This is a genomic window from Tenacibaculum retecalamus (assembly GCF_027941755.1).
In the GTDB taxonomy this organism is placed as follows: Bacteria; Bacteroidota; Bacteroidia; order Flavobacteriales; family Flavobacteriaceae; genus Polaribacter; species Polaribacter haliotis_B.
Window position 1 is genome coordinate 555,274 of the sequence record NZ_CP115916.1, and the last position, 115,343, is coordinate 670,616.

Genomic DNA, 115,343 nt, shown 5'->3' on the forward strand with positions numbered 1-115,343 from the left:
AACTCAGGTAAGCCTTGGTAACTTTGGTATTTATGAGCAACGGCATGGTTAAAGCTTTGTTGAATTGCGTCAATTACTTTAGTTGGTGGTTGTAAATCTGGGCTTCCAATTCCGATATTAATTATTGGTTTTCCGGCAGCAGCTAACGCTCTAACTTCTCTTAGTTTTTTAGAGAAATAGTATTCCTGAACGGTTTCTAATCTTTTTGCAGGCTGAATCATTTTCTTCCGTTTTTGTAGGTTCCTAATACTTTTGTTTCTAATGCCATGATTTTTATTATAGCAATTGCTTTTTGGTAGTCTTTATAATCATTAAAAGTAACATCAACAAAGAATGAATATTTCCATGGTGATTCTATTACCGGTAGCGATTGTATTTTTGTTAAATTCATTTTGCAGTCGCTCAATACATTTAAAATAGCGGCTAAACTTCCTCTTTTATGATCTAATTGAAATTTTATAGAAGCTTTGTTTATTCGGTCTATTCCGTTATCAGGAGCCGTTGTTTGTATAATTACAAATCGTGTAGCGTTGTCTTTTATAGTTTGAATTTCATCTTCAATAATATGTAAGTTAAAAATATCAGCAGCAATTTTTGGAGCAATTGCGGCAACTCCTTTTAATTTATTTGTTGAAATTCTTTTAGCAACTTCGGCAGTATCTACATCTTCTACTAATTTTATATGCGGATATTTTTTAAAGAATTCTTTGCATTGTAATAATGCCATTGGATGTGAACAAACTTCTTTAATGTCTTCAATTTGTTGATTAGGAAGTGCCATTAAATGATGGTGAATATTTAAATATTCTTCTCCAATGATGTGTAAATTGTTTTTATCAATTAAAGCGTAGTTTGGAATTATAGAGCCAGCAATTGTGTTTTCTAGCGCCATAATGCCAATAGTAGCTGTTTTATTTAATAAGCTATCTACCAAAACATCAAAAGACATACATTCTTTTAATTGAATTGTTGTACCGTAAAAATCGCGAGCAACTTTATGATGATTAGATCCTTCTGCTCCTTGAATTGCTATAATTTGTTTCATTTTTAATCAAAAAAAAGCCTCGATATATCGAGACTTTATAATTTATATTTGTTGGTTAACAATATGGTACAAAGTCTCAGCTCTTATTAAAAAAATAAAAGTAAAAATAGAAACCTTGCCAAATGTTTTGTAATGTCATTGTAACTGTTGTTGTTGTTATAAAAGACAAATCTAGAAATTAAATTGTCAAAAACAAATTTAATTTACTTAAAAAGTAAAATCTTTAGATAAACGGATTATGTAAAGCTATAAGTAGTATAAATGAGCCGATATAAAACTAAAAAAGCTCCTCATAAATGAGAAGCTTTTTATAAAATAATTATTTTTTACTTTTTAGGTTTAAAAACAATTTCGTAAGATTTGCTATTTTTCAATAACTTCTTTGTGATGTTTTTTAAATCTTTAATGGTTATTGATTTTACAATATCTTCATAGTTTTTAGGATCATTCATATTATATCCTTCTAATACAGCGTTTTTTAATAAACTCATTTCAAATCTATTGTAGTTTTTACTTTCTTCTCTAGCTTTTAGGAAGTTAGCAAGAGTTTTATCTAAGTCAGCTTGTTTAATATCACCACTTTCTAGTGCTTTAATTTCTTTATGAACAATTGCGATTAACTTTTCAGCTAAGTCAGGATTACAATCAAAATTTACAGATATTGTAGCTTCTTGAGTAGGTCTTCTAGAAATAGAACCTCTAGTTCTAGCACCATAAGTTCCTCCTTCTTCTTCTCTTAAAGATTCTGTGTAACGTAATTGTAACACGTCTCCTATAGCTCTCATTAAAATTGAGTTTTTTAAAGAGTATTTCATGTCGTTTTTAATCACTACACGAACAGAGGTTTTAGGATCTTTCATTTCTAAAAATACATCCTTATCAATTTTATTGTTAATCCAATCTACTGAATTGTCTTTCCACTCTTCTCTTTCATTAGTTGTAGGTATGCTAGCAATATACTTTTCTAATAAAGGTTTGATAGTTTCTTTACTTACATCTCCTACGATAAAGAATTTAAAATCTCCAGCGTTTCCAAATCTACTTGTATAAATAGTCTTCATTTTATCAAAAGACATTTCAGACATTAATTTTTTATCAAATAAACGTTCTGTAGGGTGATTTTTTCCGTATAAAATAGTTGTTACACTATCTTGCATCTTAGATTGAAGTTGCTCGCTCTTTCTAATTAAAAAAGCTTCTACTTGTTGCATTAATACTTTGTAAGAAGTCTCATCAAAACGAGGTTTTGTAAAACGTAAGTTTACTAATTGCATCATTGTTTCAACATCTTTTGTAGAAGAAGATCCTGATACGCTTTCAGAGGTGTTACCAACACTTGTTCTAGAACTTGCTTTTTTACCAGCAAGTACTTTTGGTAAATCAACTGCTGAAAATTCACCTAAACCAGACATTTGAATAACGTTGCCTAATAATACTGTTGACGGTAAGTCTTCTTCATCTAATAAAGATTGACCTCCATAACTAACAGCGCTTAAATTTACATCATTCTTGTTTTTGTCAACAAATTTGTAGTGAACCTGAATTCCGTTACTTAATGTAAATATAGTTGAACCAATTTCTTTATTCTCTTCTTCAGAAGTAATAGAACCAGTAACTAAATTAACACCCGACATTAAAGGTTTTACATTTGTTTCTTCAGCGTATCCTTTTAATGTTTTATCATTCTCAATAGTAGTAATGATTTTAAGAGCTGCTGCTTTTGTTATATTCTTGTTTCCTTTAACTCCTGTAACAACAATAGATCTGTTGTTTTTAAGATATAATTTTTGAATTTGAGTTAACAATTCTTTTTGAGTTAATTGACCAAAAATTACTTTAGCAATTTCAAATTCCTTTTTGATGTCTGTAATATGAGAATTCTCTAAGTAATTAGTTTGAATTCCTCTTACTATCTGACCATGACTTCTATTTCCGAAACCTGCAATTTGGTTTTCGTAAGAACTTGTATACTGAGCAATAATTCTACTTATTTCAGCTTTTGTAAACCCGAATTTAACAGCTCTATTAATTTCAGAAATTACCAATTCGAATGCTTTATGTTGCATGTTTGGTTTTGGTACAATACGAGCACTAAACTCATTGTTTAATCTAGAAAGACTACCGTAACGAACAGAAGCAAATAAAAGAGGCGAATCTGGTTTTTGGTTGATTTCGTTTAATCTTGTAGAAATAATCGATGTTGCCATACCGTTTAAAAGGCTTTCTTTTAAATCGGCAATAGTTTCATTTTTTAAAGACTTGTTGTGACGGATACCGAAAGAAATACTAGAAGAAGTTACTTCTTTGTCCATTCCCATATCATAAATAAGTTCTTCATTGTCTGAAATACGAACCTCAGTACGTTTGATAGGGTTTTTTACAGCAGGTATAGTTGAAAATAATTTTTTAATTTTAGCTTCAATTTCATCAACATTTACATCACCAATAATTGCAATGGCTTGTAAATCTGTTCTGTACCAGTCATGATAAAAATCTCGTAAAGCTTTATATTTAAAACCTTCTATGACATCCATTTTACCAATAGGTAAACGTTTAGAATAAATAGAGTTGTTAAACATTGTACCAATATTTTGCTGTAATACACGCATACCACCGTTTTGGCGAGTTCTCCACTCTTCCTTAACAACGCCTCTTTCTGAATCAATTTCTTTTTCAGTTAAAGATAAATAGTTAGACCAGTTATGTAGTATAGATAAACCAGTATCTATCAATTCAGGTGTTGTAGGGATATTATTTACATTATAAACAGTTTCATCGAAAGATGTGTATGCATTAATATCTCTACCAAATACAAGTCCGTGTTCTTGCATTTTATCTAAAATTCCTTTTCCAGGGAAGTCTTTAGTTCCGTTAAAAGCCATGTGCTCTAAGAAGTGAGCTAATCCTTGCTGATTATCTTTTTCTAAAACAGAACCTACATTTTGTATGATGTAATAACTAGCAACATTTTTAGTAACGGTAGTTTTGTGAATGTAGTAAGTTAGTCCGTTTTCTAAAACACCTTTTTTAATACTTTGCTCTTCTGGTAAAGGCGTTTCTAAATTAATACTCTGGGCTATAGCATTGTAATTGAAGGCAATGCATAAAGCCAATAATAAAATTTTCTTCATTTTATTTTTTTTATATTATTATTGATGTGCTTTTTTAAGCTGTTTTTAGTAGACATCAAAATACTAAAAGCATGCTAATATAATAAAAGGATTGAAGCTAGTAACTAAATATTTAGTTTTTAATTTTTAAGAAGGAGGTAAATTAAGTTGTAATTGGGAATGCGGTGTAGGGTGTTTTTAAAATTAAAAAAGCTTCTCAAATAAATGAGAAGCTTTTTGCGGTCTGGACGGGACTCGAACCCGCGACCCCCTGCGTGACAGGCAGGTATTCTAACCAGCTGAACTACCAGACCGTTGCTTGTAGCATTGTACTATAATTATTGCTTAGATAATTTTGCGGTCTGGACGGGACTCGAACCCGCGACCCCCTGCGTGACAGGCAGGTATTCTAACCAGCTGAACTACCAGACCGTTGCTAATTGCTCTAAGCGGTTGCAAATATAGAACCTTTTTTTAAATAAAAAAGAGATTAATTATGTTTTTTTTGTCTGCTAACAAGGTAAGCAGTTAGTATCTTATTATAGCCTTCATTAATATCAACAGGTATGTAATCTATTTTATATTGTAAGCATTTGTTTTTTAGATTATTGAAGAATTTAGAGCTTAACTCTGTGTAGTTTTCTTGAATGTTTTCGGCATGTAAATTTATTTCTTCTCCTGTCTCTACGTCAATAAATTTTTTAGGTTTATTATCAAAATCGAATAAAAATTCTGTTTTTTTATCATAAGTATGAAACAATATCACCTCATGTTTGTTAAATTTTAAGTGTCTTAATGCGTCGAAAAGTACTTCTTCGTCTTTTGATGTTTGAAACATATCCGTAAAAAGAAAAATTAAAGAACGTCTATGAATTTTTTCTGCAATTTCATGCAAATACTTATAGGTTTCTGTTGTTGCTTTAGAATTTGTGGTAAGTAAACTTTCTAATTGATTTAATAACATCTTACGGTGACGTTCGCTTCCTTTTTCTGGAGCATAGTATTCGTAAGTATCAGAATAAATACTTAAACCTACGGCATCTCGTTGCTTTTTTAAAATTTCCATTAATGATGCAGCGGCAACTGCAGCAAAACCAATTTTGTTTAAATTGTGTACCGACTGGGTTTTTAGAATAGGGTAGTGCATAGAGGCGGAATTGTCTATAATTAAATGACAACGTAAATTTGTCTCCTCTTCGTACTTCTTAATATATAGTTTTTCGGTCTTAGCAAATAACTTCCAATCTATATGGCGAGTGCTTTCTCCTTTATTATATAGTTTGTGTTCTGAAAACTCTACAGAGAATCCGTGAAACGGACTTTTATGTATCCCTGTAATAAAACCTTCAACAACTTGTTTGGCAAGTAACTCTAAGTTTCTTATTTCTGATGAAGTGTTATTTAAATCAATCATATATCTTTCGAAAATAAAAAAAGGTTTAGCGTTAGCCAAACCTTTTCAATGATATATTATAAATGTGCTGTTTATATAGCAGCATCAATTTTATCAGTATATGCTTTTTTAGGAGCTGCACCAACTTGCTTGTCTACAACTTCACCGTTTTTAAATACTAAAACAGTAGGTATATTTCTTACACCGTATTTAGCCGCAAATTCTTGATTGTTATCAACATCTACTTTGCCTACTACAGCTTTTCCCTCATATTCAGTATGAATTTCATCTACAATTGGCCTAACCATTCTACAAGGTCCACACCAAGCTGCCCAAAAATCAACTAATACTGGTTTGTCTGATTTTAATACTACTTCCTCGAAGTTTGCATCTGTAATTTCTAATGCCATTTTATTCTGTTTTATTTAGGTTAATGTCTTATTTGTACACTACAAAAGTAATCAAATATTTCACCAAAACAATTTTACGAAAATTACTTTTTATTATCATTGTATCAATAGTTTCTATTTCTTTACCCGTTTGTTTTTCTGTGTGTTAAATAATGTATAACTTTGCAATATAATTTTGAGGAAAAATTTGACTGATTGCAACCTCTTTGAACGCGAGTTCATAAATAAAATGCTAAAGCAGTAATTATCTACTCCTTTACGCGACCAAGCAATCCAAGTTTTTCTTTTATTTAATTTTTAAAAAGAATTTTTATGTCATATTTATTTACTTCTGAAAGTGTTTCTGAAGGACACCCGGATAAGATAGCGGATCAGATCTCTGATGCTTTAATCGATAATTTTTTAGCTTTTGATCCTACATCGAAAGTTGCTTGTGAAACATTAGTAACTACAGGTCAGGTAGTGTTGGCAGGAGAAGTGAAATCTAAAACATATTTAGATGTTCAACAAATTGCAAGAGATGTAATTAACAAGATAGGATATACCAAAAGTGAGTATATGTTTGATGGTAGTTCTTGTGGTGTTTTTTCTGCAATTCATGAGCAATCACCAGATATTAATCAAGGTGTTGTAAGAGCAAATCCAGAAGATCAAGGAGCAGGTGATCAAGGAATGATGTTTGGTTATGCAACCGATGAAACTGAAAACTATATGCCATTGGCGTTAGAATTATCTCATCGTTTGTTAATTGAGTTAGCTGAGTTGCGCAGAGAGAATAGCGATATTACTTATTTACGACCAGATGCGAAATCTCAAGTAACTATTGAGTATTCTGATGATAATGTACCGCAAAGAATTGATGCGATTGTTATTTCTACACAACATGACGATTTTGATGAGAATGATGCTGTAATGTTAGCTAAAATAAAGTCTGATATTGTTTCTATTTTAATACCAAGAGTTGTAGCTAAATTACCTGCTAGTATCCAGAAGTTATTTACAGATAGTATTACGTACCACATTAACCCAACAGGAGTTTTTGTAATTGGAGGTCCTCATGGAGATACTGGTTTAACAGGACGTAAAATTATTGTAGATACTTATGGTGGAAAAGGAGCACACGGTGGTGGAGCATTTTCAGGAAAAGATCCTTCTAAAGTAGATCGTTCTGGAGCCTATGCAACACGTCATATTGCAAAAAATTTAGTTGCTGCAGGATTATGTAAAGAAGTTTTAGTGCAAGTTTCTTATGCTATTGGTGTTGCAAAGCCAACAAGTATTAATGTAGAAACATATGGTACTGCAACGATCGATAAAACAGATGGTGAGATTAGTAAAATAGTAGAAACTATTTTTGATATGCGTCCATACTTTATCGAGCAACGTTTAAAACTTAGGTCACCTATTTATTCTGAAACTGCTGCTTATGGGCACATGGGAAGAAAATCAGAAAAGAAAACGGTAACATTTTCTAACCCAATGGGAGAAACTGTTGAGCGAGAAGTAGAAACATTTACTTGGGAAAAGTTAGATTATGTAGCGAAAGTAAAAGAGAGTTTCGGTTTATAAAACGATTATAAATTATTTATAATAAAAAAGCCTTGACATTGTCAAGGCTTTTTTATTTTGCTTATTTTATTTGAAGTATGTAAGGCATTCTTGCTTGAATTCCTTTTAATTTTTTCATTTGATTGATGTTGTTGTATAGTTGGTAATTTTCATCACCTAATGTTTCTTTTAAAATATCTTCTTTCGATACTTTAGCAAAAGGAGAAAAGCTAAAAGCTTCTTTTAAATCTTTTTTGTAATTAGGATAATTACGAACCTTATATGTTTCTACTTTGGCTAATTCAGCTGCAATTTTAATAGCATCATTTAGGTTACCTAATTTGTCAACTAAACCATTTTCAAGCGCTTCTTTACCTGTCCAAACTCTACCCTGAGCGATTTCGTTTACTTGTTCGAAAGTCATGTTACGACCAGTTGCAACGCGGTTTACAAAAGTAGTATAGATTTGTTCGACACCTTCTTTGGTAACGTCATAGAATTTTTTATCCATAGGTTCAAAAATACTATAGTTAGGATTGTTGTTTGTAGATACTTGTTCAGCATTAATACCAATGTTGTCTGCAAATTTGTTAAAATTCGGAATAGCACCAAAAACACCAATAGAACCGGTAATTGTGGTAGGTTCTGCTAATATTTTATCAGCATTACAAGCAATATAATATCCACCAGAAGCGGCTACGTTACCCATAGAAACTATTAACGGTTTTTCTTTTTTTGTCAATTCTAACTCACGCCAAATTAATTCAGAAGCTAAAGCGCTACCTCCTGGTGAATTAACACGTAAAACAATTGCTTTTACATTTTTGTCTTTTCTTGCTTTTCGTAATGCTTTGTTTATAATTCCTTGACCAATAATATTTTCATTTCCTTCAGCATACATTATTTCTCCTTGTGCATAAATTACAGCAATCTTATTTTTTGACGTAGAAGAAATTCGTCCTTTTCCAGATTTAATATAATCAGCTAAAGAGATTGTGTTTATTTTTTTATCAGCATTTAAGGCTAGTTTTGCTTCGTATTCATCTTCATAAATAATAGCATCAATTAATTTATGATCTTTAGCAATTATTGCGTTTCTACCATTGGCATTATCAGCAATTAAATTTAATTGCTCGGTAGTTATGTTTCTACTTTTGCTAATATCGTCTGTAATTTCTGACCAGATAGATTTTAAAAGCGAAGTAGTTTGCTCGCGGTTAGCATCACTCATTTTATTCGTTAAGTACGGCTCAACCGCACTTTTGTATTTTCCGTGACGAATCACTTCCATTTTAATTCCGTATTTATCTTCAAAATCTTTATAATATAAAACTTCGGTAGACAAACCTTTAAAATCAATAGCACCAACAGGATTTAAGAATAAACTATCGGCAACCGAACTTAAATAATAGTTCTTTTGTGAATATACATCGTTGTAGGCATACACAAATTTACCACTCTCTTTAAATTCTTCAATTTTATTTCTGATGGCTTGCGTTTGTGCTACACCAGCGTTTACTAATGCTGTTTTAATACTGATTCCTTTAATGTTACTATCTGTTTTAGCATTTTCGATAGCGTTAATTATTTTGTTTAAAGCTAGCTTTTCATCAGTTAACTCTAAAATTTCGGCTAACGGATTATCGTCTTTAGGAGCGTAATCTTTTACGGTTGCTGATAAATCTAATTCTAAAACAGAATTCGATTTTACGACAATTTCTTCATCAGAGCCAACAATAGAGGCGATGGCAATAAAAAAGGCAAAGATTAAAAAGATGGCTATAAAAAAACCAAGGATTGATGCGAGTAAATTTCGTAAAAACTTCATATTGTACTGTTAATTTTTTGGCAAATATACATTTTACAAAGTTATTTATTTTTTAGCGTAAAGTCATTCGGTATTTACGTTGTGCAAACTCAAAATAATTAAAAAGTTTGTAGTTTACGTCGTAGCCGTAATTAACATTTTGGTTATAGTCGATGATGTTCTCGTAAATGTTGGTGTTAAAATTAATAGGGTTGTTAACTCTAGAATTCCATACAGAAACATATCTTCGGTTTTTATTTTCTAAATAAAATTGCGAATGAAATCCTGGCGATCTTGCAATGGTGTTTAAATAAGTCGTAAAACCAATATCAATAATTGTAATTTCATACTCTAAGCTGTCATTTTTAATAACAACAGGTTCTTCTTTTACGGTAGTTTTATTTTTTATAGATGAAGATCCACAAGCGTAAAAGAAAATTATTAAGATGATTACTGTCGAAAAATATTTTAAAGTTTTCATAATCTGTAAATTAGATACCTATAAAGTTGCAAAAATTATTCCGTTTTTCATTGATTTTTAGTTTGTTTAACAGTAATTTTCAACTTTAAAGACAAGAAAATGAAGAAAAGATGTTTTTGGGTGAGTGATGATCCGTTATATATAGCGTATCACGATAAAGAGTGGGGCGTTCCTGTTTACGATGATAAAGCCTTATTTGAGTTTTTGATTTTAGAAACTTTTCAGGCTGGTTTAAGTTGGATTACCATTTTAAAGAAAAGAGAAAATTTTAGAGAAGCGTTTGATGATTTTGATTATAAAAAAATTGCAACTTATAATGAAGATAAGTATAATGAGTTGCTATTGAATAGCGGAATTATAAGAAATAAATTAAAAATTAAATCGGCAATTTCTAACGCGCAACTTTTTATGGAAGTTCAAAAAGAATTCGGTTCTTTTTCGAAGTATATTCGGGGTTTTGTTGATGGTAAGCCAATTAAAAATCGTTTCGATAAACGAGAAGACGTACCTGCAACAACAGCATTGTCAGATAAAATATCAAAAGATTTAAAAAAGCGCGGATTCAAGTTTGTAGGTTCTACTGTTATGTATGCTTATATGCAGGCTACTGGTATGGTTAATGATCATACAACCGATTGTTTTAGATATAACGAAATTTAAAATTTGTACATTTATCAACTGAAAAATCAATTTAAAACTATAAAAATGAAATTAAAACAAATGCTTTATACTGCTGCTGCAGTTAGCTTATTGGTTTCTTGTGGAGTGGATAATAAAAAAGAAGCTAAAGAAACAAAAGAAGAAGTAAAAACTGAAGCGAAGTTTAACCATGAGGTTGAGCAATTTGCGGATATAAAAGTTTTAAGATATCAAATTCCGGGGTTTGAGGAATTAACGTTAAAAGAAAAAAAGTTAGTGTATTATTTAACGCAAGCTGGTTTATCAGGGCGTGATATTATGTGGGATCAAAACTACCGTCATAATATAGAGATTAGAACTGCTTTAGAGAAAGTAAACACTAATTATAAAGGAGATAAAAACTCAGAAGACTTTAAAAAATTTACTACCTATTTAAAGCGTGTTTGGTTTTCAAACGGAATTCATCACCATTATTCTAACGATAAAATTAAGCCTGCTTTTTCTAAAGATTATTTAGTTGGTTTATTAAAAGAAGTGAACGTTACTTTATCTATAGAAGCATTAGAAGTTGTTTTTAATGAAAAGGACGCCAAAAAGGTAAATAAAAAAGCTGGTGTTGATAATGTTTTAGCGTCAGCAATTAATTTTTACGGAACAGATATTACAAGTAAAGATGTTGAAACTTTTTATAAAACAGCATATAAAGGACCAAAAGGGCAGCCGATAGAAGCTGGATTAAACTCTAAATTAGTTCGTGAAAACGGAAAATTAGTAGAAAAAGTTTGGAAATCGGGCGGAATGTATGGAGCTGCAATCGATAAAATTGTGTATTGGTTAGAGAAGGCTCAGGGTGTTGCAGAAAATGAAAAACAAGGAGAAACTTTAGGATTGTTAATAGAGTACTACAAAACAGGTAGTTTAGATGTTTGGGATAAATATTGTATTTCTTGGGCTACGTCAACAGAAGGAAATATCGACTGGATAAACGGTTTTATAGAAGTGTATAATGATCCTAAAGGATATAGAGGTTCTTACGAGACTGTAGTGCAAATAAAAGATTTCGATATGTCTAAAAAGATGAAAGTTTTATCTGATAACGCACAATGGTTTGAAGATAATTCTCCGTTAGATGAAAAGCATAAAAAGAAAAATGTAGTAGGAGTTTCTTATAAAACTGTAAATGTTGCAGGTGAAGCTGGTGATGCATCACCAAGTACACCAATTGGAGTAAATTTACCAAACAATAACTGGATTCGCCAAGAGCACGGTTCTAAATCAGTTTCATTAGGAAACATTATTGACGCTTACAACAATGCTGGTGGTTCTGGTAGATTAAAAGAGTTTGCGTATAGTGAAGAAGAAGTAAAATTAGAACTTGAATACGGGAAATTAGCGGATAAGTTACACACTGCTTTACACGAGGTAATCGGTCATGCTTCGGGTCTTATAAACGAAGGAGTAGGGCAGCCAAAAGAAACATTAAAAAACTATGCATCTACAATGGAAGAAGGTAGGGCTGATTTAGTAGGGTTGTATTATTTAATGGATCCTAAATTACAAGAATTAGGCTTGGTAAGTGATTGGGAAAAAGTTGGTAAGGCGGCTTATGATGGTTATATCAGAAACGGATTAATGGCACAATTAATTCGTATTAAATTAGGAGATGATATTGAAGAAGATCATATGGTAAATCGCCAATGGGTTTCTGCTTGGTCTTTCGAGCAAGGACAAAAAGAAAATGTAATAGAGAAAGTTACTAAAGATGGTAAAACTTATTTCGTTGTAAACGATTATATGAAGCTTCGTGAAATTTTTGGGCGTTTATTAAAAGAAACACAAAGAATTAAATCTGAAGGAGATTTTGAAGCGGCTAAAGCATTAGTTGAAGGTTACGGTGTTAAAGTAGATCAGGCAATTCATAAAGAAGTTTTAGATCGTAATGAAAAATTTACATCAGCTCCTTATAGCGGATTTGTAAACCCTGTTTTAGTAACAGAAGTAGATGAAGAAGGTAATGTTACAAATGTAAAAGTTACACAGCCTACAACATTTGAAGAGCAAATGAATTTTTACGCTAAAAACTATAATTTTTTATCAGTAAAAAACTAAGTAAATAGTTTAATTCATTCATAAAAAACCGATTCTTTATTAAAGAATCGGTTTTTGTATTTTTACAAAGTAAAATAATGTAATGGCAAGAAAAATTAAAGATCCAGGATTGGGTTATAATTCCCAAGAAAACAGTAGAGGACTTATTAATAAAGACGGAAGTTCTAATGTAATTCATGTAAACAAAAACGTTAATATAGATGATTTATACACCTATTTCGTTGAGATGTCTTGGACTAAATTTTTTCTTTTAGTATTTGTAGGATATACCTTTTTAAACATTTTTTTCGGGCTCCTATATACTTTAATAGGTATTGAAGAAATTACACAGCCAGATGAATTTTTTTTATATGATTTTTTAAATGGTTTCTTTTTTAGCGCACAAACATTAACAACAGTAGGTTATGGTGGTATTGCTCCGCATGGTGTAGCATCTAATATTGTTGCTTCTTTTGAAGCTATGTTAGGTTTGTTATCTTTTTCTTTTATTACTGGATTGTTATATGGTCGATTTTCTAAACCAAAAGCAGCCATCCGTTTTAGTGATAATTTAGTTTTAAGAGACTTTAAAGAAAATAAAGCGTTAATGTTTCGGTTAATGAATAATCGAAAAACGGTAATGATTGAGCCTGAAATTAAAGTTACTTTGGTTTTAAATGAAGAAAATAAAGAAGGGGTGTATAAACGAGAATTTTATCAACTAAAACTAGAAAGAGATAGTATAATGTACTTACCAACAATTTGGACAGTTGTACATGAAATAGGTAATGAAAGTCCGTTATTTAAATACACAACAGAACAAATAAAAAAAATGGATGGGCAAGTGTATATTTTACTTAAATATTACGAAGAATCTTTTGGACAAAATGTATATCAAGCAACATCTTATAATTTCTCTAATTTAGAAATAGATATGAAATATGCGGCTTCCTCTTATTTTGATAAGGAAGGTTACACAATACTAAATCACGATAAATTAAGTGAAGTAGAAAAAATGGCTTAACCTTTAATCAAAAATTTAGCAAGAAATAAAAGAATGATTAGACTCAGTATTCCTATGGCTACATAAATAGCGGAATTTTTATAGTGTTTGTTGTTGTTATTTGCATCTTTCTTATAGCTATAAAACATTAAAATGATAAAAGCAATAACGAATATACAAGCAAAAACAATTCTGCCAGGAGTAAACATTTTTGCAGCGATAAGATTAAACATAAAATTATATTTTCAGCAAAGTTAAAGAATGATTTTATAATGAAGAAGATTAAACTAATTATTTGAATAAAATATAAATTAAAATACACCAGATGAAGAATAAAATAAAAGCAGTACACGAGTTTCATTCAGCGTTTAAATTAAATATTCAAAACAAACCAACAGTAACAATTTCTGACGACAGAAAAAAACTGCGTTTTGAGTTGATGAAAGAAGAGAATGAAGAGTATTTAGAAGCCGCAGAAAATAACGATTTAGTAGAGGTTGCGGATGCCTTGGGTGATATGTTGTATATTTTATGTGGAACGATTATCGAACACGGAATGCAAGATAAGATAGAAGAAGTTTTTAATGAAATTCAGCGAAGTAATATGAGTAAGTTGGGTGAAGATGGTAAACCAATATATCGTGAAGATGGTAAGGTATTAAAAGGATCAAATTACTTTAAACCAAATATAAAAGAGATTTTAGACAAATAAAAAGAGCCTCGTTAATGAGGCTCTTTTTTGTTTATAATATTTGGTAGTTATTTACCTACAACGCGTTCTAATTCTGATGTTAAGGTTTTTACATTGTTAACCATTTTAAGGATAACTCCGTTAGCATCTACGATAAGGTGTGTTGGATATTGTTTTACTTTTAACTTCTTAGCCATGTACTTTTTCTGGTTAGGTACAGTAGTGTATTTAAAAGGTTTTGTTTTTAAAAATTCAACCAGTTTATCTTTTTCATCAAAAGCTAAACTAACAAACTCAATATCATCATCTTTATATTTATCAACTAAAGCATTTAATTGTGGAAATTCTTCTACACAAACTTTACAAGTAATAAACCAACATTTTAAAACAATTATTTTACCTTCTGTATCTGCTTTATTATGTGATGTTCCTTCTAAATCTACAAAATCATAACGAGGAAGTTTTTTTCCTTCCATTTTAAAATATTGATAAGCGATGGTAGCTTTACTGACCATTGATTTTTTCATTTTAATACTGGTAGGATCTTCAATATTGGTTAATTGATATTGAATCTCATTTTTTTCATTTATAGACTTAATAGCAATATAAGCTCCTGTACGTAATGAAACTAAGAAGATACCTTTGTCCATTATTGCTCCTTTGTTATCAAGAGGAATAAAAGTAGACATTAAATCGATATTTTGTTTATTGTAGGCGTTCCAGTTTTCAAAGCTTTCCTGAACGTTATCAGTATTTATTGCTGATTCTTCTTTTTCTTCCGTGTCATTGGTCGCTGCTTCCTCAACTTCTACTGGTTTTTCAACCTCAATAGGCTTTTCTATTTCTTTTACTTCAGGAGTGACTTTTTTTGTTACTATAGCCTCTTTTGTTACTGTTTCTTCAGATTTATCATTTTTACTAGCACCTTTTAAATAGGTATTTAAAGTAAATAAAGATAAAGCAAACCCTATAATTATTGATAATAATGCAAGTATAATATTTCTCATTTTCCCCCTTTAGAATTTTTAAATATCTTATTTTGAATGACTAAGATAGTTTTTTTTTGATGAAACCTAAATTTTAACCCTCCAGTTATGTTTGTCTTCGGCCTTATTGTATTGTATATTCACTAGTTTTTCTTTGAAAAGAGTTGCATATGAATCGTTAATTTCTGGTAATTCAAAAACATCTTCTTGATGTTTAAAACCTTTAATTGGGTTTATAACCGCCGCAGTACCCGATCCAAAAATTTCTTTTAAATCCCCTAATCTAGCAGCTTCTTTAATTTCAGCTACTGATACTCTACGAATTTCAATGGCTATATTATTATCTTCAGCAAGCTGAATGATAGATTTACGGGTAATTCCATCTAAAATACGATCATTGGTAGGTGTTGTAATTAATTTATCACCAACTCTAAAAAAGATATTCATGGTACCTGCCTCTTCTAAATATTCATGCGTATTGGCGTCAGTCCAAATTATTTGTTGAAATCCTTTTTCGTTGGCTAAGCGCGTTGGGTGAAACTGAGCAGCATAATTACCAGCAGCTTTTGCATAACCAACACCACCATTAGCAGAACGACTATATTCTTCAGCAAACAATACTCTAACCTCACCAGCATAATATGATTGTGCAGGTGAACAAATAATAATAAATTTATATTCTTCAGCAGGTGAAGCTGCAATAGCACCTTCGGTAGCAATAATAAAAGGACGTATGTAAAGAGAATTTCCCAATCCTTTTTTGATCCATTCTTTATCTAAATTCAATAATTTCTCTAATCCTTCAAAAAACACCTCTTTAGGTACAGCGGGCATTGCTAAACGTTCTGCAGATACATTTATTCTCGTATGATTGTCTTCAGGTCTAAACAAGAAAACAGCATCATTATCATCTTTAAATGCTTTCATACCTTCAAAAACAGCCTGTCCGTAATGAAAAACTCTAGCCGATGGCTCAAACTGCATAGGCTCATAAGGCTTAATTGTTGGGTTTTTCCATTCACCGTCAGCGAAATCACATACAAACATATGGTCTGTAAAAGTGCGACCAAAAGCTAGGTTGTTAAAATCTACTGAATCAATTTTTGATTGTGCTACTTGTTGAATATTTAAGTCCATAAAATACTGGTTTATCAGTGTTACAAAGGTACAAAAAGTAGCTGTATAAAGATTTGTTAATAGAAGCACTTCATAAATTATAATTATATTTGCTATATATTAATTTTAATACACTGATAATGAAAAGAATACTGATTTACGGTCTGTTTTTAAGCTTCCTAATGGTTGCTTGTAAAGTAGAAAAGAAAGAAGAAACGAAAGAAAATGTAACACCAAAAATTGAATTTACTTCATTTGGGGAAAAGATAGAAAGTACAAATGCGCTTTCTGAAACTCAAATGTCTGATAAATTTGATGGATTAAAAATTGGAGATACGATAAACGTAAAGTTTGCTTCTAAAATAGGTGAGGTTTGTACTAAAAAAGGATGTTGGATGGTTTTGCCTGCGGCGGATAAAAAAACAATGGTTAAATTTAAAGATTATGGTTTTTTTATGCCATTAGATAGCCAAGGCAAAGAAGTAATTATTGAAGGTAAAGCTTTTGTAAAAGTAACTCCTATTGATGAATTACGCCATTACGCTGAAGATGCAGGGAAAACGAAAGAAGAAATTGAAAAAATTACTGAACCTAAAAAAGAATTTTCTTTTTTAGCACACGGAGTGTTAATGAAATAATTAATAGATTATTAAAAGAGAAATTATTATAACGTCCGATGGTTCTACAACGATCCATTTACCAGATTGGAATGAGCACTATCATTCTAAACACGGTGCAATACAAGAAGCATATCATGTTTTTATAAAAAGCGGGTTATCGTTACAAAATAAACCCGAAATTTCTATTTTAGAAATTGGTTTTGGTACAGGTTTAAACTGTTTTATCACTTTTTTGGAAAGTGATAAAACAGTTAATTATGTAGGTGTAGAAGCCTACCCAGTAGTATGTGATGAGGTTGCAAAGTTGAACTATGTTGTTGAGTTAAAGGCAACAAGTAAACAAGCAGTTTTCGATAAGATGCATTCGCTATCTTGGGAAGAGAAACATCAAATAACTAAAAACTTTTATTTAACAAAACGTCAACAGTTTTTTAAAGATATAGAAGATAAAAAAGCATTTGATTTAGTGTATTTTGATGCATTCGGAGCAGAACATCAACCTGATTTATGGACAGAAGATATCTTTAAACGGATGTTTGAAGCTTTAAAAGAAAACGGAATCTTAGTTACTTATTCAGCAAAAGGAAGTGTGCGTAGAGCAATGCAAGCTGTCGGTTTTACTGTTGAGCGTTTGCCTGATCCTCCCGGAAAAAGAGAAATGCTGCGAGCTATAAAACCTGCAAATTAAAACTATTTTGTCCATCATAAAATATAATAAAAATGAAATTTAAAAGACGTTTTGGTAATAAAAAAGAAACAAAGCCAAAGAAAGGATTGTACTTAATAGGAGTGCTAGTTGTTGTTTTGTACTTGTTTTTTAATGCAGATAAAATAATCGGAAGATTTTTCTAAATGAAACCATTTCAATTTAAAGAGTTTACTGTAAATCAGGATAAAACAGCCATGAAAATTGGTACTGATGCCGTTTTGTTAGGAGCTTGGTGTTTTTTAGGAGAATATCCTGATGCCCTTTTAGATATCGGTTCTGGTACAGGTGTTATTTCGCTAATGTTAGCGCAACGAAGTGATGCTATGACTGTTGATGCTGTTGAAATTGATGAAGATGCTTATGAGCAAACGGTAGAGAATTTTGAGCAATCAGATTGGGGAGATCGATTGTTTTGCTACAATGCTTCTTTTAATGAATTTGCTAAAGAGATGGCAGAAGAGGAAGAGCAGTATGATGTTATAGTTTCTAATCCACCATTTTATACTGATAATTTTGAGACTGAGAATGAAGCTCGTAATAAAGCACGCTTTACCTCGTCATTATCTTTTGAAGAATTAATAATAGGGGTTTCAAAAATTTTATCAAAAAAAGGAATATTCTCTGTTATTATTCCTTTTAAGGAAGAAGAGAACTTTGTGAAGTTAGCGAATACTAATAATTTGTTCTTAAATAAAGTTTGCCATGTAAAAGGCAATAAAAACACCAAAATAAAAAGAAGTTTATTAGCGTTTTCTTTTGAAGAAAAAGAGATTGAAAAAGAAAATTTAGTTATAGAAAAAGAAAGGCATCAGTATACTGATGCCTATGTGAATCTTACCAAAAAATTTTATTTAAAAATGTAATTTTTACAGTTAGTTTTTATCACTGTAATCAAAATCGCTTGCTAAAAACTTCTCTGCTATTTCGTTGAAGTTTTTTGCGCTATTACGAGGAATCCCATGGTTTGCACCAGGAACGATACATAATTGAGACTTTTTAATATTATCAAAAATTTCAACAGCATGTTGGTTTTTAATAATATCTCTATCTCCAATTGTAATTAATACAGGTGCGTTTATTTTTTGTAAATCGGCATGACTTATATCTGGTTGGTTTAAAAGTAATTCATCTAATTTTAATTCTTTTTTCCAGTCTTTAGAAGTATCACCTTTTTTAATCATTTTTAATGTTTGAGCGTGCATATCTTTAACTTGCTGAATTGCCCAGTCGTTAACCGCAGTATTGTCGAATCTTAAATTCGGCCCATGGTAACGATTTTATTAATTTTCACTTTATTTCTGATACCCATTTTTAACCCAATGATACCACCATCACTCCAACCAAGAATGTTTATTGAAGGTAAATTTAAATGTTTTGTAAGTTTTTCTAGATCTTTTGCCATTTGAAGATAGGTTAAAGATCTTGTTTTTAATTCAGATTTACCTTGCCCTCTACTATCAGCAACAATTACTCTATATTTATCTTTAAAGTAGTCAATTTGATACTCCATCGCCTTAATATCTGTACCACAACTGTGTATTATTAATAGTGGTTCTCCTTTTCCGTACTGTTCATAATAAATTTTAGCACCATTTATTTTAACATATTTTCCAACAGCTTTATTGTTTCCGTAAGGAGTTTTAAAATTGTCTTGAGCAGTGGTAGTATTGGATTGGAAAAATAAAAGAAAGAAAGTGATTAAAAAAAAGATTGATTTTTTCATTGTTGATTTTTAAAATTTAACTAAATAGTGTTAAGGGTGTGATACTGTTTTAATTAGTAAAAATCGGGGGCTGCAAAACTAACTTTAAATTATTTAAAAATCAAGCTATATTTATTCTTTAAAAAAAAGAGGTGTATAAGAAAGGCATCAATAAATTGATGCCTTTCTTATATTATGAAATAGTAGTTTACTATGTTGTAACTTATCTAAGTTATTAGAAAATAAATTTAGAATTGAGTTAAATATATTGCTATAAAGTTTCTGAGTTATAACCTAAATACGGTACTTTTTTCTCTACAAAAGTGATTCCATATTCTTCCAATTCCTTTAAAATAGGTGCATACACTTCTTTGGTAATTGGTAACTGAACACCAGGGGTTGTAATATTGCCATTTAAAATACGTAAAGTAGCCATCGCTACAGGTAAACCAACAGTTTTTGCCATTGCAGTATACGTTTGATCATCGCCTTTAATAACCATACTACTTTCTATTTGATACTTTTCTTGTTTGTCTTCGTACCCAAATTTATGATGCATTACAATCATATCTTTATCATCAGCTTCAAGTGTCCATTTTTCTGACAATATTTCTTGTAATATCTCAGCAGGAGTTGCATTTGCAAGACTTATTTTTTTATCAGCATTAAAAATATCTAATTCTAAAAATTTATCCCACATAATATCATCTTGATCTATTTTTAGATAAGAGCGGAATTTTAATTCTACAGAATCAGTAGGAGAATAAGCTAAAAATAAATTAGTAAAATCACGGTAACTTAAGTTTTTAGAATTTTCAATAGTATAAGAGTCATCTGTCATTCCTAATTGAACAAAAACATTCCAAGCTCTAGAAAAACCAACCTTTCTAATCGTACCTCTGTACATTGTTGGTACGTTTTCTAAATTATAGATGCTTCTATATTTTAAAGAATCGCGATTTGCATAGCCTTCAAATTTACCATAGCCATCAATATTTAAAAATTCGGTTCTTCTAAAAAGTTTGTGATAAGGTATGTATTTATATGTGTTTTCTTGAATAAACATGGCAGCGCCACCCTGGCCAGCTAATACAACATTTCTTGGATTCCATGTAAATTTGTAATTCCATAAATTAGTATCGCTTTCAGGAGCAACCAATCCACCAGTAAAAGATTCGAAAAGTAACATTTTAGCACCTTTGTCATGAATTTTATCAATAATTTGCATTGCGCTCATGTGGTCTATTCCTGGGTCTAAGCCAATTTCATTCATAAACACTAAACCTTTCGTTTTTGCTTGCTCGTCTAAAGCTTTCATTTCATCAGAAACATAAGAAGCTGTAACCATGTGTTTATTATAATTGATACAATCTTTGGCAACTTCAATATGAAAACGAGCAGGGAGCATTGAGATAACAATATCAGCGTTTTTTACAGCTTCCGTACGTTGCGCTGCATTAAAAACATCTAGCTCTATTGCAGTCGCATTTTTATGGTTATTAATTATTGATGTTGCATTTTCAATAGAAACATCACCAATAGTTAGGTGTAAGTTTTCTGATGTAGATTTATCTAATAAATATTTTATAAGAGACGAGCAAGATCTACCTGCTCCAATAATTAATATATTTCTCATTTATAATGTACTTTAGTTGTCTTAAAATTTGAAGTCACAATATCGTTAAAAAAGTTTAAAATTAAACAAAAACACTATAAATGTATAAAAATTTAACAATAGCAGCTGTGTTAGGAATTATCGCAGTTGTTTTAGGAGCCTTCGGAGCCCATGCTTTGAAATCAAAATTAAGTCCAGCAGCAATGCAAAGTTTTGAAACAGCAGTGAGATATCAATTTTTACATGTTTTACTCTTACTTTTTGTAAATACATTTAAAGAATTTAATTTAAAACAAAAGAATAGTATCAGTTTTTTATTAATAGGCGGGATTATTTTATTTTCAGGATCAATTTATATGATACACTTAATAGGAGTACCGGCTAAGTCGATTTGGTTTGTAACTCCACTAGGAGGGTTGTTGTTAATAATAGGTTGGTCTTTGATGGCTTTTCGGTTCTTAAAAAAAGTTATTAAGTAATAATAGTTGATAAAATATTTCAATGATTAATCAGTTTAATCAAAAAGCACTATTTTTGTGTGAAATTAAACACAACTAAATTAATTTAAGATGACAAATATTGATACGAAAACGATATCGTTAGATAACTTAGGAATTAAGGATGCTACGGTTCGTTATCAATTAACTTCAGACGAATTACACAACATAACAATTGAGAAAAAACAAGGAGTAAATAGTAGTTCAGGAGCGTTAGCTGTTGAAACAGGCGAATTTACTGGGCGTTCACCAATGGATCGCTTTATTGTTAAAGATGCTATAACAAAAGATGAAGTTTGGTGGGGGGATGTAAATTTACCTTTCGATTCAGATAAATTTGATAAGTTATATAATAAGGTAACGGATTATCTTTCTAATAAAGAAATATTTGTACGTGATAGCTATGCTTGTGCAGACGCAGATTACAAATTAAATATTAGAGTAGTTAACGAATATCCTTGGAGTAACATGTTTGCATATAACATGTTTTTACGCCCAACAGCTGAAGAATTAAAAGATTTTTCTCCAGAATGGATCGTAATTAATGCACCAGGTTTTATGGCAGATCCAAAAGTTGACGGAACACGTCAGCATAACTTTGCTATTTTAAACTTCGAAAAAAAGATTGCTTTAATTGGTGGAACAGGTTATACAGGTGAAATTAAAAAAGGAATTTTTTCTGCATTAAACTTTATTTTACCGGTGTTTAAAAACACCTTACCAATGCATTGTTCTGCAAATATTGGTAAAGAAGGTGATACGGCTATTTTCTTCGGATTATCAGGTACCGGTAAAACAACATTATCTACAGATCCAAATCGTAGTTTGATTGGTGATGATGAACATGGTTGGACTTCTGAAAACACTGTTTTCAATTTTGAAGGTGGTTGTTACGCAAAAGTAATCGACCTTTCTAAAGATAAAGAACCAGAGATTTACGCAGCTATTAAAAGAGGAGCAATCCTTGAAAATGTTGTGATGGATGCTAAAGGAGATGTAGATTTTCATGACACGTCAATTACACAAAATACACGTGTAAGTTACCCGATACATCATATCGAAAATATTCAAACACCATCAACAGGGAAAAATCCTAAAAATATATTTTTCTTAACTGCAGATGCTTTCGGTGTATTGCCTCCAATATCTAGGTTAACACCAGGTCAGGCAGCATACCATTTTATATCAGGTTATACAGCTAAAGTAGCAGGTACAGAAGCGGGAGTTACAGAACCATTACCAAGTTTTTCAGCATGTTTCGGAGCGCCATTTATGCCTTTACATCCAACTCGTTATGCAGAAATGTTAAGCGAAAAAATGAAAGAAACAGGGGTAAATGTTTGGTTGATAAATACTGGTTGGACAGCAGGTCCTTACGGAATTGGTCATAGAATGAAGTTGAAATATACACGTGCCATGATTAACGCTGCATTAAGCGGAGCTTTAGGTGATGTAAACGAAGAAAACTACCACACACATTCAGTATTTGGTTTAGCACAACCAAGAAAATGTCCTGGAGTTCCTTCAGAAATGTTAAGCCAACGACAAGCTTGGAATAACGATGAAGAGTACTATAAAACAGCACATAAATTAGCAGATTCATTTAGAGAAAACTTTAAGAAGTTTGAAGAAAATGCAAATGCTGAAATTTTAGCAGGTGAATCACCAAATGTTAAAAAATAAATAGTAAAAAGCATCCGAAAGGATGCTTTTTTTATGCGTAAATACTACCTATTTTTGTAGCTTTAAAACCAATAGCATGATTGTACAAGGAAATATAGTAGACATACAAAACAAACGAATCTACAAAGGAGAAGTTGAGGTTGTAAACGGAAAAATAACAGTAATTAGAGAAGTTAATCACGCTGTCGACAATTATATTCTTCCAGGTTTTGTAGATGCGCATATTCATATTGAAAGTTCAATGTTAGTGCCTTCAGAATTTGCTAAAATAGCAGTTGTTCATGGTACGGTTGCAACTGTTTCTGATCCGCATGAAATAGCAAATGTATTAGGTGTAAAAGGTGTTGAGTTTATGATTGAAAACGGAAAAAAAGTTCCGTTAAAATTTAATTTTGGTGCACCAAGTTGTGTACCTGCAACATCTTTTGAAAGTGCAGGGGCAATTATCGATTCTGAAGATATTAAATTGATGCTAGAAAATGCTGATATCAAGTATTTAGCAGAAATGATGAATTATCCTGGAGTTTTATTTGATGATGAAGAGGTTTTAAAAAAGATTCAGCATGCAAAAAATAATAACAAACCTATTGACGGTCATGCGCCAGGTTTAAGAGGCGATGATGTTACAAAATATATATCGGCAGGAATTTCTACCGACCACGAATGTTTTACTTATGATGAGGCTTTAGAGAAGCTTCAAAAAGGAATGAAAGTAATTATTCGTGAAGGAAGTGCGGCTAAAAATTTCGAAGCATTGATTGATTTATTGCCTGATCATTTCGAAAATATGATGTTTTGCTCTGATGATAAGCATCCTGATGATTTATTGTTAGGTCATTTAAATGAGTTGTGTGAGCGTGCGGTAGCAAAAGGAATAGATGTTTTTAAAGTATTACAAGCGGCTTGTATAAATCCTGTAAAACACTATAATTTAGATGTTGGTTTGTTAGAACAAGGAGATAATGCAGATTTTATTATTGTTGAAGATTTAGAGAAGTTTAAAGTTTTACAAACATATATAAACGGTGAATTGGTTGCTGAAAACGGAAAGTCGTTTGTAAAGTCAGTTCCTTTTAAAGTGTTGAATAATTTTAATACAGATAAAAAGGAAGTAGTTGATTTTGAATTTAAATCTACTGCTGCAAAAATTAGAGTTATTGAAGCATTAGATGGTGAATTGGTAACGAATGAAGTTAAAGCGGATGCTTTGATTAAAAATGGAAATTTAGTTTCTAATACAGAAACTGATGTATTAAAAATGACGGTTGTAAATCGTTATAAAAATGCTGATCCATCAATAGCTTTTATTAAAAATTTCGGGTTAAAAGAAGGTGCTATTGCTAGTTCGGTTGGGCACGATTCTCATAATATTATAGCAGTCGGAGTTTCTGATGAAGCTATATGTAAGGCCGTAAATTTATTAATAGCTAATAAAGGCGGAGTTTGTGCTGTTTCAGCATCCGAAGAAAAAATAGTTTCGTTACCTGTAGCAGGAATCATGTCTGATAAACCCGCTGAAGAAATAGGTAAAACGTATGCCGCGTTAGATGAAATGGCTAAACAAATGGGAAGTAAATTACGAGCACCTTATATGAGCTTGTCTTTTATGGCATTGTTGGTAATACCCGCGTTAAAATTATCTGATAAAGGATTGTTTGACGGAAATACTTTTAAGTTTACTTCTTTAGAAGTTTAGTAAAATACTACTTAATAAAAATCATTATTTAATTGATTAGTTTAGCTTTATAGAAATTAAAATTTGAAGACAGAGAAAATTATTTTAGGAATTGATCCCGGAACTTCTATTATGGGGTTCGGAATTATAAAAGTGGTAGGAAAAAAAATTGAATTCGTTCAGATGAATGAATTGATTTTAAAAAAATACGACGATCATTATTTAAAACTAAAGTTAATTTTTGAACGTACGATTGAATTAATAGATACTTATAAACCTGATGAAGTAGCATTAGAAGCTCCTTTTTTTGGTAAAAACGTACAATCGATGTTAAAGCTTGGTCGTGCACAAGGAGTGGCTATGGCAGCAGCATTGTCACGTGAAATACCAGTAACAGAATATGCGCCACTAAAAATTAAAATGGCAATTACAGGTAGCGGAAAAGCAAGTAAAGAGCAAGTTGCTTTAATGCTAAAGTCGTTATTAAATTTAAAAACATTGCCTAAAAATTTAGATGCTACTGATGGATTAGCAGCCGCGGTTTGTCATCACTATAATTCAGGGACAAAAGTAGGAGGAAAGAACTATACCGGTTGGGCAAGTTTTGTGAAGCAGAATGAAAAACGAGTTAAGAAATAGAATAGATAATGAATTTAAGTGATTTGCCAATTGGGAAAAATGGAGTAGACCTTTTTAACTTTAAGCATTATGCTAAAAAAGTTCAAAAAATAATTCAAAATAATTCAAATAACTCGGAGCCTTTAACTATTGGTATTTATGGTAAATGGGGTGAGGGTAAAACGTCATTTTTAAATTTAGTTGAAAATAAAATTGATTTAGGGAAAAAAGGAAAAGGACAAAAAGGGGTTTTAAAATATCATTTTAATCCTTGGAGATATAGCACCGAAGAAGAAATGCTTTTTGATTTTTTTGATGGACTTTCAAAAATGATGTTTGTTAATAAAGAAAATGAAATACTTCAAAAAGTAGGAAAACAGCTTTTAAAATATAGTAAATATGCAAAAGCTATTAAAGTTTCTGCTTCTGCGGGATTAAGTCCTTCAAATAAAGTTAGTGCTACTTTAGATATAAGTGAAATCATGAAATCTTTAGGCGAAGATTTTACAGGAGAAAAGCCTGTTTTAGAGGTGATAATAGATAATATCAATAAAAAACTAGAGGAATCTAAATATAAAATAGTCGTATTTATTGATGATATTGACCGTCTTGATAAAGATGAAATATATACTATTTTAAAGCTGATAAAATTAAATGCGAATTTTAATAATTTTGTATATATCGTTGCTTTAGATGAAAATCATGTAGCTAAAGCAATAGGGCAACGTTATGGAGAAACAAGTGATGATGGAAAATTATTTTTAGAAAAAATTATTAATATTCCAATTCATTTACCTAAAATTGAAACAGTTGATTTTAAACATTTTTTTAATGTAAAATTTAAAGAAGTAATTGATAATTTAGGTTTTTCTGATAGAAAAGAAGAAATAAATGAGATTAGAAATGAATTTAGGCCTCATTATTTTAGAAGTGCTAGAGAAGTAATAAGAGTTTTTAATAGTTTTTTTGTGAGTGCTTTTGCTATTGGAGAAGAAGTTAATTTAAGAGATTTATTTTGGATTGAATATTTGAAAGTGAAATACACTAATGTTTTTGATGTTATAAAAAAATATAATTTTCCTAATATAGAAGAAAAGTTAATAGCTAGTAGTACTATAATTAAGTACTCAACAAGTGTAGTAAATAAAGATGAAATATTTAACGAGCATTCCAAAGGAATTGTAGAAATATTATTTCCAGATAATAAAGATTTTATTATGAGAATGGAGTCTAATAATGGCAAAAACGCTATTGAAACTTCAAATATTCAATTCAAAATAAATCATCCTAATCATTTCGAAAAATATTTTTCATATCATATGGAGGGAAAAGTTTCTGTTGTAAAAAATAGGCAAATACTTCAATATATAATTGATGAAAATGAAAAAGAGTTAGAAAGTGTTCTTATTGATTTGAGAGATAAATATAATTTAGAAGTTCATCGTTTCTATAGCGTTATAGAAGATTTAATAATCGAAGATAGTCTAAATCATATATTTTTATATGACTTCATATTTTCAAATTTAGATTTATTTCCAGAAACAGAGAAAGATGTTTTAGGTTCGACTTATCTTTTAAGAGTTATAGAATTAATTGCTTCTGTTTTAGATAAAAGAAATAATAATGAAGGTATTATTGAATTAGCAAAAAAGTTAAGTATTTACCACTTATGTTATTTTACAAGGACAATTCAATTAAAAATAGCAATTAAAAAGGAATTAGAAAGCTTGATTGTACTTAAAACAAAAGAAGAATATTTAGGCAAACCTATTCCTTTTTTTTACGATTTAACAAAAGAGCACTCACATTATAAAATGATGATGTCTTTATGGAAAGAAAAAGATAAAGGTTCTTTTAATAAATATATTGAAAACAATACTGAAAGTTTTAATAATATATTAAAATTGATACGAAATTTTGCTCCTTTTTCAACTTCTGGTATTTTTATTAATTTAGATTTACGAAATTATAAGTATATGGAAGAGTTAATTGATGTAGGCCTTATTTATAAAAGAATTGAAGAGTATAAACCTGAATTAATTATACAAATAGATTCTGATTATATAAAGTCCTTTTCTCTTACAAATAGACCTTCTGAACTAGAAAACGTAGAGCAATTTATTTATCACTATAAAAAAGATAAAAATTTACTAAACTGATTTGGCAGGAATCTATCTACACATACCGTTTTGTAAGCAAGCATGTTTTTATTGCGACTTCCATTTTTCTACTTCTTTAAAAAAGAAAGATGATTTGGTTTTATGCATGGTAAAAGAGCTTGAAATACGGAAAGAAGAATTAGCAAACGAAAGGATAGAAACTATTTATTTCGGAGGAGGAACACCATCTTTATTATCAAAAGAAGAAATAGAAACGTTGTTAGATGCTATTCATCAAAATTATAAAGTAATAGAAAATCCAGAAATTACTTTAGAAGCCAACCCTGATGATTTATCCGAAGCTAAAATTTTAGAATTAGCAAAATCACCTATTAACAGATTAAGTATTGGCGTGCAATCTTTTTTTGAAGAGGATTTAAAAAGCATGAATCGTGCACATAATTCAAAAGAAGCTAGAGATTGCCTATCTGCTGCCATTGGCAGCTTTGATAATATTACGGTGGATTTAATTTATGGTGTTCCGAATATGAGTAACGAACGCTGGAAAGAAAACTTACAAATAGCGTTCGATTTTGGCGTGAATCATATCTCAAGCTACGCCTTAACAGTTGAGCCAAAAACAGTGTTGGATAATTTTGTGAAAAACGGAAAATATCCCGAACCCGATGAAACGGTAGCAAAAGAGCATTTTGATATTTTAGTAGCAGAAACTGCCAAAAACGGATTTATACATTACGAAATTTCAAATTTTGGAAAACCAGCTTATTTTTCGAAACATAATACAAGTTATTGGTTGGGTAAAAAATACATTGGTATTGGTCCATCTGCACATTCGTTTAGTAAAACACATCGTAGTTGGAATGTTGCCAACAATGCAAAATATATAAAGGAACTTCAGCAAGGTAACCTCCCTAATGAAATAGAAGAATTATCAAAAGAAGATCAGTTTAACGAATATTTAATGACAGGCTTACGAACTATTTGGGGCGTTTCATTAAATGAGGTTGATGAAGATTTTAAAGAGCAATTATTAATTTCATCACAAAAATTTATAGAGGAAGGTTTGCTAGAAATTAGTGTCACTTCGAGCGGAGTCGAGAAGTTAAAAACAACTCCAAAAGGAAAGTTTTTGGCAGACGGTTTAGCTTCAGAATTATTTATAATTAAATAAGAAAAACATGATTGCAGAGATACAGCATAATTCGAAAAAATATCAAATAGATTTATCAGAACCGTTAGATATTTCTATTTCAATAGATGTTTTAAAAGAAAATATAAATGCATGGTATGTTGGTGAACCAGAAATTAAGCCAGTAAAAGAAGGTGATTGGATTGGTAGCGTTTCTAAAGGAGCAGATGTTAATTTTAACAATATTTCTTTTAATCCGCATGCGCACATAACACATACCGAGTGTGTTGGGCATATTACAAAAAAAATACACTCTGTAAATAAAAACTTACAAACATTTTTCTTCTTAGCTGAGGTGGTAACAATAATACCGAAGGAGATAAAAAATGGAGATTTTGTTATTACCAAAGAACAGTTAGAAAAGATTTTAAAAGGAAAAGAAAGCGAAGCAGTTGTTATTAGAACTTTACCAAATTCTGATAAAAAAACAAGCACTCGTTATTCAAATACAAACCCGCCTTACTTATTAGAAGCAGCCGCTTCTTATTTGAAAGAAATAGGAATAAAACATTTGTTAATAGATTTACCTTCGGTAGATAAAGAAAAAGATGAAGGGAAGTTGTTAGCACATAATGCTTTTTGGAATACCGCAAATGAAATTCGTTTTGATGCAACGATTACAGAGTTTATTTACGTGAAAAATTCAATAAAAGACGGAGCCTATTTTTTAAATTTAATGATTGCTCCTTTTGAGAATGATGCCACTCCAAGTAAGCCTATTTTGTATAAAATTCAATAGAAATAAATTTATAATAGTTGTTAGTTCGAGCAGAGTCGAGAATTACTTTGAAGCGAACAAGTAATTAGGAGTAATTTATTTAGAATCAATATGAAATAAGGTTTTAAAATAGTGTTTTGTAAAACCTATTTCTTTTTTTTATAGTTTTACGCTTCAATTAATACTAAAATGACAAATTTTAATACATATAAGCAATGTAAATGGATCGTGAGATACGGTACCTGTCGGGCTATTTATGTATTATGATTATTTAAATATAAAATATATCAATTATAAAAAGTCCGACTTCACAGTCGGACTTTTTATTTTTATATCAAACTCAAAACAACTAAACCACAGATTATGAAAAAACTATACTTTAATTATATCGAGACTTTTAAAGGGCTCTCTACCGAAGTTTGGTGGCTCGCTTTAATCACCTTAATAAACAGAGCGGGTACAATGGTAATTCCATTTTTGTCAATTTATTTATCAGAAAAACTAGAATTTTCTAAGCCTGATATTGGTTGGATTATGACTTGTTTTGGTTTAGGTTCTGTTATTGGTTCTTGGTTAGGCGGAAAATTAACCGATAAAATAGGCTCGTATAAAGTAATGAAAACAAGCTTGTTTTTAACAGGTTTACTCTTTTTAGCATTACAATTTGTAACTACTTTTTATGGTTTTTGTATTGGTATTTTCTTTGTAATGTTAGTTGCAGATACTTTTAGACCTGCTATGTTTGTTGCTTTAAGTGCTTACAGTAAGCCTGAAAATAAAACACGTTCGGTAACACTTATTCGTTTGGCAATAAATTTAGGTTTTTCTGCAGGATCAGCAGTTGGCGGAATTATTATTACTTCTTTAAGTTATAATGGGTTGTTTTGGGTTGATGGTATTACATGTATTTTGGCTACTTTTTTATTAATGAATGTATTGAATCCTAAAAAAGCAAAAACATTAGATGAATTAAAAGTAGAGAACCCTGTTTCCGTATTTTCAGATAAGGCTTTTTGGGTGTTTTTTGTAGCGATGTTTATCTTCGGATTTGTGTTTTTACAGTATTTTTCAACAATTCCGTTGTATTATAAAGATGCTCATTATTTATCTGAATTAGAGATTGGTTTGTTAATGGGGATGAATGGTTTTTTAATCTTTTTATTAGAAATGCCATTAATCAAGTGGTTAGAAGAAAGTAAATATTCAAAAGAACGCTTAATGTTTGTAGGTTTGTTTTTAACAGGAATAAGTTTTTTAGTACTAAACTTAACAGGTTGGGTAGGTGTTTTAATTATCGGAATGTTGTTTATGACAATAGGAGAAATGATTGCTTTTCCGTTTTCGAATGCTTTTGTAATGGAGCGTGCAAAAAAAGGAAATCAAGGAGAATATATGGCATATTATAGTATTGCTTTTTCGTTGGCACATATTTTTGGTCATAATTCAGGAATGCAGTTAGTAGCTGCTTTGGGGTTTGATAAAACTTGGTGGATTATAACAATTATGACTATAATAGGTTTGTTTTTCTTATGGATGTTATCTAGAGTAGTTAAAAAAGAAAAGGTTGTAGCATGAATTTAAATCAAGTTACAATTCCGTCTTTAGATGTTGAAAAAGCAACGCTTTTTTACCAAAAACTAGGTTTGCATCTTATTGTAGATGCAAAACCTAGGTATGTCCGTTTTGAAGTACCAGAAGGTGAAGCTACTTTTTCAATTCACTTGGTAGATGCGTTGCCTAAAGAGAACGGTGTTGTTGTTTATTTTGAAGATGAAAATTTAGATGAGTTATTAAAGAATCTTCAAGAAAAAGGTATTGTATTTTCACAATTACCAAAAGACGAAAGTTGGTTGTGGCGAGAAGCACATTTGTTAGATCCTGATGGAAATAAGATTGTTTTGTTTAAAGCAGGAAAGAATAGAAAAAATCCGCCATGGCGAATTAATTAGCCCGAAAGAAATATTTATATTTGAATTTTAAATGATGAAGTAAAAATGAATATACAAGACGCTCAAAAAGAAGTTGATAATTGGATTAAAAATCATGGAGTTCGTTATTTTAACGAATTAACAAACATGGCGCAATTAACAGAAGAAGTAGGAGAAGTAGCAAGGATTATTGCACGTCGTTATGGCGAACAAAGTGAAAAAGAGAGCGATAAAAATAAAGATTTAGGTGAGGAGTTAGCAGATGTTATGTTTGTAGTATTGTGTTTAGCAAACCAAACTGGAATTAACCTTCAAGAAGCTTTTGATAAAAAATTAGATATAAAAACAAAACGCGATCACGATCGTCATCATAACAACGAAAAATTAAAATAGATGAGTCTTATTAAAAATATACAAAAAGGATCTTTTTGGATTAATGTACTTAAAGTAGGTGTTCCTTTTTTAGTGGTTGTATCAATATTCTCATTATTAGTAAATAGTGGAGGCGCTTTATTTTCTGCGGATTTTGAAACTGTAAACACTATTAATTTTTCAGAAGGAAAATGGAAGCGTTTTTGGTTAACTAAAGTAACTGTTAGTATTTTTTATGCCATATATGTGGTGAATAAAAGAATAAAATAGATAATGAGTTTCGAAAAACTAGAAGATAAATTAAATAAAAACATTAACGAAGAAACGGAATTGATTCACAAAATATCATTAATTAAATATCTGTTAATCTACGTTCCTGTATTGTTTTTAATGTTTATTATCACCAATTTTATTGCAAGTTTATTATTTGAAGGAATAGCTTTCGATTGGAGAAGAATTTTAATTCAAGCTTTAGTTTTTGGTTTCTTTTTTAGAGTTTTTCACGCTGTAAGAAAAGGATGGAATAATGCGTGGAAAAATAAATAATATGAATGTCTAATTCAATATCAAAACGTCATTCTGAATCGATATAACATAAGGAAGTCTACATAAATGAACTTACAACTAGCAACCAAAAAAGACTCTAAAATTAATACTGAAGTAACTATTTCGGGTTCAAAAAGTGAATCTAACAGGTTATTAATTTTACAGCAATTATATCCGAATATTAGCATTCATAATTTATCAGACTCTGATGATACGCATCATTTACAAGAAGCATTGTCGTCGGAAAATGAAATTGCAGATATTGGTCATGCTGGTACAGCAATGCGTTTTTTAACTGCTTTTTTTGCTAGTAAAAAAGGTGCTGTAAAAGTGTTACAAGGGTCAGACAGAATGCATAATCGACCGATTGAAATATTAGTAAATGCTCTTCGTGACTTAGGTGCCGATATTGAGTATTTAGAAAAAGACGGATACCCGCCAATTAAAATTACAGGAAAAGAATTGTTGATAGCTAAAGTTGCTATTGATGGTAATGTAAGTAGTCAATATATTTCGGCTTTAATGTTAATTGCATCAAGTTTAAAAAACGGATTAGTAATTGAATTAAAAGGTAATATTACTTCTGTTCCGTATATAAAAATGACATTAACTTTGTTACATCAAATAGGTGTTTCTGCAAGTTTTGAGGGGAGTGTTATCACTATTAAAAATCAACCTGAAGTATCTGCTCAGGATATCGTAGTAGAATCAGATTGGAGTTCTGCATCTTATTTTTATTCGCTAATTGCATTGAGTGAAATAGGATCGTCAGTGAAATTATCAGCCTATAAAAAAGATAGTTTACAAGGTGATAATTGCTTAGCAAGAATTTATAATCATTTTGGAGTTGTAACTACGTTTCAAGAAAACACCATTGTTTTAACGAAAGAAGCAATACATAATACTGCTATTTTAAACGAGGATTTAAAAAATGCGCCAGATATTGCTCAGACGATTACAGTAACTTGTTTTGGATTAGGAGTTGCTTGTGATTTATCAGGATTACATACCTTAAAAATAAAAGAAACCGATCGATTAGAAGCTTTAAAAGCAGAATTAACTAAGTTAGGAGCAAATATTAGTATAACTAATCAAAGTTTGCATTTAAAGGTTGCAAATAGCATCAATAAAAATATAAATATAGCCACTTATAACGATCATAGAATGGCAATGGCATTTACACCACTAGCATTAAAAACAAGTATTGAAATTTTAGATGCAGAAGTAGTTACGAAATCGTACCGTAATTTTTGGAAAGATATGCAACAAGTAGGAATAGAAACGATTAAAGGAAAATAAAAGCCGAATTGCTTGACAAGGCCTATGCCGAGATTGTATATTTGCGCATACGAAAAAAAGATTTATGAAGTTATCGAATTTTAGTTTTGAATTACCAGATGAATTATTAGCAGAATATCCATCAGAGCATAGAGATGAAGCACGTTTAATGGTGTTGCACAGAGATACTCAAAAAATTGAACATAAATTATTTAAAGATTTAATCAATTATTTTGATGAAGGAGATGTAATGATGTTAAACAATACAAAGGTTTTTCCTGCTCGTATGTACGGGAATAAAGAAAAAACTGGCGCACGTATTGAAGTATTTTTATTACGTGAGTTAAATGCTGAAAATCGTTTGTGGGATGTATTAGTAGATCCAGCAAGAAAGATTAGAATCGGAAACAAGTTATTTTTTGGTGATGACGAAAGTTTAGTAGCTGAGGTTATTGATAATACAACATCAAGAGGTAGAACTTTACGTTTTTTATATGATGGTCTATACGAAGAGTTTAGAGAGAAATTAGTAAAGTTAGGGGAAACACCATTGCCTAAATATATAAAGCGTGAGGTAGAGGCAACAGATGAAGATCGTTACCAAACAATTTATGCAAAACATGAAGGGGCTGTTGCAGCACCAGCAGCAGGATTACATTTTTCTAAACACTTAATGAAGCGTTTAGAAATTAAAGGAATAGATTTTGCTGAAACTACGTTACATGTAGGTTTAGGAACTTTTAATCAGGTTGAGGTAGAAGATTTATCGAAGCATAAAATGGACTCTGAAAAGATTAATGTAACGCAAGCCACTGCAGATATGGTAAACGATGCTTTAGCTAAAAAGAAAAGAGTTTGTGCTGTTGGAACAACTGTAATGAGAGCAACAGAATCTGCAATTACTTCTAAACGTAAGTTAAAGGAATTTGATGGTTGGACAAATAAATTTATATTTCCTCCATTTGATTTTAGTGTTGCAAACTGTATGATTACAAATTTTCATACACCAAAATCAACTTTAATGATGACTGTTTCTGCTTTCGCAGGACACGATTTTATGATGGAAGCATATCAAGAAGCAATTAAAGAAAAATATAAATTTCACTCGTACGGAGATGCGATGTTGATTTTATAATACTATAGATTTAAACGAATTATAAAACCTCACAAGATTACTTGTGAGGTTTTGTGTATTTTTGCACCCAATGGAAATTAAGAAAAAAGACATACGCGCATTAACAAAAGAACAATTACGTGATTTTTTTGTAGCAAACGGAGATAAGGCATTTCGTGGTAATCAGATATATGAATGGCTGTGGAGTAAATCGGCACATTCATTTGATGATATGACCAATTTATCGAAAGACACTCGTAAAATGCTAGACGAAAATTTTGTTATCAACCATATTCAGGTTGATAATATGCAACGTAGTAAAGACGGTACTGTAAAAAACGCAGTTCGTTTACACGATGGTTTAGTGGTAGAGTCGGTTTTAATACCAACAAAAACACGAACAACAGCTTGTGTATCTAGCCAAGTTGGTTGTAGTTTAGATTGTCGTTTTTGTGCAACATCTCGTTTAAAAAGAATGCGAAACTTAAATCCAGATGAGATTTACGATCAGGTAGCAGCCATCAATAAAGAAAGCTTGTTGTACTATGATAGAAAGCTTTCTAATATTGTTTTTATGGGGATGGGAGAACCTTTGATGAATTACAACAACGTAATTAAATCGATCGATAAAATTACGTCTCCAGAAGGTTTAGGAATGTCTCCTAAACGTATTACGGTTTCTACATCAGGCGTGCCTAAAATAATTAAGAAAATGGCAGATGATGAGGTTAAATTTAATTTAGCTGTTTCATTACACTCTGCTATTGATGAGGTTCGTACATCTATCATGCCATTTAATGCTACTTTTCCGTTAAAAGATTTAAAAGAAGCGTTAGAATATTGGTACGAGAAAACCGAGAGAATGATTACGTACGAATATGTAGTTTGGGGAGGAATTAACGATAAAAGAGAGGATATTAATGCCTTAATTCAGTTTTGTAAATACGTTCCTTGTAAGGTTAATTTAATAGAATATAATCCTATTGATGATGGTGAGTTTCAACAAGCAAGTCCAGAAGCAATCAACAATTATATATCGAATTTAGAAATGCATGATATTACCGTAAACGTTCGTCGTTCACGCGGAAAAGATATCGATGCAGCTTGTGGTCAACTAGCAAATAAATCTTAAAATTAATGAAAGAAAAATACGACGTTATCGTAATAGGAGCGGATCCAGCTGGAGGACAATGTGCTCGAAATATAGCTAAATCAGGACTGAGTGTTTTATTAGTAGAGCGTTTTACTTCTTTTTACGACAATAATTTTTCAAGTGCAGGAATGTCTTTGCAAGGATTTAACGAATTTAAGCTTCCTAAATTTGTTGTTAGTAGGTATTGGAAAAACTTTACGATGCAAAGTTCAAACGAATGTAAGCAATGGACAGCCAATGAAAATAAAGGAGTCGTATTAGATTTTGCGAAATTCAGACAATATTTGGCAGATGATTGTGCTGCTAATGGAGGTGATGTTTTAATGGGGTTTTCATACGTGTCAAAAGAGTACACAAAAGATGGTGAAATTATAGCATATTTACAATCAAAAAAAGAACGACTAACTTAGCCATAAAAGCTAAGTTAATAGTAGATGCTACGGGGCCATCAAGAAAAGTAATTTACAATAAGAAAAGTGAATTTCCAAAGATGGAAGTTAGTACTGGTGTTGAGTACATGATTAAAGTATCTGATAGCGTTTATAATAGGTTTAAAGATGACCTGTTTTTTTTCTTAGGTGATAAATGGTGTTACAAAGGGTATTCATGGATTTTCCCTATGGATAATAATATATTGAAAGTAGGGACAGCAAAAATGGTGTCAAAAGATGTAACCACAGGTTCAGAATCACTCAAGCAAATTACTGAACGTATTATATCTGATTATATGAAAGCTGGAGACAGCGAAACTATTGATGTACATGGAGGGTCTGTGAGAACGACTAAAGATTTTTCAGAAAAATTTTACACAAAAAATGTCGTAGCTATTGGAGATTCAATATCTTCAATTAACCCTTTAGGTGGGGAAGGAATTCGGTATGCATTAAGAAGTGCCGATACTGTAACTGAACATATTTTAAATTACGTTAAAAAGGGAGAAAATACTTTTGAAAAGTATCGAAAAAACTGGAGAAAAAAACATTTGTTTACTTGGAAATTATGTTATTTCTTAGTTGATAATGTTTATCACAAATACCCTGATAAAAAAATTGATGAGCGAATAAATAAGTATCATAACTTAGTTGATATAGATCAGTTAATAGATATATTATTTGAGTTTAAGTTTAATAAAATGATTAGACGTGTGGCATTTTTATTATTGAGTAGAGTTAAAAATAAATTCTCAAAAAAAAGAATAATGAAGCCAGTAGAACAAATTAAACTTCCCATTAAAAACGAGATGGAACTCTTTGAGACTAAGTTCAAAGATTCGATGTTGTCAAAGGTTCCTTTATTAAATAGAATTACGTATTATATTGTTCGTAGAAAAGGAAAACAAATGCGGCCGATGTTTGTTTTTTTAGTAGCCAAAATGGTTTCTGATGGTGGTTTTGACGAACGAACTTATCGAGGAGCTTCGGTAGTAGAATTAATTCACACCGCAACTTTAGTACATGATGATGTTGTAGACGATAGTAATCGTCGTCGTGGATTTTTCTCTGTAAATGCACTTTGGAAAAATAAAATAGCCGTTTTAGTAGGTGATTTTTTATTGTCAAAAGGGCTATTGCTTTCTATTGATAATGAAGATTTTGATATTCTTAAACTGATTTCTATCGCAGTGCGTGAAATGAGCGAAGGTGAATTATTACAGATAGAAAAAGCACGGAAACTAGATATTACCGAGGAAATATATTTTGAAATCATCCGACAGAAAACAGCAACCTTAATAGCTGCTTGTTGTGGTATTGGAGCAGCATCAGTAGGCGCAAGTAATGAGATAGTGCAGAAAATGCGAAAGTTTGGAGAATATATCGGAATCGCTTTTCAAATTAAAGATGATTTATTTGATTATACAGAAGATGAAATAGGGAAGCCAACCGGTATTGATATAAAGGAACAAAAAATGACATTGCCGTTAATTTATACCTTAAACAACTGTTCTAAAAAAGAAAAGTCTTGGTTGATCAATTCTGTAAAAAAGCATAACACTAATAAAAAACGTGTAAAAGAAGTTATAGCTTTTGTGAACACAAATGGCGGCTTAGAGTATGCGACAACTAAAATGCATAGTTATAAAAATAAGGCATTAGCAATATTAAATAACTTCCCAGAATCAGCATATAAAAACTCCTTGCAACAAATGATAGATTATGTTGTAGAGCGTAAGATTTAAAGTTGATTTCCTTATTTCTACTAGCATTTCATTTAGCTTAATTTATATAAGAGAATCAATCATCGTAAAAAAATATAAAAATAAAAACCTCGAGAAATTTCTCGAGGTTTTTTTATGAAATAAATGTATTCATAATAAGAATAACTTACCAGTGGCGATTTTCCACTACATCATTCCTGGCATCCCGCCACCCATTGGAGGCATTGCAGGAGCATCTTCTTTAATATCAATTAAAGCACATTCGGTTGTTAAGATCATTCCAGCTACAGAAGCTGCATTTTCTAGCGCTACACGAGTTACTTTTTTAGGATCGATAATTCCAGCTTCTAGCATATCAACATATACTTCAGCTTTAGCATCATAACCAAAATCTTTTTTACCTTCTAATACTTTATTAATAACAACAGATCCTTCGCCACCAGCGTTCTCAACAATTGTTCTTAAAGGTGCTTCAATAGCTTTGTTAACGATTTGTACACCTGTAGTTTCATCTAAGTTTTCAGTAGCTAAAGCTTCTAATACTTTTTTAGCACGCACTAAGGCAACACCACCACCGGCAACAATACCTTCTTCTACAGCAGCACGAGTTGCGTGTAAAGCATCATCAACACGATCTTTCTTTTCTTTCATTTCTACTTCAGAAGCAGCACCAACGTATAAAACAGCAACACCACCGGCTAATTTCGCTAAACGCTCTTGTAATTTCTCACGATCGTAATCAGAAGTAGTCGTTTCAATTTGTGCTTTAATTTGGTTTACACGTCCTTTAATTAGTTCTTCATTGCCAGCACCATTAACAATTGTAGTATTGTCTTTATCGATAGTAACAGTTTCAGCAGTTCCTAATAAATCCAAAGTAGCATTTTCTAAAGAAAAACCTCTTTCTTCAGAAATAACAGTTCCACCAGTTAAGATAGAAATATCTTCTAGCATTGCTTTTCTACGATCTCCAAATCCAGGAGCTTTAACAGCAGCAATTTTTAAACCACCACGTAATTTATTAACTACTAAAGTAGCTAATGCTTGTCCGTCAACATCTTCAGCAATAATTAATAAAGGTCTTCCAGATTGAGAAACAGGTTCTAATATTGGAAGAATTTCTTGTAGGTTAGATATTTTTTTATCAAATAATAAAATATATGGATTTTCTAAAGTAGCTACCATTTTATCAGCATCAGTAACAAAGTACGGAGATAAATATCCGCGGTCGAATTGCATTCCTTCCACAACGTCAACATAGGTTTCCATTCCTTTTGCTTCTTCAACAGTAATAACACCCTCTTTACCAACTTTACCAAAAGCGGTAGCAATTAAATCTCCAATAACTTTATCATTATTTGCTGAGATAGAAGCTACTTGTTGTATTTTTTCTGATGAATTACCAACTTCTTGAGATTGTTTTGCTAAATCAGCAGTAATAGCAGTAACGGCTTTGTCAATACCGCGCTTTAAATCCATAGGATTTGCACCAGCGGCAACATTTTTTAAACCTTCTTTTACAATAGCTTGTGCTAATACGGTTGCAGTTGTAGTTCCGTCACCAGCTAAATCGTTGGTTTTAGAAGCTACTTCTTTTACCATTTGAGCTCCCATATTCTCTAAAGAATCTTCTAACTCAATTTCTTTTGCTACGGTAACACCATCTTTAGTTACGTGTGGCGCACCGAAAGATTTAGAAATAATTACATTTCTTCCTTTAGGTCCTAAAGTTACTTTTACTGCATTTGCTAATGCATCTACTCCGCGTTTTAAACCATCGCGAGCGTCTACATCAAATTTTATATCTTTTGCCATTTTATGATCTTTTTTTTATTAATTATTAAGTGGGTGAAAAAATTATATGATAGCGAAAATATCGCTTTCTCTCATAATTAAATAATCACTTCCTTCATGTTTTAATTCTGTTCCAGCATACTTTCCGTATAAAACAGTATCACCAACTTTAACAGTTAAAGGCTCGTCTTTAGTTCCGTTTCCTATAGCAACAACAGTTCCTTTTTGTGGTTTTTCCTTCGCGTTATCTGGAATAATAAGTCCTGATGCTGTGGTAGTCTCTGCTGCAGCTGGTTCTACAAGAACTCTGTCTGCTAAAGGTTTAATATTTAATCCCATTTTATATAAGTTATGATTAAGTGTTTGTTTTTATGCTTTAAAAATAGTCAGAAATTATGCCATTAAAAATTATATGCCACTTTTTCTAAATCCATTAAATTGTATGTAAAAAAAATGCCAACGTGTCATTACGTTGGCATTTGATATTATATGTTGTTAAGATTAGTTTACACTATCTTTTGTAGTATCGTTTGTTGTAGGAACTGCAACAGGAGTTGTAGCTTTTACGTTTTCTAAAGCGCTATCTAATTGAGGAGCATCAGCTGAGTTACCTCTAGGTATAGCGAAGTTTGCGATTAAAATTAAAGCAAACATTGCGATAGCTAAAGTCCAAGTAGATTTATCTAAAAAACTATTTGTATTTTGTACGCCACCAATGTTTTGAGCGCTACCACCACCAAGAGCAGAAGATAATCCACCTCCTTTAGGGTTTTGCACCATTACAATTAAGATTAATGCTATTGCAACAATCAATATTAACACTAAAAGTAAAGTATACGTTGTCATTATTTATTTTTTTGTAAAATTTGTATTCTCTTAATTTGGTCTGCAAAGAAACCACTTTTTTCTGGATATTTCAAACTTAATATTTTATAAGCCTGTATTGCGCTGTCATATTTTTTTTGTTCAAGATACACCTTGGCTAAAGTCTCGGTTGCTAATTGCGATTTCTTTTTGCTTTTAACAAGCTTAATTTCAGTAGGATTCGTTTTACTTGGGCGTGGTATTTTGGGTGAGGATGCTATAAAACGATCGATGATATCTTTTTTAACTAAACTTTTTGCAGGAATGATTTTTTTAGGGTCTGGAGCTGTTTCTCTTATTATTGTGTTTTTAGAAGAAAGTTGCATCCATTGGTTAAAAGAAAATGATTCCTGCTTAGAGAAAGAAAGAGGTTTACCTATTGATAACTCTTCTTTAATTTTCGTTATCTCTTTTGTTTTTTTCTTTGGAAGAATAATTTCTCTTAAGCGTATTTTTTCTTCTTTTACAGTTGAATTTTCTTTAAATGTTTCTGAAGTAATAAAATCAAATAAAACAGTGCGATCTGTGGTATAAGCAGCGGTATTTTTTAATTCGTTATTGTATTTAAAGCTGTGCTGACTTTTTAAAGTTTTTAATTGTAAAGCTCTTGCTGATTGAAAATAAGGATATTGTTGAATAACATTTTTTAGCTCAGCACTAATTTCTTGCGAAATGAGTACTGGTTTTTCTAAAATTTGTATGTAGTTTTTTTTATCCAATGATTACCATTTAGCAACTGATGCGTTGAAAATATCTTGTGTAATTCTCTCTAAAATTTCTTTTAAGGCACTGTCTAATACACCTCCTGATAATTGTTGCGTAGCACCATAATCAAAATAAAAAGAAAAGCGTTTTTCGAAATTATCTTTTTCTTCTAACTTATTTTCGTAAATAACATTTACCGAAATCGTTAAACGATTTTGTGCTGCTGTTTGATCGGCAGTTGCACTCATTGGTGTAATACGATAATCTACAATTTCACCGTAAAAATGTAAATCGCCACCAGCTTTTACTAAGGTTAAATTTGTTTGACGTGTAAATAAGTCTTGTAAATCTTGTGTAAATTTCTGACTTAATGTAGGTTCGATTAAAGGCGCCTGATTTTGGAAAAAATCAACTTGAATGGTTTTTGCTTTTCCTGTATTCCCACCTGTAAATGAATACGCTCCACAACTTATCATTAAAATTGTTGCGGCGATAGAAATTAATGTGATGTAAATAATTTTTCTCATTGTTTTAAGCGTATTGTCACTTTGTTTTTTGAATTGAAACGGTAGCGAAAAATAAAAAAAAGTATCGAGAAGTAATCGATTTTCGACCAAAAAACGAAAGCACTCGAACTGTTGTTTTTTTATAAATCGTATTGTTTTATTTTTCGGTATAGAGTTCGTTCAGAAATCCCTAGTTCTTTAGCTGCTAATTTACGTTTATTGCTGTTTTTTTCTAAAGATTTACGTATCATTTCAATTTCTTTTTCTTGTAAAGATAAATTTTCGTCTTCTTCAATAGTTTCAGCATACTCGTAATTGTTTTGAGTAGCGGATGATTGCGGAATTTGAACAACTTCAATATTTTGATCTTCTGGTTGTTCTTGCTTTTGATAGATTCTTTCTATCAATCCATGATTTTCTTCTTTAACTTGTTCTGCATCTCCATTTTGCATTAAATCTAACGTCAATTTTTTTAAATCATTGATGTCATTACGCATATCAAACAAGATTTTATACATAATATCTCGTTCGTTGGCAAAATCAGAATTGCTAGATTTTTGCCCTATTACCGCAGGGAAATTCCCATTGTTTTTCGGGAGATATTGTATCAATTTTTCGGCAGTGATTAAACGACTTTCTTCAACAACAGAAATTTGTTCTGCTAAGTTTCTTAATTGACGAATGTTACCCGGAAAACGATAATTCAATAATATTTTTGTGGCATTATCATCTAAGCGAATTGTTGGCATTCGGTATTTTTGTGCAAAATCTGAAGCAAATTTTCGAAATAATAAATGAATATCTTCGTTACGATCGCGTAAAGCGGGTAAATCAATTTCAATAGTGCTTAAACGATAATATAAATCTTCTCTAAATTTTTCTTTTGAAATAGCTTGTTGCATGTTTACATTGGTAGCTGCAACGATACGAACATCGGTTTTTTGTACTTGTGATGATCCTACTTTTATAAATTCACCATTTTCTAAAACACGTAATAAACGTACTTGTGTTGTTAATGGCAATTCACCTACTTCATCTAAAAAAATGGTTCCGCCATCGGCAACTTCAAAATACCCTTTACGAGCGGTTGTAGCTCCTGTAAAAGCACCTTTTTCGTGTCCGAATAATTCACTGTCAATCGTTCCTTCAGGAATAGCACCACAGTTAACAGCAATATACTTTGCGTGCTTTCTGTGTGATAACTGATGAATTATTTTTGGGATATTTTCTTTACCTACACCGCTTTCTCCGGTAACTAAAACTGAAATATCAGTAGGAGCCACACGAATAGATTTTTCGATAGCGCGGTTTAATTGTGTATCGTTACCGATAATTCCAAAACGTTGTTTTATCGCTTGTAGGTTTTCCATATTTTTTCTTTAGAATAGAGAAAAAAGAATAGGGAGAAAAGGACTGATCATTTCTCTTGCTTCTCTTTTCTAAAAATTAATTATTATCTGAATAGCCAAGCACAGTTCCTTTTAAGGTTGCCGACGTACAATCTTCTATTTTTATCATTACAAATTCACCTAATTTATAATTTTCTTTAGGAAAAACACATACGGTGTTTTGTGTGTTTCTGGCTTTCCATTCATTCGGGTTTTTCTTAGAAGTTCCTTCAATTAAAAACTCTTCCGTTTTACCTATATGCTGCTGTGTTCTATATAAAGCGTGTTCTTGCTGTAAATCGATGATTTCTTGTAAACGCCTTTTTTTAGTTTCGAAAGGAACATCATCTGGCATTTTTTTGGCAGCCAAAGTTCCTGGCCTTTCAGAATAAGCAAACATAAAACCGAAATCGTATTTTACATATCTCATTAAATCTAAAGTATCTTGATGATCTTCTTCTGTTTCGCCACAAAAACCAACAATCATATCTTGCGATAATGACATTTCTGGAACTATCTTAAAGATGTTGTCAACCAATTCTTTGTATTCTTCACGTGTGTGTTGACGATTCATGGCTTTTAACATGGCGTTACTTCCGCTTTGAACAGGTAAGTGAAGGTATTTGCAAATGTTTTTATGTTTTGCCATGGTATGAATTACATCTAAACTCATGTCCTGCGGGTTAGAAGTTGCAAACCGAAATCTCATTTTAGGAAATTCTGTAGCGCACATATCTAATAACTGAGCGAAATCTACCGCGGTAGCTTGCGCCATTTCAGAAGCTTTAGTAAAATCTTTTTTCAATCCGCCACCATACCACAAGTAACTATCTACATTTTGACCAAGTAAAGTAATTTCTTTAAAGTTTTGATCATGCATCGATTTAATTTCCTCTAAAACGCTTTTGGGATCTCTACTTCTTTCGCGACCTCGGGTAAACGGAACCACACAAAAAGTACACATATTATCGCAACCACGCGTAATAGATACAAATGCTGAAACACCGTTAGAGTTTAAACGAACAGGAGCTACATCACCATAGGTTTCTTCTTTAGATAAAATTACGTTAATGGCATCTCTACCAGCATCAATTTCTTCTAATAAATTAGGTAAATCTCTATAAGCATCTGGTCCAACAACTAAATCAACAATTTTCTCTTCTTCTAAAAATTTTTCTTTTAAACGTTCTGCCATACATCCTAAAACCCCCACTTTCATGGTTGGATTTACTTTTTTAACAGCATTGTATTTTTGTAAACGTTTACGAATTGTAGTTTCAGCTTTCTCTCTAATAGAGCAAGTATTTACCAAAACTAAATCAGCATCTTCTAAAACTTGAGTGGTGTTAAAACCTTGTTCAGCTAAAATAGAAGCTACAATTTCGCTGTCGTTCATGTTCATTTGACAACCGTAACTTTCTATAAATAATTTTTTAGTGTTTTCTATCTTCTTTTCAGTTACAAGAGCTTGTCCTTGTAATTGTTCATCTATAACCTTTTCAGTGTGCTCCATATTCATAATAAAAATGATTGCAAAGATACAACCAAAAAGCAACTTGAGTGACAAATTGGCAGAAATATATTGAGCTGTTTTTTTGTTTTTAAGTCGAATTTTAAACAAAATGTTTTTTTTAAAAAAAACATTCTACTTTTGCAGATTCTAAACATCATTATATATATGGTGTAAAAAGAGATAATTGAAGAGAGATATGGCAAAGAATTTAGTTATAGTTGAGTCACCTGCAAAAGCAAAAACAATTGAGAAATTTTTAGGTAAAGATTTTCAAGTAGAATCTAGCTATGGTCATATCGCAGATTTACCATCGAAAGAACTAGGAATTGATGTTGATGGTGATTTTAGTCCGAAATATATTGTTTCTGATGATAAAAAGCCCGTTGTTAAGAAGTTAAAAGCTTTAGCAAAAAAAGCAGAAACTGTTTGGTTAGCGAGTGATGAGGATCGAGAGGGTGAAGCAATTGCGTGGCATTTAAAAGAACAATTAAAATTAAATGATGATAATACAAAACGTATTGTTTTTCATGAAATAACAAAAAACGCCATTTTAAAAGCAGTCGAAAATCCAAGAGATATCGATTATAATATGGTAAATGCACAACAGGCACGTAGAGTTTTAGACAGGCTTGTTGGGTATGAATTATCGCCTGTTTTATGGCGTAAAGTAAAAGGAGGCTTATCAGCAGGTAGAGTACAATCTGTTGCAGTTCGTTTAATTGTAGAAAGAGAACGCAGTATTCTTGATTTTAAATCAGAAACACATTATAAGGTAGTTGCTCAGTTTTCTAATACAGAAGGGAAAACATTTAAAGCAACGATTCCGAAGAATTTCGATTCAAAAAAATCAGCTGAAGATTTCTTAAAGTCTTGTTCAGCGGCCGATTTTTCTATTGCTGATTTAACCAAAAAACCAGCAAAAAAATCTCCAGCAGCACCATTTACAACATCAACACTCCAGCAAGAAGCTTCTAGGAAATTAGGTTTTCCTGTAGCGAAAACAATGCAAGTAGCACAGCGTTTATATGAAGCCGGTTTAATTACTTACATGAGAACAGATAGTGTAAACTTATCTGTAGATGCAAGAAATGCAGCCGAAGAAGAAATTAGTAACTATTACGGAAAAGAATATAGCAAACAACGTGTTTTTAAGTCGAAGGCAAAAGGAGCTCAAGAAGCCCATGAAGCAATTCGTCCTACCGATATGAAAAAGCATGCTATAAATAGTGAGTACGATCAAACAAGATTGTACGACTTAATATGGAAAAGAACGTTGGCTTCACAAATGAGTGATGCGCAATTAGAACGTACCAACGTTAAAATTGAGAACTCAGGAAACGAAAAAATATTCACTGCTAACGGTGAAATGATAAAGTTTGATGGTTTCTTAAAAGTGTATTTAGAAGGAAACGATAATGAAGAAGAAGAGCAAGCAGGAATGTTGCCAAATTTAAAAACTGGTGAAAGCTTAGCATATACTTTTATAAACGCAACGCAGCGTTTTACGAGTCCACCGTATCGTTTTACAGAAGCATCTTTAGTAAAACAATTAGAAGAGTTAGGTATCGGTAGACCATCAACATATGCACCAACAATTTCTACAGTACAACGAAGAGGGTATGTAGAAAAAGGAGAAAATGAAGGTGTAGAGAGAAATTACGAACAAATGATTTTGTCTGACGGAGCTGTTAAAAGCGAAATGTTGACGGAAAAAACGGGTTCAAATAAAAATAAATTAGTCCCTACAGATATCGGAAATATTGTAAACGATTTCTTGGTTGCAAATTTTTCAAATATTTTAGACTTCGGATTTACAGCAAGAGTTGAAAATTCTTTTGATGATATTTCTGAAGGAGATGAAGACTGGATAGAAATGATAAAAGGTTTCTATACTAAATTTCATGAAAATGTAGAAGATGTTAAGGAAAATGCAGAAAGAGAAAGTGGAGAACGTATTTTAGGGAAACATCCAGAATCTGGAAAAACAGTTTTAGTACGTTTAGGTAAATTTGGTCCGATAGCACAAATTGGTGCTCCCGAAGATGAAGAGAAAGTATTTGCGAGCTTAAATAAAGATCAGCATTTAGGAACCATCACGATGGAGGAGGCGTTAGAGTTATTCTTGCTTCCAAAAAATTTAGGAACTTTTCAAGAGGAAGAAGTAATTGTTTCTAATGGACGTTTTGGTCCTTATATTAAATTCGGAACAATGTTCGTGTCTTTAGATAGAGGTGAAAATCCGATGGAGGTAGACTTGCCAAGAGCAGAAGAATTAATTGTTGCGAAGCAAAAAGCAGATGCGCCAATTTATCATTATGAAGATTTACCAGTACAAAAAGGAGTAGGTCGTTTTGGACCTTTCTTAAAATGGAATTCTATTTTTATCAACGTAAATAAAAAATACGATTTTGATAACCTTTCTACGGATGATATTATTGAGTTGATTGAGGTTAAAAAGCAAAAGGAGATAGATAAAGTACTTCATAATTGGGAAGATGTTGGTATTCGAGTGGAAAAAGCTCGTTGGGGTCGTTTCAATGTAATTAAAGGTAAAATTAAAGTTGAATTACCGAAAACTACAGAAATTGAGAAAATGACAAAAGAAGAAGCTGTGAAGCTAATAGAAGCTAAGACTCCTAAGAAAAAAGCAACAAAAAAGAAGGTTGTTAAAAAGAAAGCAACAAAAAAGAAATAAAAAAGGTTTCATAAAAAATAGTATATTGCCAATTCTTTAGTCCCCAGAAAAGATGAATTTTAGTTTTTTTACTCCTATCAATGATACCTTGGTTGCGCACTTAATGTCGCAATCAGTAAGTGCTTTGGGGAAAAATATAGCGATTCATACTCTTGAAAACGGGTTTCCTGATCTTTCTGAAATAAATATTGCCATTTTAGGTGTGAAAGACGGAAGAGGCGCAGTAAATAACGAAGGTTGTGGCGAGAATTTGCAACCTATTCGCGAAAAACTATATGAATTGTTTCCAGGTAATTGGCAAACTCAAATAGCCGATTTAGGAAATATAGCACAAGGAGATACTCTTAAAGATACTTATTTTGCTGTAAAAACAACCATAGAATACTTATTAAAGAAAAAAATTATTCCGATTATAATTGGCGGTAGTCAAGACGTAACATATGCAAATTACAGAGGTTACGATGCTTTAGAGCAAACCGTTAACTTGGTGTCTGTAGATAGTCGTTTCGATTTAGGTACTATAGATGAAGAGCTGTCTTCTAATTCTTTTTTAAGTAAAGTGATTATGGAACAACCTAATAATTTGTTTAATTACAGTAATATAGGGTATCAAACTTTTTTTAATTCACAAGAAGAAATTGAGTTGTTAGATAAATTATATTTTGATGCTTTTAGGTTAGGTGAAGTAAAAGATGTAACTTTAGTTGAACCTATATTAAGAGACGCAGATTTGGTTAGTATCGATATTGGTTGTGTCCGTCAAAGTGAAGCACCAGCAAATAATAATGCGTCACCAAATGGTTTTTATGGAGAAGATATCTGTGCAATTGCAAGATATGCAGGAATAAGTGATAAAGTAACTTCTTTTGGAGTTTATGAATACAATCATAGGTTAGATTCAAATAATCAAACAGCAAGTTTAATTGCTCAGATGATTTGGTATTTTATTGAAGGAGTTAATGCTCGTGCAAAAGATTACCCGTTTGTAACAAAAGAAAATTATCAGAAATTCACAGTACTTTTAAGTGATGACGATCCAATAAATTTTTATAAAAGTGATAAAAGTGGTCGTTGGTGGATGGAAATAAATTTAATAACGAATAATAAACATAAAAGACATGCGTTAATACCTTGTAACTATAAAGATTACGAGCAAGCGCTTAAACGAAAGATGCCAAACAGGTGGTTTAAAGCACAGCAAAAGCTTGTTTAGGACACAGTTATATTTGTTTTTAAAAAAAATATAACACGTAATTGTTTTTTAATAAAAAAAATAATAGGTTTACGACCTCTTTTATAAGAAAGAAATAATATGAAGAAAATAGTAGTATTTACATTGTTAGTATCTTTAATATACGCTTGTGGTTCAAGTGGTGATAGAGGAGAATTAGTAGGTGAAAAGTCAAAAAGAAAGTGGTTTGCAGAGAAACCATTCGGAATGGCTAAAATACCAGGAGGTTCTTTTACTATGGGTAAGCAAGATGAAGACCCGTTAGGAGCAATGAATGCACCAACTAAAACTGTTACGGTTCAGCCTTTTTATATGGACGAATCTGAAATTACAAATAGCGAATACAAACAGTTTGTATTTTGGGTGCGAGATTCTATTACAAGAACAAAATTAGCATATCAAGCTGAATTTGCTTCAGGAGGAGACATCGACCCGGCAACCGCAGGTAAAAATGCAGAGGGTATTCAGTTATATGCATTTGCTTCAGCAGATACAGTAAATGAGTCGCCATACGGAAAGTACATGCGTGAAAACTATTACGAGTTAGGAGAAGGAATGGATTCTTTAAAACCATTGAATTGGCAAGAAGAACTTGTTTGGGAACAACAAGAATATCCAGATGTAGACTATGTTGAAGTAATGGATTCTTTATATTTAAAGAAAGATGAGTCTTTAAACGGAATAAGAACATTTAATACGAAGTTATTAAATTATAGATATTACTGGTTCGATAATGAGCAAGCAGCTAAAACAGGAAAAAACAGAAAAGACTTTATGAAAGATGAAGTTATTAATGTATATCCTGATACAACTGTGTGGATTAAAGATTTTAATTATTCTTATAACGATCCAATGCACCAAGAATATTTTGCACACAAAGCTTATGAAAACTACCCAGTAGTTGGAGTTACTTGGAATCAAGCAAAAGCATTTTGCCATTGGAGAACACAAACTAAAAACAATTTTCAACGTTCTAGAAAAAAGTTAGGATTAGTTCCTTCTTTTAGATTACCTACAGAAGCAGAATGGGAATATGCTGCTCGTGGTGGATTAGATTATGGTAAATACCCTTGGGGTGAATCAAGTACTACAAGTGATAGAGGATGTTTCTTAGCAAACTTTAAGCCAGTACGTGGAGATTATGCTGCTGATGGAGCATTATATACTGTAGAAGCTGTTTCTTTTAATCCGAATGAATATGGATTGTATAATATGGCAGGTAACGTTGCAGAATGGACCAATACAGCTTATAATCAAATGTCTTACTATATGGGATCAACAATGAATCCTAACGTAGAGATTAAAGAAAACCGTAGAAAAATTATCCGTGGAGGTTCTTGGAAAGATGTAGCATACTTTTTAGAAGTAAGTTCACGTGACTGGGAATATGCAGATACAGCAAGAAGCTATATCGGATTTAGAACGGTACAAGATTACTTAGGTACAAGTAAAAATAAATAGCACAAAAACAAACAAGAATAAATAATAAGAACCCCCAAAAATTACAAAAAATTATGGCACAATCAAAATCAACTAAGAAAATTTTTAACATGGCGTATGGTTTAGGAGCCTCAGTAGTAATACTAGGAGCTTTATTTAAAATCATGCACTTTAAAATAGGACCATTAACAGGTGGTGTAATGTTAACATTAGGTTTAGTTGTAGAAGCAATTATTTTTGCTATTTCTGCATTCGAACCAATTGAAGATGACTTAGATTGGACAAAAGTTTATCCAGAGTTAGCAGACGGACAATCTTTAGGTAAAAAAGGAAAAGAAGCTTCACCAGAAGAAGCGCAAAGTATGTTATCTCAAAAATTAGATGGTATTTTAAAAGAAGCAAAATTAGATGCTACTTTAATTTCTAGTTTAGGAGATAGTATTAAAAATTTCCAAGGAGCTGCAGAAGGATTAACAGCTACTTCTAAAACAGTATCTTCTACAAATCAATACAACGAGCAAATGTCTATGGCAGCTGCAAAATTAGAATCTTTAAACGGGTTGTATACTACGCAAGTTGAAAACGCAGGTAAACAAGCTGATTTAAACTCTTCTTTAGTTGAAAATTCTCAACGTTTACAAGAACAAATGCAATCATTAGCAACTAATTTATCTTCTTTAAACGGAGTATATGGTGGTATGTTAACGGCAATGTCAACTAAATAATTAATTAGTTTTATCTAATTTTTATTAACTAAACAAACTAATTAAAGATGGCAGGAGGAAAACAGTCACCAAGACAAAGGATGGTAAACTTAATGTACCTTGTATTTATTGCGATGTTAGCAATGAACATGAGTAAAGAAGTTTTATCAGCCTTCGGATTAATGAATGAAAAATTATCGGAGTCTAATATTAGAGCTACCGAGAAAAATGCAGCTTCGTATGAAACTTTAGCCCTGAAAGCAACTGAACAAGCAAAGCAGTATGGTGAAGCTAAAGAAAAAACAGATAAGCTTAGAGTAATGGCAGACGACTTCTTCACTTATATTGGGGCATTAAAAACTCAAATGACAAGTGATTTAGAAGACAAGAAAGCTTATGAATCTATGGATAAATCTGGGTTTTTAGATCAGTATTTTTTCGCAAGCGGAAAAATTACACCTAAAGGGAAAGAGTTTGTAGATAAAATGAATCAGTTTAGAGAAGAGTCTTTAGGTGTTTTAGGAGAGTCTAAATTATCTACAGTAGTAAAAGCTCGTTTTAGCACAGAAGATGTTAAAGGACAAGACGGAATTACAAAAAACTGGTTAAGTTATAACTACGAAGGGTTTCCTTTAATTGCATCTTTAACAAAGCTAACACAAATTCAGGCAGACATTAAAACGACTGAATCTGATGCATTAACAGCTTTATTACAAGGTGAATTAGAAAGCGCAGTATCAATGACAAACTATGATGCCATGGTTATTTTTGATAAAAACGCATACTATCCGGGTGAAAAATTATCTGGTAAAATTGTATTAGGTAAAAATGATCCTAATTTAACAGCTGAAAAAGTTATCGTTAACGGTAAAGAAATGCCAGCTGATAAAATTCAAGCAGGTCAGGTTATCTTAGATGGACCAGCAGGTTCAGTTGGAGATAAGGAGTTAAAAGGAGAGTTTCAGTTTATGGAAAACGATTCTTTAGTAACCATCCCTATTTTAGGAGGTTATTCAGTAATTCCTAAGCCAAATGAAGCAGTTGTTTCTGCTGATAAAATGAATGTTGTATATCGTGGTTTATCAAATCCATTAACGATATCAGTACCAGGAGTTTCAGGAAATAAAGTTTCTGCATCAGCACCAGGTTTAAGAAGAGTTAAAGGAGATAAATATGTAATGAACCCAGGTAAAGGAAGTGAGGTAACTATTAGAGTTTCTGCAACATTACCAGGAGGAGGAAAAATTAGTACTCCAAAAAAATACAGAATTAAAGACATACCACCAGCAGTAGGTATGGTAAGAGGTCAGTATGGTACTGTAAAAATGCCTAAGCAAAGTGTTGCTAGAATCAATGTAGCTGCCGGTTTACCAGATTTCTTATTCGATTTAAAATTAAATGTATCTAGTTTTAAAATTAAAGTTCCTGGTCAGGTTACAATACCTGTTAATGGTAGAAACTTATCAGCTAGAGCAAAACAAGCGTTAGGTAAAGCTAGAAGAAATGATGTAATTACTATTTATGATATTAAAGCATCAGTTTCAGGATCTAATTACAAGATTAAGAAAGTATTACCTGTGAATATTGAGATTACTAATTAATAAGTAAAAATTTAAAGTATGAATTGGAAGCGTTTTTATATGGTTTTATTTGCCTTTGCTACTGCAAGTTTAGCAAGTGCACAAGCTAACCTCTTAAATTCTCAAAAGGTTGAAGAGATCGGATTTAAATCTGAAGCCCAAATAGCTTCAGAAGACGATAAACCACTTCCTTATGGCTATATTAGCGATAGAGATGTGTTATGGTCTAAAGTGGTGTGGGAATATGTAGATTTAAATCAGAAAATCAATTTGCCTTATTATTATCCAATTGATACTACCAATGCAGGTTTAACGAGACGTTCATTGTTTGATACTTTATTAAAAGGTATTAAGAACGGAGAAATTAAAGAAGTATATAGTGATTCTTATTTTACAACTAAAATAGGAATGGATGAGATTAAACAGATGACCTACAACGAACGTGATGATGGTTATGGTAATATGGATCCTTATTCGGTACAATCAACAGATATTAAAGGATACTTAATAAAAGGTCTTTGGTATTTTGATAAACGAGGAGGAGAATTAAAGTACCGTATGCTTGCATTAGCACCTATGGGACCAGATGTTCAAGTTTTAGGAGTTGAAGAGATTGATGATAAAGAAAGTGTGTATGAATTGTTCTGGGTATTTTTTCCAGATGCAAGAAATACCTTACATGCTTCTAAAGTTTTCAATCCAAAAAACTCAGCGCATCCTTTGTCTTATGATAACTTATTAAACGCTAGAAGATTTACTTCTACTATAATGAAAGAAGAGAATATTTACGGAGATAGATCTATTAAAGACTATGTTAGAGGTAATTCTTTATTCCAGTTATTAGAAGCTGATAGAGTTAAAGAGAGTATTCGTAATCGCGAAATGGATATGTGGAATTATTAATTCCGGACTTATTATAAAAATTAAAAAGAGCTTGCATTGCAAGCTCTTTTTTGTTGTAATAAATAGTATTTTTGACTTATGAAAATTGAGGTAGATTATATTATTGTAGGTTTAGGTTTGGCAGGAATTGCATTTGCAGAAGAGTTGCAGAATGCAAATAAATCATTTGTAATTTTTGAAAACAATTCACAAACTTCATCTATAGTAGCAGGAGGCGTTTATAATCCTGTTATATTAAAGCGTTTTAATGCTGCATGGAATGGGCATGAACAAATAAAAATAGCACTACCTTTTTATAAAGTTTTAGAAGATAAGTTAGGTGTGAAATTAGATCACAAGTTTTCTATTAAAAAAGCATTTACAAGTGTTGGTGATGGTAATAATTGGTTTTCAGCTTTAGATAAACCAACTTTATTACATTATATGAATCCTAAAATTAGTAAGGAAAATATTGAAGGTGTTGTTGGTGATTTTGGTTTTGGAGAACTTACAGGAACAGGAAGAATAGATACAGCTTTGCTTGTAAAATCTTACAGAGATTTTATTAGAAATTCAAATAGATTAATAGAAAGTCCTTTTGAGTATGATTTATTAAATATATCAGAAGAAGATATTCAATATCAGCATATAAAAGCGAATAGAATCGTTTTTTGTGAAGGTTTTGGAATAAAAAAGAATCCTTTTTTTAATTATTTACCTTTAAATGAGGTAAAGGGAGAATCGATAGTAATTCATGCACCGTCTTTAAAAATTGATTTTTTATTAAAATCAGGTTTTTTTGTAATGCCAATTGGTAATGATAACTATAAAGTTGGAGCTACATTTAATTGGACAGATAAAACCTGTGACCCGACACAAGAAGCTAAACAAGAGTTAGAAGAAAAATTAAAGAAAATAATTACAGTTCCCTACACCATAAAAGATCATACCGCAGGTATTAGGCCTACAGTAAGCGATAGAAGACCAATGATTGGCGTTCATCCTAAATATAAACAATTAGTTGTTTTAAACGGTTTAGGAACACGTGGTGTTATGATTGAGCCTACAATAGCTAAAAACCTATTTAATCACTTAGAAAACGGTGACGAATTAGATAGAGATACTGATATAAAAAGATTTGTAGATTAATTATCTTTCAGACTGTAGTTCTTTTGCGTTTTTATTATATCCGATAAAAATATTTATCCATATTATTCTAGATAAACGCAGTGTAAAAGGTATTAGTAATAATGAAACTACGATGATAGAAATAAAGCTTTGCAATATTGTTAAGCCAAAAATCATTTTAGAAATAATAAAAACACCTACAAATAAAGCAACCGATAAGCCATAGTTTACATACATTGCCCCGAAGAAAAAAGAAGGTTCCATCATGTATTTTAAATTACAACTCGGACAGTTATCATGTAACTGCGTTACTTTTTTTGGGTTAAGAGTAATTTTATGCTTAAAAAATTCACCTTCGTGACAACGAGGACATTTACCTTTTAAAACACTATATAACTTTGTTCCTTTTCTAATCATAATTTAAGTAGCTTTGCATTTTTCAAATTTACGCAAAATTTTATGTTAAACGTACACAATTTGTCAGTCTCTTTTATGGGGTCTGATTTGTTTTCAGGAATTACTTTTAAATTAAATAAAGGTGATAGAATCGGATTGATTGGTAAGAATGGAGCCGGGAAATCTACACTTTTAAAAGTGCTTTCTAAAGACATTGAAACCAGTGGTGGTACGATGGCTTTTGATAAAGATATTCGCATGGGATTCTTACGTCAGGATATCGATTTTGTAGAAGGAAGAACTATTTTAGAAGAAGCTTATCAAGCGTTTGAAGAAATAAAAGAAATTGAGTTGAAGTTAGATGATATTAATAATCAGCTAGCTACAAGAACCGATTATGAAAGTGAAGCATATAGTCAGTTAATTATTGATTTAACAGATTTGACTGAACGTTACGAGCTCTTAGGTGGATATAATTACCAAGGAGATACCGAGAAAATTTTACAAGGTTTAGGTTTTCAGCGTGAAGATTTTGATAAATTAACCAATACCTTTTCTGGTGGATGGAGAATGCGTATCGAATTGGCAAAACTATTACTACAAGATAATGATATCTTACTGTTAGATGAGCCAACAAACCACTTAGATATTGAGTCTATTATTTGGTTAGAAAATTTTTTAAAATCGTATTCTGGAGCCATTGTATTGGTATCGCATGATAAAATGTTTTTAGACAATGTAACCAACCGTACGATTGAAATTTCTTTAGGTCAGATTTATGATTATAAAAAACCATATTCTGAATTTTTGGTTTTAAGAGCTGAAATCAAAGAAAAGCAATTACAGGCGCAGAAAAATCAAGAGAAAGAAATTAAGCAAAAGCAACACTTAATTAATAAGTTTAAGGCAAAAGCAAGTAAAGCTTCGATGGCGCAATCGTTAATGAAGCAATTAGATAAAGTAGAACTTATTGAGGTGGATGGGGATGATAATGCGGCAATGAATGTTCGTTTTAATATTTCTAAAGAGCCAGGTAAAATTATTGTTGAAGCTGATGGTTTAAGTAAAAGTTACGGAGATAAGCATGTTTTAGAAGATGTTGATTTAATGATTGAGCGCAACAGTAAAATTGCTTTTGTTGGTCAGAACGGTCAAGGGAAATCTACTTTAGCAAAAATGATGGTTGGTGAAATTCCGTTTACAGGAAACCTTAAACTAGGACATAATGTAGAAATAGGATATTTTGCACAAAACCAATCCGAAGAATTACCGCCAGAAAAAACAGTTTTAGAAATAATGGAAGATGCTGCTTCGGATACAAACCGAATGCGTGTTAGAGATATGTTAGGGTCTTTTTTATTCGGTGGAGACGCTGTAGATAAAAAAGCCAAAGTATTGTCGGGTGGAGAACGTAACCGTTTAGCTTTATGTAAATTATTGTTATCGCCATTTAACGTGTTAATAATGGATGAGCCAACAAATCACTTAGATATTGCCTCTAAAACAGTATTAAAAACAGCTTTAAAAAACTTTGACGGAACTTTAATCGTGGTTTCTCACGATAGAGATTTCTTACAAGGATTAACATCAACTGTTTACGGATTTAAAGACAAGGTTATAAAAGAGTATTTAGGAGATATTGATTATTTCTTAGATCAGCATAAGATGGAAAACCTTAGAGAAGCTGAAAAAAGAACGGTTGTTAAAGTTGATAAACCAGTAGCTAAAAAAGAGGCACATCAATTATCTAGAGAGCAAGAAAAAGAGTTGAAAAAACTTAAAAATAAACTGAATAAAATTGAAACTCAAATTGCTGATTTAGAAAAAGAAATTGAAAAGATAGATTTAGAATTAGCAAATAATTATGACGAAGTTTCATCTCGTCCTAATTTCTTTGAAAAATATAAAGCTAAAAAGGCAAGCTTAGAAAATTTAATGCACGACTGGGAAAAAGTAGAAGAACAGGTTACAGGTTTTTAGAGTGTAATAGTGTGTTAGCTCATTTAAATCAGCAATCATAAATACGATGATTGCTGATTTTTTAAAATATAGAAAGCTCAGTTCTTGAGGTAAACTCCTCTAAAAACTTCATTCCTTTATAAGAGTTTCCTTTTTTATTAAGTTTCGGACTCCAAACAGCAATAGCATATTGATCTGGATGTATTGCTATAATACCACCACCAACACCACTTTTTCCTGGAAGTCCAACTTTAAAAGCAAACTCACCAGATTCATCATAAAATCCACAAGTTTGCATCAAAGCATTTATTCTTTTAGATTCACTTTCACTTATAATGTTTTGATTAGAAGGTGCTCCAATACCATTGTTAGCTAAAAATAAAAACATTTCAGATAATTCTTTGCAACTCATTTCTAATGAACAAAGGTTAAAGTAAAAGTCAAGAACATCTGAGGGGTTATTATCAATACATCCGAAGGATTTAATAAAATTACACAAGGCTATATTTCGATAGCCAACCGCTTTTTCTGACTCTGCAATTTTACTAGAATAATCAATTGTAGTATTGTTAGAAATTTGACGAACAAAATTTAAAAAATCTTCTTTAGGATTTTTTAAATGACTTAATAAAATATCAGAAATAACAAGCGCACCGCCGTTTAAAAAAGGATTTCTTGGTATACCATTATCAGCCTCAAGCTGCACTAAAGAATTAAATGCGGTACCCGATGGTTCAACCCCAACCCGATTCCATATTTTATTTCCTAAAAGTTTATAGGCTAAACTAAGTGCTAACACTTTGGCTATACTTTGTATCGAAAATTTTTTATAACAATCACCTATACCAAAGTTATCTTGATTGATAGTAGTTATATGAACCCCAAAATTTTCGGAATCTATAAGTGCTAATTCAGGAATATAAGAAGCAGTTTTTCCACTGTCATCCATATTTTTAACTTTAAAAAAAGTTTCTTTAATTATTTCTTCAAAATTTAAATCCATTGTTTTTATATAATGACATAAGTTTAATAAGCTAAAATCGTTTTTTTTTATTATAAAATCAAGTGAAAAATAGCTATAAATTAATTGAGATTTCTATTATTTTTACATAAATATTTTTTGCATTGAACAGTATATATAACTCTTTTTTTAATCAGGTTTTTATAAGCGAAAATCAACAAATTTTTCTTCCTATTTTAGAAGAGAAAAAAGTGGAGTTGTTTATAAAAAGAGAAGATAAAATACATCCGTTTGTTTCAGGAAATAAGTTTCGTAAATTGAAATATAATATTGAAGCTGCAAAAAATCAACAAAAAAAAGTGTTATTAACTTTTGGAGGGGCGTTTTCTAATCATATTGTAGCGACAGCAGTTGCGGGAAATTTATCTGATTTTAAGACTATCGGAATTATTCGTGGTGATGAGTTGGGCGAGAATCTCGAAAAAACGTTGGCAGGAAATTCAACTTTGCGAGAAGCACATAAAAACGGAATGCAGTTTAAGTTTGTTTCAAGAGAAGTGTATCGAAATAAAACATCCGAAGAATTTATAAGTAAGTTAAAAAACGAGTTTGGTAATTTTTATTTAATCCCTGAAGGAGGAACGAATGAATTGGCGATTAAAGGATGCGAAGAGATCTTAACAGAAGAAGATAAGAATTTCGATTATATTTGTGCTGCAATAGGAACTGGAGGAACAATTTCGGGATTGATAAATACAGCAAAAAAGCATCAAAAAGTAATTGGTTTTCCTGCCTTAAAAGGTGATTTCTTACAGAAAGAAATAGAGAAGTTAGTAAGAGTATATGATAATTGGAGTTTACAAACCGAATATCATTTTGGAGGTTACGGAAAATATAATACAGATTTAATTCGTTTTATAAACGAGTTTAAGGAACACACAAAAATTCCGTTAGACCCTATTTACACAGCTAAAATGTTATTTGGAATTATAGAAATGATTAAGAACAATGAATTTCCCGAGAACAGTAAAATTGTCGCAATTCATACAGGTGGCTTACAGGGAATTACAGGAGTTAATCAAAAGTTGAAAAATAAAAATAAAGTGTTAATAAAAGTTTAATGAAAATAAAATCAGTTTTTTATATAGTAATAAGCGCTACTTTTTTAGTGAGTTGTGGATCGAATAAAAATATAGTTACTAAAAGCCGTAAAAAAATCGTTGTTTTAGAGCAAAAAGAAGTTTACCCAGAACTTCCACAGTTAGAGCAAATACCAAAACCGATAAAAACAAACGGAAATCATACACTTACATATATTTATAAGTTTGCACCAATTGCGGTAAGAAAAATGCATGAGCATAAAATTCCTGCAAGTATTACTCTAGCTCAAGGAGTATTGGAATCGGGAAGTGGAAGAAGTGCCTTGGCGGTTCGTTCGAACAATCATTTTGGAATAAAATGCCATAAAGGTTGGCAAGGAAAAAGTGTAACTCATGATGATGATGAAAAGGGAGAATGTTTTAGGAAATATAAATATCCAGAAACTTCATACGAAGATCATTCGCAATTTCTACTCACAAGAAGTCGTTATGCGAGTTTGTTTAAATTAGGACATACCAATTACAAGGGGTGGGCTTATGGATTAAGAAAAGCAGGGTACGCGACGGATAAAAAATATCCGCAAAAATTAATATCGATTATAAAAAAATACGGTTTAACAAAATACGACAGAATAAAGGCTAAGCATACAAAAGGGGTTAAAACTGTTGCAACAAATGAATATCATAAAGTGCAAAAAGGAGATACTTTATATTCTATAGCAAGAAAATATCAATTATCTGTTAGTAAATTAAAACAGGTAAACGGATTAAGCACTAATGAAATTAGTATCGGACAAGATTTACAGGTAAAGTAAAAAAGACATTAGGTAAAAAACGTCATTCTAGCATTTTGCAAAGAATGACGTTTTTTTTGTTATTTAAATTTTACCAAGAATATTTTTTCTTTTTTGCTTGTTTTTTTATCGCTTTAATCATTACACTTTCTAATTCGTTTTTAGCACTACTTTCACGTTGTTTTTTAGCAATATATTGTTTTCTTTTTTTATCTAATTGCTGAATTTTTTCTTGAATTTCAGTTCTTTCTTTTCGTTTAGTATCAACATATTTTTTAATTTCTTTTGATGATTTGGTTTGTAAGTTTTTAGGAAGGTGCTTTTTTGTTAACTTATTATAATCAATTTTTTTATCTTCAGAAGCATCTACCAAATCCCATTCAAAGTTATTATATAGTTTAGAGCTTTTACTAACCGCACGTTTTACCACCACAACTTCATCTAAAGTTTCAGCATTTGCATCTTGTTTTGCCTGATTTGTATATTTAGAATACCCGGCACTTCCGTAATGAATATAGGTTTTGTTTAAACGTTTATTTAAAATAATAATATCGTTGTCGTAAGGCGTTACAATATGAACAATGTTTTTGTTGTGATTAATCGTCATATAATCTCCGTCACCATAAACGGCTCCGTCTTGCCACATCCCTGATACACCTTGATCGTAATCACCACAAAAAATAGTGTTCACAGTAATGTCATTTTCTTTAGCATTGGTAATAGCATCTTTATAGTTTAACTTTCCTTGTGTAAAAGGTTCGTTACCAGCAATAAAAATCATTTTTAAATCACGTTTATTATCGCCCCATTCTAGTTCATTTAAAGAGGTTTGAATTACTTGTCCGCAAAACTCGCTACCACCATTTGTTGTTAAAGAAAATAAATGTTCAGAAATATCATCTAAATCACTTGTAAACTGTAAAACCTGGCGAATATATCCTTCATTAGAAGATAGACTACTATTACCATATTCGTATAAAGCTATTTCTAGCGTTGGAGTTTTTCCATCACATTTGGCGTGTGATAATTCGTTAATAATTTCCCATAATTGTGCTTTTGCTTGATTTATTAGCCCGTCCATACTACTACTTGTATCTAATAATAGCGCAACTTTGGTTGTTTGTTTTTTGATGTCTTTTCTAGGGTTGGTAGCATAGCCCGCTATTGATATTAAAAAAGTAAAAATGAAGATTGTTTTTAGGATAGAGTTTTTCATAATTTTATGTTTTAAATTGTTAATAGAATTTTGATTATGTTGTTTATTTAATTTCAAAAACAACATATATAGAAGAGGTTAGTTTTATGTTTTCAAATTGAACAATATTTTTTCTGTAATTTTTCGTTTTAGAAATACTACTATATTCAGAAGTAATATTTAAATGATTTAACTGTGCGAAATTTTGCAATTGATGTGCTGTTTCATTTACTTTTAAAGGCTTTCCTGTAGATGAGTTTATTGCATTTAATAAATAATTAGCTTTTTCTTTCGCGGCTTTTATTGCAGCAATTCTATTTTCTCTTTTGTAAAATGTTAATTTTGAATGTGTCGCTTTGGTAATTTTTGTGTCTGTGATTTTAAGTTTCTTGAAAACTTCAAATACCTTTTTTAATTTATCCGGACTGGTAACTTTTAATGAATATTTACCAATAGATAAGACTTCTTCACTAAACCAACCCGTTTTTGAAATAACCGAATTAATATCAGAAATGAATAAATCAGTTTTAGGAATATCAATAGCTTCTAGTGCTGTTTTTAGAGCGTTTTCTAAAGTTGTAAGTGTTGTTTTTTTACCATTTTTCATCTTTTCTTTTAAACGAAGATCTAAGTAAATTTCATCAGGACTAATTTCCAGTTCAGCGCTTCCGGTAACTTCAATAAAAGGTTTGCTGTCTTTTAATGTTTGACCAAAAAATGTTGCTGATAAAAAAAGGAAAATAATAATATGGAATGCTTTCATAGTTTGTTGTTTTATACTGTCAAATCTACAAGCAACTTTCTTTTTATAAAACAGCGAATGAGTATGTGTGTAAAATGAATGAGTAAAGTGGTTTGTAAAATGAGTGAAAGCAACTTTTTAGTATTTTTAAGTGTTGTTTTTTAGGAAGTCTCATTTTTTGAACTCAGTTTTTGTGTGTATGTTTACAGTAATAAATAAAATATGAATAGATTTTTTAAAATAGTATTTACATTATTATTGTTGAATTTTTCTTTTAGTTATTCTCAAGTTTTTGAAGAGAAAGGGAAAGAGTTTTCGGTAAAAGTTAAGGTTGTTGATGAAGCTACAAATCAATCTATTAAAGATGCGGTTGTAGAAGTAAATGGTAACGTATTTAATTTTTCACACATAAAAGGACAATATATTGTAACCGCTAAAACAGGTAATCAATTAGTTGTTTCCCATTCGGGATTTGAAACTATTTATTATACGATTAAAGATAATGAAGATATTAAGGTAGTGGTTGAAGATTTTAATCAGAAGAGGAAATCAAAACTAAGTTCGTATGGTCGAAAAAAAGTAGATTTATATCCGAAGTATTTAGATTCTGTAAATTTTTACAAGAAAAAAGATATTGATAAAAGTTTAGCCGTTATTGAGAAAATGCTTTTAAATTCATCTTCTAAAAGCCGAAAAGCAATTACATATAAAGAGTTAGGTGATGTTTATTTTTATTGGAAACAGTATGATTTAGCAGTAGAAAACTATAGCGTGTCTTTAAGAGAAGATAACAAAGCAAGTGTTCGTTTGTTATTGGCTAAAACACAGTTTTTAGTAAATAAATATGATGATAGTGAAAAGAATTATCGGGAAAGCCTGGAGGGTAAACTAACCAATTACGAAAAATTAAAGAGCTATGAAGGTTTGGGAGATGTGTTTATGGCAAAGAAGAATTATGCTAAAGCTACTACTAATTATACCAAAGCTTTAAAAATTGCAAAAAACGATTATGTAACACCTAAAATAACCGATTTAAATTCAAAATTGGCAGAAGTTTTTGCCGCTCAGGGAAAAACAAAGAAAGCAGATGGGTATTTTCAAAACTCCTTAAAGTTAGCATCCAAAGAAAATAAAAAAAGAGCTTTAAAAGAACAGCAAAAAGTAGCTGATTTTTATAATTTGTCTCGTAGGTATGATGATGAAATTCAATTGCGAAAACAAAGTTTGGTAGCAGCAGATGATATTGTTATTGAAACGGAAGAAAAAGAATCGTTGGTAGATTCTATTACCTCTCAAAAAATAAATTACAAGATAGGAAACGCCTATATTCAAAAAGAATCTTATAACGAAGCTATTCCTTTTTTAAAGAAAAGTATAAAAGACGCGAATAGTAAAGAAGATTTAATTATAGAAAAAGATGCAACGCGTAAACTATCAGAAGTATATGCAACAGTAGGAGATTATACAAAAGCGTTAGAAAGCTATCAGGATTATGTGAAGTTGGTGGATACGTTATATTCTAAAAAAGAGCAAGAAATTCAACAAGTAAAAAGGTTCGGAAAGAAAATAGCAAACAACCAAAACCGAATCCGAAGTCTTGAAAAAGATAAGCAATTAAGCGATAGTAAAATTAGCTTGGCTTATAAAGATCAGCAATTAATACAGGAAAGTAATAAGCAACAAAAACTGATTATTTATTCATTAATAGGAGGTTTCTTTTTAATGAGTTTGTTGGTGTATTTTATGTTTCGAACCAATAAACAACAAAAATTAGCGAATAATTTATTGGCGTTAAAGTCGATGCGATCACAAATGAATCCGCATTTTATATTCAATGCCTTAAACTCGGTAAATAATTTTATAGCTGTAAATGATGAGCGAAGTGCGAATCGTTATTTATCAGAATTTTCAGTATTAATGCGGTCAGTTTTAGAAAATTCTGATGAAGATTTTATTCCGTTAGCAAAAGAAATAGAGCTGTTAGAATTGTATGTGAAGTTAGAGCATAATCGATTTAAAGACAAGTTTGAGTATGTAATGTTTGTTGATGAAAAAATCAAAAAAGAAAACTTTTCTATTCCGCCAATGTTATTACAACCTTATATCGAAAATGCTATTTGGCACGGACTCCGTTATAAAAAAGAAAAAGGGAATTTAGAGATTTCTATGCGTCAGCAAACAGTAAATACAATTTTAATAACTGTTCAAGATGACGGAGTAGGACGTAAAAAGTCGATGGAAATGAAAACAAAACATCAGCTAAAGCAAAAATCGAAAGGAATTAGTACTATCGAAAATCGAATTGCTATTTTAAATAGTATGTACAAAGATAAAATTGATGTTACAGTTTCGGATCTTTTTGAAGATGGTAGCGGAACAAAAGTCGAACTGATTTTAAAGAAAAATTAAAGATGAAGTTAAAAGCAATCATTATTGAAGATGAAGCTATTGGTAGAGATATTTTGCGGAATTATATAACAAAATATTGCCCAAATATTCAGTTGTTAGGAGAGGCGGATAATATAAAAGACGGACAAACATTAATTGAAGAACACGAATTAGATTTGGTGTTTTTAGATGTAGAAATGCCTTACGGAAACGGATTTGATTTGTTAGAAAAGATAGAAAATCAAACCTTCGAAACCATTTTTGTAACTGCTTACGATCATTATGCAATAGAAGCCTTAAACAATCAAGCAACGTATTATTTATTAAAACCTATTTCAATAGATGAATTGATTAAAGCGGTAAACTTAGTTGAAGAAATTAAAACAAAAGAACAAACGTTAGAAAACACTGTTTTAACAACCAAAAGCATTGCTAATTTAAATAAAATAACGATTCCGCAACAAGACGGATTTGAAGTTATTTCGGTTAGTGATATTTTGTTTTGCAAGGCAGACGATAATTACACCGAAATCTATTTCGAAAACACGAAGAAAGTAGTTAGTAAAACCTTAAAACACTTTGATGATCTTTTAAAAGAAAGCGGTTTTGCACGTGTGCACAAATCATATTTGGTGAACGTAAACGAAATTGTAAAATATAAAAAAGGTAAAGGCGGAAGCGTACTTTTATCTAACGGAAAAGAAGTAATGGTATCCGCATCAAAAAAAGCAAATTTATTATCATATTTTAAATAAAAACGAATGAAAATTATAAAAGCAGTAAACGGTAAATCTCCTCAAATACCAGCAGATTGTTACATAGCAGAAAACGCCACAATTGTAGGCGATGTGCAAATGGGAAAAGAGTGCAGCGTTTGGTTTAACGCTGTAATAAGAGGCGATGTGCACTATATAAAAATGGGTGATAAAGTAAATATTCAAGATGGCGCAATAATCCATGCAACCTATCAAAAATCACCTACAACAATTGGTAATAACGTTTCTGTTGGGCACAATGCAATCGTGCACGGTTGTACCATTCACGACAATGTTTTAATAGGTATGGGAAGCATAATTATGGATGATTGTATTGTGGAATCGAACTCGATAATAGCAGCCGGAGCAGTGGTTTCTAAGAATACAATTGTAAAAAGCGGAAGTGTTTATGCCGGTGTGCCAGCCAAAAAAATTAAAGACGTTTCTAAAGAATTAATTTCAGGAGAAATTGACCGAATTGCTAATAATTATGTAAAATATTCAAGTTGGTTTAAGGAGTAATATTTGGGCGTTACCTAAAGGTCGGGCTTTACGTTGTATCTTTTTTTCGTGCCTCAAAAAAGGATGCCACTTCAATCCCTAACGCAAAACCAGAATCACGTAAAAAGCCCAATTTTGTTTCCAAAATCGGGCTTTCAATCAAAAAACTAATCTACTATTATTTACTTTTTTTCGTGTTCTTTATGTTTCTTTTTAGAAGCTTTTCTACGTTTTTTATTTTTCATTTTCTTTTTAGCTTTGTGAGCCTTTTTCTTGTTTATTTTCTCAAACCTTTCAAATTGTTGTTTGTCTAAGATGCGTTTCATTTCGGCTTTAAAAGCAATTTTATTATCTAAAGCTTTATTTTTCTTTTCAAAACGTTTATCAGCAGATAATTTTACTCTTTTTTCGCCACTCTCTTTCATCGCTTTCTTTTGCTCCTGCATTTCTTTACGTTTTGCAATTTTTTCAGCCAATAAAGGTTTTATTTGGTTTTGTTGAGACGTTGTTAAATCTAAATTTAAGGTCATCTTTTTAACAGCCAACTCTGTTTGTTGTGCCACAGTTAATCGTTCTAATTTATTTTTCTTTCCTTTTTGAGCTTGAGTAGATAAACTAAAACTAAGCGCTACAACTAATATTGCTATTATTTTTTTCATGTTTGTAAAATTTTAAGGGTTTATTTATATATCTATGACTACGCTTCTTTAAAAAAGTTTAAATTTGAAAGTAATTTTAACATTTCTTTAAATTTTATGAAAAATATAATAAAACCTATATTAAGGCTACTTGTTTTGGTAATGATTGCATTTGCAATCTTTTTTTCTGGGCATCATCACCAACAATAGATGAAAAAGAATATGCCGAGTTGTTAGAGAATGAAAACCCAGTAGCTGTAATAAATGATTCAATATACAGTATTGTAACTTATAATGTGGGTTATTTAAGTGGAATGACAAATAATTTACCGGTAGCAAAACCAAGGAAACTTTTTGAAGATAATCAGCAAAAGGTAGAAGCGGAACTTAAGAAAGTAAATCCAGATATTGTTGCTTTTCAAGAAATTGATTACAAAGCATCGAGGTCTTATGAGGTAGATCAAGAAAAAGCTTTTATGAACTTAGGATATAATTATGCAGCAAGAGGTGTAAATTGGGATGAACGATATGTGCCTTTTCCGTATTGGCCACCAAGTATGCATTTCGGAAAAGTAATTTCAGGGCAATCAATCATCAGTAAATATAAATTAAAAGAGTACGAGCGCATTGTTTTAGAGCGTGTACCAGATAATCCTTTTTATAGAGATGCATTGTATTTAGAAAGATTGGCGCAAGTTGTAAAAGTTGTTTTAGAAGGCAAAGAAGTGGTGTTAATAAATATTCATTTAGAAGCTTTTGATAAGTCAACACGAGTGCGTCAGTTCGAATATGTTTTAGAGTTGTTTAATCAGTATAAGGATAAGTATCCAACAATATTATTGGGTGATTTTAATTCAAGAGCAAGAGATGAAAGTGCGGCAGTTCAAAAAATATTTAAAATGAAGGGAATAGGAAACGCTGCTTTTAACGCTGTAAACCCTTCAAATACATTTAATAGTAAAAATCCTTTCGAACGAATAGATTATATTTTTTATACCGAAAACTCTATTGAATATGTAAGCGGAAAAGTATTGAATGATTTTGGTGAGGCTTCCGATCATTTACCCGTAGAGATGCAATTCAGATTAAAATAAAACTTAAAAACTCATTGCTAAAACAATGAGTTTTTTATGTTGTAAAAACAAAAAACCCGAACAAAAGTTCGGGTTTTTTCGGTGGTGCCTCCAGGAATCGAACCAGGGACACAAGGATTTTCAGTCCTTTGCTCTACCAACTGAGCTAAGGCACCGTTGATTGCTTTATTAAAGTAACAAAATAAAATTCACAATTACATTGAGAAAATTATAGTGGTGCCTCCAGGAATCGAACCAGGGACACAAGGATTTTCAGTCCTTTGCTCTACCAACTGAGCTAAGGCACCAGTTTGCTACTTTCGTTAAGCGGATGCAAATATACAACCGTTTTTTAATTATACAAAGTATTTGTTTTAAAAAAAATGTATTGTAAATTTGAATTCTAAGAAATGTAAAGATGAATTTAATTATTGATGTTGGTAATACAAGAGTTAAAGCAGCTGTTTTTGAATTGAATACAATTAAAGAGATCTTTGTTTTTAAGAAGGAAGAAATTGTGTTTGAAATAGAAAAAATTATTAAAAATTTTTCTATTTCAGCAACTATTATGTCCTCAGTTTCCAATATTTCAGAAAAAGTAGTACAAGAAATTAGTGATTTATTAGATCCGATACACTTAAATTCGAAAACTAAAGTTCCGTTTAAAAATAAATATAAAACTCCCGAAACATTAGGTGTTGATAGAATAGCGTTGGCCGCAGCCGCTACAAAAAAATATCCAGATAAAAATGTGTTAATTATTGATGCAGGTACTTGTATTACTTTCGACTTTATCAATAATAAAAAAGAGTATTTAGGCGGTGCAATATCATTAGGTTTAAAAATGAGGTATCAAGCATTACATAAATTCACTTCTAAATTACCATTATTAGAATTAACAGAAGTTGCTGAATTTATAGGAAGGGATACAAATACGTCAATACATTCGGGGATTATAAATGGTGTTTGCTATGAAATTGAGGGTGTTATTAATCAATATAGAAGTGAGTATGGAGATTTAACAGTTGTTTTAACAGGAGGAGACACATATTTCTTGGCTAAACAATTAAAAAGTGGCATATTTGCCCATCCAAATTTTGTTTTGGAAGGATTACATACTGTTTTGACATATAATTTAACAAATGATTAAGAGATATATATTAGGATTGTTAGTGCTTAGCACAGTAACAATATCAGCCCAAAGAAATAGTGCATCACCATATTCTTATTTTGGAATTGGAGAAAATTTTGAAGCAGTAACGGTAGAACAAGCATCTATGGGAGGTATTGGTGTTGCTTTAAAAGATAGGTTTCATTTAAACTTTACCAATCCAGCCGCAAATGCAGACTTGACTGTTGCTACTTACGGTATAGGTGGTAGTGTAAGTTTTTTAACACTTAAGGAAGAAAATTCATCACAATCAGGTAATTCAACAAATTTAAGATACATTTCATTAGGGTTTCCTATTGGTAAAAAAGCTGGTTTCTCGGTAGGTTTACAGCCGTTTTCATCTGTAGGATATTCATTATTAGATAATAAAGATGAAACAGATGTTTCTTTGTTCAGCGGAGAAGGTGGTACAAATAAAATATATGCCAGTTTTGGTATGTATGTTTATGAAGGGCTGTCTTTAGGTATAGAGGCTGGTTATGTTTTTGGGAATTTAGAAAATAATATTATTAATCAAAGGCTAAATAATTTGCGTCCAACAAAGCATGAAGAATCTGTTAATATTAGAGGGGGGCAATTTAAATTAGGAGCGCAGTATAAACGAGAATTGAAAAATAAAATGGACCTATTTTTAGGTGCGTCAGTTACTGTAGATAGCGATTTGTCTGCAAACGGAAATGAGAAAATGTTTACGTTTTCTGCAACTAATGGAGAACTTGATGTAAAACAAACGTTATTTAATAGAGAAGTAACAGGAGATGTAAATATGCCTATGAAAACAGTCTTTGGAGTTGGTTTAGGGAAAGAGAATAAATGGTATGTAGGAGTAAATCAACAGATGCAAAGTGCATTAGGAACTAATAGTTCTTTGATATCTAATGGAGCAGGGTATAAGTACGACGATTCAAGTAAGTTTTCAATTGGAGGATACTATATTCCTAAAGTAAATTCAATTTCAAGTTACTGGGACAGAGTTACCTATAGAGCAGGTTTGCGTTTCGAAGATACTGGGTTGTTAGTGAAAACAACTAATGATTTTACAGCAATTAAGGACTTTGGCATAAATGTTGGTTTAGGATTACCATTGCCAAGACAATTATCAAATGTAAACATTGGATTTGAATATGGGCAAAAAGGAACAACCGATAATAACTTAGCAAAAGAAAACTATTTTAATATTAGATTAAGTTTGTCTTTAAATAGTCTTAAGTGGTTTAATAAAAGAAAAATTGATTAATAAAAACTAATACAGGATGAAAAAAATTACGTATTTACTAACAGGTTTATTTTTGTTTGTAGCCGTAAATGGTGTTAATGCACAAACGGGGCAAGATTGTAATGTAAAGTATAATCTTTTTAAAGGAGATGCAAATACAAAGAAATATGACGCTGCTAAAATAAATTTAGAGCATTTATTAACTAATTGCCCAAAATTATCAGTCAATATATATGTATTAGGGGCTAAAGTTGCTAAGAACACTAAAGATTATCCGTTAGCAAAAAGAATTTATAACGCTAGATTGTTAAATTTTCCAGGAAAAAGACCTGCGAAAGTGCATAGTGATTACGCTAAGCTTTTGATAAAAAATAAATTAGCTACTGATGCAGAAGTTTTTGAAATTTTAAAGAAGGCATACGATATTTCTCCTACAGACATGAGTGTAAAAAATATTTTTAGATATTTTAAAGCTATTGCAGAAGAGAATAAAGATACAGATCCTCAAAAAGTATTTGATACTTATGATGATGTAATGGAATCTGTAGAAGTAAAATTAGAAGATTACAATAAGAGAATAGCGAAGTTACAAGAAAAAGATTCTTTAGGAACTATTGACGCTAGAGAGGGAAGAAACTTAAAAGCATTCACTATTAATTCAGATGCTTTAGGTCAAGTAGAAGGTGGTTTAGACGCTATGATTTCTAAAATTGCAACATGCGAACGATTAATACCTATTTATACTAGGGATTTTGAAGGAAAGAAAACTGATGGTGTTTGGTTAAAAAGAGCTGTAAATAGAATGCATAATAAAGGTTGTCAAACAGATCCTTTATACGAGAAATTGGCAAAAGCATATGCAGATGTAACTCAATCTTCGGATGCTTTTAATTTCGTAGCTGGAGTTTTAGCTAAGAACGGAGATAGAAGTGGTGCTGCTAAAATGAGAAAAAAAGCATTCGATTTAGAAACAGATCCTTTTGTAAAGGCGAAGTATAAATTAAGAGAAGCGCAAGGTGCAAGTGGTGCAAGAGCAAGAGCTTTAGCTTACCAAGCATTAAAGTATAATCCTAATATGGGGAAAGCTTATTTGTTTATTGCTAGTTTATACCAAAAGAGTGCAAATTCTTGTGGTAGTGATGAATTTGAAAAAAGAATGGTATACGTAGCTGCTTTAAATAAAGCATTAAAAGCTAAAAAAGTAGATCCAGGTTGTGGGGCTAACAGATACATTTCTAGTTATAGAAAGAACATGCCATCTAAGAAATTAGTATTTCAAAAAGGTGTAGCATCTGGAGGAACTCATAGGATTGGATGTTGGATAGGAGAAACAGTGCGTATTCCTTAATAAACGGAATGAAATCATATTCAATACATATATGTAAAAGCATTGCTACCATTTTTATGGTAGCAATGCTTTTTTCTTGTACCAACTCTAAAAAAGAAGTACGCGATTTTTTGGCAGATAAAAACATGCCTATTGGTATGGCTAAAAATATTTATCACATAAAAAAAGATTCAGGTAAAATAACATCAAAAACAAATGCAGCTGTTTTTTATGATTTTTCTAACCGTAAGGAGCATCCTTATAACGAGTTTCCTAAAGGAATAAAAATTGTTTCGATTGATAAAGGAGGAAAGGATTCTACAACTATTACAGGTAATTATGCAATAGCGTATAATAAAACAAGTGTTTCTGAGATTAAAGGAAATGTGGTAATTTTAAATCACAGGGAACATACAAAATTAGAAACCAACCAATTATTTTGGGATCAAAAAGAACATTATTTTTTTACCGAAGATGGTTTTAGATTAACGACATTAAGAGATACTATAAATGGATTTGGTTTTGAGTCTAGAGAAGATTTAACCAAATGGATTGCTAAAGATATTACTGGAGACTTTCAGACGGATCAAAAATAAAATAATATGAATACACTTTGGAAATATTTACAATACGGATACCTTGTACTTGGAGTAATCTTTTTTATTGAAGGCATCTTAAAATGGAGTTCAGATAAACAAGAAGCGCTTATTATGTTTGGCTTTGGTATCTTTATTACCTTAATTTTCTTTTTTAAACGCCACTTTAGAAGAAAAGTAGCAAAGAGAAATCAACAACAATAATGGAATTCCAAATCATTATAATCTTTGCTTCTATATTGTTTTCAGCCTTTTTTTCAGGAATGGAAATAGCTTTTGTTTCTGCCAATAAATTACATATTGAGTTAGAAAAAAAAGAGCTGGTTTTTTACCTAAAATTTTAGCAATACTTACTGAGAAATCATCAAAATTTATTACCACTATGTTAGTGGGTAATAATGTTGCGTTAGTAATTTACAGTTACTTTATGGGACAATTGTTAATGAATTGGTTTCAAACACTGTTGCCAACAAACATTATATTTATAAATTATTTATTAGATGATTTAAATCTGTTAACACAAACAGTAGTCTCTACAGTACTTATATTAGTAACCGCTGAATTTTTGCCTAAAACAATTTTCAGAATTTATGCAAACGAAACACTTAAGGTTTTTGTAGTTCCAGCATATATATTCTACTTGCTGTTTTACGGAATAACTTGGGTTATCACAAAAATTTCTGACTTCTGCTTATTTGTTTTTTTTAAAATTAGAGAAGATGAAGCTAAAACAGAATTTAGCAAAGAAGAATTAGGACATTATATCTCAGAACAATTGGATGGAGGTAGAGATGATGAAGGTGTGGTTGATTCTGAAATTCAAATTTTTCAAAACGCATTAGAGTTTCATAAGGTAAAAGCACGAGAAATTATGGTGCCGCGAACCGAAATTATGGCAATTGATATACATCAATCAGTAGATGCACTTAAAAACATATTTATAACAACTGGTTTGTCTAAAATTTTGGTTTACAAAAATTCTTTAGATGATATTTTAGGATACGTAAATGCTTTTGAGTTGTTTAAGAAACCTAGCTCTATTAAATCAATATTATTACCTGTAGAGTTTGTGCCAGAATCAATGATTATCAATGATGTTTTAAATAGTTTAATGAAAAAAAGAAAGAGTATTGCTGTTGTTGTTGATGAATATGGAGGTACATCAGGAATCATCACTGTTGAAGACGTTGTAGAGGAGTTATTTGGTGAAATTGAAGATGAACATGATAGTCAAGAATTATTAGAGGAGAAAATAAATGATAAAGAATTTAATTTTTCGGCACGTTTAGAAGTCGATTATTTAAATGAAGAATACGATTTAAATATTCCTAAGGAAGAAGCCTACGAAACTTTAGGTGGATTTATTATCGATCATACAGAAACGATTCCCGAACAAGATGAGATTTTAGAAATCGATAAATTTTACATTAAAATATTAAAAGTTAGTGCTACTAAAATCGATGCACTTTACTTAAAAACGGTCGATAAAGAAGAGTAATCGTAACTTATTCCAAGCAAAGTAGAACTCTATTGAAAACAGCTTAAAAAAAGATTGCATTGTTTACTATGAAATTGTATTTTCGCTCACTGTAAATAAAATAAATAACGTATGGCAATTTTATCGAAGATTAGAGAACGTTCAATGTTCTTAATTCTTGTAATTGGTTTAGCACTTTTCGCTTTTGTATTAGACCCTTCTACAATATCAGATTTTTTTAATGCAAGTAAAGTAAATGAAATTGGTGAAGTAAATGGAGAAACAATCTCGCGCCAAGAATTTGCGGAAGCTTTAGATGCTTATAAAGCACAAACTGGTAATAGTATTTCTGAAATGCAAGCTGCAAAAGCAGTTTGGGGAAATCTAATCAGACAAAAAATATACAAAACTCAGTTAGAACAAGCAGGAATTACTGTTGGAGATGCTGATATTATGAATAAATTGTATGAAACAGAGTTTATTTTAAATGATCCAAGGTTTCAAACATCAAATATTCTTGATAAAAATAAATTCAAAGAATTTTTAGCAACAATTAAAGAAGAAAACGGTGCTGATTGGAAAAATTGGCAAAACTATATGTTTTCATTAAAAAACAATCTTGAAAAAACAGCATACGATAATCTTGTTGCAGCTGGTTTAGGAGCTTCTTTAAAAGAAGGTGAAGCACAATACTTAACAGAAAACACAAAGGTTTCAGGTAAATACGTATATGTTCCTTATACAACAATTGCTGATAGTTTAGTTACTTTAAAAAAGAGCGATGTTAAGAGTTATATAAATAAACACGAGCAAAACTTTCAAGTAGATGCTTCTAGAGATATTAACTTTGTAAAGTTTGATATTAAACCAACTTCTGATGATGAAGTAGCTATTAAGGCAGAAGTTGCTAAGCTAATTGAAGATTCAGTTACCAGCGCTAATATTTCAGTTAAAGGATTAAAAAATACAACTAATTATACTGAGTTTTTATCAGAAAATGATTCAGATATTACGTTAGATAACAATTACAAGTTTAAAGTACAAGTACCACAGGTAATTGCAGAAGAAATTTTTAATGGAAAAGAAGGTGATGTTTTTGGACCATATAAAGACGCAAACCACTTTAAGTTATCTAAAATAACGACAGTTGTTCAGTTACCAGACTCTGCGCAAGCAAGTCATATTTTAATTCCTTTTGTAGGGTTGTCAAATGCAGATGCTACTGTAACTCAAACAGAAGAAGAAGCAAAAAGTACAGCAGATAGTTTGTTAGTTGTATTAAAAGGAAACAAATCTAAATTTGGAGAATTTGTAAAAGAATTTTCTTCGGATAAAGGTTCGGTTGAAAAAGAAGGATTTTACGATTGGTTTGGTTACAACAGAATGGTACCAGCTTTTAGAGACTTTGTTTTTGAAGGTAAAAAAGGAGACATGGGAGTTGTTAAATCTCAATTCGGATTCCATATAATTAAAATTGATGATCAAAAGAACTTTCAATCAGTTGTAAAATTAGCAACATTTGGTCGTAAGATAGAAGCTTCTGAAGAAACAGAAAATACTGTTTTTCAAAATGCAGAAACTTTTGCTTTAGAATTAGCAAACGGTAAAAACTTTGATGAAGTTGTAAAAGAGAAAAATTTAACAGCTTTACCAGCAGTAGGTTTAAAATCTTTAGATGAAGTTGTACCAGGTATTGGTAAAGAAAGAGAAATAATCACTTGGTCTTTTGATTCAGAAGTAAACACAGGATTATCTAAACGTTTTGATGTTGAAGGTGGTTATGTAGTAGCTATTTTAACTGCTAAAACGGAAAAAGGTTTAATGCCAGTTGAAAAAGCAATCGCAATCGTTCGTCCTATTTTAACAAAAGAAAGAAAAGCTAAATTAATTGAAGCTAAAATTAGCGGAGCTACTTTAGCAGAAATGGCAAAATCAGTAACTGTAACAGTTAAAAATGCTACGGATGTAAACTTACAATCACCAACAATTTCTGGTGTAGGGTTTGAACCAAAAGTAGTAGGAGCTATGTTAAACGCAAAAGAAAACACCGTTGTTAAAAATGTAATAGGAGATAAAGGTTTATTTGCTTTTGAAGTTACTTCTAAAACATTACCAACAGCTTTACCAAACTACGATTCTTACAGAAAACGTTTAGTAAACGAAAGAAAAAACAAATCTTTTCAAATGTATGAAGCAATTAAAAAAGCTTCTAATATTGAAGATAACATGAGTTCTTTTTACGGAATTCAATAATCTAAAAAAGTTAAAAGATAAAAAATCCGAACTCATTGAGTTCGGATTTTTTTGTTAAAATAAATTCAATTATTTCTCTTTTATTTTACCCTAAATCAATGTTATAATATTTTTTGAGTAAAAATATTATAATCAACATTATTATACTTGAAATAAGTTTGTTCTCAGATATTAACTTCCAAAACTTTAGCATAAAACCGTTTTTTAAAGCAACTTTACTGCTATCTGTTCTGTTATTTAATTTTGTGTCACCAAATACAGTTGAAGATTGATTTACTTGTCCGATAGTTGAGTTTCTAAAGTCATTATTAAAGGTATTCTTATCTTTTTGAGAATACCATAATTTAAATTCATCTATGGATTTTAATTCTAAAAGTTTGTCGAACATAACCCCATCAGATATTTCAAAAGAATTTGAATTTTCTTTTTTAGATATTATTTTATATGATTTTAAAAAAACAATTAATTCGTTGATATCTGTATTGTTTTGTTTCGCATGTACTAAAATATTTGATTTAGTAACATATCTTAAATACTCTAATTGTTTAGGTGTCATTTCTATGTGGGTAATAACTTGTTTGTGTTATTTTCAACTAAATTACTTTAAAATTGGTTAAGAAACAAAAAAGCAATCCCAAACGAGATTGCTTTTTTAAAATATATTTTAAAGCTTTGTATTAAGCATTTAAAGGTTTTCCGTCCCAAGCAGCTTTTGCAGCTTCTTTAACAGCCTCTGAGTATGTTGGATGTCCATGACATATTCTTGCTAAATCTTCAGCAGAAGCTCTAAATTCCATTGCTACGGCAGCTTCCATAATTAAATCGGCAACACGTGCACCAACCATATGAACTCCTAATACTTCATCCGTATTTTTATCAGCTAATACTTTTACAAATCCGTCAGTATCTCCACTAGCTCTAGATCTTCCTAAAGCACGCATAGAAAATTTACCAGCTTTATAAGCAACACCAGCATCTTTTAATTCTTGTTCTGTTTTACCAACAGCAGCAACTTCTGGCCATGTATACACAATACCAGGAATTAAATTATAATCGATATGTGGTTTTTGTCCTGCTAAAAATTCAGCAACAACAACACCTTCTTCTTCAGCTTTATGTGCTAACATTGCTCCGCGAACAACATCACCAATAGCAAAAATATTAGAAACACTAGTTTGTAAATGATCGTTTACGTCAACCATTCCTCTATCAGTAAGCTTAACGCCAGCTTTCTCTAATCCTAAACCTTCAGTAAATGCTTTACGACCAACAGCAACTAAACAATAGTCTCCGTTAAAAGTAACTTCTTCTCCTTTTTTATTGGTTGCTTTTACAACAACTTCGTCTCCGTTTCTTTCTACCGAAGTAACACCGTGACTTGTGTTAAACTTCATACCTTGTTTCTTTAAAACTTTTTGAAGTTCTTTAGAAACATCAGCATCCATGGTAGGAGTGATTTTTGGAGCATATTCAATTACAGTTACATCAGCACCTAAACGCTTGTAAACAGAACCTAACTCTAAACCGATTACTCCACCACCAATTACTAATAAGTGTTTTGGTACTTCTTTAAGTTTTAAAGCTTCGGTTGATGTTATAACGCGTTCTTTATCTAAAGAAATAAATGGTAATGTAGATGGTTTAGAACCTGTTGCTATAATAATATTTGTTCCTTCAATTACTTCTGATGTCCCATCGTTTTTAGTAACTTTTACGTGTGTTGCATCTTCAAAAGAACCTAAACCTTCATGAACAGTAATATCATTCTTGTCCATTAAATATTTAATTCCTCCTGTTGTAGTTTCTACAACTTTAGCTTTGCGGTCTACCATTTTTCCAAAATCGAAAGAAGGCTTTTCAACCGAAATTCCATGTTCTTCAAAATGATGCACAGCATCGTAATAATGATGAGAAGAATCTAATAAAGCTTTAGAAGGAATACATCCTACATTTAAACAGGTACCACCTAAAGTTGAATATTTTTCGATAATTGCTACTTTAGATCCTAATTGAGCGGCTCTAATTGCAGCAATATATCCACCTGGACCAGAACCAATAACGATTAAATCGTATTTCATGAGTTGTGTTTTTTTTTCATAAATAATGATTACAAAAATACAATTATTTGTCGATAAATTAAGTTTTCATATCTTTAAAAACTCAAATGAAATTTATGAAAATTCTAAAGAAAATAATAGCACTAATAATTGTGGTATTAGTGGTGATGCAATTTTTTCAACCTAAAAAAAATAATGGAGAGTTAAGTACTGTTCAACCTTTTGTATCGGAAACAAATCCGCCTAAAAATGTGCATAAAATTTTAAAATCGGCATGTTTCGATTGTCATAGTAACGCAACTAACTATCCATGGTATAGTAACATTACTCCTGTTAATTTTTGGATGGCAGATCATGTTAAAGAAGGGAAAGATGAATTAAATTTTTCTGAATGGAAAAGTTACTCTTTAAAACGAAAAGAGCATAAAATGGAAGAAGTTTGGGAAGAGGTTGCACAACTAAAAATGCCGATTGATTCGTATACTTGGACACATTTTGATGCCAAATTAACAGAAATAGAAATTAAAGAAGTGGTTGACTGGGCAAAAAATGCGCAATCAGTATATAAAAAGCAATTAATGAATTAATGAGGCAATTATTAATTATTGGCTATGTTTGGGTAGAACCCAATTCTTCTGCCGCAGGAAGTAGAATGTTGCAATTAATTGAATTATTTTTAAAGAATAACTACAAAATAACATTTGCATCGCCTGCACAAAAGGGCGAAAAAGCGATTAATTTATCTGAAATTGGAGTAAAAGAGGTTAGTATTGAATTAAATTCTACTTCTTTTGATGATTTTATTGTTGATGTGAATCCGGATATTGTGTTGTTCGATCGTTTTATGATGGAGGAACAATTTGGTTGGCGTGTTGCTGAAAATTGTCCGAATGCTTTACGGATTTTAGATACTGAAGATTTACATTTTTTACGCAAAACACGTCATCAACAATTAAAAAAAGGAAAACATTTTCTTCGGATGCTTTGTTGCAGTCTGATGATGCAAAACGAGAAATAGCAGCAATATTACGATGTGATTTAAGTTTAATTATTTCTTCTTATGAAGTGAAATTATTGAAAGAGGTTTTTAAAATTGATGAACGTTTATTATATCATTTGCCTTTTTTATTAAATAAAATTGATCAAGAGGTTATTGAAAAATGGAAACCTTTTAAAGATCGAGAGCATTTTGTGTTTATTGGTAACTTTTTCCATGCACCAAATGTAGATGCTGTTTTACAGTTAAAATTGATATGGAACTCTATTCGAAAAAAACTACCAAAAACAGAAATACATATTTACGGGGCGTATGCAACGCAACAAATAAATCAGTTGCATAATAAAAAAGAAGGGTTCATCGTAAAAGGTTTTACTGATGATGCAATGGAAGTTGTACGAAATGCAAAAGTAGTTTTGGCACCAATACGTTTTGGCGCAGGAATTAAAGGGAAACTTACTGAAGCAATGTTATGTGGAACACCATCTGTAACAACGTTAATCGGAGCAGAAGGAATGCATGATGGTTTTGACTGGAATGGCTTTATAGCGGATGATTTTGAAAAGTTTTCTAGTAGAGCGGTTGAGTTGTATTCTGATAAAAAAAAATGGAAAGAATTACAAGAAAACGGAGTTGAGATTATCAATACTATTTATGATAAAAACAACATTGAACAGCCGTTTGTAGATCGAGTTAATCAACTTCAACAAAATGTAGAAACGCATCGAACGCATAATTTTCTTGGAAGTTTATTACAACATCAAACCTTACAGGCTACAAAATATATGAGTAAGTGGATTGAATCGAAGAATAAGTAAACAGTAAAATAAGAGTGATTTTTAAAAAAAAATAACAACTAATCTTCTGGCGTATAATTTAAAGGTAAAGAATTTGCAAATTTTTCATAACTCCAATAACCTTCATAATAGACATCTAAAGGATTTACTAAAAGACCATTTTTATCTACCAAACTATTTTTTTTAAATGGAAATACAGAAGATGTTTGAGGTAGTTTTTTTCTTCTTTTACTAAAAGGAAGTCTTAAAATATAACCTTCTTCTTCAAGTTCTTTATTATAAACAATACTTAAATTATCTTTAAAAGAAAGTTGATAAAAGTTATTTTTGAAAGTTAAAACTTCATTTTTAGTTAATTTAGATTTGTATAAATAGTCTCTAAATTTTGGTAATCTAATTTTATTTAAAAGAATTCTTGCAGAGTCAATCGCATTTTTTGGGGCATCAATTTGTTTTCTAAAAACGATGGAAGAACGAGATAATTTAATTAATTCTCTTGCTTTTTTAATTTCATCTTCTGAAGGTCTTTCTGGGTTTTTAACTCTTTTAAATTGATTAATTACATAACCTTGTTCAGTAAACGAATCGTCTATAACAGATTTAAAGAAATGAATTACTGAGCCTTTATAAGTTAATTCTCTGTTTTTGTTCCAACGTTTTTGTTTTCTTTTTCCACCTTTTAATTGCGTATATTTAGAATATCCTAAGTAAGAACTGTAGTTCTTATTTATTACAAAATTCACCAAATCATAAGAAATTTTGTAGCCTAAATCCTTATTTTTTATTTGTAAAGGTGCTGTTGCATAAGTAGTTAAAATATTGTTTTTAGCATCAAATTCAAAGTGTAAAACTTTAGGATTTAGAATTTTACAATTTTTGGCTATTTCTGTTGTGCCAATAAATTCTCTTTTAAATCTACTTAAATTATAATGCCAATCTTCATTGTATTTTGTTTTTTGAAGAACCACTTCATCCAAAATATTTGTTTCTTCAGAAAGTTTAAAAAGTAACGATTTTTTATAGGTTGAAGTGTTTAAAGAATAGTTTATTTTCTTAAAACCTAAATAAGAAATAATAAGTTCAAACTGCCCGTTTTTTGTTTCAAATGAAAACTCTCCTTTAGCGTTAGTTATGGTTCCCACAGTTGTATTGTTCAGGTAAACCGAAGCACCTTCTATAGGTTTATTATCGTTAGAAACTACTTTTCCTTTAATGCTTATTTGAGCAAAAGAGAAAAATGAAAGAAAAAGAAAGGCAAGTAAAAATCGATTTTTCATTGGATAAAAATAACAAATGAAAAACCGATTAAAGAAGAAATAATGTTAATTATTGTTAAGCAAACCTGCACGCTTTAACAACGCATCAGGTTTAGGTTCTTTACCTCTAAAACGTTTGTATAATTCCATCGGTTTTTCTGTTCCTCCTTTAGATAAAACGTTATTTTTAAATTTATCAGCTACTTCTTTATTAAAAATACCTTCTTCTAAAAAGTACTCAAAAGCATCAGCATCTAAAACTTCTGCCCATTTATAAGAATAATATCCAGCAGAATATCCTCCTTGAAAAATATGAGAGAAAGCGGTACTCATACAATTTTTAGCAACATCAGGATATAGTTTTGTTTCAGAAAATGCAGCGGTTTCAAAATCTTTTACAGATTTTATTTCTGATGGATTTTGTGAGTGCCAACTCATATCTAATAATCCAAAGCTTAACTGACGAAGCGTTTGCATACCTTCATGAAAACTAGCTGACTCTTTTATTTTTTCAACATATTCCATCGGAATCGTTTCTCCAGTTTCATAATGTTTTGCAAACAACTCTAAAGCTTCTTTTTCGTAACACCAGTTTTCTAAAACCTGACTAGGTAATTCAACAAAATCCCAAGAAACTGAAGTTCCTGATAAACTATTGTAAGTTGTGTTAGCGAGCATTCCGTGAAGCGCATGTCCAAATTCATGAAATAGCGTTGTAACCTCGTTAAAGGTTAATAATGATGGTTTTGTTTCGGTAGGTTTTGTGAAGTTACAAACTATTGAAACTTGTGGTCGTTCATTAACTCCATTTTTTATTTGTTGTGATTTGTAAGAAGTCATCCATGCGCCATTTCTTTTTCCTGGTCTTGGATGAAAATCTGCATAAAAATGAGATATAAAATTCCCTTTTATATCTGTTACATTGTATGTTTTTACGTCTTCGTGATATTTATCTATCGAGTTGATTTCTTCAAACTGTAAGTCGAATAATCTATCTGCAATTTCAAAAACACCGTCAATTACATTTTCTAATTTAAAATAAGGTTTTAGCAATTCTTGATCTAAAGAAAATAATTCTTTCTTTAATTTTTCTGCGTAATAAGCACCGTCCCATTTTTGAAGTTGCGTTATACCATCCAATTTTTTAGCGTAAGCAGCTAAATTATCAAACTCATGTTTTGCAGCAGGTTTTGCTTTGGCTAGTAAATCGTTAGAAAACGATAACACTTTTTCTGGTGTTTCTGCCATTCGTTCTTCTAAAACAAAATGAGCATGTGTTTTGTAGCCTAATAAATTGGCTCTTTTATGACGAAGTTTTACAATATTTAAAACAATATCTTCGTTGTTAAAATCATTATCTTGAAATCCTTTTTTACCAGCAGCAATGGCTAATTTTTTACGTAATTCTCTATTGTCAGCATAGGTCATAAAAGGAATGTAACTTGGATAATCTAAAGTGAAAATCCAACCTTTTTTCTCTTTTGATTTTGCAACTTCTTTGGCAGCCTCTTTTACACTTTCAGGTAAACCTGACAAATCATTTTCATCAGTTAAATGCATTTCAAAAGCATTGGTTTCAGCCAATACATTTTCTCCAAATTTTAATGATAGTTTAGATAATTCAGCATCAATTGTGCGTAATTCTACTTTGTCAGTTTCATTTAAATTAGCGCCGTTTCTAGCAAAACTTTTGTATTGTTTGTCTAGCAACATTTCTTGCTCAGGAGATAAATTTAAATTGTCTTTAGCATCAAAAACAGTTTTAACTCTTTTAAATAAAGCTTCATTCAACGTAATATCATTTCTAAATTCACTTAGCCAAGGAGAAACCTCTTGTGCTATTTTCTGAATTTTATCATTGGTCTCAGCAGAATTTAAATTGAAGAAAATAGAAGTTATTTTATTCAGCTTTTCACCTGTAAAATCTAAAGCTACTGTGGTATTATCAAAAGTAGCAGCATCAGTATTATTTACAATGGCAGTAATTTCTTTTTTTGCTATTTTTATTCCTTCTTCAATGGCAGGTTTATAGTCTGCATTTGTAATTTTAGAAAAAGGAGGTGTATTAAAATCTTGTAAAAGTGGATTCATTTATTCTTTTTTCAGACCTCACAGGTTTTAAAAACCTGTGAGGTCTATTCATAATAATCTATTTTCTTACACGTTCCGAAGCTTTTTCAACCTTTAACTTTAAGCCTTCTTTATATGCGATAATTTTGTCTAAAACACATTTATCAGAAGCTCCAATAATTTGAGCTGCCAAAATACCAGCATTTTTTGCACCATCTAAAGCAACTGTAGCTACAGGAACGCCACCAGGCATTTGTAATATTGATAAAACAGAATCCCATCCGTCAATAGAATTTCTGCTTTTTACAGGAACTCCAATTATTGGTAACGGACTCATACTAGCAACCATTCCTGGTAAATGAGCAGCGCCACCAGCACCAGCAATAATTATTTTTATTCCGCGTTTATGAGCATTTTTAGAATAGTCAACTAATTTTTCTGGAGTTCTATGAGCAGAAACAATATCTACTTCTATTTGAATATCAAAACCTTCTAAAATATCAATTGCTTCTTGCATGATTGGAAGATCTGAATCGCTTCCCATTATAATTCCTACCATAATTTTATGTTTTTTTTAATGAGATTCTTAAACTTTTTCAGAATCTCATGAGTTTGGGTGAGAAGCTGAAATAAATTCAGCTTGACGAGTAATTATTTAGCTATTACTCTAATTGTTTCTTTTACTTGTTGGGCTATTTTTCGCGCCTCATTAATGTCTTTATTAACAATCGTTACGTGCCCCATTTTACGGAAAGATTTGGTTGTTTTTTTTCCGTAAATGTGTGGTGTAACACCGTTAATTTTTAAAATTTCGGTCATGTTTTCGTAAACGACATCGCCTGTATAACCTTCTTCTCCAACTAGGTTTACCATAATTCCGGCAACCTTACTTTCGGTATTTCCTAAAGGAAGGTTTAAAATACTTCTTAAATGTTGCTCGAACTGACTTGTATAACTTGCTTCAATTGAATAATGACCAGAATTATGTGCTCTTGGCGCTACTTCGTTTACTAAAATTTCATCTTCTTTTGTCTGAAACATTTCGACGGCTAATAATCCGACGAAGTCTAAAGTTTTAGCAATATTTAAAGCAACTTCTTGTGCTTTTTTAGCAACAGAATTATCAATTCTTGCAGGGCAAATTACATATTCAACCTGATTTGCTTCTGGGTGAAATTCCATTTCAACTACAGGATATGTTTTTATTTCTCCGGATGAATTTCTAGCAACGATTACTGCTAATTCATTTTTAAAAGGAACTAATTTTTCAGCAATACATTCAACATTAGGTAGTGATTGTAAATCTTCATAATTACGAACTATTTTTACGCCATTACCATCATAGCCAAACTGTGCAGCTTTCCAGACAAAAGGAAATTCGATGACATTATTTTCGTATGAATGCTTTAATTCTTCTAAAAAAGCATAATGAGAAAAATCTGCAGTAGGAATTTGGTGTTCCTTATAAAATAATTTTTGATGTGCCTTGTTTTGAATTACTCTTAAGTTTGCAGGCTTTGGATAAATAGTTAAACCTTCGGCTTCTAATTTATCGAGTGCATCAATGTTTATATTTTCTATTTCGATGGTTAGTACGTCTACTTTTTTTCCGAAGTTGTAAACGGTATCAAAATCAAATAAATCTCCTTGATGAAACTCATTGCAAATCTGTGCGCAAGGAGCTTCTGGATTTTTATCTAAAATTAAGGTGTAAATGTCAAGTTTTTGTGTTTCGGTAAGTAACATCCTACCTAATTGTCCGCCACCAAGAACGCCCAATTTAAAGTCTGAAGAAAAATAATTTTTCAAGATAAATATTTTAGTGTGTTGTTGTTATCGCAAAAATAAGAATCTAAAGTATAGGATAAATAGATTTAACGAGATATTCTTAATTGCGAACTATTAATTTGAGTAACAAAATACATTAAAGCAGCACAACCTTCATTCTCAATTTGTGCTCCGTTTGCTAAATAATTATATTTTTTATCATCACAAGGGCATATAATATGCACTCCATCAAAAGTCATTAACGAATTACAAGTGGTTTCTGGGCATTGCCTATCAAAAGCTTTGTAACCATTACTACCTGTTCTAAAAATATAAATATTTCGGCCTTGAATTATATTTTGAGATTCGCCATCGGGAACTAATAAACCCTGAAATTCTGGTAATGTTAAATCTATGATGGCATTTATTTCGATCCCTCTAAAACAATCATTAACTGGTGTGTTATCACTACAACTTAAAGTGATTAAGAAACTAAATAGATAAAATATTTTTTTCATTATTTTAAAATAGCGTTATTAAACTAACGCAACGAATTTACAAATATTTTGTACATTTGTTGCAATCTCATTCCTATCGGTGTGAGATTTTTAAAGTTTAGAAATTATGAGTGAAGTATCATATTATAGTGCAGAAGGATTAAAGAAATTAAAAGACGAGTTATCACATTTAGAGCATACGGAAAGGCCAAGAGTTTCTCAAGAAATTGGTGACGCTATTGATAAAGGTGATTTAAGTGAAAATGCAGAGTACCATGCGGCAAAAGAAGAGCAATCATTATTAGAAACTAAAATTGCACAACTTAAAAATGTAGTTGCAAGTGCACGTATTCTTGATGAAAGTCAGTTAGATACTTCTAAGGTATTAATTCATTCAGTAGTAAGATTAAAAAACACAACTAATGGGATGGAATTTACTTATACTTTGGTTGCAGATTCTGAAACAGATATTAGAAACGGAAAATTATCAGTAAATTCTCCTATCGGAAAAGGATTGTTAGGGAATAAAGTAGGTGATATCGCCGAAATTAATGTGCCTAATGGAATTATGAAATTCGAAATTATGGAGATTTCGAGATAATATCTTTTAAAATATTTATTGATAAAAGTGCTGCATTTGCAGCGCTTTTTTTATTTTTACTTACTATTGTGAGGTAGAGCAGAGTAGAGATTTAATTTTAACCGCTCAATTGCGCTCGAGGAAACATTAAAACAAAAATTATGGCAAGTATTTTTACGAAGATAATAAACGGAGAAATTCCTTCATATAAAATTGCAGAAGATGAAAATTTTATCGCTTTTTTAGATATAAATCCGAATGCAAAAGGACACACTTTAGTAGTTCCTAAAAGAGAAGAAAATAAGCTTTTCGATTTGTCAGAAGAAGAATATAACGGATTGATGTCTTTCTCATATCGTGTAGCAAAGGCGATAGAAAAAACAATTACTTGTGAACGTGTTGGTATGAGTGTAATAGGACTTGAGGTACCGCATGTGCATGTACATTTAATTCCGTTAAATACCATGGCAGATATTCAGTTTATAGAAAAAGTAAAATTACTTAATGAAGATTTTGTTGTTTTAGCAGAAAGTATCGCAAGTAATTTTGAATAAAATGAAATTACAAAAATGGCAAAAATCAGGATTGGTTTGGGGTTTGTGGATGTTTGTTATAATGACATTTGTTTGGCCGTATTTTGATGGCGAAGAAATAACATTAAGAAAAACATTGATTAGTTTAGTAATCTGGACAATAGCAAGTTTTGCTTTTGGCTGGTCTATGAGGCATAATCACAAAGAAAAATAAACTAAACATCAGCGCGTCATTCTGAACTTGTTTCAGAATCACTAGACAGCGCTAGTTTATGATGAGAACCTGAAACAAGTTCAGGTTGACGTTAATTAAATAGGTAAAAATTATAGACAATCACTTTAAACCTTGTTTAACTGAATTTCAAAAGTAGTTCCTTTTCCTATTTCAGATTTTAAGACGTAGATTTTCCCACTATGATAATCTTCAATAATACGTTTAGAGAGTGATAAACCTAACCCCCAGCCACGTTTTTTTGTGGTAAAACCGGGTTTAAATATCTGTTTGAATTGCGATTTCTGAATTCCTTTACCAGAATCGGTAACAGTAATTTTTATAAGTTTAGTGGTTTCTTTAATATCTAATGAAATGCTTCCTTTTCCTTGCATGGCATCAATCGAATTTTTAATTAAATTTTCGATTACCCACCCATATAACTCAATATTCAACAATGTAGAAAGTGTTTTTTTATCCGAAGAAAAAGAGAAATTAATTTGTTTAGAACTTCTAGTTTTTAAATAATTAAACGCTACTTGTGTTTCTAAAACAATATTATATTCCTTTAATTTAGGTAAAGAGCCAATTTTAGAAAATCGATTGGCAATGGTACTTAATCGGTCAACATCTTTTTCAATTTCAACAATATATTCTTCGTTTACATCTTCAGATCTTAAAATAGCAATCCAACCTAATAAAGAAGATAGCGGTGTGCCTATTTGATGCGCTGTTTCCTTGGCCATACCTGTCCAAAGTTTGTTTTGTTCCGCAACTTTACTCGATTTATACACCATATATACAATGGTTACAAAGAGTCCTAAAATTAATAATAAAGCTAACGGATAGTATTTAAGTTTGTATAATAAATCGGAGTTTCGGTAATAAAGATATTGGGTAATTCCAAAATATTCAATAATGATAGGCTCATTTTGCCTTTTCATTATCGTTAGTTGCTCTAGAAGATATGTTGGGTTTTTAGACTTAAGACTATCTAAATTTCTATGTAAATTAATTGTATCATCTTCATTTACAAGAATTGTAGGAATGTTTTCAATAGTTTCATAAACTTTATTAATTAAGTTGGTGTTTTCGTTTAAATTGGGGTTAGAGGCTAGTTCTTTAAAAGCTACCGCAAAGATTTCAATTTTACCTCTTTCTTCTTCTTTAAATTTTTGAAAAAACACATAAGTATTCCATAAGATAAAAGGTACAATTAATAGTGATACAAAAATTGTAATTCGCTTTATCCAATAAGTATTCTTAAAAAATGTCATTAGTCAAATATAAACTATTCTATAGAATAACTTAATTTGTAAAAGCGTAGTATCTTTACATTAAAAAATAAAATATGTTATCACTCGATCCTAAAGAATTGCCTGTAACAAAACTACATGGTTATTTATTAGGTGCTATAGCGCCAAGACCTATTGCTTTTGCAAGTACTATTGATGAAGAAGGAAATCCGAATTTATCACCGTTTAGTTTTTTTAATGTTTTCGGAGCTAATCCACCAATGTTAATTTTTTCTCCAGCACGAAGTGTAAGAGGTAATAAAACAAAACATACGTTAGATAATGCTGAAGAAACAAGAGAAGTGGTTATTAATGTGGTAAATTATGATATTGTACAACAAATGTCATTAAGCAGCACCATGTATCCGAAGGGTGTTAATGAGTTTGAAAAAGCAGGATTTACAATGTTACCTTCTGATAAAGTAGCTCCTTTTAGAGTAGCAGAATCACCCGTACAATTTGAATGTAAAGTAACCGATATTATTTATACCGGAACCGAAGGAGGCGCAGGGAATTTAATTGTTTGCGAAGTGGTTAAATTACATATTAATGAAGATGTTTTAGCTGAAGACGGAAGTATAGATCAACATAAAATAGATTTAGTTGCTAGGGCAGGAGGAAGCTATTATTCTAGGGCAAGAGATGGATTTTTTGAAATTCCAAAACCAATTTCGACTTTAGGAATTGGTGTAGATCAAATTCCGACTGAAATTAGAAATAGTGCTGTTTTAACAGGTAATAATTTAGGCATGTTAGGTAATGTAGAGCAGTTGCCAAATGAAGAAACTGTTAATAACTTTGCGAAAGAACATCCAAAATATGTTTCGCTTTCAACTGAAAAAAAACATACATTTGCACAAGAATACTTAAAGAGTAATGATGTAGAAAGTGCTTGGAAAGTGCTTTTAATTAAATAGATAAGAATATGGAAGTTATAGGGAAGATTAAATTAATTAACGAAACACAAACATTTGGAGCTAGCGGATTTAGAAAACGTGAATTAGTTGTTACTACAGATGAGCAGTATCCACAAATGATTATGATTGAATTTGTACAGGATAAATGTGATGTTTTAAATAGTTATGCTGTTGGTCAAGATGTAAAAGTATCTATTAATTTAAGAGGTAGAGAATGGATTAATCCAGAAGGAGTTGCAAAATACTTTAACTCGATTCAAGGATGGAGAATAGAGAATTTAGCACAAGCTTCATCTCAAAACACACCTCCTGTAGATCAGTTTCAACCAGCACCAGATTTATCTGCTAACGAACCAGACGATTTACCTTTTTAATATAAAAAGGAGTATATATACAAAAAAGAGAGCCTGTGGCTCTCTTTTTTCGTTTTACGTAAAACCACACCTTTAAATGCGGATATCCCTTTTGTTACGTAGTTAAGTTAAAATACATTTGTAGTATCATTTATTAGCTAGAGACTATAGATGTATTTAAGGGAAAAAGCCTTCTGATATTGTTATCAGAAGGCTTTTTATTATTTTTTACTATGTCGTTTTTATTTTTCCTTTTTAGGCATTGGTCCTCTTAAGTGAATTACTAATCCGTTTAAGAAATTTCTAAGAATTTGATCGCCACACTCCATATATTTAGGATGCTCTTCATTTCTAAAAAAAGCACCTAATTCACCTTTAGAAACTTTAAAGTCAACCAAAGCACAGATTTCAATAATATCAGTATCACGAAATTTGTGAGCTACTCTTAATTTTTTAAAAATATCGTTGTTCGTTAATCCCATAGTAATAATATATTTTATTGTTTTAATTAACCATTTTAAAAATGGCCCAAGCGTAAATGGCAAAACGTAAAAAACGAAATAGTCCAAAAAGCACTACGTTTTTAAACGGATATTTAATCATACCAGCTGTTAAACAACTAATAGCAAAAGGTAATGGTAATAAGGCACCAACTAAAATTAAAAAGCCACCCCATTTACTGGTGTTTTTAAGGTTTTTAGCCATTTTAACTTCTAAATAAAGTTTTACAGAAGCAATTTTTAAGGAAGCTCTACCTATAAAATAAGCCGTTAATCCACCAAAATAAGATAATGTTGCTAATAGCGATAAATTTAAAACAGGATCTGCTGTTTTTTTAGACCAAGCGATAAAAATCTCTGGCGGAATTAAACCTAGTATTGTTTCAGAAATGAAAAAAGTAGTTAATACACCAAGTCTAGAAAAAGTTTCGGTAACCGTCTGTAAACCGTCGTTAATATTATAAACATATTTATTAAATAAAAATATACCTACAACTGCAGCTACTATTGGCCAAAAAGCTTTTTTTAAACTTTCCCAAATAAACATGTAAAAACCGGTACGTTGGTAGTAGTTGTGTAACCGCTTAACGTGTGGTTTTACATTCTTTTTATTTCTTCTTTTCTTAACTTTCATTTACTTACGTCTCTAAGCATCTTTTAGAGAATGCAAAAATACAAGGTAATTAGAAATAAATCAAAGAAATATCGTTAATTATAAGTTAGCAGTTGCAGCTTCAGCACAGCGTTCTCCATCCATTGCAGCAGATATAATTCCACCTGCATAACCACCACCTTCTCCACAAGGAAATAAACCCTCTATTTGTGGGTGTTCTAAATTTTCTTTTCGAGGGATGTTTACCGGAGATGAGGTGCGAGATTCTACTCCAATAATATTTGCTTCGGCAGTATAATAACCGTGCATTTTTCTTCCAAAAGCATCAAAACCTTTACGCAATCTACTACCAATAAACTTTGGTAATAAAGAATGCATTGGTGCTGAGTTTAAACCTGGCTGATAAGAAGTTTCGTTTAAACTTGACGATAATTTACCTTCTACAAAATCGGTTAAACGTTGGGCAGGGGCAACCTGACTTTTTCCACCAGCGTTAAAAGCTAGTTTTTCTAAATCTTTCTGATACTCTAAACCTTTAAGCGCACCGAATTTTTCATATTTATATAAGTCTTTATCGATGTTAATTTCAACGACAATTCCCGAATTGGCAAATTTGTTGTTTCTACGAGAAGGTGACATTCCGTTTACAACAACTTCTCCGTTTGCAGTTGCAGCCGGCACTATAAATCCACCAGGACACATACAAAACGAATATACACCTCTGTTATTTGCTTGATGCACCAAGCTGTATGACGCTGCAGGTAATAATTCATCTCTTTGGCCAGTACAACTATATTGAATCTGATCAATAATTTCTTGCGGATGCTCTACACGAACTCCCATTGCAAATGATTTTGCTTTTAATAAAATATCTTTTCTATCAAGTAATTCGTAAATATCTCTTGCCGAATGCCCCGTTGCTAAAATTACTGAATTCACAGTCATTTCATTTCCGTTTTGCAATTGTATGGCTTGTAGCTTACTATTTTTTATTACAAAATCGGTAACGCGGGTATCAAAATGAACTTCACCACCGTATTTTATAATATTCTCACGAATATTCTGAATAATTTTCGGCAATTTATTCGTTCCGATATGCGGATGCGCATCAATTAAAATATCTTCAGCAGCACCATGGTGCACCAAGTTTTCGAATATTTTACGAACATCGCCACGTTTTAAACTACGGGTATATAATTTTCCGTCAGAATAGGTTCCGGCACCACCTTCGCCAAAACAGTAATTAGAATCTTCATTTACAAAATGCTCTTGATTAATAGCACGTAAATCTCTACGACGATCTTGTACATTTTTACCACGTTCTAAAACAATTGGTTTGTAACCTAATTCTATACAACGAAGCGCTGCATACATTCCTGCAGATCCGAAGCCAATAATATGAACTTCTTTTGCGTTAGATACATCTTGATAATCAAAAATATAATCAGGAGTATCAGGTAAAGGTTCGTTAATATAAACCGCTACTTTATAATTAAAAACCACGTCTTTTTTACGCGCATCGATAGATTTACGTAACACTTTTACAGTAGTTATGTTAGTAATAGCGATGTCTAATTTTCTAGAAGCTTTCTTTTTTAAGATATCTTCTTTCTTTTCTTCTATTAAATTAACGCGTAGTTGAAGTTCTTTTACCATGTTGCAAAATTATGCAAAATTGAATTGATACGTTTTTATTTCTTCAAGAATTATAAAAAATGAAATCAAAGCAGTTTTTTTATTATTAGTATGGTGAAAACTGCATTATATTTGCAGTGTTTATTACAGTTTTTATATGATTTGGTTACCCGAAGAAATAGTATTTCCGCCTTACGAATTCGCAAATGAAGATGGTGTTTTGGCATTTGGTGGAGATTTATCTGCCAAACGGTTAATACATGCGTATAAAAACGGAATTTTCCCATGGTTTAATGAAGGCGAACCAATTGTTTGGTATTCGCCACCAGAACGTATGGTTTTATTTCCTCAGGAAGTAAAAGTTTCTAAATCGATGCGTCAAGTATTGCGAAAAGAAGGTTTTACAATTACCGAAAACAAAGCGTTTAACGATGTTATTTTTAATTGTCGCCATATTGATAGAAATGATCAGTTAGGAACTTGGATTACTGATGATATGGAAGATGCTTATATTAATTTATACGAAAAAGGAATCGCAAAATCTATTGAAGTTTGGATTGATGATAAACTCGTAGCGGGTCTGTACGGAGTTGATACCGGAAACGGGGTTTTTTGCGGAGAAAGTATGTTTAGTAAAGCAAGTAATATGAGTAAAGTTGCTTTTATTCACTTAGCCAAAAATGGCGGATACAAACTCATAGATTGCCAAGTGCATAACGAACATTTAGAAAGTTTAGGCGCTCGTGAAATTGATAGAAATGATTTTTTGAAGATGTTGTAAGTGGGTTTTGTTACTTAAAAATTACACACTTTATGAGATAGTGTCTTTATAAATTACATAAGGTTTAAGTTTGTTTTTCACAAACTTCAATCATTTCTTTGTAATGAATTTCGTCAATTTCTTTAATTAGATTCAAAATATCTTTTATAACATTGGAACCTTCGTCCAGTTTGTTGTCAGAGGAATCATTATCAAAGTCCTGTGCGTGAGAATATTTGTTTATAAAACGATAGATATATTCTTCTTTGTCTTTAAATGATGTATTTTGAATCCCTTTTTGTAATAATTGTCTAAAATCACCTAACCTTTTAGGGTGTTTGAATTTTAGAAAAGTTTCAAGTATTTTTCTAGAAGCATTTGCAGATAAATAGGCTTTGTCTAAATCTAAATGAGTCTCATTAGAATAAGTTATTAGTTTTTTAAACAAGTAATGATATTCTGAGGTATATTCTAAGAGAGTAGGGTCTGCATCTTTAATATAAGAAAAACGCATTTGATTAGTATCAAAGTTCGATTCTATTGAGTAAATATTACATATGGTTTCTGGTTTAGAAGGGTCTTTTCGGTGTTTCTGATTTTGCTTTTTATTTTTGGTTTCGAACCAATCTCTTACAAGTCTGTAATAATTGAAGTTATGTGTTAATATAAATAATTGCTTCGCTTCATTACAATTTAGTTTTAGGTATGAATACGAACTAAATAAATTATTCGAATCAAAACTTGAAATTGGGTCGTCAACTATTATGGTTGTATCTTTAATCTTATTGTTTTTTTCTAATATTTTATTTATAAAATAAACAAAAGCTATTGCTGTTTTTTCTCCTTCGCTTAATTGATTCCCGTTTGTGTTAGGGTTTCCATTTCTCTGTAACTTATAACCTCCTTTTTCTTGTGGATCTAAAGCTATATCTTTTCTTCCTAAGAATTTCCATAAATCATTATTAAACTTAGTAGCCCCCAGAGCTTCCGTAGAAATTAATGAATTCAATTGTTTGATATCCATTTTTATTTTTTCAAGTTCTAATTGAAGTTCCTTGTTTTTTTGAATAGTATGTAGTTCAATGTTTTTTTGCTTATAAAAATCATATCTTTTAATTTCATCTTTAATGTACTCAATTTCAAGATTATTCTTTGCCTCTTGTATAATTGTCGAAGCACTTAAATATTTTTTGTTATGGCTTTTAATTATTTCTGTTGCCTTTTTATAAAGCTTAATTAAATTGGTTTCATTAAAATTTAAAACTGAAGTTTTAGGAATTTCAAATGGATTTGAAGCCTTAGTTTTAAGTATTTCTTTCCATTTATCAAGTGCTTTTATTAGTTTTTCATTCTCAAAATCAATATTCTTTTTAATTCCCTCGTATTCAGCTTGATATTCTTTATAAAGTGCTTTGTAAGATGGCAATTCTGTTGTTTTTAGTTCATCTATCCAAGTAATGGCTTTAGATAGTTGTTCTTGTAGATTTTTGAAAGAATCACTAAAATGATTGTTTAAAGTAGAAATACGTTGTTTAGAGATGTTATTTCCACAAAAAGAACAATTGTCTTCGGCTTTATGCAGTTCAAGTCCTAATTTAACCCAATCAGATTTTTTAAAATCATTCTTTAAACCATCAATAACTTCTGATGTTATTTTTGAATTTAATAATGAAATTATTTTTTCATAACCGGAAGTTATTTGAGATAAAACTGAAAAGTCAGGTGTTTCAATTCTATCTTTGTCTTGTGGCTTTATAGTTTGAGCTAACTTTTCAATTTCTTGAATAGTCAATGAAGCTTTTCTAATATTATCTTTATTTTTATTTAAAGAACTTTCAATTTTTGTTTTATTATAATTAGACAAGTGTTTATCTTCAACCTCAATTAATTGAAACTTTTGTTTAATGTTTTTTGCAGATTCTGACAGGAAATTACTGTTGTTTCTTATTAAACCTTTGTTTCCTTTCTCCGTTAAGTGTTAATTCATTTTGAGCTATAGACGAACTAATTTTTGATTTTTCTTTTTTCTTATCCTTTAGTTTTAATATTTCTTCATTTTTATCATTTGAAACGACAAGAATTCCTTTAATTGTATCGTTCCAATTAATGTTACGCTCTATAAAATCAGCATTGAAAACTTTAATATTAAAATCACTTTCAAATTTGTCTGATTCGGAATAAATTTTTCCGCCTTTTTCAAAACTCCATTTTGAATTTGGAAACCTAGATATGGATTCATTTGATTCAATTAAAGAAAATAAATGTGATATCGTTGATTTACCACTACCGTTTAATCCGTAAAATAGATTTAGTTTATTAAAATTACTATATTTTGGATTACTCTCTATATTCTTGAATATTCCAAAATTTGATACTCCTTTAATTTTCTCAATCATTTAATTTGATTTTTGAGTATGACTGTTGATTAATGGTAGTTATTAAAACATCCTTTTTTTTATAATGAATATCACACAACAACGAATTTAGTTGTTTACAGAATATAAATCAAACTAAATAACAACGCGTCATTCTGAATTTATTTCAGAATCTCATACTTACAAGAAACTATATATTATGATGCGAACCTGAAACAAGTTCAGGTTGACGTTACAATTGGTACAAATAATTAGTTAAACTTTAAAGTATCATCTTTAACTGATTTTACACGTAATGTGAAATAATCGTAAATCCAATTTTGATATAATTTCCACGGGAATTTACTTCCTTGTTTTGGTAAGTTTGCTGTAGAACGATGTATGTAACCCGAGTTTAAATTAATAAGCGGTACAGTTTCCATATTCATATCACTAACTTTAGGTACCACAACTTTATGTCCTTTTTTATCCATTAAATTAATAAGTCGGCTTGCATATTCGCTTGTTAAATCGCTTTTTAATGTCCAAGAAGCGTTGGTATAACCCGCAAAAAAGATAAAGTTAGGCAGGTCATTTAACATCAAGCCTTTGTAAGTTAATTTATCCGAAGGATTAAAAGGAATGTTGTCAACACTAATTTTAGCATCACCAAAGGCAACCAACTGCAAACCTGTGGCCGTAATAATAATATCAGCTTCAAGTTCTTTTCCTGATTTTAAACGCAATCCGTTTTCTGTAAAACAATCAATATGATCGGTTTCTATAGATGCTTTTTTCTCTCTTATGGCTTTAAATAAATCGCCATCAGGCGCCACACAAAAACGTTGATCCCACGGATTGTAGTTTGGTGTAAAATGAGGCTCGACAGGAAAACCTTTTAATTGCTTTTTTGCCCCTTTAATGATAAAGTTTCTCATAAAATTCGGAAACTTTTTAGAGGTGTTGTAAAAAGCAATCGAAAAAAGAATGTTTTTAAAACGAATTACTTTGTGTGCCGTTTTTTTAGGCAGTGCTTTTTTTAGAAAACCAGCAACTTTGTCTTTATTAGGTAGCGCACCAATATAGGTTGGCGAGCGTTGTACCATGGTAACATGCGCTGTTTTTTTAGCCATTTCGGGCACTAAGGTTACAGCAGTTGCTCCGCTACCAATAACAATTGCTTTTTTGTTGGTGTAATCTAAGTTTTCAGGCCATTGCTGCGGATGAATAATGGTTCCTTTAAAATTAGTCATCCCTTCAAAATCGGGCGTGTAACCACTTTTATAGCTATAATAACCACTGCATGAAAATAAAAAATTAGCAGTATAAGTATGTTCTTTCTTACTTTTTTGATGTTGAGTAATAACCGTCCAAATTGCTTTTTTAGTATCAAAATTTACGGAAATTACTTTTTCGTTATAACATATTTTATCACGTACTTTATATTCGTCAGTAGCTTCGTTTAGATATTCTAAAATAGATGGCGCATCGGCAAATGATTTAGAAGCATCCCATGTTTTAAAAGAATATCCGAAGGTATACATATCCGAATCAGAGCGAATTCCTGGGTATTTAAATAACGACCAAGTACCGCCTAATTCGGCTCTCATTTCAAGAGTTTTATAACTCTTGTTAGGGTTTTTTCTTGATAGGTGACAAGCAGCGCCAATACCCGATAATCCGGCACCAATAATTAATACGTCGGTATGATTTGTAGCCATCATTATTTTTTTAATACCGTAAATTCAATACTAGAATCTGAAAAAACTGAATGTGTTTGTGTTTTAAAATCTTTCTCATCAGCTTTGTAGATGTTGTCTACATAGGTTTGCGGATTTAAATCAATTAAAGGAAACCAGGTACTTTGTACTTGTATTTGTAATTTATGTCCTTTTTTAAAGGTGTGAAATACATCTTGTAATTTAATATTTACATCCGTTTTCATATTAGGTGTAAACGGTTCTGGATTCGAAAAACTATTTCTAAAACGACCACGTAAAACCTCGCTACGAACCATCATATGGTAATTACTTAGTTTTAAATGCGATTGCATTTCTTTGTTGTCGTTTTTTAGATCTGCAGGATGCACATCAATAACTTTAACAATCCAATCGGCAGCAGAACCTGTCGTTGCTACTTTTAATTTAGCTAAAATATCACCAGCTAACGTAAAATCATCTGTTAACACCTCCGTTTCATAAACCAACACATCTGGTCTACGTGCAGCAAAACGCTGATCATCCGTCATGTATTTTCTTGGTGTGAATACGGTTTTAATATCTTCAGAATATGGAACAGGACGTTTAATGTCACTTATAAAATCAACTTTAGAATTGTCTTTTTTTGATGCTGTTAATTCTTGATTTGATGATAAGAAAAACGATTGTTTTTTCGCTTCTTTTGGAGGCCAAACATCATATGATTTCCATTCTTTTTTACCGCTATCAAAAACGTATGCTTCAGGTAACCCGCTATTTTTAGAGCCGTCACCTTTTAAGAAATGATTAAAGAATTTTGTTTCTACTTCTTTCTGAAATTTTAAAGAAATTGAATCTCCAAAATAATAGTTTCCAACTTTATTGGCTACTTTATTTCTTGCCCATCCACCGTGATCCCAAGAGCCAAAAACTAACGTATTGTAATTGTTAGGTTGATTTTTCTCTATGTTTTTATAGGTTTCTAAAGAGCCGTATAAATCTTCAGCATCAAACAAACCACCAACAATCATAGTTGCTACGGTAGACGGAACTTTATCTAAATGTTGAATAATTCCTTTGCTTTGCCAAGTTTCATCATAATTTGGATGTTCTACAATTTCTTTCCAGAAAAAATCATCAATTTGATCTTTCTTTTTAGTTGATGCAACATCTAATTTATCATATTGAAAAAAATCGTTGAGGTTTTTTAAAGATCCTTTATCTAAAAAGAATTGATATTGATCTTGTGTATCCATTTTAGGAAAAGAATACCAAGCAGAATCCGTTGGTTGATCTTTGTAAGTTCCGAATAAAGAAATTGCTCTGAAATAACTTAACAAAAATGCACCGTTATGGTGAAAATCATCAAAAAAGAAATCGCCAATACAAGCTTGTGGTGAGGCTGCTTTTAAAGCAGGATGCGCATCAATTGCAGAAACCGTAGCGTAATGCCCAGGATATGAAATTCCCCATGTACCAACTTTTCCGTTGTTATGCGGTGTGTTTTTAACTAACCAATCAATGGTATCGTAAGTATCGGTAGTTTCATCAGCTTGCTTTGGTGTTTTATTAGGAATATAAGCACGCATATTATCATATACACCTTCGCTCATCCAACGACCACGAACATCTTGATATACCACAATGTTTCCTTCTTTCATTAAAATGGTATTCGGACCAATTTTGGTTTTAAATTTACCGTCTCCATAAGGTCTAGAACTGTAAGGTGTTCTTTGCATTAAAATTGGGTAGGTTTTGCTCGTGTCTTTAGGGGTGTAAATAGTGGTGTGTAATTTAACACCATCGCGCATCGTAATAGTAACCTCTTTTTTAGTAAAGTTATCTTTTACATAGGTGTTTTTTACTTTCGTGTCTACTTCAATTTTTTCTGTGTTTTTTGAAGTACAACTACTAATTGTAAGTGAAATAATTAACAAGAATTTTAAAAATGATTTCATGTGATTTGGTTATTTAAGTAGTAAATATAAAAAACGAATGCTAAAAGCAAGCTAGATTTAATATTTTAGCGTTAAAATGTATTTTATGAGAGTTTTAATGTTAAGTGTTATTGTTTTAATGTTGATTGGTTGCGGTGAAAAAAACATCAGCAAAACAGAGAAAGAGGTAACCAAAAAGGTGTTTCCTAAATTAAAAAAAGACAGGTACAATGTTGCGTTTTTAATAATGGACGGAACTTTTAATACGGAACTTACAGCGCCGTTTGATATTTTTCAACATACTGTTTTTAGAAAAGGAATTAAACCGATGAATGTATTTACGGTTGCTGATACTGATAAACCGATTACTACTTTTGAAGGAATGCGAATTTTGCCTGATTTTAATTATTTAAAAGATAGCTTACCAAAGATTGATATTTTAGTGGTGCCAAGTGCGGAACATCATTTAGATACCGATTTAGAAAATAAAAAACTGATTGAATTTGTACAAATGGTTGATAAAGAGGCGCAGTTTATAACTTCTCATTGCGATGGCGCTTTTGTATTGGCAAAGGCTGGAGTTTTAAACGGAAAAGTATCAACTACATTTCCTTCGGATATTGATAAAATGCGAACCATGTTTCCTGATTTAGATATTAGAAAGGAAGTGTTATTTGTTCACGACGGAAAATATATTACGTCTGCCGGAGGCGCAAAATCTTTTGAGGCATCACTTTATTTATGTGAGTATTTATACGAGCCAGATATAGCAAAATCATTAGCACAAGGTTTGGTAATAGATTGGAATGTTGCTAAAATACCGCATTTTATTATAAATGATTAATAAAAAAAGGCAACCAATTTGGTTGCCTTTTTAAATTTTATATAAATAGATTAATCTTATTTATTTGGATTTAAAATAGTATTAACTCTATCTGCTGCATCTTGTAAATGGTAACGAGAAATTGTGTTACGAGCGTTAGGAATACTACGTTTAATATCTCTTTGTATTCTTTTTAATTCGCCTCTAACAACTGCTTTAATATCAGATTGACTAATATTTACTGCAGTTTGTTTAAAATAACCTCCGCTTCTTCTAACTCCGCTTTGGTTTTTAGCTTTGTTTAATAAAAAGTCTAAACGATCTAAATGTGCTCTTTGTAAATTTCTTCTGTAACCATCAATTGTTTTATTTGTATATAGTTCAGCCCAAATCCCTTTTCTAAGATCTGTCATCATATTTACAAAAGTATACGCTTTAGTTCCGTTTAAAACTTCATTCTCAATTAAACGAGTTAAACGACCAGTTTTTAAAATTTTGTTTAAAGTACGTACTTGTAAGCTTCTAATTTCATCAACAGAACCAGAATATTGTGTTTTTGCAATAATATTTTGATCTATTAACCAAGTAGGTGTTTTAAATAACTCATTATTAACAAAAGCTAAGGCTCTTTTTTGATGATCTTTCGAGGTATGTGTATATACTGTACCTTCTTGATCAGCAGTTTTAAAGTTTTCGTAAACTCCACCAATATTAGAGCTAACATGTCCCATATATCTGTTAAACTGACCAACTAATTGACCATACATTGTTTTTAACTCTTGATAGCCTTCACCGTTTTCAGTAGTCCATTCTTCTAAACGAGGTAAAATACGTTGTAAGTTTTTAATACCGTAAGCACTTGCTTTCATAGCGTCATCTCCTAAATCTTCAGTTTGAGAACTTGGATCGATGGTATTTCTTACTTGTTGATGACCAAATCTATAAATAGGATCTCCTTTTTTATCAGTAATCCATTTATTTAAAATAGCTTTTTCATCTTTAGCAGAAGTGTTTAAGATAGGACGGTATCCCCAGCTCATTGCATATTTATCATAAGGTCCAATATTAGGCATTAAAGCAACACCTTTATCTTCTGGTTGTGCAACGTAATTAAAACGCGCATAATCCATAATAGAGGGAGCTGTACTATATTTTTTAGTAAAACTAGCAGAGCGTAAAGAGTCTACAGCATAAGCAGCAGAACTTCCCATGTTATGTGGTAAACCTAAGGTATGACCAACTTCGTGAGAAGAAACAAAACGTATTAAACGCCCCATAATTTCATCTTTAAACTTATTTTTTCTAGCTTCAGGATTAATCGCCGCAGTTTGAATAAAGTACCAGTTATGTAATAAAGTCATTACATTATGATACCAGTTGATATCAGATTCTAAAATTTCTCCAGAACGAGGGTCGCTAACGTGAGGTCCGTTTGCATTTGGAATAGGAGAGGCTAAATAACGAACTACAGAATAACGAACATCTTCAGGACTCCATTCTGGATCTTCCTCTTTTGTTGGTGCATCTTTAGCGATGATTGCATTTTTAAAACCAGCAGCTTCAAAAGCAACTTGCCAATCTTCAATTCCTTCTTTAATATATTTACTCCATTTTTTAGGCGTAGCTCTATCAATATAATAAACAATTTGTTTTTTAGGTTCTACTAATTCACCTCTCTTAAATTTAGCTAAATCTTCATCTTTAACTTCTAAACGCCATCTGTCTAAATAAGTTACTGATTTACTTTTTTGAGTATCTAAACCATAATCAGTTTGAGAACTTGTAAACCAACCAACACGTTCGTCAAAATAACGACGTTTCATAGGTACTTTAGGAAGTAAAATCATAGAGTTACTTAATTCTAAAGAAACGGCACCAACACTTGAGTTTGATGGCGCTTTACCAGCAACATAAGTTTTTACGTGGCGAACTTCAATGTTTTTTGGATAACTACTCATACGATCAATATATGATCGGTTTTTATCCATTTTAGAAATCTTGTAATTTTTTCTACTAAATTGAGGAAATCCGATTGCTTTAACATCTGTAGCAAATAAAGGAGTAGCGTCAATTACTGTAGCTGTAGAATCTTTACTGAATGCTTTTATAGGAAAAGCAAAAAGAATAGGTTCGAAATTAGAATTAGCCACTGCTTCGTGAATAGGTAAAATAGAATCTGCAACTACATTGTGTGAAACAACTTTTAATAATATTTTTTTCTGATTTTTTACCCAACGTAACACTTGCGTATTTTGTTTTCCACCTCCAAAACCAATTCCGCTTGCGGTTTTAGCAATTCTGGTAACCATTAACATTTCACGGTTTAATAACGAATCTGGAATTTCAAACAGATAGTTATTGTCTTTCGAATGGATTTTAAATAAACCTTTATCAGTTTTATGTTTTTTGGTAACGACTTTGCTATAAGGCTTTATGGCGTTTTTATCTGGTTTGCTTTTTGGTTTTACAGCAGCAGCCTTTTTGTCGTTTTTTTTCTTTTTTTACGTTGTGCTTCAGTGTTTAAAGAAACGCCTAAAAAAAGAAATACAATCAAAATTCTTGAAAGTAATCTTTGTGTCATTGTATTTGGTTTGAATATGAAGCACCGAATTTAGTTAAATGAAAGTTGTATTCTTCTTAATAAATTGTTAAAGCAAAAAAAGGCAACCAATTTGGTTGCCTTTTTAAATTTAAAAAAACTAAGAATGGTTTAGTTTTTTAACCAAGCATTTCGTAAAATTACTTTTGGGTTTGTTGCAGGTAATTTTTCTATTACTAAACCAGTTGATTTACTAGTTGGTTGTACGTAATTTCCTGATATTTTTACAGGTTTACCATCTCTGGTAATTTCCATTGTTATTGTGTCACCAGCTTTCCATTGCATTGTTTTTCCTAAAATAGGACGAATGTTGGCTAACGAAATTTTTTCTCCGTTTACAGATTCTAAAATATCACCAGCTTTAATACCTAAAGCTACTAAAGCTGAATTAGTTCTTGGAGTAAAGAATATTTTTTTATCACTATTTACAGAAATAAAAGGTTGTCTTTTAGAATCTAAAAAATAAGTTGAATTTTCAGTTTTTGTTTCTTTTGCAACTCCTATTTTGTTGAAGTATGTTTCGTAATTAATAGGTGTTGCTCCTTGTACATGAGTTTTAAAGAATTCACCAACTGAAGGATATGTCATTTTTACAATTTCAGCTATAATATTTTCATCTTTAAAGGCTTTGTTTTTTCCGTACTTTTTAGATAAATCTAACATCATGTTTCTAACACCGTAAGTACCTTTACTCTCTTCTCTTAAAATAATATCTAAACACATTCCAATTAATGCACCTTTTAAATAAACATTACTATAGTTTTTGGCATATTCAGGTTCTAAAATATTCTTACTCATCTTAGTAAAAGACATTGCGTCATTAAAACGTAATGAAGATCCAATTTTATTATTCATTTCAGTAATAAATTCCTCTTCAGAAATTAAACCTTGGTTTACTTGAAAAAGATTTGCAAAATATTCAGTCATTCCTTCGTACATCCATAAATGCTCAGACATGTTTGCTTTGTTAAAATCAAACGAGTGAATTTCTTCAGAATGTACAGAAAGAGGTGAAACAATATGAAAAAATTCATGAGACACTGTTCCATTAATCATGTTGCTAGCAAACCTTTCCTTACTCATTGTTTCAGGGTACACAACAGTTGTAGAAGATCGATGCTCTAAAGCTCCATATCCTTGGAATTTATAAACTTCAGAGTCAAATAAATACACTAACACATTGTATTCGTTTGTAGTTTCAAAACCTTTTAAAAAGTTTGTTTGCGCAGTCATCATTGTTTTTAAAGCTTCTTCTAAATCAGCCGCTTTGTGTTTGTTATTTGGCGAGTATATTGCTAAATTAACATCAATTCCGTTTACGTTAAAATTTACATTATTTAATGGCGCATACATAATTGGGTTGTCAGAAATCTCGTCATATCTTGGCGCTAAAAAAACATCTTTACTATTATCAGTCTTTGTCGTATTCTTGTTAATTAAAGATGAAGTTTCATATAAGTTTGTTGGATGCGTTATCGAAATCTCATAAGGAAATTCTTTTCTACCATTAAAGTATCCAATAAAACCTGGTAGGTTCAATAAGAAGTTCTTTCCTTCTTCGATATTTGTACCTGCCATTACATAAATTTTATGCTCTTTCTTAGAATCGAAAGTATCATCAATCCAGTAAGAAAGTTTATCCATAGTCTTAGCATTGTTAATTTGCCAAGAGTTTTTGTTTAATTTTTTAACAGTTAATTCTTTTCCGTTGTAATCAAAAGCTTTAAAGTCTGAAACAAATTTCCCGTAATTACTCATCACATACGTTCCTGGTACAATTGCAGGAATGTTATATACTAAGGTCTCTTCTTTAATTTTTTGCGGATTTACCTCAACCATCACTTTGTCGTTAACAACAGTGTTTAAGTCGATTCCAATTTCTATTGTTTGTTTGTTGTTTTGAGCTGTTTTGTAAGTAGAACAGCTTGCTAACAAAGCTAAAGAAGCGATTCCTAATAGTATTTTTCTCATGATTAGTTTTTATTTATTGCATAAGTATTAATTTTAGATGAATTGTTACACTTTTTGTTGTTTATTTAACACCATTTTAAGAGCGGTAATATCAACTAAAACATTGTACCTTTGCAACGGCATGAGAATAAGACGAGTTTCAGATTGGTTACCGACTACAAATAAGGAGGTTAAGTTAAGAGGATGGGAAGAATTAGATGTAATTCTTTTTAGTGGAGATGCATATGTAGATCATCCATCATTTGATCCTGCAGTAATTGGGCGTATACTAGAAAGTTACGGATTGCGAGTAGCAATTGTACCACAACCTAGTGTAAATGATAATTTACAGGATTTTGAAAAGTTAGGAAAACCAAGATTATTTTTTGGAGTTACCGGCGGATGTATGGATCCGATGGTGAGCAACTATACGGCTAGTAAGCGTCGTAGAGATAAAGATGCGTATACACCAAATGGCGATAAAGGATTTAGACCGGATTATGCAACATCAGTATATTCAAAAATATTAAAAGATAAATTTCCTGATGTACCAGTTTTAATTGGTGGTATTGAAGCTTCTTTAAGAAGAGTTACACATTACGATTATTGGTCGGATAAATTACTGCCGTCTATTTTAGAAACTTCTAAAGCAGATATGCTGGTATACGGAATGGGAGAACAGCCTTTACGAGAAGTTGTAGAATTGTTACAAAAAGGAGTTCCGTTTTCGAGTTTAAAAACAATTAAACAAACTGCTGTTTTTGTTGATAAAGGAGAAGATTTTCCGAAGAATAAAAATTGGGAAGACATAGAAATCAATTCTCATGAAGCTTGTTTAAAGGATAAAAAAACGTTTGCCTCTAACTTTAAAGTAATAGAGCAGGAGTCAAATAAATTAAAAGCACGACGTATTTTTCAGAAAGTAGGTGATAAGAAGTTGATGATAAATCCGCCGTACCCTACAATGACTGAAAAAGAAATTGATGGGTCTTTCGATTTACCTTTTACACGTTTACCACACCCAAAATATAACAAGCGAGGCCAATTCCGGCTTTTGAAATGATCAAGTTTTCAATAAATATTCACCGTGGATGTTTTGGGGGATGTAGTTTTTGTACTATTTCAGCACACCAAGGGAAATTTATTGCAAGCCGAAGTGAAGAGTCTGTTTTAAGAGAGGTAGATAAAGTTACCCAAATGGATGATTTTAAAGGGTATTTATCTGATATTGGTGGGCCTTCTGCTAATATGTATAAGATGAAGGGTAAAATACAATCTATCTGTGATAAATGTGTTGCTCCTTCTTGTATATCGCCAGTAATTTGTAGTAATTTAGATACTTCACACAAGCCGTTAACAAAATTATATCAAGCTGTTGATGCACATCCGAAGATAAAAAAATCGTTTATTGGAAGTGGTATCAGACACGATATGTTGGTGCCTGAATTTAATAAAAATGCAGATCCGAAAGAGTTAGATGCCTATACCGAAGAGGTAATGACAAAACATATTTCTGGACGATTAAAAGTAGCACCAGAGCATACTTCTGATCCTGTTTTAAAATTAATGCGTAAGCCGTCATTTAAATATTTTCATATGTTTAAAGAACGATTTGATCGTATTAATATCAAGAAAAAATTAAAACTTCAATTAATACCTTATTTCATCTCTAATCACCCAGCATGTGAAAAAGAGGATATGGCAAATTTAGCTGCCGAAACAAAAGAAATGGGATTTCAGTTAGAGCAGGTGCAAGGTTTTACGCCAACGCCAATGACGGTTGCTACGGTAATTTATTATAGTGGATATCATCCGTATACATTAAAACCTACTAAAACACCTAAAACTGCCAAAGAAAAAGAAGAGCAGCACAGGTTTTTCTTTTGGTATAAAAAAGAAAACAAAGACTGGATTAAAAAAACGTTAAACAAAGTAGGAAGACAAGACTTATTAAAAGTTTTATTACCCGAAAATAACTCATGGAAGAAAAATAAATCAGCAAAAGAAGCAAAAAACACTTTTGATGATGCTGTTCCTTTCAATCAGCGTAAAAGTAAAAATTATAGAGCTCCTAAAACTGAAGACAAAGAAACTAAAAGTTATAGAGGATCTAAAACAGAGGTGAAAGAAAGTAAAAGTTATAGAACACCTAAGAATAAAAAAAGAAGAAGGTAATATAACTTCTTTTGTAAAATATTTAAAATAAAAAAACTTAGTGTGTAAAAGCACTAAGTTTTTTTATGGACTTTAATTGTGAAAATTTCTCTCCATAATAACATATTCAATTCCGCCTTTTTTAAATTTTTTAGTTGTTGATGTCAAATCGAATCTCTCATAAAATTTTGATTTCTCAACTCGAGCATTACACCATAGTTTTGCTACTTTTTCTTTTTTTACTAAGTCGATTACTTTGTTTAATAATATTGTTCCGTAGCCAAAACCTTGGTGCTCGATTAACGTTGCAAATTTTCTGAATTGAGCCTCGTTGTTCGATATAAATAAAGAAATAATTGATGTTATTTCTCCGTTTACAAATAATCCAAAATGTTTGCCCTTTTCATCATTTGGTAATTCAACATAACTCATCGGTTTATCAGGCCACATAACTTTATGTCGAATAGGGAGCACTTCAGAAATGGTAATTTGCTTGATTTCAGCAATCTTTTTTTTCAATAGTTGAGGTTTTCTAACAAGCGGATTTATTGCAACTGCTTTATAAAATTATTAATCCCTGCGGTTCCTTTTTTGTCCAATTCTTTAACAAAAGCCGAACCAATAATTGCTCCATTCATATATTTACAAGCCGTTGTAAATGTTTTCTTATCAGAAATACCAAAACCAACAATTAATTTACTTTGTAATTTCATAGCGTTAATTCGATTAAAATAATCGATTTGCTGTGATGAAATCTCTCCTTTTGCCCCAGTAATTGATGCGGACGCTACTACGTAAATAAAAGCTTCTGTTAACGAATCTATTTTACGAATTCTTTCTTCCGATGTATTTGGCGTAATTAAAAATACGTTTGTTATTCCGTATTTCTTAAACAATGCTTGATAATGATTTTCATATTCAATCATTGGTAAATCCGGAATAATTACAGTATCAATTCCTGTTTCTTTTACTTTTTCACAAAATTTATCTTCACCATATTTTATAATTTGATTTAAATATCCCATTAAAACCAATGGTGTTTTATTTGTGTTCTTTATGGCTAATAACTGCTCAAAAACTACATCAAGGTTCATTCCGTTACTTAACGCAACCGAACTACTGTGTTGTATCGTCTGACCATCTGCTAAAGGATCTGAATAAGGCAAACCTACTTCTATAAAATCTACCCTACTATTACTTAAATCAGTAACAATTTTTGCTGTATCATCTAACTTCGGAAAACCTGCCGTAAAGAAAATAGATAATAAATTTTGACTTTGATTTTGAAAAACTTTTTTTATTGAATTCATTTTTATTGAATTTTGTCAGTTCGAGCGCAGTCGAGAACAAGCTAAAATTGTCACAATATTTCAACTACACTCAAGGTGATATTTATTTTAATCTTCTAAATGCTTAATGTAGGTCTCTAGATCTTTATCTCCTCTTCCTGATAAATTAACAACTACAACTTGGTCTTTTTTCAAATCCATTTTTGGTAAAACAGCCAAAGCATGTGCTGTTTCTAAAGCCGGAATAATACCTTCTATTTTTGTTAATTCATAAGCTGCATCCAACGCTTCTTTATCGGTTGCATTCATAAATTTCGCTCGTTTAGTTTCATGTAAATAAGCATGTAAAGGATCAACTCCTGGATAATCTAATCCTGCTGAAATTGAATAAGGCTCCACAATTTGACCATATTCATCTTGCATTAAAATAGTTTTACTTCCATGAATTACACCAACTTCTCCTAATTGAGAAGTTGCAGCACTTTCACCAGAGTTAACACCCAAACCAGCAGCTTCAACAGCAATTAGCTCAACATCTTTATCATCTAAATAATGGTAAAAAGCTCCTGCTGCATTACTACCTCCACCAACACAAGCGATTATTGTATCCGGATTTTCTTTACCTGTATATTCTTTTAATTGCACTTTCATTTCTTCTGAAATAACTGCTTGTAATCGTGCAACCATATCTGGGTAAGGGTGCGCCAACCACAGATCCTATTAAATAATACGTTTCTGGGTGTTGAATCCAATAACGAATTGCTTCGTTGGTTGCGTCTTTTAATGTTTTACTTCCGCTTGTTGCAGGAACAACTTTTGCTCCCAACATTTTCATGCGCGCTACATTTGGTGCTTGTCGTTTTATATCGGTTTCTCCCATAAAAACAACACATTCTAAATCCATCAATGCACAAACTGTTGCCGTTGCTACTCCGTGTTGACCTGCACCTGTTTCTGCAATAATTTTAGTTTTTCCTAAATGTTTGGCCACTAAAATCTGACCAATAGTATTGTTTACTTTATGAGCTCCTGTATGATTTAAATCTTCTCGTTTTAAATAAATAGTTGCACCATATTTTTCTGATAAGCGTTTTGCTAAATACAACGGACTAGGGCGACCAACATAATGCTGTAACAAATCTTTATATTCTTCCTGAAAAGCATCTGAACCTAATATTTTTAAATAATTATCTTCTAATTCCTTAACGTTAGGATATAATAATTCAGGAATAAATGCACCTCCGAACTGTCCGTAATATCCTTCTTTAGTTGGTTTAAATTCTGATTCCATTTCTTTGTTTTTTAACTTTTCATCAACCTAAAAAAGGTTCTGTTCGATGATTTATTATATTTTTAAAGTTTCTTTAAACTTCTTTATGTCTTTTACTGATTTTAAACCAGCTGACTCTTCAAACTTACTATTTACATCTAAAGCATAAATAGGCAAACCTGTTGCTTGTAATTTTTTAATTTCTGATGCTTCTTCTAGTCCAATTCCGCCACTTAAAAAGAATGGTTTTTCAAAAGGATAACTCTCTAAAATCTGCCAATTAAAAGTTATTCCATTTCCGCCTCGTTCTTTTCCTTTTGTATCAAACAAAAAATAATCCACCGTTTCTAAATATGGATTTAAAGAATCAAAATCAAACGCATCTTTAATTCCAAAAACTTTCACCAACTCAGGCATTTTGTATTTTGCCTTTTGATGTTTTTCTGCAATACTTTCTTTAAAAATGGATGTTAGTTTTTGTAAATATTCTGGTGATTCATCACCATGAAGCTGTACCATATTTAAAGCATACTCTTCTACTAATGAAACCACTATTTCGGGAATTTCATTTACAAAAACACCTGCTTTTTTTATTTCTTTTGGTAAATCAGGAATGATGCCTTCAAAATTTCTTTTTGATTTTTCATAGAAAATAAATCCCAAATAATCTGGCTGTAACGCTGCAACTTGTTGGATATTTTCTATGTATTTCATTCCACAGACTTTCAGTTTCATATTTATCGTATTTGATCAATGAATTCCTTACAAGCTAATCCCGGATTATCGGTTTTCATAAAAGTTTCACCAATTAAAAAACCTTGAAAACCATGCTCTTTTAGTCCAGTAATAATCCTTGGATCAGAAATTCCGCTTTCAGAAACTTTAATTGCTGTATCTGGTATTTGACTTGCCAGTTTTATAGAATGTTCTAAATCTACCTCGAAAGTTTTTAAATTACGATTATTAATTCCGATAATCTTATTATCTAAATCGTTAATTTTATCTAACTCTTCCTGCGTGTGAACTTCATACAAAACCTCTAAACCTATGTCGTTTGCTAACTGACCGTAATTTTTAAGTTCTTGCTTGGTTAAACAAGCTGCTATTAATAAAATAACATCAGCTCCGATTGCTTTAGCCTCAACAATTTGAAATCCGTCTACAATAAAATCTTTTCTTAAAATTGGTCGTAACTGATTTACAGTTCTAGCTTCTAATAAATCGGCCATGGTTCCTCCAAAAAAAGAAGTATCTGTTAAAATTGATTGCGCTGCTACATTTGCGTCTAAATAACCTTCCGTAACTTCTAGGATAGTGGCTTTATCGTTAATGATTCCTTTTGAAGGAGATTGACGCTTAAATTCAGCTATTATACCTGTTGAACCAACTTTTAATAGTTCTTTCTTTAATGAGAAAGGGGCGTTTTTAAAATTCGGACTTTCCACCAATTTACTTACAGGAACTTCTGCTTTAATCTTGGCTATTTCTGTTTTTTTAAACGCTATTATTTTATCGAGTATTGTCATATTGCTATTCTTTGTCACTTCGAGTGATTTTCGATTTTATGAGAAAATTATATAGAGAAGTTATTTTGTTCTCGATACAAATTTATTCATTCTTCATAAATTTACTCGAACTGACATTTAATTTATTTTACTAATTTATTTAAACAATCTTTCACTTTTAATCTTAACAAAGAATCTATTGCTTCTTGAAAACTCTTTTTCTTGTTCTTTGTCACTTCGAGTGATTTTCGATTTTATGAGAAAATTATATAGAGAAGTTATTTTGTTCTCGATACAAATTTATTCATTCTTCATAAATTCACTCGAACTGACATTTAATTTATTTCATTAATTTATTTAAACAATCTTTCGCTTTTAATCCTAACAAAGAATCTATTGCATCTTGAAAACTCTTTTTCTCGTTCTTTGTCACTTCGAGTGATTTTCGATTTTATGAGAAAATTATATAGAGAAGTTATTTTGTTCTCGATACAAATTTATTCATTCTTCATAAATTTACTCGAACTGACATTTAATTTATTTCACTAATTTGTTTAAACAATCTTTCGCTTTTAAACCTAACAAAGAATCTTTTGCTTCTTCGTAAGTATCTTGAAAACTCTTCTTATCATCAATAATTTTTAAGGCAAATGCTGCATTTGTTAACACCACACTATTTTGTGCCTCGGTACCATTTCCTTCAATTATATTTTTGAATATTTTTGCAGCATCAGCAACAGATTTTCCTCCAAAGATAGCTGATTGTTCTATTCTTTTCTGACCTACATCTTCCGGGTTAATTAATTGCTCTCCGTTTTTGGTAAACAATTTAAATCCGCTTGTTAAAGATATTTCATCATAACCATCTAAGGCGTGAACAATACCATAATTTGTATCTTCCTCTTGTAAAATATAATTATACAAACGGGCAACTTCTAAATTAAAAGTTCCTAATAATTGATTTTTAGGTGAGCTAGGATTTACTAAAGGTCCTAACATGTTAAAAAACGTTTTTAACGCTAATGCTTTTCTTGTTGAGCTTACTGCTTTCATTGCTGGATGAAATTTTGGCGCGTGTAAAAAACAAATATTAGCTTGTTCTAATTGTGATTTTAAAACAGCTTCGTCATTGGTAAATTCATATCCGAAACTTTCTAACATATCTGACGAACCTGATTGAGATGACACTGAATAGTTACCGTGTTTTGCTACTTTTTGCCCGGTTCCGGCAACAATAAAAGACGTTAATGTAGAGATATTAAAAGTATCTTTTCCGTCGCCACCTGTACCAACAATGTCGATGGTGTTATAATCAGAAAAGTCTACTTTTATTGCTAATTCTATCAACGCATTTCTGAAGCCTGAAAGCTCGTTAACCGAAATAGGGCGCATCATAAAAACGGTCATAAAAGAAGCCAAATGCGCTTCGTTAAATTTACCCGAAGCAATATCAATCAAAACTTGTTTTGCTTGTGGTTTTGTTAATTTTTTATGTTGATATAAATCGTTTAAAATTTCTTTCATTTTTCTAAGCTTATTCTATTTAATTGAGCAAAATAGAGATCTAAATAAAACCTCTCGACTGCGCTCGAAGAGATAATTTACTTTTTTACGTTATTTAAAAAATTACGAACTATTTGCTCGCCAACTTCTGTTAAGATAGATTCTGGATGAAATTGTACTGCCGACATATTAAATACGCTATGTTCAATTGCTTGAATTCCGCCATCTTCATCTACAGCTGTAATGTTAATTTCTGTTGGGAAGTTTTCATTTGAAGCAATCCAAGAATGATATCTTGCCGCTTGAAATTTTTGTGTAATTCCTTTAAAAATAACAGCCTCTTTATTAATAACTTCCATTTCTGTGGCAACACCATGAAAAACCTCTCCCATGTTTTCTATACTTCCTCCAAAAACTTCTGTAATTGCTTGTAAGCCTAAACAAACCCCAAAAATAGGTTTTTTACCTGCATATTGTTTTATAACCTCTTTTAAAATACCTGCTTCATCAGGAATTCCAGGTCCTGGTGATAAAATAATAACATCGTACCTTTCTATTTCGGTTACAGAAATTTCGTCATTTCTATATACATCAGGCAAATTACCTGTAATATCTTGTATCATGTGTACCAAATTATAGGTAAACGAATCGTAATTATCTAGTACTAATATTTTCATCTTTTGTTTTTTTGCGTTAAGGATTGAAACGGCATCCTTTTTATTATTTTCAATAAAAAGATATAGTGGAAAGCCTGTTAAAACGCCCTAAATATTTTCAGCTAAAGTCAACGCTTTTTTTAATGCTGCTAATTTATTATTTACTTCTTGCAACTCTTTTTCTTCGTCGGAATGAATTACGATTCCCGCACCTGCTTGATAATACAAAACGTTATTTTTACTAACGAAAGAGCGAATTGCGATGGCAAGATTTACCGAACCGTCTAAACCGATGATTCCGACTGCACCACCATAAAATCCGCGAGATTGATTTTCATAAGTATCTATCAATTGCATGGCTTTGTATTTTGGTGCTCCGCTTAAAGTTCCGGCAGGAAAAGTATCTCCTACAATTTCTATCGGATTTCCTTTAATACTTCCTTTTACGGTAGATACTAAATGAATTACGTGGCTAAAATATTGCACTTCTTTAAACACCTCAACTTTTACTTTATCGGCATGTTTACTTAAATCATTTCTTGCCAAATCTACCAACATTACATGCTCGGCAGTTTCTTTTTTATCTTCGGATAATTGCTTGCCAAGTTTTATATCTTTTGCCATATCTCCGGTACGCCTAAAAGTTCCGGCAATTGGATTTATGATAGCTTTTCCTTCATTTATTTTAATTTGAGCTTCTGGTGAAGACCCCATTAATTTAAAAGATCCGTAATCGAAATAAAATAAATATGGCGACGGATTTATTGAGCGTAATGCTCTATACACATTAAATTCATCTCCTTTAAATTTTTGTTGAAACTGACGTGATAATACCAATTGAAAAACATCGCCACGCTTACAGTGTGCTTTTGCTTTTTTTACATATTCTTTAAAATCGTCATTCGTGCAATTTGAAGTTTCTTCTCCGCTAATTTCAAATTTTTGCGTATTAAAAGCCTGCGCTTCTATTATAGTTTCTATTTCTGAAATTCTCGACTCCGTTCCTTCTTCAATATTTTCTATCAGCGTCATTTCATCATTAAAATGATTGATTGCTATAATAAATCGGTAGAAACTGTATTGCATTACAGGTATTTTAGAAGGCGCATCTTTTACATTTAACTGTATGTTTTCGAAATACTGAACACTATCGTAGGTTGAATATCCGTATAAACCGTTAAATGATTTTAATGCTGGGGGGCAATCTAAAGCGATTGACTTTGAAAAACCATCAAATAAGGTATAAAAGTTCTTATCTATTTTACTTTCTGAAATTGTTTTTCCTTTTTTAGAAACAGTAAAATTATGATCCTCAACTTTCATCGTAACCACAGGTTCAATAGCAATAAAAGAAAAACTTTCTTCTTTACTATGATAGTCTGAACTTTCTAGTAGTAAGGTGTTTGCGTATTTATCTCTAAATCGCAAATACAAACCAACCGGAGTTACGGTATCAGAAATTTTACTTTTTGTTATTGTGTTAAATTTTATTTTTTCCATTTTAAACTTGTCAGGTCGAACGCAGTCGAGACCAATTTAATCTCTTTTCTTGTCTATAACCTCTCGACTGCGCTCGAGGAGACATTTGTTTTATTGTTTAAAAAAACAAAAAAGGCTTATCGTGAGATAAGCCTTTTTTTATATTATATACATATAGGTTTCTTCTCACTTAACTATTAAGAGAGTTCCACCACCATATGTTGTTTTGTTTCATCATTATGCGACAAATGTATAAAGTGTTTTTGATTTAGCAAAATTTATTTTACTTTTTAATGTTGATGTTTTAAAGCATTATGATATCAGGTAAAAATACAATATGATAATTACATATAATACTTGTTTTTCAATTTAATGTTTAAAATTGAAATCATAAATTAAAATATTGTTTTTAAAAACGAACTATATACCGTGATTTGTAGCATAAATAAGAACTAAATATCTCAATTTGCTTGAGGTAATAAAAATATAAAAGTTATGTGTGGAATTGTATGTGCGTTTGATTTAAAAGAGTCTTCTGAGAGTTTAAGACCTCAGTTATTAGAAATGTCTAAAAAGATTAGACATCGTGAGTCAGATTGGAGCGGAATTTATAGTGATGACAAAGTTATTATGACACATGAGCGTTTGGCAATTGTTGACCCCGCTTCTGGTCAACAACCTTTATTTAGTGCTGATAAAAAATTAATTTTAGCCGCAAACGGAGAAATCTATAACCACAGAGAATTAGCTAAAAACCTTACAGGTTCTTATGAGTTTCAAACAGCTTCTGATTGTGAAGTGATTTTAGCACTTTACAAAGAAAAAGGTGTTGATTTTGTAGATGATTTAAACGGGATTTTTGGTTTTGCTTTGTATGATGTTGAAAAAGACGAGTATTTTATTGCTCGTGATCATATGGGGATTATTCCTTTATATATTGGCTGGGATCAAAACGGAACTTTTTATGTTGCTTCTGAATTAAAAGCTCTAGAAGGAGTTTGTGCTAAAATTGAATTATTCCCTCCAGGTCATTATATGTCGAGTAAAGATGGAAAATTTGTACAATGGTACAAAAGAGACTGGTCAGAGTACGACGCTGTAAAAGAAAACGAAACTAGTATTGCAGAGGTTAAAGAAGCTTTAGAAGCTGCTGTACACAGACAATTAATGAGTGATGTGCCTTATGGTGTTTTACTTTCTGGCGGATTAGATTCTTCTGTAATATCAGCAATTGCTAAAAAATACTCGCAAAAAAGAATAGAATCAGACGATAAATCGGAAGCTTGGTATCCTCAATTACACTCTTTTTCTGTTGGATTAGAAGGTTCGCCAGATTTAGCGGCAGCTCAAAAAGTTGCCGATCATATTGGTACAGTACACCATGAAATAAAATTTACCATTCAAGAAGGTTTAGATGCTATTAAAGATGTGATTTACAACATCGAAACATACGATATTACTACTATTCGCTCTTCTACACCAATGTATTTAATGGCACGTGTTATTAAATCGATGGGAGTTAAAATGGTGTTATCTGGTGAAGGAGCTGATGAGATTTTTGGTGGGTATTTATATTTTCATAAAGCCCCAAATGCCGAAGAATTTCACGAAGAAACGGTTCGTAAATTAGATAAATTACACATGTACGATTGCTTACGAGCTAACAAAAGTTTAATGGCTTGGGGAATTGAAGGTCGTGTTCCGTTTTTAGATAAAGAGTTTATAGATGTTGCTATGCGCATCAATCCGAAAGATAAAATGATTAACGGAGAACGTATGGAAAAATGGGTGATTAGAAAAGCATTTGAAGATATGTTGCCAGAGAGCGTTGCTTGGAGACAAAAAGAACAATTTTCTGATGGTGTAGGTTATGATTGGATTGATACTTTAAAGGAAGTAGTAGACAAGGAAGTTACAGATGAACAATTGGCTAATGCAAAATTTAGATTTCCGATACAAACACCACAAAACAAAGAGGAGTTTTATTACAGAGCCATTTTCGAAGCCCATTTTCCTAGTGATACGGCTGCGTTAAGTGTTCCGCAAGAGCCAAGTGTTGCTTGTAGCACAAAAATTGCATTAGAATGGGATGAGGCTTTTAAAAACATGAACGAACCATCAGGTAGAGCAATTATGAGCGTACATGACGACGCGTATTAAAACTAGTTTTTAAGTTGATAGTTAGCAAACTATGATATTCTAATTTAAAAATTAATTGATAATCTCATCAGCATTTATTGCATTTATAGCGAATGTTCGCTAACCATTTTCTAAACACACCACAATAAGAATGAAAATTAAAAAAGTA

104 protein-coding genes, 4 tRNA genes and 5 pseudogenes (2 of these 113 only partly in view) are annotated in these 115,343 nt (G+C 31.2%); 60 read left to right on the plus strand and 53 right to left on the minus strand.

Annotation, left to right across the window (positions count from 1 at the left end; all coding sequences use genetic code 11):
• The 7 genes from PG912_RS02720 to trxA all read right to left on the minus strand — a co-directional run.
• Positions 1-221, minus strand: the start of a protein-coding gene (locus PG912_RS02720; protein ID WP_275688383.1) for a pyridoxal phosphate-dependent aminotransferase. The gene continues 922 nt to the left of window position 1, outside the view; only the first 221 of its 1,143 coding nucleotides appear in the window; it begins with the start codon at positions 219-221; its stop codon lies beyond the left edge, outside the window.
• Positions 218-1,045 carry a prephenate dehydratase gene (locus PG912_RS02725; RefSeq protein ID WP_260586311.1) on the minus strand — a complete coding sequence of 276 codons (828 nt, stop codon included), beginning with the start codon at positions 1,043-1,045 and terminating at the stop codon, positions 218-220. The genes PG912_RS02720 and PG912_RS02725 overlap by 4 nt, the downstream gene beginning before the upstream one ends.
• Before the next feature lie 326 nt (positions 1,046-1,371).
• Positions 1,372-4,176 (minus strand): M16 family metallopeptidase, encoded by a 2,805-nt coding sequence (locus PG912_RS02730; protein ID WP_275688384.1) that lies wholly within the window; start codon positions 4,174-4,176, stop codon positions 1,372-1,374.
• A 219-nt stretch (positions 4,177-4,395) separates the two neighbouring features.
• A tRNA-Asp gene (locus tag PG912_RS02735) sits at positions 4,396-4,469 on the minus strand.
• A gap of 44 nt (positions 4,470-4,513) precedes the next feature.
• Positions 4,514-4,587, minus strand: a tRNA-Asp gene (locus PG912_RS02740).
• 58 nt (positions 4,588-4,645) lie between these two features.
• Entirely contained in the window at positions 4,646-5,569 is a 924-nt protein-coding gene (locus tag PG912_RS02745) for a DUF58 domain-containing protein (protein ID WP_275689001.1), read from the minus strand.
• 71 nt (positions 5,570-5,640) lie between these two features.
• The gene (trxA, locus tag PG912_RS02750; protein WP_275688385.1) at positions 5,641-5,958 is read right to left on the minus strand and encodes a thioredoxin; all 318 of its coding nucleotides are present in this window, start codon (positions 5,956-5,958) and stop codon (positions 5,641-5,643) included.
• A 312-nt stretch (positions 5,959-6,270) separates the two neighbouring features.
• On the opposite strand from trxA, the gene metK reads away from it, so the two are divergent.
• Positions 6,271-7,527, plus strand: a complete 1,257-nt coding sequence (metK, locus tag PG912_RS02755; protein ID WP_275688386.1) for a methionine adenosyltransferase — start codon at positions 6,271-6,273, stop codon at positions 7,525-7,527.
• 61 nt (positions 7,528-7,588) lie between these two features.
• Here the strand turns inward: metK and sppA are convergent, their stop codons facing one another.
• Positions 7,589-9,334, minus strand: a complete 1,746-nt coding sequence (gene sppA, locus PG912_RS02760) for a signal peptide peptidase SppA (protein ID WP_275688387.1) — start codon at positions 9,332-9,334, stop codon at positions 7,589-7,591.
• 52 nt (positions 9,335-9,386) lie between these two features.
• A complete protein-coding gene (locus tag PG912_RS02765) occupies positions 9,387-9,794 on the minus strand; it encodes a DUF6146 family protein (RefSeq protein ID WP_275688388.1) in 408 nt (135 codons plus the stop codon).
• Between the two features lie 99 nt (positions 9,795-9,893).
• Here PG912_RS02765 and PG912_RS02770 point away from each other — a divergent pair, with 99 nt between their 5' ends.
• The 4 genes from PG912_RS02770 to PG912_RS02785 all read left to right on the plus strand — a co-directional run bounded on the left by PG912_RS02770 (position 9,894) and on the right by PG912_RS02785 (position 14,236).
• Positions 9,894-10,454: a DNA-3-methyladenine glycosylase I gene (locus PG912_RS02770; RefSeq protein WP_275688389.1), complete on the plus strand. Its 561-nt coding sequence runs from the start codon at positions 9,894-9,896 to the stop codon at positions 10,452-10,454.
• A gap of 45 nt (positions 10,455-10,499) precedes the next feature.
• Positions 10,500-12,542, plus strand: a complete 2,043-nt coding sequence (locus tag PG912_RS02775) for a dipeptidyl-peptidase 3 family protein (RefSeq protein WP_275688390.1) — start codon at positions 10,500-10,502, stop codon at positions 12,540-12,542.
• 82 nt (positions 12,543-12,624) lie between these two features.
• Entirely contained in the window at positions 12,625-13,545 is a 921-nt protein-coding gene (locus PG912_RS02780) for an ion channel (protein WP_275688391.1), read from the plus strand.
• Between the two features lie 304 nt (positions 13,546-13,849).
• Positions 13,850-14,236, plus strand: coding sequence for a nucleoside triphosphate pyrophosphohydrolase family protein (locus PG912_RS02785; RefSeq protein ID WP_275688392.1), 387 nt, complete (start codon positions 13,850-13,852; stop codon positions 14,234-14,236).
• 47 nt (positions 14,237-14,283) lie between these two features.
• Here the strand turns inward: PG912_RS02785 and PG912_RS02790 are convergent, their stop codons facing one another.
• Together PG912_RS02790 and PG912_RS02795 are read right to left on the minus strand one after the other, a co-directional pair.
• The gene (locus PG912_RS02790) at positions 14,284-15,222 is read right to left on the minus strand and encodes a TlpA family protein disulfide reductase (RefSeq protein ID WP_275688393.1); all 939 of its coding nucleotides are present in this window, start codon (positions 15,220-15,222) and stop codon (positions 14,284-14,286) included.
• A 66-nt stretch (positions 15,223-15,288) separates the two neighbouring features.
• Complete coding sequence (locus tag PG912_RS02795; RefSeq protein ID WP_275688394.1) at positions 15,289-16,338, minus strand: branched-chain amino acid aminotransferase; 1,050 nt, start codon at positions 16,336-16,338, stop codon at positions 15,289-15,291.
• 119 nt (positions 16,339-16,457) lie between these two features.
• On the opposite strand from PG912_RS02795, the gene PG912_RS02800 reads away from it, so the two are divergent.
• The 4 genes from PG912_RS02800 to PG912_RS02815 are packed head-to-tail and all read left to right on the plus strand — an operon-like array spanning position 16,458 to position 18,509.
• The gene (locus tag PG912_RS02800; protein ID WP_275688395.1) at positions 16,458-16,955 is read left to right on the plus strand and encodes a DUF4920 domain-containing protein; all 498 of its coding nucleotides are present in this window, start codon (positions 16,458-16,460) and stop codon (positions 16,953-16,955) included.
• Positions 16,956-16,965: 10 nt separating this feature from the next.
• Positions 16,966-17,625, plus strand: coding sequence for a tRNA (5-methylaminomethyl-2-thiouridine)(34)-methyltransferase MnmD (gene mnmD / locus PG912_RS02805; protein ID WP_275689002.1), 660 nt, complete (start codon positions 16,966-16,968; stop codon positions 17,623-17,625).
• A gap of 32 nt (positions 17,626-17,657) precedes the next feature.
• The gene (locus PG912_RS02810) at positions 17,658-17,789 is read left to right on the plus strand and encodes a hypothetical protein (RefSeq protein WP_275688396.1); all 132 of its coding nucleotides are present in this window, start codon (positions 17,658-17,660) and stop codon (positions 17,787-17,789) included.
• Positions 17,790-18,509, plus strand: a complete 720-nt coding sequence (locus tag PG912_RS02815) for a tRNA1(Val) (adenine(37)-N6)-methyltransferase (RefSeq protein ID WP_275688397.1) — start codon at positions 17,790-17,792, stop codon at positions 18,507-18,509.
• Between the two features lie 9 nt (positions 18,510-18,518).
• Here the strand turns inward: PG912_RS02815 and PG912_RS02820 are convergent, their stop codons facing one another.
• The 3 genes from PG912_RS02820 to PG912_RS02830 form a co-directional block, all read right to left on the minus strand.
• Positions 18,519-18,827, minus strand: coding sequence for an alpha/beta fold hydrolase (locus PG912_RS02820; RefSeq protein ID WP_275688398.1), 309 nt, complete (start codon positions 18,825-18,827; stop codon positions 18,519-18,521).
• Positions 18,828-18,898: 71 nt separating this feature from the next.
• Positions 18,899-19,369, minus strand: coding sequence for an alpha/beta fold hydrolase (locus PG912_RS02825; protein WP_275688399.1), 471 nt, complete (start codon positions 19,367-19,369; stop codon positions 18,899-18,901).
• Between the two features lie 250 nt (positions 19,370-19,619).
• Positions 19,620-20,984, minus strand: a complete 1,365-nt coding sequence (locus PG912_RS02830) for a saccharopine dehydrogenase family protein (RefSeq protein ID WP_275688400.1) — start codon at positions 20,982-20,984, stop codon at positions 19,620-19,622.
• 80 nt (positions 20,985-21,064) lie between these two features.
• Between PG912_RS02830 and PG912_RS02835 the strand changes: the two genes are divergently transcribed.
• From PG912_RS02835 to PG912_RS02915, 18 genes and pseudogenes are all read left to right on the plus strand, one after another.
• The gene (locus PG912_RS02835; RefSeq protein ID WP_275688401.1) at positions 21,065-21,442 is read left to right on the plus strand and encodes a DUF423 domain-containing protein; all 378 of its coding nucleotides are present in this window, start codon (positions 21,065-21,067) and stop codon (positions 21,440-21,442) included.
• 90 nt (positions 21,443-21,532) lie between these two features.
• Positions 21,533-23,143 (plus strand): phosphoenolpyruvate carboxykinase (ATP), encoded by a 1,611-nt coding sequence (gene pckA / locus PG912_RS02840; RefSeq protein WP_275688402.1) that lies wholly within the window; start codon positions 21,533-21,535, stop codon positions 23,141-23,143.
• 76 nt (positions 23,144-23,219) lie between these two features.
• Positions 23,220-24,839 (plus strand): adenine deaminase, encoded by a 1,620-nt coding sequence (gene ade, locus PG912_RS02845; protein WP_275688403.1) that lies wholly within the window; start codon positions 23,220-23,222, stop codon positions 24,837-24,839.
• Between the two features lie 63 nt (positions 24,840-24,902).
• Positions 24,903-25,457, plus strand: a complete 555-nt coding sequence (gene ruvC, locus PG912_RS02850; RefSeq protein WP_275688404.1) for a crossover junction endodeoxyribonuclease RuvC — start codon at positions 24,903-24,905, stop codon at positions 25,455-25,457.
• A gap of 8 nt (positions 25,458-25,465) precedes the next feature.
• The gene (locus PG912_RS02855) at positions 25,466-27,595 is read left to right on the plus strand and encodes a KAP family P-loop NTPase fold protein (protein ID WP_275688405.1); all 2,130 of its coding nucleotides are present in this window, start codon (positions 25,466-25,468) and stop codon (positions 27,593-27,595) included.
• Position 27,596: 1 nt separating this feature from the next.
• Positions 27,597-28,727: a radical SAM family heme chaperone HemW gene (gene hemW / locus PG912_RS02860; RefSeq protein ID WP_275688406.1), complete on the plus strand. Its 1,131-nt coding sequence runs from the start codon at positions 27,597-27,599 to the stop codon at positions 28,725-28,727.
• A 7-nt stretch (positions 28,728-28,734) separates the two neighbouring features.
• Positions 28,735-29,484: a cyclase family protein gene (locus PG912_RS02865; RefSeq protein ID WP_275688407.1), complete on the plus strand. Its 750-nt coding sequence runs from the start codon at positions 28,735-28,737 to the stop codon at positions 29,482-29,484.
• A gap of 342 nt (positions 29,485-29,826) precedes the next feature.
• Positions 29,827-31,038 carry an MDR family MFS transporter gene (locus PG912_RS02870; RefSeq protein ID WP_275688408.1) on the plus strand — a complete coding sequence of 404 codons (1,212 nt, stop codon included), beginning with the start codon at positions 29,827-29,829 and terminating at the stop codon, positions 31,036-31,038.
• Positions 31,035-31,412, plus strand: a complete 378-nt coding sequence (locus PG912_RS02875) for a VOC family protein (RefSeq protein WP_275688409.1) — start codon at positions 31,035-31,037, stop codon at positions 31,410-31,412. The genes PG912_RS02870 and PG912_RS02875 overlap by 4 nt, the downstream gene beginning before the upstream one ends.
• 45 nt (positions 31,413-31,457) lie before the next feature.
• On the plus strand, positions 31,458-31,784 hold the full coding sequence (locus PG912_RS02880; protein WP_218771382.1) for a nucleotide pyrophosphohydrolase: 327 nt from the start codon (positions 31,458-31,460) through the stop codon (positions 31,782-31,784).
• Positions 31,785-32,033: a hypothetical protein gene (locus PG912_RS02885; RefSeq protein WP_275688410.1), complete on the plus strand. Its 249-nt coding sequence runs from the start codon at positions 31,785-31,787 to the stop codon at positions 32,031-32,033. It begins immediately after the preceding gene.
• 3 nt (positions 32,034-32,036) lie between these two features.
• Positions 32,037-32,309 carry a hypothetical protein gene (locus PG912_RS02890; protein WP_275688411.1) on the plus strand — a complete coding sequence of 91 codons (273 nt, stop codon included), beginning with the start codon at positions 32,037-32,039 and terminating at the stop codon, positions 32,307-32,309.
• A gap of 66 nt (positions 32,310-32,375) precedes the next feature.
• The gene (locus tag PG912_RS02895; RefSeq protein WP_275688412.1) at positions 32,376-33,608 is read left to right on the plus strand and encodes a 3-phosphoshikimate 1-carboxyvinyltransferase; all 1,233 of its coding nucleotides are present in this window, start codon (positions 32,376-32,378) and stop codon (positions 33,606-33,608) included.
• Between the two features lie 64 nt (positions 33,609-33,672).
• A complete protein-coding gene (gene queA / locus PG912_RS02900) occupies positions 33,673-34,722 on the plus strand; it encodes a tRNA preQ1(34) S-adenosylmethionine ribosyltransferase-isomerase QueA (RefSeq protein ID WP_275688413.1) in 1,050 nt (349 codons plus the stop codon).
• Positions 34,723-34,792: 70 nt separating this feature from the next.
• Positions 34,793-35,833 (plus strand): 23S rRNA (adenine(2503)-C(2))-methyltransferase RlmN, encoded by a 1,041-nt coding sequence (gene rlmN / locus PG912_RS02905; protein WP_275688414.1) that lies wholly within the window; start codon positions 34,793-34,795, stop codon positions 35,831-35,833.
• A 5-nt stretch (positions 35,834-35,838) separates the two neighbouring features.
• A complete protein-coding gene (locus PG912_RS02910; protein ID WP_275688415.1) occupies positions 35,839-36,264 on the plus strand; it encodes an NAD(P)/FAD-dependent oxidoreductase in 426 nt (141 codons plus the stop codon).
• 107 nt (positions 36,265-36,371) lie between these two features.
• Positions 36,372-36,617 (plus strand): annotated as a pseudogene (locus tag PG912_RS13775) (hypothetical protein); the annotation flags it as partial.
• A gap of 435 nt (positions 36,618-37,052) precedes the next feature.
• The gene (locus PG912_RS02915; RefSeq protein ID WP_260586280.1) at positions 37,053-38,030 is read left to right on the plus strand and encodes a polyprenyl synthetase family protein; all 978 of its coding nucleotides are present in this window, start codon (positions 37,053-37,055) and stop codon (positions 38,028-38,030) included.
• 165 nt (positions 38,031-38,195) lie between these two features.
• Here PG912_RS02915 and groL read toward each other — a convergent pair whose 3' ends face one another.
• The 7 genes from groL to miaB all read right to left on the minus strand — a co-directional run bounded on the left by groL (position 38,196) and on the right by miaB (position 44,779).
• Positions 38,196-39,824 carry a chaperonin GroEL gene (gene groL / locus PG912_RS02920; RefSeq protein ID WP_275688416.1) on the minus strand — a complete coding sequence of 543 codons (1,629 nt, stop codon included), beginning with the start codon at positions 39,822-39,824 and terminating at the stop codon, positions 38,196-38,198.
• A gap of 42 nt (positions 39,825-39,866) precedes the next feature.
• Positions 39,867-40,142, minus strand: coding sequence for a co-chaperone GroES (locus PG912_RS02925; protein ID WP_260586278.1), 276 nt, complete (start codon positions 40,140-40,142; stop codon positions 39,867-39,869).
• Positions 40,143-40,304: 162 nt separating this feature from the next.
• On the minus strand, positions 40,305-40,649 hold the full coding sequence (gene secG / locus PG912_RS02930; RefSeq protein ID WP_275688417.1) for a preprotein translocase subunit SecG: 345 nt from the start codon (positions 40,647-40,649) through the stop codon (positions 40,305-40,307).
• Complete coding sequence (locus PG912_RS02935; RefSeq protein ID WP_275688418.1) at positions 40,649-41,386, minus strand: hypothetical protein; 738 nt, start codon at positions 41,384-41,386, stop codon at positions 40,649-40,651. The genes secG and PG912_RS02935 overlap by 1 nt, the downstream gene beginning before the upstream one ends.
• A 3-nt stretch (positions 41,387-41,389) precedes the next feature.
• On the minus strand, positions 41,390-41,899 hold the full coding sequence (locus PG912_RS02940) for an LptE family protein (protein WP_260586275.1): 510 nt from the start codon (positions 41,897-41,899) through the stop codon (positions 41,390-41,392).
• A gap of 119 nt (positions 41,900-42,018) precedes the next feature.
• A complete protein-coding gene (locus PG912_RS02945) occupies positions 42,019-43,248 on the minus strand; it encodes a sigma 54-interacting transcriptional regulator (RefSeq protein WP_275688419.1) in 1,230 nt (409 codons plus the stop codon).
• 76 nt (positions 43,249-43,324) lie between these two features.
• The gene (gene miaB, locus PG912_RS02950; RefSeq protein WP_275689003.1) at positions 43,325-44,779 is read right to left on the minus strand and encodes a tRNA (N6-isopentenyl adenosine(37)-C2)-methylthiotransferase MiaB; all 1,455 of its coding nucleotides are present in this window, start codon (positions 44,777-44,779) and stop codon (positions 43,325-43,327) included.
• Between the two features lie 196 nt (positions 44,780-44,975).
• Between miaB and topA the strand changes: the two genes are divergently transcribed.
• The 7 genes from topA to PG912_RS02985 all read left to right on the plus strand — a co-directional run bounded on the left by topA (position 44,976) and on the right by PG912_RS02985 (position 54,460).
• Complete coding sequence (topA, locus tag PG912_RS02955; RefSeq protein ID WP_275688420.1) at positions 44,976-47,474, plus strand: type I DNA topoisomerase; 2,499 nt, start codon at positions 44,976-44,978, stop codon at positions 47,472-47,474.
• 52 nt (positions 47,475-47,526) lie between these two features.
• Positions 47,527-48,687 carry a formimidoylglutamase gene (locus tag PG912_RS02960; protein ID WP_275688421.1) on the plus strand — a complete coding sequence of 387 codons (1,161 nt, stop codon included), beginning with the start codon at positions 47,527-47,529 and terminating at the stop codon, positions 48,685-48,687.
• A gap of 99 nt (positions 48,688-48,786) precedes the next feature.
• Entirely contained in the window at positions 48,787-50,166 is a 1,380-nt protein-coding gene (porK, locus tag PG912_RS02965; RefSeq protein ID WP_275688422.1) for a T9SS ring complex lipoprotein PorK/GldK, read from the plus strand.
• Between the two features lie 53 nt (positions 50,167-50,219).
• Positions 50,220-50,870: a type IX secretion system motor protein PorL/GldL gene (porL, locus tag PG912_RS02970; protein ID WP_260586270.1), complete on the plus strand. Its 651-nt coding sequence runs from the start codon at positions 50,220-50,222 to the stop codon at positions 50,868-50,870.
• 47 nt (positions 50,871-50,917) lie between these two features.
• Positions 50,918-52,450: a type IX secretion system motor protein PorM/GldM gene (gene porM, locus PG912_RS02975; RefSeq protein ID WP_275688423.1), complete on the plus strand. Its 1,533-nt coding sequence runs from the start codon at positions 50,918-50,920 to the stop codon at positions 52,448-52,450.
• An 18-nt stretch (positions 52,451-52,468) separates the two neighbouring features.
• The gene (gene porN, locus PG912_RS02980) at positions 52,469-53,332 is read left to right on the plus strand and encodes a type IX secretion system ring subunit PorN/GldN (RefSeq protein ID WP_275688424.1); all 864 of its coding nucleotides are present in this window, start codon (positions 52,469-52,471) and stop codon (positions 53,330-53,332) included.
• Positions 53,333-53,416: 84 nt separating this feature from the next.
• Complete coding sequence (locus PG912_RS02985) at positions 53,417-54,460, plus strand: NAD(P)/FAD-dependent oxidoreductase (protein WP_275689004.1); 1,044 nt, start codon at positions 53,417-53,419, stop codon at positions 54,458-54,460.
• On the opposite strand, the gene PG912_RS02990 is transcribed toward PG912_RS02985, so the two are convergent.
• Positions 54,461-54,856, minus strand: a complete 396-nt coding sequence (locus tag PG912_RS02990) for a DUF983 domain-containing protein (protein ID WP_260586267.1) — start codon at positions 54,854-54,856, stop codon at positions 54,461-54,463.
• Between the two features lie 42 nt (positions 54,857-54,898).
• Between PG912_RS02990 and PG912_RS02995 the strand changes: the two genes are divergently transcribed.
• Positions 54,899-56,815, plus strand: a complete 1,917-nt coding sequence (locus PG912_RS02995) for an ABC-F family ATP-binding cassette domain-containing protein (protein ID WP_275688425.1) — start codon at positions 54,899-54,901, stop codon at positions 56,813-56,815.
• Positions 56,816-56,876: 61 nt separating this feature from the next.
• On the opposite strand, the gene PG912_RS03000 is transcribed toward PG912_RS02995, so the two are convergent.
• On the minus strand, positions 56,877-57,797 hold the full coding sequence (locus tag PG912_RS03000; protein WP_260586265.1) for a glutaminase: 921 nt from the start codon (positions 57,795-57,797) through the stop codon (positions 56,877-56,879).
• 122 nt (positions 57,798-57,919) lie between these two features.
• Between PG912_RS03000 and PG912_RS03005 the strand changes: the two genes are divergently transcribed.
• Together PG912_RS03005 and PG912_RS03010 are read left to right on the plus strand one after the other, a co-directional pair.
• Positions 57,920-58,876, plus strand: coding sequence for a 1-aminocyclopropane-1-carboxylate deaminase/D-cysteine desulfhydrase (locus PG912_RS03005; RefSeq protein WP_408648404.1), 957 nt, complete (start codon positions 57,920-57,922; stop codon positions 58,874-58,876).
• Positions 58,876-59,670 (plus strand): glucosaminidase domain-containing protein, encoded by a 795-nt coding sequence (locus PG912_RS03010; RefSeq protein WP_275688426.1) that lies wholly within the window; start codon positions 58,876-58,878, stop codon positions 59,668-59,670. Before PG912_RS03005 ends, PG912_RS03010 begins: the two co-directional genes overlap by 1 nt.
• 70 nt (positions 59,671-59,740) lie before the next feature.
• On the opposite strand, the gene PG912_RS03015 is transcribed toward PG912_RS03010, so the two are convergent.
• Positions 59,741-60,865: a vWA domain-containing protein gene (locus PG912_RS03015; protein WP_275688427.1), complete on the minus strand. Its 1,125-nt coding sequence runs from the start codon at positions 60,863-60,865 to the stop codon at positions 59,741-59,743.
• Positions 60,866-60,908: 43 nt separating this feature from the next.
• The gene (locus tag PG912_RS03020; protein ID WP_275688428.1) at positions 60,909-61,607 is read right to left on the minus strand and encodes an SIMPL domain-containing protein; all 699 of its coding nucleotides are present in this window, start codon (positions 61,605-61,607) and stop codon (positions 60,909-60,911) included.
• A gap of 201 nt (positions 61,608-61,808) precedes the next feature.
• Here PG912_RS03020 and PG912_RS03025 point away from each other — a divergent pair, with 201 nt between their 5' ends.
• Genes PG912_RS03025 through PG912_RS03035 form a run of 3 tightly spaced genes read left to right on the plus strand, consistent with a single transcriptional unit; the run spans position 61,809 to position 65,251 of the window.
• Positions 61,809-63,995, plus strand: coding sequence for a tetratricopeptide repeat-containing sensor histidine kinase (locus PG912_RS03025; protein WP_275688429.1), 2,187 nt, complete (start codon positions 61,809-61,811; stop codon positions 63,993-63,995).
• 2 nt (positions 63,996-63,997) lie between these two features.
• On the plus strand, positions 63,998-64,729 hold the full coding sequence (locus PG912_RS03030; protein WP_275688430.1) for a LytR/AlgR family response regulator transcription factor: 732 nt from the start codon (positions 63,998-64,000) through the stop codon (positions 64,727-64,729).
• A 6-nt stretch (positions 64,730-64,735) separates the two neighbouring features.
• Positions 64,736-65,251: a gamma carbonic anhydrase family protein gene (locus PG912_RS03035; protein WP_260586258.1), complete on the plus strand. Its 516-nt coding sequence runs from the start codon at positions 64,736-64,738 to the stop codon at positions 65,249-65,251.
• Positions 65,252-65,412: 161 nt separating this feature from the next.
• Here the strand turns inward: PG912_RS03035 and PG912_RS03040 are convergent, their stop codons facing one another.
• Complete coding sequence (locus tag PG912_RS03040; protein ID WP_275688431.1) at positions 65,413-65,889, minus strand: hypothetical protein; 477 nt, start codon at positions 65,887-65,889, stop codon at positions 65,413-65,415.
• 209 nt (positions 65,890-66,098) lie between these two features.
• Between PG912_RS03040 and PG912_RS03045 the strand changes: the two genes are divergently transcribed.
• The gene (locus PG912_RS03045) at positions 66,099-66,962 is read left to right on the plus strand and encodes an endonuclease/exonuclease/phosphatase family protein (protein ID WP_275688432.1); all 864 of its coding nucleotides are present in this window, start codon (positions 66,099-66,101) and stop codon (positions 66,960-66,962) included.
• 82 nt (positions 66,963-67,044) lie between these two features.
• Here the strand turns inward: PG912_RS03045 and PG912_RS03050 are convergent.
• Positions 67,045-67,117 (minus strand) — tRNA-Phe (locus PG912_RS03050).
• A gap of 59 nt (positions 67,118-67,176) precedes the next feature.
• Positions 67,177-67,249: transfer RNA gene (locus PG912_RS03055), tRNA-Phe, on the minus strand.
• Positions 67,250-67,359: 110 nt separating this feature from the next.
• On the opposite strand from PG912_RS03055, the gene PG912_RS03060 reads away from it, so the two are divergent.
• The 7 genes and pseudogenes from PG912_RS03060 (at position 67,360) to PG912_RS03090 (ending at position 74,981) form a co-directional block, all read left to right on the plus strand.
• Positions 67,360-68,091, plus strand: coding sequence for a type III pantothenate kinase (locus PG912_RS03060; protein ID WP_275688433.1), 732 nt, complete (start codon positions 67,360-67,362; stop codon positions 68,089-68,091).
• Positions 68,084-69,349 (plus strand): hypothetical protein, encoded by a 1,266-nt coding sequence (locus PG912_RS03065; RefSeq protein ID WP_275688434.1) that lies wholly within the window; start codon positions 68,084-68,086, stop codon positions 69,347-69,349. The genes PG912_RS03060 and PG912_RS03065 overlap by 8 nt, the downstream gene beginning before the upstream one ends.
• Positions 69,350-69,365: 16 nt before the next feature.
• Positions 69,366-70,676 (plus strand): tetratricopeptide repeat protein, encoded by a 1,311-nt coding sequence (locus tag PG912_RS03070; RefSeq protein ID WP_275688435.1) that lies wholly within the window; start codon positions 69,366-69,368, stop codon positions 70,674-70,676.
• Between the two features lie 8 nt (positions 70,677-70,684).
• A complete protein-coding gene (gene lptC / locus PG912_RS03075) occupies positions 70,685-71,251 on the plus strand; it encodes an LPS export ABC transporter periplasmic protein LptC (RefSeq protein ID WP_275688436.1) in 567 nt (188 codons plus the stop codon).
• Between the two features lie 6 nt (positions 71,252-71,257).
• Complete coding sequence (locus tag PG912_RS03080; protein WP_260586251.1) at positions 71,258-71,455, plus strand: hypothetical protein; 198 nt, start codon at positions 71,258-71,260, stop codon at positions 71,453-71,455.
• Positions 71,455-72,749: pseudogene (locus tag PG912_RS03085) on the plus strand (hemolysin family protein). The gene PG912_RS03080 and the pseudogene PG912_RS03085 overlap by 1 nt, the downstream one beginning before the upstream one ends.
• A gap of 111 nt (positions 72,750-72,860) precedes the next feature.
• The gene (locus PG912_RS03090) at positions 72,861-74,981 is read left to right on the plus strand and encodes a peptidylprolyl isomerase (protein WP_275688437.1); all 2,121 of its coding nucleotides are present in this window, start codon (positions 72,861-72,863) and stop codon (positions 74,979-74,981) included.
• Between the two features lie 85 nt (positions 74,982-75,066).
• On the opposite strand, the gene PG912_RS03095 is transcribed toward PG912_RS03090, so the two are convergent.
• Both PG912_RS03095 and lpdA read right to left on the minus strand, forming a co-directional pair.
• On the minus strand, positions 75,067-75,537 hold the full coding sequence (locus PG912_RS03095) for a hypothetical protein (protein WP_275688438.1): 471 nt from the start codon (positions 75,535-75,537) through the stop codon (positions 75,067-75,069).
• A gap of 121 nt (positions 75,538-75,658) precedes the next feature.
• The gene (lpdA, locus tag PG912_RS03100) at positions 75,659-77,059 is read right to left on the minus strand and encodes a dihydrolipoyl dehydrogenase (protein ID WP_275688439.1); all 1,401 of its coding nucleotides are present in this window, start codon (positions 77,057-77,059) and stop codon (positions 75,659-75,661) included.
• Between the two features lie 95 nt (positions 77,060-77,154).
• On the opposite strand from lpdA, the gene PG912_RS03105 reads away from it, so the two are divergent.
• Together PG912_RS03105 and PG912_RS03110 are read left to right on the plus strand one after the other, a co-directional pair.
• Positions 77,155-77,625 carry a heme-binding domain-containing protein gene (locus tag PG912_RS03105; RefSeq protein ID WP_275688440.1) on the plus strand — a complete coding sequence of 157 codons (471 nt, stop codon included), beginning with the start codon at positions 77,155-77,157 and terminating at the stop codon, positions 77,623-77,625.
• Positions 77,625-78,853, plus strand: a pseudogene (locus tag PG912_RS03110) (glycosyltransferase family 4 protein). The gene PG912_RS03105 and the pseudogene PG912_RS03110 overlap by 1 nt, the downstream one beginning before the upstream one ends.
• A 38-nt stretch (positions 78,854-78,891) precedes the next feature.
• On the opposite strand, the gene PG912_RS03115 reads toward PG912_RS03110, so the two are convergent.
• The 5 genes from PG912_RS03115 to PG912_RS03135 all read right to left on the minus strand — a co-directional run bounded on the left by PG912_RS03115 (position 78,892) and on the right by PG912_RS03135 (position 84,443).
• Positions 78,892-80,109 carry a carboxypeptidase-like regulatory domain-containing protein gene (locus PG912_RS03115; protein WP_275688441.1) on the minus strand — a complete coding sequence of 406 codons (1,218 nt, stop codon included), beginning with the start codon at positions 80,107-80,109 and terminating at the stop codon, positions 78,892-78,894.
• Positions 80,110-80,154: 45 nt separating this feature from the next.
• On the minus strand, positions 80,155-82,179 hold the full coding sequence (locus PG912_RS03120) for a M3 family metallopeptidase (protein WP_275688442.1): 2,025 nt from the start codon (positions 82,177-82,179) through the stop codon (positions 80,155-80,157).
• Between the two features lie 58 nt (positions 82,180-82,237).
• Positions 82,238-82,717 carry a 5-(carboxyamino)imidazole ribonucleotide mutase gene (purE, locus tag PG912_RS03125; RefSeq protein ID WP_275688443.1) on the minus strand — a complete coding sequence of 160 codons (480 nt, stop codon included), beginning with the start codon at positions 82,715-82,717 and terminating at the stop codon, positions 82,238-82,240.
• 92 nt (positions 82,718-82,809) lie between these two features.
• The gene (locus PG912_RS03130) at positions 82,810-83,967 is read right to left on the minus strand and encodes a 5-(carboxyamino)imidazole ribonucleotide synthase (RefSeq protein ID WP_275688444.1); all 1,158 of its coding nucleotides are present in this window, start codon (positions 83,965-83,967) and stop codon (positions 82,810-82,812) included.
• A gap of 65 nt (positions 83,968-84,032) precedes the next feature.
• Complete coding sequence (locus PG912_RS03135; RefSeq protein ID WP_275688445.1) at positions 84,033-84,443, minus strand: Rieske (2Fe-2S) protein; 411 nt, start codon at positions 84,441-84,443, stop codon at positions 84,033-84,035.
• A 106-nt stretch (positions 84,444-84,549) separates the two neighbouring features.
• On the opposite strand from PG912_RS03135, the gene greA reads away from it, so the two are divergent.
• The 3 genes from greA to PG912_RS03150 all read left to right on the plus strand — a co-directional run bounded on the left by greA (position 84,550) and on the right by PG912_RS03150 (position 85,749).
• Positions 84,550-85,023, plus strand: coding sequence for a transcription elongation factor GreA (greA, locus tag PG912_RS03140; RefSeq protein WP_260586237.1), 474 nt, complete (start codon positions 84,550-84,552; stop codon positions 85,021-85,023).
• A 140-nt stretch (positions 85,024-85,163) separates the two neighbouring features.
• Complete coding sequence (locus PG912_RS03145) at positions 85,164-85,556, plus strand: HIT family protein (RefSeq protein WP_275688446.1); 393 nt, start codon at positions 85,164-85,166, stop codon at positions 85,554-85,556.
• Position 85,557: 1 nt separating this feature from the next.
• Positions 85,558-85,749: a hypothetical protein gene (locus tag PG912_RS03150; RefSeq protein WP_260586235.1), complete on the plus strand. Its 192-nt coding sequence runs from the start codon at positions 85,558-85,560 to the stop codon at positions 85,747-85,749.
• A 125-nt stretch (positions 85,750-85,874) separates the two neighbouring features.
• On the opposite strand, the gene PG912_RS03155 is transcribed toward PG912_RS03150, so the two are convergent.
• Positions 85,875-87,023 (minus strand): sensor histidine kinase, encoded by a 1,149-nt coding sequence (locus tag PG912_RS03155; RefSeq protein ID WP_275688447.1) that lies wholly within the window; start codon positions 87,021-87,023, stop codon positions 85,875-85,877.
• 74 nt (positions 87,024-87,097) lie between these two features.
• Between PG912_RS03155 and PG912_RS03160 the strand changes: the two genes are divergently transcribed.
• Both PG912_RS03160 and PG912_RS03165 read left to right on the plus strand, forming a co-directional pair.
• Positions 87,098-87,958 carry a flavin reductase family protein gene (locus PG912_RS03160; protein WP_260586233.1) on the plus strand — a complete coding sequence of 287 codons (861 nt, stop codon included), beginning with the start codon at positions 87,098-87,100 and terminating at the stop codon, positions 87,956-87,958.
• 8 nt (positions 87,959-87,966) lie between these two features.
• On the plus strand, positions 87,967-88,332 hold the full coding sequence (locus PG912_RS03165) for a DUF3127 domain-containing protein (RefSeq protein WP_275688448.1): 366 nt from the start codon (positions 87,967-87,969) through the stop codon (positions 88,330-88,332).
• 221 nt (positions 88,333-88,553) lie between these two features.
• Here the strand turns inward: PG912_RS03165 and PG912_RS03170 are convergent, their stop codons facing one another.
• The 3 genes from PG912_RS03170 to PG912_RS03180 form a co-directional block, all read right to left on the minus strand.
• Positions 88,554-88,793 (minus strand): DUF1456 family protein, encoded by a 240-nt coding sequence (locus PG912_RS03170; protein WP_218771333.1) that lies wholly within the window; start codon positions 88,791-88,793, stop codon positions 88,554-88,556.
• A gap of 22 nt (positions 88,794-88,815) precedes the next feature.
• Positions 88,816-89,445, minus strand: coding sequence for a YqaA family protein (locus PG912_RS03175; RefSeq protein ID WP_275688449.1), 630 nt, complete (start codon positions 89,443-89,445; stop codon positions 88,816-88,818).
• Positions 89,446-89,523: 78 nt separating this feature from the next.
• Complete coding sequence (locus tag PG912_RS03180; RefSeq protein ID WP_275688450.1) at positions 89,524-91,080, minus strand: NAD(P)/FAD-dependent oxidoreductase; 1,557 nt, start codon at positions 91,078-91,080, stop codon at positions 89,524-89,526.
• A 136-nt stretch (positions 91,081-91,216) separates the two neighbouring features.
• Here PG912_RS03180 and aat point away from each other — a divergent pair, with 136 nt between their 5' ends.
• Positions 91,217-91,840 (plus strand): leucyl/phenylalanyl-tRNA--protein transferase, encoded by a 624-nt coding sequence (gene aat / locus PG912_RS03185; RefSeq protein WP_275688451.1) that lies wholly within the window; start codon positions 91,217-91,219, stop codon positions 91,838-91,840.
• Between the two features lie 64 nt (positions 91,841-91,904).
• Here aat and PG912_RS03190 read toward each other — a convergent pair whose 3' ends face one another.
• The 4 genes from PG912_RS03190 to PG912_RS03205 all read right to left on the minus strand — a co-directional run bounded on the left by PG912_RS03190 (position 91,905) and on the right by PG912_RS03205 (position 97,828).
• Complete coding sequence (locus tag PG912_RS03190; protein WP_333780697.1) at positions 91,905-93,767, minus strand: AAA family ATPase; 1,863 nt, start codon at positions 93,765-93,767, stop codon at positions 91,905-91,907.
• Positions 93,751-94,215, minus strand: coding sequence for an AAA family ATPase (locus PG912_RS03195; protein WP_275688452.1), 465 nt, complete (start codon positions 94,213-94,215; stop codon positions 93,751-93,753). Before PG912_RS03195 ends, PG912_RS03190 begins: the two co-directional genes overlap by 17 nt.
• A 230-nt stretch (positions 94,216-94,445) precedes the next feature.
• Positions 94,446-95,894, minus strand: a complete 1,449-nt coding sequence (locus PG912_RS03200; protein WP_275688453.1) for a flavin-containing monooxygenase — start codon at positions 95,892-95,894, stop codon at positions 94,446-94,448.
• A 2-nt stretch (positions 95,895-95,896) separates the two neighbouring features.
• Positions 95,897-97,828: a CocE/NonD family hydrolase gene (locus PG912_RS03205; protein WP_275688454.1), complete on the minus strand. Its 1,932-nt coding sequence runs from the start codon at positions 97,826-97,828 to the stop codon at positions 95,897-95,899.
• 85 nt (positions 97,829-97,913) lie between these two features.
• Here PG912_RS03205 and PG912_RS03210 point away from each other — a divergent pair, with 85 nt between their 5' ends.
• Positions 97,914-98,651, plus strand: coding sequence for a DJ-1/PfpI family protein (locus PG912_RS03210; protein WP_275688455.1), 738 nt, complete (start codon positions 97,914-97,916; stop codon positions 98,649-98,651).
• A gap of 56 nt (positions 98,652-98,707) precedes the next feature.
• Here the strand turns inward: PG912_RS03210 and PG912_RS03215 are convergent, their stop codons facing one another.
• Entirely contained in the window at positions 98,708-101,065 is a 2,358-nt protein-coding gene (locus PG912_RS03215) for a zinc-dependent metalloprotease (RefSeq protein WP_408648412.1), read from the minus strand.
• A gap of 275 nt (positions 101,066-101,340) precedes the next feature.
• A complete protein-coding gene (locus PG912_RS03220) occupies positions 101,341-103,200 on the minus strand; it encodes a M61 family metallopeptidase (RefSeq protein WP_275688456.1) in 1,860 nt (619 codons plus the stop codon).
• A gap of 121 nt (positions 103,201-103,321) precedes the next feature.
• On the opposite strand from PG912_RS03220, the pseudogene PG912_RS03225 reads away from it, so the two are divergent.
• Positions 103,322-105,354: pseudogene (locus PG912_RS03225) on the plus strand (YgiQ family radical SAM protein).
• A 72-nt stretch (positions 105,355-105,426) separates the two neighbouring features.
• On the opposite strand, the gene PG912_RS03230 reads toward PG912_RS03225, so the two are convergent.
• From PG912_RS03230 to PG912_RS03265, 8 genes and pseudogenes are all read right to left on the minus strand, one after another.
• Positions 105,427-105,852 (minus strand): GNAT family N-acetyltransferase, encoded by a 426-nt coding sequence (locus PG912_RS03230; protein ID WP_275688457.1) that lies wholly within the window; start codon positions 105,850-105,852, stop codon positions 105,427-105,429.
• 26 nt (positions 105,853-105,878) lie between these two features.
• Entirely contained in the window at positions 105,879-106,643 is a 765-nt protein-coding gene (gene trpA / locus PG912_RS03235; RefSeq protein ID WP_275688458.1) for a tryptophan synthase subunit alpha, read from the minus strand.
• Between the two features lie 87 nt (positions 106,644-106,730).
• Positions 106,731-107,913, minus strand: a pseudogene (trpB, locus tag PG912_RS03240) (tryptophan synthase subunit beta).
• Positions 107,914-107,967: 54 nt separating this feature from the next.
• Positions 107,968-108,606, minus strand: coding sequence for a phosphoribosylanthranilate isomerase (locus PG912_RS03245; protein WP_275688459.1), 639 nt, complete (start codon positions 108,604-108,606; stop codon positions 107,968-107,970).
• A 23-nt stretch (positions 108,607-108,629) separates the two neighbouring features.
• On the minus strand, positions 108,630-109,418 hold the full coding sequence (trpC, locus tag PG912_RS03250) for an indole-3-glycerol phosphate synthase TrpC (protein ID WP_275689007.1): 789 nt from the start codon (positions 109,416-109,418) through the stop codon (positions 108,630-108,632).
• A 516-nt stretch (positions 109,419-109,934) separates the two neighbouring features.
• Positions 109,935-110,921, minus strand: a complete 987-nt coding sequence (gene trpD, locus PG912_RS03255) for an anthranilate phosphoribosyltransferase (protein WP_275688460.1) — start codon at positions 110,919-110,921, stop codon at positions 109,935-109,937.
• A gap of 77 nt (positions 110,922-110,998) precedes the next feature.
• Positions 110,999-111,577 (minus strand): anthranilate synthase component II, encoded by a 579-nt coding sequence (locus PG912_RS03260; protein WP_275688461.1) that lies wholly within the window; start codon positions 111,575-111,577, stop codon positions 110,999-111,001.
• Between the two features lie 87 nt (positions 111,578-111,664).
• Complete coding sequence (locus PG912_RS03265) at positions 111,665-113,056, minus strand: anthranilate synthase component I family protein (RefSeq protein ID WP_275688462.1); 1,392 nt, start codon at positions 113,054-113,056, stop codon at positions 111,665-111,667.
• Positions 113,057-113,530: 474 nt separating this feature from the next.
• Here PG912_RS03265 and asnB point away from each other — a divergent pair, with 474 nt between their 5' ends.
• Entirely contained in the window at positions 113,531-115,195 is a 1,665-nt protein-coding gene (gene asnB / locus PG912_RS03270; RefSeq protein WP_275688463.1) for an asparagine synthase B, read from the plus strand.
• 130 nt (positions 115,196-115,325) lie between these two features.
• On the plus strand, positions 115,326-115,343 hold the start of the coding sequence (locus PG912_RS03275) for a pyruvate carboxylase (RefSeq protein ID WP_275688464.1). The gene runs 3,435 nt beyond the window's last position; 18 of the gene's 3,453 nt are visible here — the first part of the coding sequence; the start codon lies at positions 115,326-115,328; the stop codon falls past the right edge of the window.

What these genes read in the sequence shown, in the direction of transcription:
- PG912_RS03210 (WP_275688455.1), top strand. Translation starts at nt 97,914, where the DNA reads ATGAGAGTTTTAATGTTAAGTGTTATTGTTTTAATGTTGATTGGTTGC.
- PG912_RS03120 (WP_275688442.1), bottom strand. Translation starts at nt 82,179, where the DNA reads ATGAATCCACTTTTACAAGATTTTAATACACCTCCTTTTTCTAAAATT.
- porN (WP_275688424.1), top strand. Translation starts at nt 52,469, where the DNA reads ATGAATTGGAAGCGTTTTTATATGGTTTTATTTGCCTTTGCTACTGCA.
- aat (WP_275688451.1), top strand. Translation starts at nt 91,217, where the DNA reads ATGATTTGGTTACCCGAAGAAATAGTATTTCCGCCTTACGAATTCGCA.
- PG912_RS03245 (WP_275688459.1), bottom strand. Translation starts at nt 108,606, where the DNA reads ATGAAATACATAGAAAATATCCAACAAGTTGCAGCGTTACAGCCAGAT.
- pckA (WP_275688402.1), top strand. Translation starts at nt 21,533, where the DNA reads ATGACAAATATTGATACGAAAACGATATCGTTAGATAACTTAGGAATT.
- PG912_RS03265 (WP_275688462.1), bottom strand. Translation starts at nt 113,056, where the DNA reads ATGGAAAAAATAAAATTTAACACAATAACAAAAAGTAAAATTTCTGAT.
- porK (WP_275688422.1), top strand. Translation starts at nt 48,787, where the DNA reads ATGAAGAAAATAGTAGTATTTACATTGTTAGTATCTTTAATATACGCT.
- secG (WP_275688417.1), bottom strand. Translation starts at nt 40,649, where the DNA reads ATGACAACGTATACTTTACTTTTAGTGTTAATATTGATTGTTGCAATA.
- trxA (WP_275688385.1), bottom strand. Translation starts at nt 5,958, where the DNA reads ATGGCATTAGAAATTACAGATGCAAACTTCGAGGAAGTAGTATTAAAA.
- PG912_RS03160 (WP_260586233.1), top strand. Translation starts at nt 87,098, where the DNA reads ATGTTATCACTCGATCCTAAAGAATTGCCTGTAACAAAACTACATGGT.
- ade (WP_275688403.1), top strand. Translation starts at nt 23,220, where the DNA reads ATGATTGTACAAGGAAATATAGTAGACATACAAAACAAACGAATCTAC.
- PG912_RS02820 (WP_275688398.1), bottom strand. Translation starts at nt 18,827, where the DNA reads ATGATTAAAAAAGGTGATACTTCTAAAGACTGGAAAAAAGAATTAAAA.
- porM (WP_275688423.1), top strand. Translation starts at nt 50,918, where the DNA reads ATGGCAGGAGGAAAACAGTCACCAAGACAAAGGATGGTAAACTTAATG.
- PG912_RS03195 (WP_275688452.1), bottom strand. Translation starts at nt 94,215, where the DNA reads ATGATTGAGAAAATTAAAGGAGTATCAAATTTTGGAATATTCAAGAAT.
- PG912_RS02960 (WP_275688421.1), top strand. Translation starts at nt 47,527, where the DNA reads ATGAATTTTAGTTTTTTTACTCCTATCAATGATACCTTGGTTGCGCAC.
- PG912_RS02765 (WP_275688388.1), bottom strand. Translation starts at nt 9,794, where the DNA reads ATGAAAACTTTAAAATATTTTTCGACAGTAATCATCTTAATAATTTTC.
- porL (WP_260586270.1), top strand. Translation starts at nt 50,220, where the DNA reads ATGGCACAATCAAAATCAACTAAGAAAATTTTTAACATGGCGTATGGT.
- purE (WP_275688443.1), bottom strand. Translation starts at nt 82,717, where the DNA reads ATGGTAGGAATTATAATGGGAAGCGATTCAGATCTTCCAATCATGCAA.
- PG912_RS03205 (WP_275688454.1), bottom strand. Translation starts at nt 97,828, where the DNA reads ATGAAATCATTTTTAAAATTCTTGTTAATTATTTCACTTACAATTAGT.
- trpD (WP_275688460.1), bottom strand. Translation starts at nt 110,921, where the DNA reads ATGAAAGAAATTTTAAACGATTTATATCAACATAAAAAATTAACAAAA.
- PG912_RS03150 (WP_260586235.1), top strand. Translation starts at nt 85,558, where the DNA reads ATGAAATTACAAAAATGGCAAAAATCAGGATTGGTTTGGGGTTTGTGG.
- greA (WP_260586237.1), top strand. Translation starts at nt 84,550, where the DNA reads ATGAGTGAAGTATCATATTATAGTGCAGAAGGATTAAAGAAATTAAAA.
- PG912_RS02895 (WP_275688412.1), top strand. Translation starts at nt 32,376, where the DNA reads ATGAACTTACAACTAGCAACCAAAAAAGACTCTAAAATTAATACTGAA.
- PG912_RS03145 (WP_275688446.1), top strand. Translation starts at nt 85,164, where the DNA reads ATGGCAAGTATTTTTACGAAGATAATAAACGGAGAAATTCCTTCATAT.
- trpA (WP_275688458.1), bottom strand. Translation starts at nt 106,643, where the DNA reads ATGAATTCAATAAAAAAAGTTTTTCAAAATCAAAGTCAAAATTTATTA.
- PG912_RS03170 (WP_218771333.1), bottom strand. Translation starts at nt 88,793, where the DNA reads ATGGGATTAACGAACAACGATATTTTTAAAAAATTAAGAGTAGCTCAC.
- PG912_RS03135 (WP_275688445.1), bottom strand. Translation starts at nt 84,443, where the DNA reads ATGAAAAAAATATTTTATCTATTTAGTTTCTTAATCACTTTAAGTTGT.
- PG912_RS03165 (WP_275688448.1), top strand. Translation starts at nt 87,967, where the DNA reads ATGGAAGTTATAGGGAAGATTAAATTAATTAACGAAACACAAACATTT.
- PG912_RS03070 (WP_275688435.1), top strand. Translation starts at nt 69,366, where the DNA reads ATGAAAAAAATTACGTATTTACTAACAGGTTTATTTTTGTTTGTAGCC.
- PG912_RS02865 (WP_275688407.1), top strand. Translation starts at nt 28,735, where the DNA reads ATGATTGCAGAGATACAGCATAATTCGAAAAAATATCAAATAGATTTA.
- PG912_RS02830 (WP_275688400.1), bottom strand. Translation starts at nt 20,984, where the DNA reads ATGAGAAATATATTAATTATTGGAGCAGGTAGATCTTGCTCGTCTCTT.
- asnB (WP_275688463.1), top strand. Translation starts at nt 113,531, where the DNA reads ATGTGTGGAATTGTATGTGCGTTTGATTTAAAAGAGTCTTCTGAGAGT.
- PG912_RS03105 (WP_275688440.1), top strand. Translation starts at nt 77,155, where the DNA reads ATGAAAATTCTAAAGAAAATAATAGCACTAATAATTGTGGTATTAGTG.
- PG912_RS02825 (WP_275688399.1), bottom strand. Translation starts at nt 19,369, where the DNA reads ATGAAAAAATCAATCTTTTTTTTAATCACTTTCTTTCTTTTATTTTTC.
- PG912_RS03020 (WP_275688428.1), bottom strand. Translation starts at nt 61,607, where the DNA reads ATGAAAGCATTCCATATTATTATTTTCCTTTTTTTATCAGCAACATTT.
- PG912_RS02945 (WP_275688419.1), bottom strand. Translation starts at nt 43,248, where the DNA reads ATGGAAAACCTACAAGCGATAAAACAACGTTTTGGAATTATCGGTAAC.
- PG912_RS03060 (WP_275688433.1), top strand. Translation starts at nt 67,360, where the DNA reads ATGAATTTAATTATTGATGTTGGTAATACAAGAGTTAAAGCAGCTGTT.
- PG912_RS03015 (WP_275688427.1), bottom strand. Translation starts at nt 60,865, where the DNA reads ATGAAAAACTCTATCCTAAAAACAATCTTCATTTTTACTTTTTTAATA.
- PG912_RS02995 (WP_275688425.1), top strand. Translation starts at nt 54,899, where the DNA reads ATGTTAAACGTACACAATTTGTCAGTCTCTTTTATGGGGTCTGATTTG.
- PG912_RS02855 (WP_275688405.1), top strand. Translation starts at nt 25,466, where the DNA reads ATGAATTTAAGTGATTTGCCAATTGGGAAAAATGGAGTAGACCTTTTT.
- PG912_RS02910 (WP_275688415.1), top strand. Translation starts at nt 35,839, where the DNA reads ATGAAAGAAAAATACGACGTTATCGTAATAGGAGCGGATCCAGCTGGA.
- PG912_RS03175 (WP_275688449.1), bottom strand. Translation starts at nt 89,445, where the DNA reads ATGAAAGTTAAGAAAAGAAGAAATAAAAAGAATGTAAAACCACACGTT.
- miaB (WP_275689003.1), bottom strand. Translation starts at nt 44,779, where the DNA reads ATGGAGCACACTGAAAAGGTTATAGATGAACAATTACAAGGACAAGCT.
- PG912_RS02770 (WP_275688389.1), top strand. Translation starts at nt 9,894, where the DNA reads ATGAAGAAAAGATGTTTTTGGGTGAGTGATGATCCGTTATATATAGCG.
- PG912_RS03095 (WP_275688438.1), bottom strand. Translation starts at nt 75,537, where the DNA reads ATGACACCTAAACAATTAGAGTATTTAAGATATGTTACTAAATCAAAT.
- PG912_RS02730 (WP_275688384.1), bottom strand. Translation starts at nt 4,176, where the DNA reads ATGAAGAAAATTTTATTATTGGCTTTATGCATTGCCTTCAATTACAAT.
- PG912_RS02915 (WP_260586280.1), top strand. Translation starts at nt 37,053, where the DNA reads ATGAAGCCAGTAGAACAAATTAAACTTCCCATTAAAAACGAGATGGAA.
- PG912_RS03035 (WP_260586258.1), top strand. Translation starts at nt 64,736, where the DNA reads ATGAAAATTATAAAAGCAGTAAACGGTAAATCTCCTCAAATACCAGCA.
- PG912_RS02725 (WP_260586311.1), bottom strand. Translation starts at nt 1,045, where the DNA reads ATGAAACAAATTATAGCAATTCAAGGAGCAGAAGGATCTAATCATCAT.
- lpdA (WP_275688439.1), bottom strand. Translation starts at nt 77,059, where the DNA reads ATGAAATACGATTTAATCGTTATTGGTTCTGGTCCAGGTGGATATATT.
- PG912_RS02925 (WP_260586278.1), bottom strand. Translation starts at nt 40,142, where the DNA reads ATGGGATTAAATATTAAACCTTTAGCAGACAGAGTTCTTGTAGAACCA.
- PG912_RS02785 (WP_275688392.1), top strand. Translation starts at nt 13,850, where the DNA reads ATGAAGAATAAAATAAAAGCAGTACACGAGTTTCATTCAGCGTTTAAA.
- PG912_RS03090 (WP_275688437.1), top strand. Translation starts at nt 72,861, where the DNA reads ATGGCAATTTTATCGAAGATTAGAGAACGTTCAATGTTCTTAATTCTT.
- PG912_RS03030 (WP_275688430.1), top strand. Translation starts at nt 63,998, where the DNA reads ATGAAGTTAAAAGCAATCATTATTGAAGATGAAGCTATTGGTAGAGAT.
- PG912_RS02875 (WP_275688409.1), top strand. Translation starts at nt 31,035, where the DNA reads ATGAATTTAAATCAAGTTACAATTCCGTCTTTAGATGTTGAAAAAGCA.
- PG912_RS02795 (WP_275688394.1), bottom strand. Translation starts at nt 16,338, where the DNA reads ATGGACTTAAATATTCAACAAGTAGCACAATCAAAAATTGATTCAGTA.
- groL (WP_275688416.1), bottom strand. Translation starts at nt 39,824, where the DNA reads ATGGCAAAAGATATAAAATTTGATGTAGACGCTCGCGATGGTTTAAAA.
- PG912_RS03010 (WP_275688426.1), top strand. Translation starts at nt 58,876, where the DNA reads ATGAAAATAAAATCAGTTTTTTATATAGTAATAAGCGCTACTTTTTTA.
- PG912_RS03080 (WP_260586251.1), top strand. Translation starts at nt 71,258, where the DNA reads ATGAATACACTTTGGAAATATTTACAATACGGATACCTTGTACTTGGA.
- PG912_RS02800 (WP_275688395.1), top strand. Translation starts at nt 16,458, where the DNA reads ATGAAAAGAATACTGATTTACGGTCTGTTTTTAAGCTTCCTAATGGTT.
- PG912_RS02815 (WP_275688397.1), top strand. Translation starts at nt 17,790, where the DNA reads ATGAAACCATTTCAATTTAAAGAGTTTACTGTAAATCAGGATAAAACA.
- PG912_RS03180 (WP_275688450.1), bottom strand. Translation starts at nt 91,080, where the DNA reads ATGGTAAAAGAACTTCAACTACGCGTTAATTTAATAGAAGAAAAGAAA.
- PG912_RS03155 (WP_275688447.1), bottom strand. Translation starts at nt 87,023, where the DNA reads ATGACATTTTTTAAGAATACTTATTGGATAAAGCGAATTACAATTTTT.
- PG912_RS02940 (WP_260586275.1), bottom strand. Translation starts at nt 41,899, where the DNA reads ATGAGAAAAATTATTTACATCACATTAATTTCTATCGCCGCAACAATT.
- PG912_RS03000 (WP_260586265.1), bottom strand. Translation starts at nt 57,797, where the DNA reads ATGGATTTAAATTTTGAAGAAATAATTAAAGAAACTTTTTTTAAAGTT.
- PG912_RS02990 (WP_260586267.1), bottom strand. Translation starts at nt 54,856, where the DNA reads ATGATTAGAAAAGGAACAAAGTTATATAGTGTTTTAAAAGGTAAATGT.
- topA (WP_275688420.1), top strand. Translation starts at nt 44,976, where the DNA reads ATGGCAAAGAATTTAGTTATAGTTGAGTCACCTGCAAAAGCAAAAACA.
- rlmN (WP_275688414.1), top strand. Translation starts at nt 34,793, where the DNA reads ATGGAAATTAAGAAAAAAGACATACGCGCATTAACAAAAGAACAATTA.
- PG912_RS03220 (WP_275688456.1), bottom strand. Translation starts at nt 103,200, where the DNA reads ATGAGAAAAATACTATTAGGAATCGCTTCTTTAGCTTTGTTAGCAAGC.
- PG912_RS02880 (WP_218771382.1), top strand. Translation starts at nt 31,458, where the DNA reads ATGAATATACAAGACGCTCAAAAAGAAGTTGATAATTGGATTAAAAAT.
- trpC (WP_275689007.1), bottom strand. Translation starts at nt 109,418, where the DNA reads ATGACAATACTCGATAAAATAATAGCGTTTAAAAAAACAGAAATAGCC.
- PG912_RS02885 (WP_275688410.1), top strand. Translation starts at nt 31,785, where the DNA reads ATGAGTCTTATTAAAAATATACAAAAAGGATCTTTTTGGATTAATGTA.
- PG912_RS02835 (WP_275688401.1), top strand. Translation starts at nt 21,065, where the DNA reads ATGTATAAAAATTTAACAATAGCAGCTGTGTTAGGAATTATCGCAGTT.
- PG912_RS02870 (WP_275688408.1), top strand. Translation starts at nt 29,827, where the DNA reads ATGAAAAAACTATACTTTAATTATATCGAGACTTTTAAAGGGCTCTCT.
- PG912_RS03025 (WP_275688429.1), top strand. Translation starts at nt 61,809, where the DNA reads ATGAATAGATTTTTTAAAATAGTATTTACATTATTATTGTTGAATTTT.
- PG912_RS03040 (WP_275688431.1), bottom strand. Translation starts at nt 65,889, where the DNA reads ATGAAAAAAATAATAGCAATATTAGTTGTAGCGCTTAGTTTTAGTTTA.
- sppA (WP_275688387.1), bottom strand. Translation starts at nt 9,334, where the DNA reads ATGAAGTTTTTACGAAATTTACTCGCATCAATCCTTGGTTTTTTTATA.
- PG912_RS02780 (WP_275688391.1), top strand. Translation starts at nt 12,625, where the DNA reads ATGGCAAGAAAAATTAAAGATCCAGGATTGGGTTATAATTCCCAAGAA.
- PG912_RS02890 (WP_275688411.1), top strand. Translation starts at nt 32,037, where the DNA reads ATGAGTTTCGAAAAACTAGAAGATAAATTAAATAAAAACATTAACGAA.
- metK (WP_275688386.1), top strand. Translation starts at nt 6,271, where the DNA reads ATGTCATATTTATTTACTTCTGAAAGTGTTTCTGAAGGACACCCGGAT.
- PG912_RS03115 (WP_275688441.1), bottom strand. Translation starts at nt 80,109, where the DNA reads ATGAAAAATCGATTTTTACTTGCCTTTCTTTTTCTTTCATTTTTCTCT.
- queA (WP_275688413.1), top strand. Translation starts at nt 33,673, where the DNA reads ATGAAGTTATCGAATTTTAGTTTTGAATTACCAGATGAATTATTAGCA.
- PG912_RS03260 (WP_275688461.1), bottom strand. Translation starts at nt 111,577, where the DNA reads ATGAAAATATTAGTACTAGATAATTACGATTCGTTTACCTATAATTTG.
- PG912_RS03065 (WP_275688434.1), top strand. Translation starts at nt 68,084, where the DNA reads ATGATTAAGAGATATATATTAGGATTGTTAGTGCTTAGCACAGTAACA.
- PG912_RS02810 (WP_275688396.1), top strand. Translation starts at nt 17,658, where the DNA reads ATGAAATTTAAAAGACGTTTTGGTAATAAAAAAGAAACAAAGCCAAAG.
- lptC (WP_275688436.1), top strand. Translation starts at nt 70,685, where the DNA reads ATGAAATCATATTCAATACATATATGTAAAAGCATTGCTACCATTTTT.
- PG912_RS02745 (WP_275689001.1), bottom strand. Translation starts at nt 5,569, where the DNA reads ATGATTGATTTAAATAACACTTCATCAGAAATAAGAAACTTAGAGTTA.
- PG912_RS03200 (WP_275688453.1), bottom strand. Translation starts at nt 95,894, where the DNA reads ATGGCTACAAATCATACCGACGTATTAATTATTGGTGCCGGATTATCG.
- PG912_RS02790 (WP_275688393.1), bottom strand. Translation starts at nt 15,222, where the DNA reads ATGAGAAATATTATACTTGCATTATTATCAATAATTATAGGGTTTGCT.
- PG912_RS02775 (WP_275688390.1), top strand. Translation starts at nt 10,500, where the DNA reads ATGAAATTAAAACAAATGCTTTATACTGCTGCTGCAGTTAGCTTATTG.